The sequence below is a fragment of the Dyella monticola genome, assembly GCF_003363155.1.
Taxonomy (GTDB): Bacteria; Pseudomonadota; Gammaproteobacteria; order Xanthomonadales; family Rhodanobacteraceae; genus Dyella_B; species Dyella_B monticola.
In genome coordinates this window covers 1-107,795 of sequence record NZ_QRBE01000015.1, presented here as the reverse complement: position 1 = coordinate 107,795, position 107,795 = coordinate 1, and the positions used below count along the sequence as shown (strand labels likewise).

The 107,795-nt window shown below is 60.7% G+C and carries 74 protein-coding genes, 1 pseudogene and 1 riboswitch; of the genes and pseudogenes, 32 read left to right on the top strand and 43 right to left on the bottom strand.

What is annotated here, in order from left to right; all coding sequences use genetic code 11:
* A partial coding sequence (locus DWU98_RS22020) for a hypothetical protein (RefSeq protein ID WP_230474945.1) occupies positions 1-843 on the top strand: 843 nt, incomplete at its 5' end.
* Positions 844-962: 119 nt separating this feature from the next.
* On the opposite strand, the gene DWU98_RS19120 is transcribed toward DWU98_RS22020, so the two are convergent.
* The 3 genes from DWU98_RS19120 to DWU98_RS19110 all read right to left on the bottom strand — a co-directional run bounded on the left by DWU98_RS19120 (position 963) and on the right by DWU98_RS19110 (position 2,595).
* Positions 963-1,259 carry a hypothetical protein gene (locus DWU98_RS19120; protein WP_115497179.1) on the bottom strand — a complete coding sequence of 99 codons (297 nt, stop codon included), beginning with the start codon at positions 1,257-1,259 and terminating at the stop codon, positions 963-965.
* A gap of 52 nt (positions 1,260-1,311) precedes the next feature.
* Positions 1,312-1,620: a DUF3761 domain-containing protein gene (locus tag DWU98_RS22505; RefSeq protein WP_115497178.1), complete on the bottom strand. Its 309-nt coding sequence runs from the start codon at positions 1,618-1,620 to the stop codon at positions 1,312-1,314.
* Positions 1,621-1,698: 78 nt separating this feature from the next.
* Positions 1,699-2,595 (bottom strand): AraC family transcriptional regulator, encoded by an 897-nt coding sequence (locus tag DWU98_RS19110; RefSeq protein WP_115497177.1) that lies wholly within the window; start codon positions 2,593-2,595, stop codon positions 1,699-1,701.
* A gap of 100 nt (positions 2,596-2,695) precedes the next feature.
* Between DWU98_RS19110 and DWU98_RS19105 the strand changes: the two genes are divergently transcribed.
* Positions 2,696-3,445 carry an SDR family oxidoreductase gene (locus DWU98_RS19105; protein ID WP_115497176.1) on the top strand — a complete coding sequence of 250 codons (750 nt, stop codon included), beginning with the start codon at positions 2,696-2,698 and terminating at the stop codon, positions 3,443-3,445.
* Positions 3,446-3,526: 81 nt separating this feature from the next.
* Here DWU98_RS19105 and DWU98_RS19100 read toward each other — a convergent pair whose 3' ends face one another.
* Complete coding sequence (locus DWU98_RS19100) at positions 3,527-4,828, bottom strand: glucoamylase family protein (RefSeq protein WP_115497175.1); 1,302 nt, start codon at positions 4,826-4,828, stop codon at positions 3,527-3,529.
* A 379-nt stretch (positions 4,829-5,207) separates the two neighbouring features.
* Between DWU98_RS19100 and DWU98_RS19095 the strand changes: the two genes are divergently transcribed.
* The gene (locus tag DWU98_RS19095) at positions 5,208-5,876 is read left to right on the top strand and encodes an NAD-dependent epimerase/dehydratase family protein (protein WP_115497174.1); all 669 of its coding nucleotides are present in this window, start codon (positions 5,208-5,210) and stop codon (positions 5,874-5,876) included.
* Positions 5,877-6,330: 454 nt separating this feature from the next.
* Here DWU98_RS19095 and DWU98_RS19085 read toward each other — a convergent pair whose 3' ends face one another.
* Together DWU98_RS19085 and DWU98_RS19080 are read right to left on the bottom strand one after the other, a co-directional pair.
* A complete protein-coding gene (locus DWU98_RS19085) occupies positions 6,331-8,388 on the bottom strand; it encodes a PAS domain-containing sensor histidine kinase (RefSeq protein ID WP_115497172.1) in 2,058 nt (685 codons plus the stop codon).
* The gene (locus DWU98_RS19080; protein ID WP_230474948.1) at positions 8,381-9,874 is read right to left on the bottom strand and encodes a DUF7125 family protein; all 1,494 of its coding nucleotides are present in this window, start codon (positions 9,872-9,874) and stop codon (positions 8,381-8,383) included. The genes DWU98_RS19085 and DWU98_RS19080 overlap by 8 nt, the downstream gene beginning before the upstream one ends.
* 396 nt (positions 9,875-10,270) lie before the next feature.
* Between DWU98_RS19080 and DWU98_RS19075 the strand changes: the two genes are divergently transcribed.
* The 8 genes from DWU98_RS19075 (at position 10,271) to DWU98_RS19045 (ending at position 29,077) form a co-directional block, all read left to right on the top strand.
* Complete coding sequence (locus DWU98_RS19075; RefSeq protein ID WP_115497171.1) at positions 10,271-11,524, top strand: efflux RND transporter periplasmic adaptor subunit; 1,254 nt, start codon at positions 10,271-10,273, stop codon at positions 11,522-11,524.
* Between the two features lie 69 nt (positions 11,525-11,593).
* Complete coding sequence (locus tag DWU98_RS19070; RefSeq protein WP_115497170.1) at positions 11,594-12,358, top strand: ABC transporter ATP-binding protein; 765 nt, start codon at positions 11,594-11,596, stop codon at positions 12,356-12,358.
* A complete protein-coding gene (locus tag DWU98_RS19065; RefSeq protein WP_115497169.1) occupies positions 12,355-14,796 on the top strand; it encodes an ADOP family duplicated permease in 2,442 nt (813 codons plus the stop codon). The genes DWU98_RS19070 and DWU98_RS19065 overlap by 4 nt, the downstream gene beginning before the upstream one ends.
* 2 nt (positions 14,797-14,798) lie before the next feature.
* Positions 14,799-17,219: an ADOP family duplicated permease gene (locus DWU98_RS19060; protein WP_115497168.1), complete on the top strand. Its 2,421-nt coding sequence runs from the start codon at positions 14,799-14,801 to the stop codon at positions 17,217-17,219.
* A gap of 28 nt (positions 17,220-17,247) precedes the next feature.
* Positions 17,248-18,639 (top strand): sigma-54-dependent transcriptional regulator, encoded by a 1,392-nt coding sequence (locus DWU98_RS19055; protein WP_230474943.1) that lies wholly within the window; start codon positions 17,248-17,250, stop codon positions 18,637-18,639.
* The gene (locus tag DWU98_RS19050) at positions 18,629-19,981 is read left to right on the top strand and encodes a sensor histidine kinase (protein ID WP_230474942.1); all 1,353 of its coding nucleotides are present in this window, start codon (positions 18,629-18,631) and stop codon (positions 19,979-19,981) included. The genes DWU98_RS19055 and DWU98_RS19050 overlap by 11 nt, the downstream gene beginning before the upstream one ends.
* 9 nt (positions 19,982-19,990) lie before the next feature.
* Positions 19,991-20,125, top strand: coding sequence for a hypothetical protein (locus tag DWU98_RS22450; protein ID WP_268990249.1), 135 nt, complete (start codon positions 19,991-19,993; stop codon positions 20,123-20,125).
* 129 nt (positions 20,126-20,254) lie between these two features.
* Entirely contained in the window at positions 20,255-29,077 is an 8,823-nt protein-coding gene (locus DWU98_RS19045) for an autotransporter-associated beta strand repeat-containing protein (protein WP_115497165.1), read from the top strand.
* Positions 29,078-29,097: 20 nt separating this feature from the next.
* On the opposite strand, the gene DWU98_RS19040 is transcribed toward DWU98_RS19045, so the two are convergent.
* The 3 genes from DWU98_RS19040 to DWU98_RS19030 are packed head-to-tail and all read right to left on the bottom strand — an operon-like array spanning position 29,098 to position 30,357.
* Positions 29,098-29,424, bottom strand: a complete 327-nt coding sequence (locus DWU98_RS19040) for a DUF5056 domain-containing protein (protein WP_115497164.1) — start codon at positions 29,422-29,424, stop codon at positions 29,098-29,100.
* Positions 29,421-30,002, bottom strand: coding sequence for an RNA polymerase sigma factor (locus DWU98_RS19035; protein WP_115497163.1), 582 nt, complete (start codon positions 30,000-30,002; stop codon positions 29,421-29,423). Before DWU98_RS19035 ends, DWU98_RS19040 begins: the two co-directional genes overlap by 4 nt.
* A complete protein-coding gene (locus tag DWU98_RS19030; RefSeq protein WP_115497162.1) occupies positions 29,989-30,357 on the bottom strand; it encodes a DUF6249 domain-containing protein in 369 nt (122 codons plus the stop codon). The genes DWU98_RS19035 and DWU98_RS19030 overlap by 14 nt, the downstream gene beginning before the upstream one ends.
* A gap of 283 nt (positions 30,358-30,640) precedes the next feature.
* Between DWU98_RS19030 and DWU98_RS22015 the strand changes: the two genes are divergently transcribed.
* Positions 30,641-30,787: a Rieske (2Fe-2S) protein gene (locus DWU98_RS22015; RefSeq protein ID WP_158545121.1), complete on the top strand. Its 147-nt coding sequence runs from the start codon at positions 30,641-30,643 to the stop codon at positions 30,785-30,787.
* Between the two features lie 33 nt (positions 30,788-30,820).
* On the opposite strand, the gene DWU98_RS19025 is transcribed toward DWU98_RS22015, so the two are convergent.
* From DWU98_RS19025 to DWU98_RS19000, 5 genes are all read right to left on the bottom strand, one after another.
* Entirely contained in the window at positions 30,821-33,667 is a 2,847-nt protein-coding gene (locus tag DWU98_RS19025; RefSeq protein ID WP_158545120.1) for a ligand-binding sensor domain-containing diguanylate cyclase, read from the bottom strand.
* 327 nt (positions 33,668-33,994) lie between these two features.
* On the bottom strand, positions 33,995-35,977 hold the full coding sequence (locus DWU98_RS19020; protein WP_115497160.1) for a hypothetical protein: 1,983 nt from the start codon (positions 35,975-35,977) through the stop codon (positions 33,995-33,997).
* 807 nt (positions 35,978-36,784) lie between these two features.
* On the bottom strand, positions 36,785-38,347 hold the full coding sequence (locus DWU98_RS19010) for a tetratricopeptide repeat-containing sulfotransferase family protein (RefSeq protein WP_329955410.1): 1,563 nt from the start codon (positions 38,345-38,347) through the stop codon (positions 36,785-36,787).
* A gap of 119 nt (positions 38,348-38,466) precedes the next feature.
* Entirely contained in the window at positions 38,467-41,595 is a 3,129-nt protein-coding gene (locus DWU98_RS19005; RefSeq protein ID WP_147293376.1) for a TonB-dependent receptor, read from the bottom strand.
* A gap of 487 nt (positions 41,596-42,082) precedes the next feature.
* Positions 42,083-43,849 (bottom strand): glycoside hydrolase family 13 protein, encoded by a 1,767-nt coding sequence (locus DWU98_RS19000; RefSeq protein ID WP_115497157.1) that lies wholly within the window; start codon positions 43,847-43,849, stop codon positions 42,083-42,085.
* 145 nt (positions 43,850-43,994) lie between these two features.
* On the opposite strand from DWU98_RS19000, the gene DWU98_RS18995 reads away from it, so the two are divergent.
* Positions 43,995-44,285, top strand: coding sequence for a hypothetical protein (locus DWU98_RS18995; protein WP_147293375.1), 291 nt, complete (start codon positions 43,995-43,997; stop codon positions 44,283-44,285).
* Positions 44,286-44,338: 53 nt separating this feature from the next.
* On the opposite strand, the gene DWU98_RS18990 is transcribed toward DWU98_RS18995, so the two are convergent.
* Positions 44,339-44,764 carry a nuclear transport factor 2 family protein gene (locus tag DWU98_RS18990; RefSeq protein WP_115497155.1) on the bottom strand — a complete coding sequence of 142 codons (426 nt, stop codon included), beginning with the start codon at positions 44,762-44,764 and terminating at the stop codon, positions 44,339-44,341.
* A 79-nt stretch (positions 44,765-44,843) separates the two neighbouring features.
* Positions 44,844-45,533 (bottom strand): type 1 glutamine amidotransferase domain-containing protein, encoded by a 690-nt coding sequence (locus DWU98_RS18985; RefSeq protein ID WP_115497185.1) that lies wholly within the window; start codon positions 45,531-45,533, stop codon positions 44,844-44,846.
* 423 nt (positions 45,534-45,956) lie between these two features.
* Between DWU98_RS18985 and DWU98_RS21770 the strand changes: the two genes are divergently transcribed.
* From DWU98_RS21770 to DWU98_RS18950, 7 genes and pseudogenes are all read left to right on the top strand, one after another.
* A complete protein-coding gene (locus tag DWU98_RS21770) occupies positions 45,957-46,532 on the top strand; it encodes a hypothetical protein (RefSeq protein ID WP_147293374.1) in 576 nt (191 codons plus the stop codon).
* Between the two features lie 175 nt (positions 46,533-46,707).
* Positions 46,708-46,953 carry a hypothetical protein gene (locus tag DWU98_RS18975; RefSeq protein WP_115497153.1) on the top strand — a complete coding sequence of 82 codons (246 nt, stop codon included), beginning with the start codon at positions 46,708-46,710 and terminating at the stop codon, positions 46,951-46,953.
* Between the two features lie 197 nt (positions 46,954-47,150).
* Complete coding sequence (locus tag DWU98_RS18970) at positions 47,151-49,382, top strand: prolyl oligopeptidase family serine peptidase (protein WP_158545119.1); 2,232 nt, start codon at positions 47,151-47,153, stop codon at positions 49,380-49,382.
* A 14-nt stretch (positions 49,383-49,396) separates the two neighbouring features.
* Positions 49,397-49,915 (top strand): annotated as a pseudogene (locus tag DWU98_RS22485) (HIT family protein).
* A 13-nt stretch (positions 49,916-49,928) separates the two neighbouring features.
* A complete protein-coding gene (locus DWU98_RS18960; RefSeq protein WP_115497150.1) occupies positions 49,929-50,975 on the top strand; it encodes a sulfotransferase family protein in 1,047 nt (348 codons plus the stop codon).
* A gap of 134 nt (positions 50,976-51,109) precedes the next feature.
* Positions 51,110-51,961, top strand: a complete 852-nt coding sequence (locus tag DWU98_RS18955) for an alpha/beta hydrolase (protein ID WP_115497149.1) — start codon at positions 51,110-51,112, stop codon at positions 51,959-51,961.
* Positions 51,962-51,968: 7 nt separating this feature from the next.
* A complete protein-coding gene (locus DWU98_RS18950) occupies positions 51,969-52,817 on the top strand; it encodes a methyltransferase domain-containing protein (RefSeq protein WP_158545117.1) in 849 nt (282 codons plus the stop codon).
* A 62-nt stretch (positions 52,818-52,879) separates the two neighbouring features.
* On the opposite strand, the gene DWU98_RS18945 is transcribed toward DWU98_RS18950, so the two are convergent.
* The 7 genes from DWU98_RS18945 to DWU98_RS18915 form a co-directional block, all read right to left on the bottom strand.
* Positions 52,880-53,053 (bottom strand): DUF1328 domain-containing protein, encoded by a 174-nt coding sequence (locus DWU98_RS18945; RefSeq protein ID WP_115497147.1) that lies wholly within the window; start codon positions 53,051-53,053, stop codon positions 52,880-52,882.
* Between the two features lie 304 nt (positions 53,054-53,357).
* A complete protein-coding gene (locus DWU98_RS18940; RefSeq protein ID WP_115497146.1) occupies positions 53,358-54,140 on the bottom strand; it encodes an AcvB/VirJ family lysyl-phosphatidylglycerol hydrolase in 783 nt (260 codons plus the stop codon).
* Positions 54,137-56,695, bottom strand: a complete 2,559-nt coding sequence (gene mprF / locus DWU98_RS18935) for a bifunctional lysylphosphatidylglycerol flippase/synthetase MprF (RefSeq protein WP_230474941.1) — start codon at positions 56,693-56,695, stop codon at positions 54,137-54,139. The genes DWU98_RS18940 and mprF overlap by 4 nt, the downstream gene beginning before the upstream one ends.
* Positions 56,696-56,950: 255 nt before the next feature.
* Positions 56,951-57,556, bottom strand: a complete 606-nt coding sequence (locus DWU98_RS18930; RefSeq protein ID WP_115497144.1) for a hypothetical protein — start codon at positions 57,554-57,556, stop codon at positions 56,951-56,953.
* Between the two features lie 122 nt (positions 57,557-57,678).
* Positions 57,679-58,503, bottom strand: a complete 825-nt coding sequence (gene queF, locus DWU98_RS18925) for an NADPH-dependent 7-cyano-7-deazaguanine reductase QueF (protein ID WP_115497143.1) — start codon at positions 58,501-58,503, stop codon at positions 57,679-57,681.
* Between the two features lie 196 nt (positions 58,504-58,699).
* Positions 58,700-59,092 carry a RidA family protein gene (locus DWU98_RS18920; protein WP_147293373.1) on the bottom strand — a complete coding sequence of 131 codons (393 nt, stop codon included), beginning with the start codon at positions 59,090-59,092 and terminating at the stop codon, positions 58,700-58,702.
* A 5-nt stretch (positions 59,093-59,097) separates the two neighbouring features.
* Positions 59,098-60,090, bottom strand: a complete 993-nt coding sequence (locus DWU98_RS18915; RefSeq protein ID WP_115497141.1) for an aldo/keto reductase — start codon at positions 60,088-60,090, stop codon at positions 59,098-59,100.
* A 112-nt stretch (positions 60,091-60,202) separates the two neighbouring features.
* Here DWU98_RS18915 and DWU98_RS18910 point away from each other — a divergent pair, with 112 nt between their 5' ends.
* The 5 genes from DWU98_RS18910 (at position 60,203) to DWU98_RS18890 (ending at position 68,006) form a co-directional block, all read left to right on the top strand.
* Positions 60,203-61,102, top strand: coding sequence for a LysR family transcriptional regulator (locus tag DWU98_RS18910; RefSeq protein WP_115497140.1), 900 nt, complete (start codon positions 60,203-60,205; stop codon positions 61,100-61,102).
* Between the two features lie 359 nt (positions 61,103-61,461).
* Positions 61,462-62,736 carry a dicarboxylate/amino acid:cation symporter gene (locus DWU98_RS18905; RefSeq protein ID WP_115497139.1) on the top strand — a complete coding sequence of 425 codons (1,275 nt, stop codon included), beginning with the start codon at positions 61,462-61,464 and terminating at the stop codon, positions 62,734-62,736.
* Between the two features lie 57 nt (positions 62,737-62,793).
* Positions 62,794-63,966 carry an OprO/OprP family phosphate-selective porin gene (locus DWU98_RS18900; protein WP_115497138.1) on the top strand — a complete coding sequence of 391 codons (1,173 nt, stop codon included), beginning with the start codon at positions 62,794-62,796 and terminating at the stop codon, positions 63,964-63,966.
* Between the two features lie 24 nt (positions 63,967-63,990).
* Positions 63,991-65,301: an MFS transporter gene (locus tag DWU98_RS18895; RefSeq protein ID WP_115497137.1), complete on the top strand. Its 1,311-nt coding sequence runs from the start codon at positions 63,991-63,993 to the stop codon at positions 65,299-65,301.
* A gap of 17 nt (positions 65,302-65,318) precedes the next feature.
* Positions 65,319-68,006: a NahK/ErcS family hybrid sensor histidine kinase/response regulator gene (locus DWU98_RS18890; protein ID WP_115497136.1), complete on the top strand. Its 2,688-nt coding sequence runs from the start codon at positions 65,319-65,321 to the stop codon at positions 68,004-68,006.
* A gap of 40 nt (positions 68,007-68,046) precedes the next feature.
* On the opposite strand, the gene DWU98_RS18885 is transcribed toward DWU98_RS18890, so the two are convergent.
* From DWU98_RS18885 to DWU98_RS18870, 4 genes are all read right to left on the bottom strand, one after another.
* Positions 68,047-68,748, bottom strand: a complete 702-nt coding sequence (locus DWU98_RS18885) for a response regulator (RefSeq protein WP_115497135.1) — start codon at positions 68,746-68,748, stop codon at positions 68,047-68,049.
* A gap of 275 nt (positions 68,749-69,023) precedes the next feature.
* Positions 69,024-70,073 (bottom strand): hypothetical protein, encoded by a 1,050-nt coding sequence (locus tag DWU98_RS18880; RefSeq protein ID WP_147293372.1) that lies wholly within the window; start codon positions 70,071-70,073, stop codon positions 69,024-69,026.
* 254 nt (positions 70,074-70,327) lie between these two features.
* The gene (locus DWU98_RS18875) at positions 70,328-71,428 is read right to left on the bottom strand and encodes a hypothetical protein (protein WP_147293371.1); all 1,101 of its coding nucleotides are present in this window, start codon (positions 71,426-71,428) and stop codon (positions 70,328-70,330) included.
* 137 nt (positions 71,429-71,565) lie between these two features.
* Complete coding sequence (locus DWU98_RS18870) at positions 71,566-72,315, bottom strand: glutathione S-transferase family protein (RefSeq protein WP_115497132.1); 750 nt, start codon at positions 72,313-72,315, stop codon at positions 71,566-71,568.
* 260 nt (positions 72,316-72,575) lie between these two features.
* Here DWU98_RS18870 and DWU98_RS18865 point away from each other — a divergent pair, with 260 nt between their 5' ends.
* A complete protein-coding gene (locus tag DWU98_RS18865) occupies positions 72,576-74,924 on the top strand; it encodes a S9 family peptidase (protein ID WP_115497131.1) in 2,349 nt (782 codons plus the stop codon).
* 98 nt (positions 74,925-75,022) lie between these two features.
* Here DWU98_RS18865 and DWU98_RS18860 read toward each other — a convergent pair whose 3' ends face one another.
* The 4 genes from DWU98_RS18860 to DWU98_RS18845 all read right to left on the bottom strand — a co-directional run bounded on the left by DWU98_RS18860 (position 75,023) and on the right by DWU98_RS18845 (position 80,049).
* The gene (locus tag DWU98_RS18860; RefSeq protein WP_115497130.1) at positions 75,023-76,237 is read right to left on the bottom strand and encodes an ABC transporter permease; all 1,215 of its coding nucleotides are present in this window, start codon (positions 76,235-76,237) and stop codon (positions 75,023-75,025) included.
* A gap of 8 nt (positions 76,238-76,245) precedes the next feature.
* A complete protein-coding gene (locus tag DWU98_RS18855) occupies positions 76,246-77,547 on the bottom strand; it encodes an ABC transporter permease (protein ID WP_115497129.1) in 1,302 nt (433 codons plus the stop codon).
* 266 nt (positions 77,548-77,813) lie between these two features.
* On the bottom strand, positions 77,814-79,661 hold the full coding sequence (locus tag DWU98_RS18850) for a M56 family metallopeptidase (protein ID WP_115497128.1): 1,848 nt from the start codon (positions 79,659-79,661) through the stop codon (positions 77,814-77,816).
* Position 79,662: 1 nt separating this feature from the next.
* A complete protein-coding gene (locus tag DWU98_RS18845) occupies positions 79,663-80,049 on the bottom strand; it encodes a BlaI/MecI/CopY family transcriptional regulator (RefSeq protein WP_115497127.1) in 387 nt (128 codons plus the stop codon).
* A gap of 208 nt (positions 80,050-80,257) precedes the next feature.
* Here DWU98_RS18845 and DWU98_RS18840 point away from each other — a divergent pair, with 208 nt between their 5' ends.
* On the top strand, positions 80,258-80,920 hold the full coding sequence (locus tag DWU98_RS18840) for a DUF2076 domain-containing protein (RefSeq protein ID WP_115497126.1): 663 nt from the start codon (positions 80,258-80,260) through the stop codon (positions 80,918-80,920).
* 73 nt (positions 80,921-80,993) lie between these two features.
* Here DWU98_RS18840 and DWU98_RS18835 read toward each other — a convergent pair whose 3' ends face one another.
* The 5 genes from DWU98_RS18835 to DWU98_RS18815 all read right to left on the bottom strand — a co-directional run bounded on the left by DWU98_RS18835 (position 80,994) and on the right by DWU98_RS18815 (position 86,070).
* Positions 80,994-81,425 carry a GNAT family N-acetyltransferase gene (locus DWU98_RS18835; protein ID WP_230474940.1) on the bottom strand — a complete coding sequence of 144 codons (432 nt, stop codon included), beginning with the start codon at positions 81,423-81,425 and terminating at the stop codon, positions 80,994-80,996.
* Positions 81,426-81,439: 14 nt separating this feature from the next.
* Positions 81,440-82,447: a ribonucleotide-diphosphate reductase subunit beta gene (locus tag DWU98_RS18830; RefSeq protein WP_115497124.1), complete on the bottom strand. Its 1,008-nt coding sequence runs from the start codon at positions 82,445-82,447 to the stop codon at positions 81,440-81,442.
* A 19-nt stretch (positions 82,448-82,466) separates the two neighbouring features.
* A complete protein-coding gene (locus DWU98_RS18825) occupies positions 82,467-82,703 on the bottom strand; it encodes a hypothetical protein (RefSeq protein ID WP_425480248.1) in 237 nt (78 codons plus the stop codon).
* Positions 82,704-82,774: 71 nt separating this feature from the next.
* Entirely contained in the window at positions 82,775-85,177 is a 2,403-nt protein-coding gene (locus DWU98_RS18820; RefSeq protein ID WP_230474946.1) for a ribonucleoside-diphosphate reductase subunit alpha, read from the bottom strand.
* A gap of 281 nt (positions 85,178-85,458) precedes the next feature.
* A riboswitch (cobalamin riboswitch) is annotated at positions 85,459-85,666 on the bottom strand.
* A gap of 104 nt (positions 85,667-85,770) precedes the next feature.
* Entirely contained in the window at positions 85,771-86,070 is a 300-nt protein-coding gene (locus DWU98_RS18815) for a hypothetical protein (protein ID WP_115497121.1), read from the bottom strand.
* Positions 86,071-86,162: 92 nt separating this feature from the next.
* Here DWU98_RS18815 and DWU98_RS18810 point away from each other — a divergent pair, with 92 nt between their 5' ends.
* Positions 86,163-87,362, top strand: a complete 1,200-nt coding sequence (locus tag DWU98_RS18810; RefSeq protein WP_158545116.1) for a glycoside hydrolase family 27 protein — start codon at positions 86,163-86,165, stop codon at positions 87,360-87,362.
* 176 nt (positions 87,363-87,538) lie between these two features.
* On the opposite strand, the gene tcuC is transcribed toward DWU98_RS18810, so the two are convergent.
* Complete coding sequence (gene tcuC / locus DWU98_RS18805; protein ID WP_147293370.1) at positions 87,539-88,819, bottom strand: MFS transporter; 1,281 nt, start codon at positions 88,817-88,819, stop codon at positions 87,539-87,541.
* A gap of 102 nt (positions 88,820-88,921) precedes the next feature.
* Positions 88,922-89,308 carry a peptidase C13 gene (locus DWU98_RS18800; protein WP_230474939.1) on the bottom strand — a complete coding sequence of 129 codons (387 nt, stop codon included), beginning with the start codon at positions 89,306-89,308 and terminating at the stop codon, positions 88,922-88,924.
* A 538-nt stretch (positions 89,309-89,846) separates the two neighbouring features.
* Here DWU98_RS18800 and DWU98_RS18795 point away from each other — a divergent pair.
* Entirely contained in the window at positions 89,847-90,704 is an 858-nt protein-coding gene (locus DWU98_RS18795; protein WP_115497119.1) for a S1 family peptidase, read from the top strand.
* A 166-nt stretch (positions 90,705-90,870) separates the two neighbouring features.
* Here DWU98_RS18795 and zapE read toward each other — a convergent pair whose 3' ends face one another.
* The 3 genes from zapE to DWU98_RS18780 all read right to left on the bottom strand — a co-directional run bounded on the left by zapE (position 90,871) and on the right by DWU98_RS18780 (position 93,550).
* A complete protein-coding gene (gene zapE, locus DWU98_RS18790) occupies positions 90,871-91,977 on the bottom strand; it encodes a cell division protein ZapE (protein WP_115497118.1) in 1,107 nt (368 codons plus the stop codon).
* A 194-nt stretch (positions 91,978-92,171) separates the two neighbouring features.
* Positions 92,172-92,858 carry an alpha/beta hydrolase gene (locus DWU98_RS18785; protein WP_115497117.1) on the bottom strand — a complete coding sequence of 229 codons (687 nt, stop codon included), beginning with the start codon at positions 92,856-92,858 and terminating at the stop codon, positions 92,172-92,174.
* Positions 92,859-93,028: 170 nt separating this feature from the next.
* Complete coding sequence (locus DWU98_RS18780) at positions 93,029-93,550, bottom strand: c-type cytochrome (protein WP_115497182.1); 522 nt, start codon at positions 93,548-93,550, stop codon at positions 93,029-93,031.
* A gap of 442 nt (positions 93,551-93,992) precedes the next feature.
* Between DWU98_RS18780 and DWU98_RS18775 the strand changes: the two genes are divergently transcribed.
* From DWU98_RS18775 to DWU98_RS18760, 3 genes are all read left to right on the top strand, one after another.
* Positions 93,993-95,264, top strand: coding sequence for an efflux RND transporter periplasmic adaptor subunit (locus tag DWU98_RS18775; RefSeq protein ID WP_115497116.1), 1,272 nt, complete (start codon positions 93,993-93,995; stop codon positions 95,262-95,264).
* 238 nt (positions 95,265-95,502) lie between these two features.
* Positions 95,503-98,742, top strand: coding sequence for an efflux RND transporter permease subunit (locus DWU98_RS18765; protein ID WP_115497114.1), 3,240 nt, complete (start codon positions 95,503-95,505; stop codon positions 98,740-98,742).
* 166 nt (positions 98,743-98,908) lie between these two features.
* A complete protein-coding gene (locus DWU98_RS18760) occupies positions 98,909-102,052 on the top strand; it encodes an efflux RND transporter permease subunit (RefSeq protein ID WP_115497113.1) in 3,144 nt (1,047 codons plus the stop codon).
* 144 nt (positions 102,053-102,196) lie between these two features.
* Here the strand turns inward: DWU98_RS18760 and DWU98_RS18755 are convergent, their stop codons facing one another.
* Positions 102,197-105,364: a TonB-dependent receptor plug domain-containing protein gene (locus DWU98_RS18755; RefSeq protein ID WP_147293369.1), complete on the bottom strand. Its 3,168-nt coding sequence runs from the start codon at positions 105,362-105,364 to the stop codon at positions 102,197-102,199.
* A gap of 899 nt (positions 105,365-106,263) precedes the next feature.
* Positions 106,264-107,795: TraB/GumN family protein (locus DWU98_RS22010; RefSeq protein WP_158545115.1), on the bottom strand; the 1,532-nt coding region annotated here is incomplete at its 5' end.

The window sequence follows — 107,795 nt, the reverse complement described above, 5'->3', positions numbered from 1 at the left end:
CTTCCCGATAACGGCTTTGCCCAAAGCCGCTTAAACCACGCAGGCAATCCACTTATCCAACCGGGCTTCGCTGTTCAAACCACTGGGGCCAGCTCTTCACAATGGCGATCGACGAATTTCAAGGCGAACTTTGCGGACTTATTATGGCGGACGCCGAATTCGAATCCCTTGAACAACTATCGGCGTTTCCAGCTCCGCACTTTGCGCAACGCGAGGTCACCGATGATCCCCGGTTCACGGGTGCCGTCCTGGCGAATAGCGGTCTCCCTGACAACCTTTCGGAACGTATTGCAGCTTATGTCGGCTAACTTGAGACTTACCAAAATTATGATTCGTAAACTTGCAATCGCCTCTGTGCTCCTCGCGGGAGTGACTCTTTCCGCTTCGGTAGTGGCGCAGCAATCTCAGCGCGCCCCAGCTTCTGCCGCGGCACCAGCCCCTGCAGCAAATGCCGCCGCCAAGGCCGCTGCCAAAGCTAAAGCGAAAGCTGCCAGCAAGCAGGCCAAACAAGCCGCAAAGGCCAAGGAACATTCCACCAAGGAAGCGAAAAAGGCCGCCAAGCAGGCCGCGAGTGCCAACAAGCAAAAGGCGAAAGCCGACAAGGCAAAAACGTCCGCCACGCGCAAGAAATCACAAGTGCGGCCGCCAAAGGAGTCGCCAGCCGCCAAACAAGCCGCGAAGGTCAACCGGCAAAACGAAAGAGCGGCGAAGAAACAGGCGTCAGCCAACCGCAAAAAAAAGCATAAGCATTCAACAGTTGCCGGCGCAGCGGCCCCCACGGGCACCTCAGCCAGTGCGCCGGCGTCCAACGGCTCGGCGAGCGGCGAACCTAAGGGCCATTGAGGCGGCTGCATTTTGCGCACGAAACATGTGCAAATGTGATATCGCATCACGCTGTAAAAGAAAGGCCCGGTGGATTGGGCCCTTCGAAAACTGCCAATAACGCCTCTGTCAGATGCGGTTTATGGCGTCCAGCAACTAGGATCGAGAACCCTCACCGTGTGAGGCATCTGGGCGAACTGCTGAAGTACACCCGGGATTGATGTTTCCAGTTTTTCTTTACCAAGAGACTGATTTCCCTCCGGCCACTTGTTCCAACTTTCCTTCACTAAATCCAATGGAACGCGTATCTGGCCACCGTGACCCCTGTTGTTGTAGTCGCGGACTTTAACGTCCATGTCTCGAGGGCTTTCACTTACTGATTCTGCGATCCAGCCAGATTTATGAATTGCGCCAATCAGAGCATCGACAAACTTCATGATTCATCCTTTGTGGGCCATGGGTTACTTACAGACAAGAACATGGACGTGCTTAGTTAAGCCATCGCAATACCCCTCCATGGCGCGAGCAGGTACCGCGGTGGTGAAGGCTGAAGCTATAGCTGCCATCTCGGCATTGAGCTGAGGCACCGGATGGTGCGGTGCCGGAAACGGTATGCGCAGGACGGTGCACGAGGAGGCCATCTCGATTGACGTAGTTGCCCGGCTCTATGAGCTGCGTTGAGCCATTTGTGACGCGCTGCGTCGGCGGCGGGGGCGGGGTAGCTTGCGCCTCTTGTGCTGAAGCCGGGGTGCTAAGTCCAAACGCAAGCGCTAAAAACAGGCAAATCCGTATCGGCATATGTCCCCCAGTGCGTCCTTTATCAGGGACAACTATGCAAGTGCTCTGCCAGGGGTGATTTTTCCTGTTCTGGCTACATCATTCGTAACCACGCCCATATCGGGCTGGCGAGGTGCCGACCTGTCGGGTAAAGGCGACACTGAACGTGCTGGCTGAGCTGTAGCCGACACGTTCGGCAATCGCCGTGATTTCCAGGTCCCTGTCGCGCAACAAGCGTTTGGCGAGCGCCATGCGCCAAGCCAGCACGTATTCCATCGGCGACACGCCCACCGTTCGGTTGAAGCGAGCGAAAAACGCGGAGCGCGAAAGTGCGGCCTCACGGGCGAGCCCTGCAATGGTCCATGGATGCTCGGGGCGTGCATGGAATGCACGCAATGCGCAGGCCAACCGCTCATCGGCCAGGCCGCGAGCGAGGCCGGGTGTCGTCGTCGTGCCATGGCTGCAGCGAAGTGCCTCGATCAATAGAACTTCGAGCAGGCGCTCTAGAACCAGCTCGCGTGCAAAGCGTGCCGCGCGTGTTTCCTCGCCGACCAATTGCACCAACGTTGCCAGACGCTGCTCGCCGCGGACATGAATCACCTGCGGAAGCAATTGCACGAGCAGCGCTGCATCGGGTGAACCAAAACTGCAATGTCCTATGCGCATGCGAAGATCGGCGGCGCCGTCTCGTTTGCCGACACGGTAATGACCATCGCTTATCTCAACGGGCAGGCCCGCCTCGTCCCCATCGGGCGGCTGAAGGCTTTCATTCACCAACGTGTGCATCGCCGGCACCAGAACGAAATCGCCAGCCTGCAGCGTCATGGCAGGGTGTGCATCCACGCTCATCCGGCATTGGCCTTCCAGTACGGCGCAATAGAACGGCTCGCCGATGGCGGGGCGACGAATGCGCCAGTGACCCGCGCCCTCGACCAGTTTCGAGAAGCGCGCGATCGGTTGCAGCAGCAGCACCACTTCGGCCAGCGGGTCGATCATGGCAGGACGATTGCCAAAGAATGGAGGACTTTTAGTTGTAGCACGTCCTGATGCCGGCGCCTATTCTGGGTATCTCCCCTCGCTCCAGATGGAACCCAGGATGCCCACCGTACTTATTACCGGCTGTTCGTCCGGCTTTGGCCTTGAGACCGCGCGACTGTTCCTCGATCGCGGCTGGACCGTCGTGGCCACCATGCGCAAGCCTCAACCGGATGTGTTCCCGGCATCCGAACGTCTGCGCGTGATCGAACTGGACATCACCGATCCAGACAGCATCGCCCAAGCCATGTCCGACGTGGGGCCGATTGACGTGCTGGTGAACAATGCGGGCTTCGGCGCGCCCATACCTGTCGAATTGACGCCGCTGGCGACGGCGCGCGCTTTATTTGAGACCAACACCTTTGGCACGTTGGCGATGACCCAGGCGGTGTTGCCCCAATTACGGGAGCGCGGTGCAGGTGTGGTGATCAACGTAACCTCAACGGCCACACTCAAACCGTTGCCGCTGGTGGGTGTTTATCGGGCAAGCAAGGCGGCGGTGAATGCCATCACCGAGTCGTTGGCGGTGGAGGTGGAGCCTTTCGGAATACGCGTGCGGCTGGTCCTTCCGGGGCGCTCGCCTGAGACGCGCTTCAGTGCCAACGCGCGCGAGCACTTGCTTGGTATGGATCATCCCGCGTACGCGACGCTCTTCGAGCGTGTGCTTGCCAGATTCCAAGACACATCCGGCCCGATCACTCACGCGCCGGACGTAGCCGAAGCGATATGGCGCGCAGCCACCGATCCCACGACGCCGATGCGCATTGCTGCGGGAGCCGACGCGGAACAGTGGATGGCGGAAGCCGGCTAGTGTGTCGTCGGAAGGCAATGAGGGTAATGCGTCAGCCCCAAATGCATGGGGCCCGACCAACGTAACGTACGAAGTTCGACATCAGCGAGCGAGCCACCCACCGGTAAATCCAGCTTTGCGCAGCCCGTTCGCGATGGTCGGCACACTGCGCATCAGCTCCCACACCATGCCGGTGCGGTGGTTCTCGATCATCGCCACGATCGGTCCGCAATTGAGCCCGAAGTGCCACTTTGACTTCCAGCCGTACGGACAATTCGGCTCGCCGCCAAAGGTCGGGTTGAAGGTCGCACGGAAGCCGTACTTGTGCACGTCATGCAGCTGCAACGCGTGCACGTAGTGATGGATGGCCGGCTCCACGATATCTGGCGCAAAGGGCAATGATGCGGCGACGGCCCAGGGCGCCAAGGTGCCATCGTCGACGCCGTAAGGTGCGCCGCGCCCCACGTAGTCGAAAAATTGCCGTTCGATACCGTCGATAGTCAGCGTTTTCGGGCCAGGGCCATCGCTGGCCGTGATACCCCACGTATGCTCACCGTAGTCCTTGAAGCCCAGCGGATTGTCGATGGCATATTCGCGCTGGATGCGCGTGGCCCGACGGCTGTTTTCGAAGTAGTCGCTGTTTCGCTTACGCATGAAATCGTCGCGAATATCGCGCAGATCGAGCCACACATGCGAAAGTTGATGCGTGAAGAGCGGCGCGGAGTAGAGATATTCGATGTCGTAGCACTTCTTCCAGCTGAAGCTCGACGACCATGCCTGATACGTTTCCGGCGGCACCGCATGGGTCGGCGAGCCGAGCGCCAATACGTGCAGCAATAGCGATTCGTCGTAGCCTTCCCAGTGGAATGGCAGCACTCCGCTTTCCGTTTTCCAGCCGTGGCGGATATGGCCGGAGTCGTCCAACAGCCAGTTCCACTCCACGCGACGATAGAGCAGATCGGCCAATTCGCGCACTTCGCGCTCTTGGGCACCGTCACCTTGAAAATAGGCTGCGGCGATCAGGGCGCCCGCAATCAGAAAGGCGGTATCCACGCTCGACAGTTCACACAGCCATGCACGCTTACCGGTTTTTCCGTCGAGAAAATGATAGTAAAAGCCGCGATATCCCGTGGCGTCCTTATGTTCGGTTTGCTCGCTGGACGCGAAGAACCGCAGCGTGGCCAGCGTGCGCTTGAGCGCCTCGTTCCTGGTGAGAAAAGAACGTTCGACGGCTACCGGATAGCAGGTCAGCGCCAGACCTGTCGCGGCGATGCTTGCGGGCCAGTGGGGAGCGTCTTTGTCGAGCACCAGGCCGTTGTCGTGATTCGTCTCACATTCGAAGTACGCATAGGCGGTACGTTGAATATGAAGATGCAGCGAATTTTCGGATGACGCGCTTGGCATGACGGGCCTGTGAGCAGAAAAATGAATGTGACTGCAGGAATCCGCGCGAGGCGTCGGTTACTCCGAAAAATCAAGCATGAAAATCTGGAAGTGGCACCCACGGACAAATGCAAAAACAGGGCGCTTATACCATTTTCCTGAGCGCCGCCAAGTGACGGGGTCGAATACACCCTCGACCTCCCCAACAGTGCGCAAACCCCAAAGATGGTCGACTGGCGGAGTGGCTATGAGATGTTGATCTACGTACACAGTCGACACGGACGCCTGAACCGGTGATGCTTGTCAGGGCGAGGGAGTCCTTATACGGACATTCCACATACATTCCAGGATGCGCACGTTGTCCTGAAAGGCATGATCTCCAACGAACACGAGGCATCGCATGAATTTTCGCGTCTTGGTGGCTGGAGGTACCGGGCAAGTGGGGTCGGCGCTGGTGCGGGCATTGCGCGCCACTGACGCTTGCACGGAGATAGTCATGGTCAATCGCCGGGCCATTTCTCTACCGGCCGATGCGCGATTGCGCCAGGTGGTGATGGATACCGGCGATGCGCATTTTGCCGACGAAATCGCGAAACTTGCCCGGACATGCAGCGGACATGGCGAACCGTTATTCGCCGCATCATGTATCGGCATCGGCAAAGGGAGCCGGCAATGGGGCGAAGAGGACATCAAGAAGCTGGAGATTGGCGTAGTCGGCGCGTTTGCGCGTGGCTGCCTGGCAGCGGGAGTCGGAACATTCGGACTACTTTCGGCAGCCGGCAGCAGCGCTAAGAGCCGGATCCGTTACGCCCGCATCATGGGTGAAAAGGAGGATGCCGTGCGGAGCCTTGGATTCAAGCGCCTGGCTATTTTTCGTCCCGGCATCATTGCGGGCAATGCGCATACCCCTGGATTTCTTGCGTTGCTGGGACGTTTCGTGCCGGGCTCATGGGGGACGATTGATCAGGACGATATCGGTCGAGCGTTTGTCGGTGAGTTTCTCCATGGTCAGGATGGCACGACGATCTTGGAGAATGCCGCGATGAGGCTGCGATCACGTGCACATTAGCGTCATTTGTTCGCAACGCGTATATTTGCCCCCGATCCGGGGCTGAACTTTTTCCAGCGCTCGTTCGAGCACCACTGGATAAGCCAATTCTTCGCCACGAGCATCAGTCCTCCAATAATGGGCCGGCCAAGCGCCGTAGTCGCGCATGTCCGATACCGCGTCTTTGACGGTTGTCCGAATAGATATTCGGAAATCTGATTACAGCATCCGCCTTTCGTTGAAAGGGTCCAATGCAAAATCGGACGAGTTTGGCAGGCGCTAACGACAATCCATTGGAGGTCGCTGCGACACGTAAAGCCCGCACTGTAGCGCTGCTGCGACGACTTGGCTTTCTCGGCGTCTCCATTGGCCTTACGGCGGTGGCTGGTCTGTTGGGAACACATGTGTGGAAGATCAGCGTCGATTTCGACACGATTTTGAATGTGCGGAAGTTCTGCGTTTTTCTCCCTCGACATTAGTTCGCGAGCGCACGCTGCACGGCCCGGCCGAAATCATCCATCGCGAATGGCTTGGTGATGATCGCCATGTTCTTGCCCAAAAACTCTGATTGCACCGCCGCGTTTTCGGCGTAGCCGGTCATGAACAGCACCGGGATGGAAGGGTGGCGCTCGCGCACCAGTTCCGCGAGCTGACGTCCGTTCATGCCGGGTAGGCCCACGTCCGAAATAAGCAGATCGATATGTTCCGACGGCGATAAATGGGGCATGGCTGTCGTGGCATCCCTTGCTGCGATCACTGCGTAGCCCAACTCTTCGAGCAGAAAACTGACAAGAAATCGAACCTGATCGTCATCTTCCACAACGAGCACTTGCTGGCCTTCTCCTTTGGGAATGTCGGCGTCGACGGTGGCATCGGTGGCAATGCCATTGGCGGTGACGGCGGGGAGATAGAGCGCGATCGTCGTGCCCTTCTGCGGGGTCGACTGGATGTCGATGTAGCCTTTTGACTGCTGCATGAAGCCATAGATCATCGACAGTCCCAAACCGGTTCCCTGGCCAAGCGGCTTGGTGGTGAAAAAGGGCTCAAAAACGCGCTCTTTGACACTTGGATCCATCCCTACACCGGTATCGGCCACTTCAACCACCACGTAACCCAAGGGGTTGATCACCGTGTCCGCACTCGTCAACGGGATTGACGGCGCGGCGCGTGTGGCAATCCGCAGCTGGCCGCCGTCGGGCATGGCATCCCTTGCGTTGATGCATAAATTGAGAATGGCACTTTCAAGTTGGTTGATATCGACCATGGCATCGCTTAGCGACGTGGCCAGGTCGACTACAATGTGAATGCGCTCGCCCAGGGTTTGACTCAAGAGCATTTGCATTGACTGGATCAGCGCATTGATTTTCACAGGCTTGGGATCCAGCGATTGGCGCCTGGAAAAAGCGAGCAGACGTTGCGTGAGGGCGGCCGCGCGATTTGCAGAATCCAACGCGGCCCGGATGATCCGCTCCAGACGGTCGGTGGGCCCATCCTGAAGACGCGTGCCGACAATATCGAGCGCCCCGATGATGCTGGTGAGCATATTGTTGAAGTCATGCGCAATGCCGCCGGTAAGCTGGCCGACCGCTTCCATTTTTTGCGCCTGCCGCAGCGCCGTTTCGCTCTCGGATCTGGCCACCATTTCCGCGTGGAGGGCGGCGGTGCGCTCTGCGACCTTGCGCTCCAACGTCGCTGCGGCCTGCTGCGCGGACTCCAAAGATGCCTTGCGCTCGGTGATGTCGGTTGCGAACAAATGGATGCCATCCACGTGTCGATCGTTCGCAAAGCGGGGGATGAAACGGATTTCAACGTAGCGCCGACCCTCACTGCGATGCTGCCATGCCACTTCCAGTTGCATGGGTTTACCTGACATTGCAAGTTCCATGGTCTTCACGCAGGCCTGCGAATGTTCCTTGCCAAAGACTTCTTCCACCGTTTTTCCCAGCATGGATGTTGGCGACAGGCCGAACCATTTCTGATAAGACTGGTTGACGAAGCGATAGCGCAGATCTCGGTCGAGAAAAGCGATGAGTCCGGGTAAGGCGTCGGTGATCAATCGCAGTTCCGCCTCGCTTTCTGCAAGCGCCTTTCGGCTGGCTGCCAGTTCATTGATCCGGTCGCGGATTTCAAATTGCTTTTGTCGGGCGCGCATGGCAGTGGCGACGGCGCTGAGAAGTGACGTCGAGCCAATCGGGCGTTCGAGCTCGATGTGGTTGATGACCTCGCTGGGCAGTGGAACCGTATGAGTGACGCCACGGCTTTGCCTTGATTGCAATACGATGAACGGAATGTCCGACCAGGTCGGCTGCTGCCGCAGGGAGCGTTGCAGCGCATCCATTCCGTATTCGAGCGCCTCATGGGTCAGGACGACCACGCCTGTTTCTTCGTGGATGTGCTCGCTTAGCGTTGCTACATCGGGGTAGATGAACACCTGATAGCCATCCTGGGTCAACACTCGGGCCAGACTCTGTGCATCGCGCTGCCAGGGCGCGACGATCAAGACCTGGTAACCGCGGATGGCTTGCTTATGCATTTCGGCCTTCCAGCAAGGGCGTGGCGTTGCCGACAAACTCAGGCGTGCCGGTCAGCACGCCGCGGAAGTTGGTCAATGGTTCGCCCACACGCAATCCACGGCTGTCGATACGAACCTCGCGTATGGTCTCCTCATGCTTGCCGCCGCGATTTTTGATCACGGAAAGGGCTTTTCGAATGCGGCCCTCCGCCTCGAAGTAGCGAAAGAGCACGACCGTGTCGGCGATGTAGGATACGTTGAGCTGGCCAACATCCAACGTGTTGACCAACCCCAATAGCGGGTTGATCAAGAACGTGGTGACGCCCGATTGATTGAGATACGCCAGCAGCTCGTGCATTTGCAGCAGCAGATGCTTTTCCTCCGGCATGGCGGTGAGGTAGCCGTTGAGGCTGTCGATCACCACCAGCTTGCATGCTTTGTCTTGAACCGCCTTGAAAACACCCCAGGCAAACTCACCCGGAGACATCTCGGCCGGGTCTACTTGCGTGATTTCAAGCAAACCCGATTCGATGTGTTCGACAAGCTGCATGCCCATGCTTTGCGCGCGCCTGAGCAGTGTGCCGATACGCTCGTCGAATTCATAAAGGCAGCATTGCTCGCCGCGCCGGCATGCAGCATCCACGTATTGAAGCGCAAGCGTCGTTTTGCCGGTTCCCGCAGGACCGGTGAGAAGTGTGCTGGTGCCACGCAGAAGTCCTCCGCCCACGAGCGCATCGAGCTGATCGATCGCACTGGGCAGCAGTTCATCCGAAAGGCTGGTCTGATGCGTGGAGGCGACAAGCCGTGGATACACTTCAATGCACCCGGTTCGAATGTTGAGATCGTGGTAGCCGCCAATGAACGTGGCCCCCCGCAATTTCTGCACCTGCAGGCGGCGGCGGGCTGGGCCATATTCCAGGGTGAAGCGCTCAACGGAAATGACGCCGTGGCTAAGGCTGTGCAGATGCGTGTCGCGATCGGAGCGTTCGCTGCTGAGGTCATCGATCAGCACTACGGTCGCATTGCGAGGCACGAAGAACTGCTTCAATGCCAGCACCTGCCGTCGATAGCGCAACGGGTCCTGGGCCAGTAGCCGCAATTCGGAGAGGCTGTCGAAAACGACACGCGCAGGATCGACGCGTTCGATTTCTTGCCTGATCAGGCTGATGGTTTCTCCCAGCTCGACTTCCCACGAGTGAAGAACGGACTGGTTGCGCTCGCCGCCCAGCAAACTCTCGACAGAGGAGAGCTCGAACAGATCGATACCTTTGATATCCCAGTGATGAGAGGCTGCAACCTCGGCAAGCTCCTCGGCGGTCTCGGACATCGTGATGTAGAGGCAGCGCTCGCCTTTGCGTACACCATCCAAGAGAAATTGCAGCGCCAACGTGGTTTTTCCCGATCCAGGCTGACCTTCCAGAAGATAGAGATGGCCTGATGGAAGGCCTCCATCCAGAATGGTGTCCAGACCAGAGTTGCCGGTGCTGCAACGAACGGAAGGGCGCATGAGGTGAACCACTTGGCTGGCGGCAGTAGCATTAATGGTTGTTACCAAGGCGTTTGAGCGCGTAGATAATTTGTAAAATTTTTGTAAATCCGCGTTGAGGGATAGTTTTCCCGCGTAGTTGCATTCCAAAGCACGCCCGATCGGGGGTGAATGCAGCGAACAGGGCAGGCGGCGTACACCGGCGAAAGCACTCGCACACATCGCCATGGGCATCGCTTGGACTGCGCATCTAGAGATGGATTCGCGCCGGCGCGGTACCGCGTCCAATTGCGGACATCGCCATCCGAATGCGGACAGCAAGGTGTTGCACCGGTTGCGTGCTGCCGTCGGCGTGCGTTGATCCATAAAGGTTTTTCTTTTGGACGAAACTGGCACGCCGCTTGCCATGCATGGCACATGGATATTGCAAACCCGATCTATGGCATCCGCAGACGTCGTCGCTTGCGATTCACGCTAGGCGGCGGCGTACTGGCGGTGGTTGCGCTGGCCATCCTGGTCTGGCGGCTGGGCCCGGCGCTGCCCGTGGCCGATCGCAGCAACTTGTGGATCGACACGGTCCAGCAAGGTGACATGCTGCGCGACGTGCGCGCCACCGGCACCTTGGTGCCACGTGAGATCCGGTGGTTGGCCGCTTCCACGCCGGCGCAGGTCGAAAAAATTCGGGTATGGCCAGGCGCATCGGTGCAGCCGGATACGGTGCTGATGCAGCTTTCCGATCCGCAGACCGAGGATGCACTGCGTAACGCGCAAGCGCAGGTGGCAGCGGCGCAGGCCGAGGTGGCCGCCAAGCGGGCGGAGCTTCAATCGCAATTGCTGGATCAGCGTTCCGCGCTTGCGCAAGCGCAGGCCGATTACGCTTCGGCCAAGGTCAAGGCCGACGCCGACGCCATCGCGATCAAGGTGCAGGTGATCCCGCGCGTGCAGTACGAACAGGGCCAGATTGCGCTGAAGCAATTGAACGAGCACGTGCAGATCGAGCAACAGCGCGTGGCCGCTTTCGTCGCCAGCATGAACGCGCAGCTCGATGCAGTGCAGGCCGCGCTGGTGCAGCAGCAGAGCAATCTGCAATTGCGCCAGCGTCAGGCCGATGCATTGCAGGTGAAAGCCGACATCGCTGGCGTCTTGCAGGAAGTGGCAGTGCAGGAAGGCGCACACGTTGCGGCAGGCACCAATCTCGCGCGCGTCGCCAAACCTGACGTGTTGATCGCGCGCCTGCAGGTGCCGGAAGTGCAGGCCAAGGACGTGGCGCTGGGCATGCCGGTGAGCGTGGACACCCACAACGGCTTGGCCGACGGCAAGGTGGAGCGCATCGATCCGGCCGTGCGCAACGGCAGCGTGCAGGTCGACGTGGCGCTGACCGGCACGCTGCCGCCCGGCGCGCGACCCGACCTCTCCGTGGATGGCCGCATCCTGATCGCACACTTGCACGATGTCCTTTCGGTCGGCCGTCCCGCGCTGGCGCAAGCCGATGCCGATCTCAGCCTGTTCCGCCTCGACCCGCATGACGACATCGCCACGCGAGTGCCGGTGCGTGTCGGCGTGGTCTCGGTGGATCGCGTGCAAGTACTGCGTGGCCTCAATGCTGGCGATCGGGTGATCCTTTCCGATGCCAGCCAGTGGGATAAATATGATCGCATCAACGTGAAGTAAGCAACGACGTTAACCCCTTCCCTCGTCAGGAGAAGGGAAACCACACACGCCTCAAGAATGGATCCGCCCATGACCCATCCAGCCAACGTCATCACCCTCGACGGCCTGCGCAAAGTGTTTCAGGCCGATGAGGTAGAAACGCACGCGCTCAGCGACGTGCACCTCACCATCGCACGTGGCGAATATGTTTCCATCTCCGGCCCATCGGGCTGCGGCAAGACCACCTTGCTGTCGATCCTTGGCCTGCTCGACACGGCAAGCGGCGGCCGTTATGTGCTGAACGGCCACGATGTCGCCGGACTGAACGCCGCCCAGCGCGCGCGTATCCGCAATGCGGAGATCGGTTTCATCTTCCAGGCGTTCAACTTGATCGGTGACCTTACCGTGCACGAGAACGTGGAACTGCCGCTCACCTATCGCGGCGGCATCGACACGTCCGAGCGCCGTGCGCGCGTGCAGGAGGCGTTGGAGCGCGTGGGCATGGCGCATCGCATGCGCCACTATCCAGCACAGCTTTCCGGCGGCCAGCAGCAGCGCGTGGCGGTGGCGCGTGCATTGGTGGGAAGACCGGCGATCCTGCTCGCTGACGAGCCCACCGGCAATCTCGACTCGCGCAACGGCGAGGCGGTGATGACTCTACTCGACGAGCTGCACAAGAGCGGGTCCACCCTCTGCATGGTCACCCACGATGCGCGCTACGCCGAACTCGCGCAGCGCAAGGTACGCCTGTTCGACGGCCGCGTGGTGGACGAGGAAACCTTCGACCGCCTGCGTCGTGAAGACGACTCCCGTCTGGACGCACTGATCGGCCAGCATATCGAGGCCGGCGCATGAACGTGTGGTTCGCCGAGATCTGGCTGGCGTGGCGCGCCAGCCTGCGCCGGCCCGGATTTTTGCTACTGGCAAGTGGTGTGCTGGCCTTGGGTATTGGTGCCAGTGTGGCAGTGGCCACCTTGATCCAGAACACCTTGTGGCGACCGTTGCCGGTGCCGCACCCGGAGCGGTTGGCCATACTGGGCGCCTTGCAGGACAGCGGCCATCCCGGCGGCATCTCACCGCACGAATATCAGTACCTGGACAAGCTCGATGGCGTGACGTCGGTGGCCTTGTTTCGCCCCCGCTCGACGGTGAACGTTGCGGGCGCGGGCGTGCCGGAACAGGTGCCGGTGATCTACATGGACCGCGACATGCTACACACGCTGGCACTGCAGCCAGTGTTGGGCCGTAATTTCGATGCGCAGGAAGACCGCCCGAATGGAGCACCCGCAGTCATCCTTGGGCACGGTTTCTGGCAGCGCAAATATGCCGGCGACACGCATGTGATCGGCCGTAGCCTTCGCGTGGAAGGCGTGCCGCGCATCATCGTTGGCGTGCTGCCGGCGGGTTTCAATACGGTGCTTGGATCAGGTGACGTCATGTTGCCCATGGCGCTGCCACAGGCAAGTCGCGACTACAGCCATAACGGCACCGTAGCCGTCGCGCGACTGGCGCCCGGCACCGAGATGGCGGCGGTATCCGCGCAGGTCGATGCGCGCGAGCGCGCGATGTACCGTGACATGGCGATGGGTGGCAACTGGAAGAAGCCGCGCTTCGGAGCCGAGGGTTTTGCCTCGGCCGTACAACAAGATGCGCGGCCGATGCTGCTGCTGTTCTTGGCAAGCGCATTGCTGGTGCTTTTGATCGCACTGGTCAACCTCACCAATCTGATGTTGCTGCGCGCGCTGTCGCGCAACCACGACGCCGCGGTGCGTAGCGCGCTCGGTGCATCGTTGCCGCGCTTGATGCTGCCGGCATTGGGCGAAGGCTTGCTGGTGGGCTCCGTAGGCGCGTTGCTTGGCATGATGTTGGCAACCGCGGGCCTGCTCTTGCTGCAACGTTTTATTCCTGCCGAATGGTTATGGGGCGGACAATTGCGCATCAGTGTCGCGGCATGGGCGCTGGCGTTGGCCGTAGGCTTGCTGGGCGCCGTGCTGGCGGCAGGCTTGGCGTTGTGGCGCAGCCGCAGCGCGGCTACGGTGGAGGAATTGCGCGAAGGTGGCCGCAGCGGTATCGGTGTACGCAGCGGTCGGCTTGGGCGCGTGCTGGTCGTGGCGCAGGTCGCGTTGGCGGCGATCCTGCTCAGTGGCGCCGGGGTGTTCATGCATGCGCTCTACGATGCGTCCCAATTGCGATTGGGCTTCGCCGACGACAATGTGCTCACGTTCGAGTTGAAACCGGTGCAGGCCAACTATCCGGACGTGGCCGCGATAGGAAATCTGTCGCAACGGCTGGTGCAGCGGCTGCAGGTGATACCGGGCGTCACGGACGTCGCCGTGACCACCAATCTGCCCGAGAGCGATGACATGTATGGCCAGTTCCAGGACGGCATGCGCACGGTGGATGGTAAGGAGTTCGTGGCGCAATATCACGGCATAAGTCCAGGCTTTTTCGCGCTGTTTGATATTCGGCTGCGCGAAGGACGCGACTTCACGCATGACGATACGGCAGGCAGCGAACGGGTGGCTATCGTTAGCCAGGATCTGGCGGATGCGTATTACCGGGGGCATGCCATCGGCACGATCATAAACGTGGAAGGGAACGGGGACGCGGTATGGCCAGCGCGCATCGTCGGCGTGGTGGGCAACACCATGCAGCGCGGTGCGCTGCAACCGGCGCAGCCAGTGGTGTACGTGCCGCTGATACAGGTGTCTGCGCAGAACATGGCGATCTTCCGCAGTCTGGAACCACTGCGCTTCGCCTTGCGCGGCCATGGCAACCCGATGGACTGGCAGGCCGGTGTGCGCGAGGCGTTGGCGGAAGTTGCGCCAGAGCAACCCATCGCACACCTGCGTTCGATGCACAGCATCGTGCATGCGACCACGCAGAATGCGCGGCTTAGTTTGTGGTTGATCGGTCTGTTCGCTGCACTCGCATTGCTGCTGGCAGCGACGGGCTTGTATGCGGTAGTAGCGGTGGCGGTTACCGCGCGCGAGCGCGAATTTGGCGTGCGCATGGCGTTGGGTGCAGCACCGCAACGACTGTTGAGCCTGGTGCTGCGTGGAGGCTTGATGCAGATCCTGATGGGCCTGGCGATCGGCGCAGTCGTCGCGCTTGCTGCCTCGCACGCCATGGCGGTGTTGCTGATGACACTGCTTGGACGCAGCAATGCGTTTGACCCGGTGGCGATGCTAGGTGTTTGCGTGGTGCTCGCCCTCGCCGGCTTGCTGGCTTGCCTGTTGCCAGCCTTGCGCGCGGCACGTGTTGCGCCGATGCGTGCACTAAGGGGAGAGTGAGGATGATCGTGTGGGAGCTTCGCCAGGCATGGCGTCGGCTGATGCGTCGGCCCGGTTACGCATTGCTGTCGGTGGTGGTGTTGGGCATGGGGCTGGGCGTGACGTTGTTTTTGTTTTCACTGGTCAACACGCTCATCATCGAACCGCTGCCCATACCGCAGCCGGACCGGCTGATGGCACTCGGCGAGCCATCGTCCAACGGCTCTGGCATCGAAACCCTCGACAGCGCGCAGTATCTGGACGTGCGCGACGGCATGCGCAGTGTCGATCTGATGGGCGCTTACATGGGCATCGGCGTGAGTGTGGATGAGGGTGGTGGCGCGACGTACTACACCGGCAGCCGCATGAGCGCATCCATGATGTCGTTGCTTGGCATCAAGCCGTTGCTGGGGCGCAGTCTTGCACCCTCGGATGAAACAGCCGGTGCACCGAAGGTGGCGCTACTGGGCGAAGCCTTGTGGCGGCATGGCTTGCATGCCGATCCTCGCATCATCGGTCGTGCCCTGCGCGTGGATGGCGAGTGGGTCACGGTGGTCGGCGTGCTACCCGCGCAGGCGAGCCGCCTGCCGGTGACCGACAACCAGATCTGGCTGCCGATGCACTTGCAGCCAGGAGAGCACAGCGACATCTGGGCTGTGGCGCGCCTTGCACCGGGGAGCCAGCTCGCACAAGCGCGTGCGGAACTGGATGCGTGGAACCTGCGCTTGCAGGCGGCGCTGCCGACCGATATGCGCACGCGTGGTATCACCCTCAAACCGTGGAAATACGGTTTCGTGCCCGAGGACATGCGCCGCTGGGTGTGGCTGATGTTCGGTGCGGCTACGTTGGTGTTGCTGCTGGCGTGCGTCAACGTCGCCAATCTGCAACTGGTGCAGGCCTTGCAACGGTGCCATGAGCTGGCGCTGCGCAGCGCGTTGGGCGGCGGCCGCGCACGGCTGATGGTCGGCGCGCTGCTGGAAAGCCTGCTGCTCAGCGTGGCCGCGCTGGCGTTGGCGTTGCCCGTCGTGCATGGGGGCAATCGCTGGCTCGTGGCGACCTACTTCGCCAACGCGCCAGGCGCCGCTCCCTTCATGCATTTCGGCATCGATGCACGGGTACTGGCGGCGGCGTTTGCGGCCGCGCTGCTCAGCACGGCCCTGGCCGGAATGATCCCTGCGTGGCGCGCTTCGCGCCCTGACCTGCAGGATGTGTTGCGCGACGGCGGCAAGGGCTCGGGCAGCGGTTTCGCCCGTGTGGCCAAGTCCATGGTGATGGGAGAAATCGCACTCACGATGGTGCTCTTGGTGGGTGCGGGGATGTTCGTGCACGCCGTGCGCAATGTGTTATCGCAACCGGTGGTGGGGGCATCGCACGCAGCACAGGTGCTTGCCGCCAGGGTGCTGCTGCCACCCGCCGCGTATGCCGACGATGCGCAGCGCATCCGTTTCTTCGATGCGGTCGTCGACCATCTGCACCAGCAAGCGGGCGTGGTCGATGCCACGGCATCGGATACCGTGCCCGACGCGGTGCTGGGCAGCCACGAATCCATTGCGTTGCCGGGGCAGCCCGAACCCGCGCAGGGTTGGTCGCGTGCGCAGATGGGCATCGTCGATCCGCATTTCCTCGCCACGTATGGCGTGCGTCTGCGCGAGGGCCGCTTTTTCGACGCGCGCGATCGCGCGGATAGCACGCCGGTCGCGGTGGTCGACGCCAAGATGGCCCAGGCGATGTGGCCGCATTTGGATGCGCTGGGTCGCACGCTGGTGCTTTGGCCAGGCCGCATGCACACCCTTACGCTGACCGTCGTCGGCGTGATCGAGCCGCTGCAACTGGATGGCGCGCTGGAAAAGTCGCTGCCCGGCCTGCTGCTGCCGCTGGATCAGTCGGCGGGACAGGGGCCGTTGCATAGCGTGGAGTTGGCGGTGCATACGCACCTCGCCGCCGATCACTTCGAACAGCAACTGGCGGATGCCGTGCACGCTGTCGAGCCGCAGGCGGCGGTGTACCACATGCGCAGCCAGGCGTCCGCGATGGCGCAGAGTCGTGTGGGCCTCATCGTACTCAGCAGCGTTTTCGGCGTACTGGGCCTGGTCGCATTGTTGCTGGCGGCGGCAGGTCTGTACGGCGTGCTGGCTTTTGCGGTGGCGCAGCGTACGCGCGAGATCGGTATCCGTCGCGCGATCGGCGCCGGGCACGGCGCCATCGTGCGCACGGTGGCGCGGCAACTGGCGTGGCAGCTCGGGCTCGGGCTGGGCATCGGCCTGCTGCTGGCCATACCGTGGTCGGGTGTGCTGGCCGACCCTGTGCTGCGCACGCAAGCGCACGATCCGGCCGTGTTCGTGCCCGTATTGCTGCTGGTGATCGGCGTGTCTACGCTGGCCGCATTGCTGCCGCTGCTGCGCGCGCTGCGCGTGGACCCGGCCGTCGCCTTGCGCTACGAGTGACCTTTACACTGCACGGATGAATGATCGCGTGGCACGTGAGTCGAACCCCACCATCCTGATCGCCGACGATCAGGCCGATGTGCGCGAGGCGCTGCGCCTGCTGCTGAAGGCCGAAAGCATCGCCAGCGTGGGCGTGGCCGATCCGGCCGCGGCGATGGATGCCGTGCGCAAGCGCGAGTTCGCCTGCGCGCTGATCGACTGCAACTACTCGCGTGACACCACCTCGGGCGAGGAAGGGTTGGCGTTGCTGGAAACGTTGCGCCAACTTGCTCCCGAGCTGCCGGTGGTGGCGATGACCGCATGGGGCAATGTACCGCTCACGGTGGAGGCAATGCGCCGCGGTGCTGCCGATTTCGTCGAGAAGCCGTGGGACAACGCGCGTCTGGTCAGCGTGCTGCGTGCGCAGATCGCGCTGGCCGAAAGCGCGCGCAAGCAGCGGCGTCTGGAAGCGGAGAACGCGTTGCTGCGCGGTGAGGCCGGCGAGGAACTCATCGCCGAATCGCCAGCCATGCGCCGCGTGCTGGCCCTGGTGGAGCGCATCGCGGCGAGCGACGCCAATGTACTGGTGCTCGGCGAGAACGGCACCGGCAAGGGCGTGCTAGCGCAGCGATTGCACCAGCGTTCGCCGCGCGCGGCGCGTTCGCTCGTCAAGGTGAACATGGGCGGCATCGCCGAGAGCGTGTTCGAATCGGAGCTGTTCGGCCACGTGCGCGGCGCCTACACCGATGCCAAAAGCGAACGCATCGGCCGCTTCGAACTGGCCGACGGTGGCACGCTGTTTCTCGATGAAGTGGGCAACGTACCCGCTGCGCAGCAACCAAAACTGCTGCGTGTGCTGGAGGATGGCGAGTTCGAACGCCTCGGTTCCTCGCGCACGCAAAAAATCGATGTGCGCCTGGTCTCGGCGACCAATGCCGATCTCGCGCTTGAAGTGGCCGAAGGCCGTTTTCGACGTGATTTGCTGTATCGGCTCAATACGTTGGAAGTGCATCTGCCGCCGTTGCGCGAGAGGGCCGAGGACATTCTGCCGCTGGCGCGCAGCTTCCTCATGCGCAACGCCGCGCGCTATGGACGCGACGGATTGCGCTTGGCGCCGTCGGCCGAGCGTGCGCTGACGGGTTGGCGCTGGCCCGGCAATGTGCGCGAGCTGCAACATCTGATGGAACGCGCGGCGCTGCTGGCCGAGCACGATGAAGTAAGCGCGGCGGCATTGGCGTTTGGCCAATCCACCCCGCAACCGGCCGCTGATCTGGACGGTATGACGCTGGAGCAAGCCGAAGCGCATCTGGTGCAGCGCGCACTGGGGCGCTTCGACGGCAACCTGCAACGCGCCGCCGACGCGCTGGGGATTACCCGCCAGTCGCTGTATCGCCGGCTGGAAAAACACGAGCTGCGCGACGCGAGCGGCGATGCCGACTGAATCCCCCGCGCAACGCGCAGGTCGCATGCCGCGCTTCGAGCGGCGCGTGCTCTTGGGCAGCCTGCTGGCGGCGATGCCGGCGTTGCTTGTCGCGTTGGCGCTCGCCTTGACGCCATGGGGTGATTCGTTGCGCTGGGCGTGCGTCGGCGCGGCCATCATCGCCACGCTGCTGTTGGTGCGCTGGCAGTACCGGCGCGTAGTGTTTCCCCTGTACACGCTGTCGGGCTTGCTCGAAGCCTTGCGTCACGGTGATTACAGCCTGCGCGGCGTGCAGGGAGGCGTGCTGGGCGATGCGATCTATGACATCAACGCGCTGGCCGAGCGCTTGCAGCACGAACGACTGCAGTTCGAGGAATCGTCCTACCTGCTCGGCAAGACGTTGGCGGCCTTGGACAGCGCCGTGTTCGTGTTCGACGAGCAGCACCGGCTGCGGCTGCTCAATCCCGCCGCACAACGCCTGCTGGATGCCAAGCGCCACCGCCTGTTCGGTCGCAGCGCGGCAGAGCTCGGCCTTGCATCACTGTTGGAAGGGCCCAGTGCACGCCTGCTCACGCATGCGTTCCCCGGTCGCAGCGGTCGCTTCGATGTGCGTCGCACAGGGCTGCGCAGTGACGGTCGTGGCGGCCAATTGCTGGTCGTGAACGACGTAGGCCGCGTGCTGCGCGAAGAAGAACGCCTGGCATGGCAACGCCTGTTGCGTGTGCTTGGCCACGAGGTGAACAACTCGTTGGCACCGATCCAGTCGATGGCGGGCACGCTGGCGACGCTGGCCTCGCGTGAGCCGCTGCCGGACGACTGGCGCGAGGATTTCTGTGGCGGACTCGAGCTCATCGGTCATCGCGCCGAAGCGCTGACGCGTTTCCTCGCCCGTTACAGCACACTGGCACGTCTGCCGCCGCCACAGCCGCGCGCCGTGGATCTGTCCGTGTGGCTAGTCAGGCTGGCGAAGCTGGAGCACCGTCTGCCGGTGATCGTGGAAGCAGGCGAGCCGCTGACGGTCGACGCCGATCCCGACCAACTCGAACAAGCACTCATCAATCTGCTGCGCAACGCGGTGGACGCATCACTGCCCGACGGCGGTGTACGTCTGCGCTGGCGTCGCCAGGCCGAACGCATCCTCATCGAGGTGGAAGACGACGGTCCTGGTCCGCCACCGACCGACAACTTGTTTGTACCGTTTTTCACCACCAAACCGGGTGGCTCCGGCATCGGCCTCACGCTCGCTCGGCAGATTGCCGAAGCGCACGATGGCGGCATCACATTGATCGCGCGCAAGGATGCACCCGGTGCGTTGGCGCAGCTGTGGTTGCCAAGCCGTCCATCGGCAACCGATGAGGACTGAGCATCGTTCGTGTGCGCCACCGGCGAGGGTTGGGCGATCAACCGGCGTTATCGAGGCTACGGCAACGAACGAATCATCATTCACATCGAATCGTTGATCGACAACGTCGGGCCGGTGGTCGCCCGCATGCCTTCACGCTTGTAATGTTCTGAGGCCATCCTCCATGCGCCGGAACGAGGCCATTTGGCACCCTTGCCGGCGTTTTCGAGCGGGGGGAGAATCCTCCTGATCGCCCGCAATGGGCGACGTGCATGACTTCACAGGGGAAAGGGTATGCATCAGCGTCGCATCGCGCGTCTGCGCCGGAACCGTTTGGCCAAAGGCATCGTCCTGGCGCTGACGCCTGTGGTGCTGCTGGCTGCAGTCAGCCAAGCCGCTTTCGCTCAGTGCACAGTGGCCAGTCCGGTGATTACCTGTGCGGCTGGCACCAATACCAACTCCTACGCCAGCAGCATCGGCAACGTGGTCGTGAACGTGCAGGGCGCCTCGGGCGGCCTGAGCGCCGCCGTGCTCAGCGTGCCGCCGATCGTGGGTGGCGAGGCGCTGACCTTGAATGGCAATGGCATCACGCTGAACAACCAGGGTGTGATCGATCCGGTTGTCAACGGCGGCCTCGACTTGGCCGCCTCGGGTGCGGTTCTGGGCAATAGCGCAGGTAACGCCATTGCGGTCAACAACCAGGCCGGCGGTGTGATCAACGGAGTGGTGAATATCGCCTCGCTGAATGGCTTTGGCGGCCAGGCGCTGATCATTCAGAACGGCCAGAATGGTATCGCGACGGTGCAGAACAGCGGCAGCATCGGCATGTCGATTTTCGGTGTCGGCACGTTCACCGCGGCCGATGCGCCGGCCATCCTCAGCTACGGTGGCGGCGCGGTGAATTTCACCAACGCCGCTAACGCCACGATCACTGGCCGCATTGGTTTTCTTGCGCCCACTGGCACCGGCGCGCAAAACATTTTCCTGAATGCCGGCACGATCAACGGCAGTGTCTATCTCGGCAACACACCCAGTGGAAACGTGTTCACGGCGGTATCCGGCTCCAGCGTCAACGACGACGGTGTCGCGACAGCCGGTACGGTGACGGCTGGCACCGCCACGGTGAATTTCGCCGCGACCGGCAAAGTGGATGCCGGTTCGGGCAGCAACAACATGCTGGTGCTGCAGAATTCGGCGACCGGAACAGGTTCGGGCACGGGCGGCCCGGTAACCACCATCAGCGCCAGCAATTACCTGGATTTCCAGGATCTCACCGTCAACAGCGGTACCTGGAATCTGCAGGGCAATCTTGTCAGCGGGAGTACCGCGATCAACGACGGCCTGGTCAATTTCAACAGCGCCGGCGTATTCGGCACGCATTTGACGGTTAGCGGCGGCGGGATCGAAGCGGCCGTGTCGGGCTTGAACGTGGCCGACACGATTGCTCTCGGCGCGAATTTTTCGCTGGAAGGCACCAATGCGTTCACGCTGAGTGGCGTGATCTCCGACAACGGTCCACTCACTGGCGCACTGACCATCAGCGATACCGCGCCGATTACCTTGAGCGCGGTCAATACCTTCAGCGGTGGCGTAACCCTGATGTCCGGCGGCCTGGTTCTGGGCAGCGCCGCATCGATGGGTACCGGTGCCTTGAGCGTGAACGGCAGTGCATCGCTCGATACAACGAGTGCGTTGAGTCTTGTCAACGCCATCCAGATCAATGCGGGCACCTTGGCGCTGCTGGGCAGTAATCCGCTTAGCTTGGCAGGTGGCTTGTCCGGTGCAGGCAGCATCAGCTGGAACGGCGCGGGCACGCTGAACCTGGTCAGCATGGATAGTCTCAGCGGCAGCTTCTTGCTCAATAGCGGCACGCTGGCAGTAGGAGCGGGCGGCGTGTTGTCACCGACCGGCGCGATCAGCCTTGCCGCCGGTACCACGCTCGATCTTTCGTTGGGTGGCAATCAAAGCATCGGCTCGCTGGCCGGTGTGGGGGGAACTGTCAATCTGGGCGTCAACATGCTCACGCTCAACGGCTTGGGCAATACCATGTTCAACGGCTCCATCACGGGTTTGGGCGGCTTGGTGAAACTCGGGACCGGTATCCAGACACTGGGTGGCGTCAGCGTCTTCACCGGTGGCACGGACTTGATCGGCGGCGGGCTCTTGCTCGGCAATAACAGCGCGATGGGCACGGGCACCGTGACGGTGGGCGGCCAGGTAAGCATGGACGGCACGGCTGCGCTGACGCTGACCAACAATTTCGTTATCAACGGCGCAAGCAATGACCTGGATTTCCTCGGCGGCCAGCCGATCACCTTGAACGGCACCGTCGCCGGCACGGGCAGCGTGATCAAGGACGGCGCGTCGGCGCTGATCTTGAATGGCGCCAACAGCTTTGATGGCTTGAACCTCAGAGCCGGCGAAGTGGTGCTGGGCAGCAGCCTGGGACTTGGCACCGGTGCGCTGAGCGTAAGCGGCAATGCATCGCTAATAGGATCGCTGGCGTTGTCCGTGGCCAACAACATCAATCTCGCCGGCGGCAGCGTGCTTACCCTCCCGCTCGACAATGCGCTGACCTTGAACGGTGCCGTGAGCGGCATCGGCAGCCTGAACATGGATGGATCGAGCACGCTGACCTTGAATGGCGCCAGCACTTTCAGCGGCGACCTGATCGTCACTAGCGGCACGGTCGCCATGGGCGCGCTGGGTTCGTTGTCGACGAATGTCGACGTGGATTTGGCGGCGGGGGGCACCCTGGATCTTTCCGGCGGCGGCAACCAGACCGTCGGCGAATTGTTCGGCACTGGCGGCACCGTCAATCTCGGCGCCAATACGCTCACCTTCGGCGACGTCACCAATCAATCCTTCGCTGGCTTGATCGAAGGCTCCGGCGGGTTGGTGAAAGTCGGTGACGGCGTGGAAACGCTTAGCGGCAGCAATACCTTCACGGGCGGCGTAGTGCTGTCGCAGGGCGGCCTGCTGATCGGCAACAACAGTGCGCTGGGCACTGGCGTGCTGACGGTAAACGGTGCGCTCGGTACCAGCCTGGGCACGACGACGAGCGTGACGTTGGCCAACAACGTGGTGCTGGGTCCCGGCAGCGTTTTGCAACTGTTTGGCAGTCAGGCGCTCACGCTCAATGGGGTGATCAGCAACGGCGGCAGCCTGCTTCAGGACGGCAGCGGTGTGCTGACGTTGAATGGCGCCAACACCTTTACCGGTGGCGTGCAGCTCGATGCGGGCAGCGTGGTGCTCGGCAACGCACAGGCGCTTGGATCCGGCACTCTGAGCGTCAACGGCGATAGCTCACTGAGTGAAACCACAGCGCTGACGCTGAACAACGCGGTCGACCTGGGTACGGGTGTCGGGCTGAGCGTGGACGGTTCGCAGAATCTCACTCTCAACGGCACCATCACCGGCAGCGGCGCGTTGATCAAGAACGGCAGCACGACGCTCACGCTCAATGGCAATAACAATTTCAGCGGTGGCGTGGCCTTGAACGGCGGCGTGCTGCTGCTGGGCAATAGCAACGCCTTGGGCAGTGGCGTGTTGAATGTCGGCGGTGCGGCGGCGCTGGATGGGAGCACGGGTACGCTCGATCTGGCCAACAACATCAATCTCGCCGCCGCGCTGACGCTCGCGGGCAACCAGCAGATGACGCTGGACGGTGCGATTTCCGGTGCCGGAGGCTTGATCAAGAATGGCCCCGACACGCTTATCCTCAATGGTGCCAATACCTTCAGTGGCGGCCTCACCATCAATGTGGGCACGGTGCAGTTGGGTGCGAATGGCAGCATCAACAGCAGCAGTGCCTTGGTTCTGGATGGACTGGGCGCGGCCTTCGATCTGTCTGACGCCAACGGCACCCAGACCATCGGCGATCTATCGGGCTTTGCTGGCAGCTCGCTCTTGCTCGGTGCCAATTCGCTGGTCTTCGGCACCCTCGACAATGCGATCTTCGGCGGCACCATCAGCGGCACCGGCGGCTTGATCAAGCAGGGCACCGGCACCGAGACGCTGACGGGCGCCAATGTATTTACCGGCGGACTCACCATCGACGCCGGCACGGTCGCGGTGGGCAGTGGCGGCGGATTGGCAGGCAGCACGGCGGTCAACCTGGCCGTTGCCGGCGCGAGCTTCGATATCTCCAGCGGCGGCAATCAGGCGATCGGATCGTTGAGCGGCGTCGCCGGCACCAGCGTTGCGTTGGGAGGCAACAACTTGATGCTTGGCGGTATCGGCGACACCGACTTCGACGGTTCGATCAGCGGTACCGGCGGCTTGATCAAGAACGGTTCCGGTACGCAAACCTTGAACGGCACCAGCGCGTTCAGTGGCGGCATTGCGTTCAATGCGGGCGGCTTGATCGTCGGCAACAACAGCGCATTAGGCACCGGCGCGGTAAACGTAAATGGTGCGGTGACACTGGCGGCCAGTAGCAGCGGCGTCGATCTGGGTAACAACGTGGTGTTGGGTACGGGGGCGGGATTGACCGTGCAGGGCGGCAACGCGTTGACCCTGGGCGGCGTCATTTCCGGTGGCGGCAGCCTCACCGTGAACAGCAGTTCCACGCTTACGCTGACCGGTGCGAATACGTATACCGGCGGTACCACGATTTTGTCAGGCACGTTGGCGATCGGTGCGGGCGGCAGTTTGTCGGCCACCGGCGCGGTCACCATGGCTGGCAGCGGCACGCTGGATATTTCTGGTGGCGGCAACCAGACCATCGGTTCGCTGGCCGGTGCCTCCGGCAACGTCAGTCTTGGCGGCAATACGCTGACGCTCGGCGGCGTAGGCGATACCGCTTTCGGCGGCGTGGTCAGCGGCAGCGGTGGCTTAGTCAAGAATGGTGCCGGGGTGCAAACCCTGGACGGCGCCAGCACCTTCAGCGGCGGTGTGACGCTCAACGCCGGTGGCTTGATCGTCGGCAACAACAGTGCGCTGGGCACCGGCGCACTTACCGTAGGTGGCAATGCGTCGCTGGATTCTGACACTGCCGTCACGCTCAATAACAACATCAATCTCAACGCCGCACTGATCGTGGAAGGTAGCAACGCGCTTACGCTCAATGGCGTGCTGTCTGGCAGCGGCAGTTTGGATAAGGAAGGTTCGGCAACGCTGACCTTGAACGGCGTCAACACGTATACCGGCGGCACCTTTATCGATTCGGGCACGCTGGCGCTGGGCGCTGGTGCGAGCCTGGATGGTAGCGGTTTCGTCAATCTGGCCACTGGCGCCACGCTGGATCTGTCCGCCGGTAGTGGAACGCAGAACATCGGCACGCTTAGCGGCGGTGGCGTGGTCGATCTTGGCGCGAACGACACGACGGTAGGAGGCGCCACTAACGGTGTGTTCAGCGGTTCGATCACCGGTACCGGCGGCTTGATCAAGCAGGGCACCGGCACTGAAACGCTGACCGGTACCAATACCTTCACCGGCGGCACCACCATCGACGCAGGTACGCTGGCGATCGGTGCCGGCGGCAGTCTCGCGGGCACGGGTGCGGTGATTCTGGCCGCTGCCGGCACGGGTTTCGATATCTCCGCCGGCGGCAATCAATCCATCGGTTCCTTGAGCGGCGTGGCCGGCAGCACCGTCAGTCTCGGCGGCAACACGCTGATGCTTGGCGGTGTCGGCAATGCGACGTTCGCCGGTTCGATCACCGGTACCGGCGGCCTGATCAAGAATGGTCCCGGCGTGCAGACCTTGGACGGTGCCAGCAGCTTCAGCGGCGGCGTGGCGCTCAATGCGGGCGGCTTGATCCTCGGCAACAACAGTGCGCTGGGCGTCGGCGGGCTGGCGGTCAACGGTGCCAGCACCTTGGATGCGGCGACGGCGGTGACCGTGGCCAATGACATCGCACTCAACGGCAATGCCGGGCTGGATGTGCTGGGTTCCAATGCGATCACGCTCAACGGCGTGATCGCGGGAACGGGTTCGTTGACGAAGAACGGCGCGGGGACATTGACGTTGGACGGCGCCGACAGCTACACGGGCGGCACTACGATCAACGACGGCACCTTGTCGATGGCTCTGGGCGGAAGCCTTGCAGCCACCGGCGCCGTGAGTTTGAGCGGCGGCGGCACGCTGGATATCTCCAACGGCGGCAATCAAAGCATCGGTTCGCTCGATGGTGTCACCGGCAATGTCACGCTGGGCAACAACAACCTCACGCTCAACGGCGTGGGCGATACCAGCTTTGGCGGCGTCATCAGCGGCAATGGCGGCGTGATCAAGAACGGTTCGGGCGTGCAGACTTTGGGCGGTGCGAACACGTTCAGCGGTGGCGTCGCGCTCAATGCCGGCGGCCTGGTGGTCGGCAACGCTACGGCGCTCGGTTCTGGCGCATTGAATGTCGGCGGTGCAGTGTCGCTGGATGCGAGCGGTGCAGTCAGCGCCGCCAACAACGTCAACCTCGCAGCAGGCAGTTCGCTCGACGTGCTCGGCGGCAATGCGCTCACGCTGAGCGGCACGATCGCCGGTAGCGGCAGCCTGATCAAGGACGGCATCGCCACCCTGACGTTGACGGGCGCCAATACCTACACGGGCGGCACGACCATCAACAACGGTACGCTGGCCATCGGCGCGGGCGGCAGCCTTGCCGCAACGGGTGCGGTCGTGCTTGCCGACAACGGCACGTTGGATATTTCCAATGCAAACAGCAATCAGAGCATCGGCGTGCTGGCGGGTACGGGTGGCGCGATCACACTTGGCACCAATTCGCTGGGCTTTGGCGACGCAAGCGATCAGAGTTTCAGCGGCGCCATCAGCGGCTCGGGTGCGCTGTTCAAGTACGGCAACGGCATCGAAACGCTAAACGGCAACAGTAGCTACAGCGGTGGCACCGTGCTCAATGCCGGTGGTCTGATTGTCGGCAACAACAACGCGTTAGGTACCGGTACGCTCACGGTCGCGGCCGATGCAACGCTGGATAGCGCAGGCGCCATCACGCTTGCCAACGATGTGGATCTCGGTGCAGGCACGACGCTTACGCTTCCTGGCGCGGGCGCGCTGAGCTTCAGCGGAACGGTGAGTGGTGCGGGTAACCTGATCAAGAACGGAAGCGCCACGCTGAGCCTCGATGGCGATAACACATTCACCGGTGGCGTGCTCATGAACGGCGGCACGCTCGATCTGGGCAACGATCATGCACTGGGTAGCGGCGCGTTGACGGTGAATGCATCGGTGGCGCTGCAATCGAGCACGGCAGTAGCGGTGGCCAATGCCGTGGTGTTGAATGCGGGCTCGACCCTGGCCGTTTCAGGTAACGCAAACAGTATTGCATTGAGCGGTGTGATTTCCGGCGCAGGCAAGCTGACGGTGAGCGGCGCATCGGCCATGACGCTAAGCGGATCCAACACCTTCAGCGGCGGCCTCACCTTGCAGGGCGGCAACCTGCAACTGGGCAACGACAACGCGCTCGGCACCGGTGCATTGACCGTGGCCGCCGCGTCGACGCTCGGTGCCACGACGGCGCTGAATGTGACAGCCAACATCGCCCTCAACAGCGCGCTCACGGAAAGCGGCGATCAATCGCTCACGCTCAACGGGACGCTTTCCGGTGCCGGCGGCCTGACAAAAGCCGGTACGGGTACGTTGACGCTCGATAGCGTAAACACGTACACCGGTGCAACCACCGTTAGCGCGGGCACGCTCGAAGTGGGCGATAGCCATTCCGCCAATGCATCGATCTCCAGCGACGTCACCGTACAAAACGCAGGTACGCTGCGTGGTCATGGCACGATCGACGGCAATGTCGTAAGCGACGGTATCCTGTGGCCGGGCGGGTCGGTCGGTACGCTCACCATCGACGGCAATTACAGGCAAAACGCCGGCGGTACGATGCAATTCGACATCACACCGACGCAGGCGTCGTCGCTGATCGTCAGCGGCAACGCCGTGCTGGGCGGCACACTCGATCTGATTTTCGCGCCGGGTACCTATAGCGCCGACACCTTTACCTTGGTGAAGGCCGGCTCGTTGAGCGGCACCTTCGCAACGGTCAATTCCACCGTGCCCGGTTCGCTCAAATCGCAAATTACCTACAGTGCGACAGAAACGCAGCTCGTCCTGTCGACGGCGCAGTCGCAGACAACGCCTCCGTCGCCGCCATCGCCACCGGCCAGCGTGAAAATACCGCCGCTCGACGGCAGTTTGTACGGCAATATGATGCGCGCCGTGAACATCGCCGCGCAGCAGGATATGAGCAGCGTGCTCGACGTGGCGTTGATGCCGCGCGGCACCCAATGCGATGGCGACCATGCCGCAGCGATGCAGAACGTGGCCTCATCGTGCGGAACGGGCGCATGGGCGCAATACACCGGTTCCAGTCTTTCGCTGGATGGCGCCGACGGTTCGAACAGCACGACATTCGGGCTGTTGGGTGGCGCCGACTACGCATTTGGCGACGTCATTCACGCTGGTGCGGAAGCTGGCGTGGGGCAGGTGAACGGCAATGATCCGCTCGGCGGTAACGGCCGTGTCGAGAGCGTACATGGCGGCGTGTATACGTATGCCGATGCCGGCCCGACCGTGCTGACCGCGGCGATCGACGGCATGCACGACGAGTACCACTTCCGTCGCGCTACCGGCATCGGCACCGCCACCGCCACACCGAGTGGCAGCATGCTGTCGGCAGCGCTGCAGGCGGCGTGGCCACTGCAGCTGTCGCAATGGCGTCTTACGCCGAAAGTCGGTGCTTTGTATCAGCAGCAGACGTTGAACGGCTTCAGCGAAACCTTGTTCAGCAGCAACGCCAACGCGTCGAGCTTCCCGGTCGATGGCTCAAGTCATCGCTACGACGCATTGCTGCCTTACGCGGCGATGGCAATCGAACATAGCTTCGTCGCGCACGGCGTGGCCTATGTGCCGCAACTAAGCTTCGGTTATCGCTACGACACGCACGAAAGCGCCACACCGATCGTGCAGGTCGCCGCACAGGACGGCACCTTGTTCGCGTTGCCGGGCGCCATGCAAGGGCGGGGTCTGGGCACCGCCAGCGCGCGCATCATGGCCCAAGCGGGCGCATCATGGGGTCTGTATGCGGACTACCAAACGTTCTTCGGTAGCCACTTGCGCGACAACGCGTTGAGCGTGGGATTCACCATGCACTTCTGACGAACGCGGGATTTTCCCGTTTAGCGATCGTCGGCCTCCGCAATGCTCCACACGCACGCCAGCAGTGTCATGCCGGCCGTCACCATGATCAGGGTGATGGCGGCCGTCGAGAAATCGCCGTGCATCCAATTGCGCCAATCCAAATGGGGCAGCGGCTTGGACAAAAGGCTTAGCCAGCACGTCATGATCCCCGCCAGCAGGCCGGCCCACAACGGCCAGCTAATGCGAGATCGACGCGGCGGTAGTTGTTGCATCACGCGCTCGGAAAAGCCGTCGTCGGGTATCGGCCCGTCGAACTGCTTGCGTAGCAGGGCGTCGATGGTGTCGTCGTCGCTGGACTGATTCATACGATTTTTTCCTCGCGGGGGGCTTCGTGCCAATCGGCCAACCACGCTTTCAGTTTTGCCTTGCCACGTGTCGCGTGGCTTTTTACGGTGCCAAGCGGCATCGCCAATACATAGGCGGTCTCTTCATGGCTCAGGCCAAGTTGCACGCAGTGCAGCAGCACGGTTTGCTCGGCGGTGGATAAGCGTTGCATGGCGCGCTGCAGGTCCAGTCGCAGATCGGCTTCGTATGCCGGTGCGGGCAATTGTTCCACTTCCTCATCGAGCGCCTGATCGGTGGACGGCAGCTTTTTGCGATAGGCCTGGAGAAAGCAGGAATACGCAATGCGATAAAGCCAGGTGGAGAATCGCGCTTCGCCGCGGAACTGCTCGAGCTTTCGCCACGCCAGTAGAAAGGTTTCCTGCGCCAGATCATCGGCGGCCGATTCGTCGCCGTGCAACAGCCGACGCAACTGCGCGCGCACCGTGCCATGATGGCGGCGCAGCAATTGCTCGAACGCACGACGATCGTTGCCCAGCAGAACCCGGGTTACCAACGCCTGGTCGATGCGCGCCTCGGCGGCATCATCAGCCACGCGCATCCCCGCGCCGGTTCAGCCACCAACTGGCGAGATAACCCAGGCCGATCATCAACGGCAACAGGCCCAGCCCCCAGATGCTGCTGACGCTGCGGCCGTTATCGAGTTCCCCCGGTAAAGCGGCGAACATGGCCATGATGCCCAGCCCTGTGCTGATGAGCACCAGCGCGCGGTGTCGCTCATTGTCGACGGACTGCGCCTCGAGCAGCAGTTGCGGCGAGAGCTCAATACCTTTGTCGGCCAACTGCAGTAGCGTTTGATAGCGCGCCTTGGTCTGCTGATAACGGTAGCGCAGAAAAATCAGGACGATCAGCACGGGGGCCGTCATCACGAAGAGGGGGACAAGGAACAACTCCATAGTCTTGCTCCAGAAAATCAGTTGGGTGGATGGTGAACGAAGGGCGTGGCCTTTGTCCGACTCTCTGCGGTTTGTGCCTTCGGTGGCGGGTAGACCGGCGATCGATGCTCATCGGGCCTGCTCCCAGGCCTGTCCCTTTCCCCGCGCGCGAGGGTGGCTGCCCGCAGTACTTGCGGTGTCACAGGCTTGGATGCGCCGATGAGCACAAATGGATTCAACCTTGGTGCAGTGGCCCATAAAGCGGGGCCATGGCTTTCGCCCCCGGCTCCTCCACGGGAAGTGGATGACAAACATCACTTATGCCTCACGTCTTTGCGAGGCTGGGTTTGACGTCACGCTGACACGTGGCGCGCATAGCTGGTTCTGGCGGTTGTTCACGGGCTGCAATCTTTCGCCTGGCACGGTGATGGCACGTAAGCCGCCGCATTGATGCGCTTAAAGACGGCCAAACCGCCCGCGTGAATCAACCGATGCCGTCGCTTTTTTTCCGTTCGGAACTCAATTCATCATCGTCCGTAGCGATGACCACGCGATTGCGCCCGGTGGTCTTGGCCGTATAAAGCGCTGCATCGGCGCGTCGAATCAGCACGAGGCTGTTGCCTCCGTCGGCAGTGCACCAGGCCACGCCGATCGAGCAGGTCAAGCTGACATTGGCACCTTCGACGCGAAAAGGCGCGCGCTCGATGCATTGGCGCAAGGTGTCGAAGGGGCGCGTGTTGTTCGCGCGAACGCCGGGCGCGACCGCCAGCAATTCTTCGCCGCCATAGCGTCCCAGTGTGGTGCCCGGCGGGAGTTCGGTGCACAAGCGTGCGGCGGCTTCAATCAGCACCTGATCTCCCGCCAGATGGCCGAACTCATCGTTGATGCGCTTGAAGTGATCCAGATCAAGCAAGGCGACGGCCAGCGGTTCGCCACTTGCCTGCGCGTGGACGACGGCTTGATTGAGGGTGTCCAGCACATGCGAGCGATTGATAAGGCCGGTCAGTGCGTCGTGGGTCGCCTGATGCCAAAGCGCTGCTCTGGCTTCTTCCAATGCTTGTTTGTCGACTTCCAGCTCGCGGGTGCGCTGCGCTACCAGGCGGGCCAGCTCGGCGGCGCGCATGTGCAGATGACGCGTGCGCAGTTGCCAGATAGCCGCAAGGCTCAACACGAACAGCAGCAAGCCGGCGATGATCGCAGGCGCGCGTTGCCACCACGGCGGCACGATCTCGATCGGTAGTTCCACGATGTTCGACGATTGCCGGCTGTCCGGATCAAATGCGCTTGCCTGGAAGGTGTAATGGCCCGGCCGGAGCGGCGGATAATCGACTTGCGGGCGCTCGGAAGTAACCCAATTCTGTTCCAGGCCGGCGAGACGGTAGCGGTACTGCAAGGTGCTGCGAGTCGGTGCGTCGAGTGTTGCAAGGTGCAAGGTCAGCGCGCGACTCGGTGAGTAGGCGAAGCGATAGCCCGACGCGTTGCTCTGCCGTGCCCGGCCATGATCGACGCTCGTGATGACGACGGAAAAGGGCGGTATGACGGACAATTGGACGGGTTGGGGAATGTGCGAAATGCCGTTGGTGGTGCCGATCCAGATCGATCCATCGGTATCTTCGAAAAAGGCGTGCTCGGCGATGTCGTCCCAGACCAGTCCGTCGTCCTGCGTCAAGCGGCGCCAGTGCTGGCCGTTGAATACCTCCACGCCATCCGTGCCGCCGATCCAAAGCCAGCCGCGGCGGTCGTGGTTGATGAAGTAGATTCGGGTCGTGTCGATTAGCTGATCGCCGACGTGACTGACGTTCACCGTATCGGCATCGCTCGCACGGCCCTGCCAGAGGCCGTTGAAGTTTCCAGCCAGATACAGATCGCCGGCGGGTGTTACATCAAGCTGCGTAAAGCTGTCGTCGGCCGGTGCGCCGACCACGCGCACGTGGGACCAGTGTCCGTTGTCCAGCCGGAACAAGCCTGCGTTACTGGTGAACCACAAGCGGTTCTGTGCATCTTCAACCGCATCGGCAAAAACATCGTCGGGAACGACGGTGCCGCCCACGCGATGGAGTGTCTTGCCATCCAGAAGATAGATGCCGCGTTCGGTGCACAACCATATGCGGCCCAGATGGTCCATCTGTATGTGGCGGATATAGGCTGGCGAATGAGCGATCTCCTCGGTCGTTCCCGCTTGCGCGTGATAACGCAGCAGCTCGCCCGAGTAATAGGCCACCAGCATGTCGCCGCCCGGAAGCGCATACAGACCGATGGTCTCCTGCGCGAGCGGCGGTGCTTTGACCGGCCATGGGGTGAGCAAGGATGCACCTGGCTGCAGCATGCTCCCACCCAGTTCGTCACCCACCCAGAGCGCGCCGGTGCTGGCTCGCGCAATGGCCCAGCTCGGACTGCTGTCCAGACCCTGCGCGGTTTGCCAACTCTGGATCCGCTCATAGCCGCGCCACTGCAAAACACCGCGACCGTACGTGCCGATCCACAGCACATTGCTGCGATCGTAGAGCAGGGCATCGATGCCGACGTCCGGCAGCCCATTGTGCTTGTCGAAGGTTTGCCAGTTCTGTCCGTCCCAGCGCGCGAGGCCCGTGTCGCTGCGCGTCAGCACGCGGCCTTGAGCGTCCTGCACCATATCCAGGTAGGCCGTTACCACGTGCGATCCGCGCAGGTCGTGATCGACAAAATGCGCAGCGCCAGGCTTGAGCGCGCGAATATAGCGAGGGCTGCGTGCCCACACGGTTCCGTCGCGGCTGAGCAGGTAGGACGTCCAGGTGTCGTCGGGAATGCCGTCGGCATCGCGCCAGACGCGCAGATGATCGCCGCTTAACTGACACAAGGATTTTCCGCATCCGAACCAAAGCGCGTGCCCGTCCGCGAACACACTGTTGATGTCCGACAAGGCTGGCGTGGTGCTCAATGCACCGGCATCGAAGCGCTGCCTGGCACGCCAACCCGATGGCGAGGGTTCAAGGACCCATAGCCGATGTTGGCTGACCGCGTAGAGTCGGCCGTCCAAATCCGTGAGCGTGGCGCCCGGGTCGATCATCAGTGAATCGCCCGGCGCGGTGGCGACGCTGAAGTGCTCCCCATCGCCGACATAGAGCCCGGTGCGCGTGCCCACCCATAAGCGGCCGTTTGCGTCCAGGTGCAGATCGGAAATGAAACTGCCACTCAATCCGTTGGCGCCCCCGATCCGTTGGAACATGTGTCCGTCAAAGACAAATAGCCCGTTCTCCGTGCATACGTAAACAAAGCCACGGCGGTCCTGCAGCAGGCAATTGTCTTCAAGACTCCCCAGGCCCTGGGCTTGGGTAAAGGAGGCGAGGCTCATCGCCTGGCCATATGCGGGTGGGCCGGGCCAAAGCATGCCGGCGCCGACGATCGCGGCGACCACCGCCAGGCGAGCGCACCAAATCTGGAAATATCCCCGCATTGAGCAGCCCGACCCCTCGTTCAACGCTTTATGTCCTATGGGCGATAGTCTTTCTTCCCCAATTTACCAGCACAAGCCATGGCGCTCGTTAACTTTGTCGCGCGCAAAAAAAGGCCAGCGAGGGACTCTCGCTGGCTCACCAATGGGGTGAATTACCGGGATTTGTCGCTGCGAAACCCGCCGCGATGCACGAGGCGGCATTTCGTCCCAGGCGTGGATGCCAAATTACTGCACCAGGGTCATCGCCATGATTTGCACGCTGGCGTTGTTTGGCAGCTTGATGCTCTGAACGGTCTTGGCGTTGTTCAAATTGAATTTGTAGTTGTAGAGATAGAACGTGCGGCTATCACGCCCACCGGAGGAGGTATCCCGGTAAGGCAGTACGGCGGCCTGCAATTCACCGGCGTAGCTTTGTGGCGTGAACCAGTCGCTGATGCTCTGGGTAAAAGTCGACTGGGTGCCGTCGGTGTAGGTGACGGTGAAAGTTTGCGAGGTCTGGTTTCCATTGACGGAGGCCGCCAGCAACTGCAGGCCCGAGAACTCGCCCGATGACAGGGTGATCGTCTGCCCCGATGCGCTTACGTCATTGGCGGCATTGGCGCTGCCGAAGTGGTACAGCACATCGTTGTATTCCAGCGACGATCCCAGCAATTGCGCCGAATACGCATCGCCCACGCCATCCACGCCGCCGGTGGAGGAGAACGTGGTTCCGTCGGTGTAGATACCGGTTCTATTGAATGCCGAGGTGAGGCTTACAGGCACGGCGTTGATGGTCGGATTGCTCAACGCATACGACAGCACCGCAACATTGCGGTTGTTCGGTAGTACGACACTCTGGACGGTCTTGGTGCTGTCGATGGGGAACGCATAGCCGTACAGGTAGAACGTACGATTGTCCTTGCTGCCGGTGCTGGTATCGCGATAGGCCATCGTTACAGCGTCTGATTCGCCCGGATAGTTCTGCGGACTGAACCAATCGCTCAAACTTTGGTTGACGACCGTGCTGCTGCCATCGGTGTACTTGACCATGAAGGTCTGCGCCGCCTGGCTGCCATTGAGGCCGGTGCCCAGAATGCTCAGTTCGCTGTATTGGCCCTGGGTGAGGGTGATGGTGCTTCCGCTCAATGCATTGGCGGTGTTGGGCGCACCGAAGCTGAAGGTGTCGCCATTCCACGTCTGCGAGCTGCCGAGCAGGTTGGCCGAGTAGGCATAACCGTTGCCATCCAGCCCACCGGTGGTGAACGCGGTTCCATCGCTGTAGATGCCATACACGCCGGTGGTCGTGCTGCCGCCTGCGAGGCCGGTATTGATGGCGTTTGCGTAGGCGGCCGTTTCATCGCCACCGTTGTACGTCTTGCCGGCGATATCGTCGTACAACCACAGGAAACCACCGGTGATGCCGCACTGAGAATGCCAGCTGCTCATCTGGCTTTGCGCTTGCGGGGGCGTGTCATCGGCATCCCAGACGCCGGGGAAGACCGGCACCGTTCCAAAATTCCAGCCCGAGCAGGGGCTGTTGCCGGCGCCACCCGAATAGGTTTGCAGATGCACGCCATCGACCGTGCCAGGGCTTTGGCTGTTGATCTGCGACACCACGGACGTCCAGTAGGACGCATTGGTGTAGGGGTCTACTTCCACGTGATAGCCAAGACTGCCGAGCATCACCGCGAAGGCCACGGTGGAGGCCGAGTCGTAGCTGTTCTCGTCATCGAAATCGACCGCATCCACGGATGGCAACGCGGCTTTAAGCGCCTGGAAATCCTTGTAGAGAATGCTGGTTGGGCCGGTTCCCTGCGCGTTGACCAGCGCCTTGATGTCCTGCCAGTCGCCGACATTCGACGAGCCAACGCTAAAGGTGATGCGCTTGGGCGTACCTTGCTTCATGGTGACAAGGTCTGCCGCGAACGATGGCCACGTGTTGTTGCCGACATACGTTCCACCCGATGTCAGCGGGAATTCGCCGTTGAAATTCAGGTCGCCGGCCGAACTGACTTCGACGCTCCACACCACCACTTCGGTAAAGCCGGAGTTTTCGATCTCCGAGATATTGCTTGCCACATGCTTATACAGCGGGCCGCCGCCAAAGATGCCGGTATAACCCGTGGTCTGGGCATGCGCGCTGCCACACGCAAAGGCGAGGGCCGAAACACAAAGCAGTAATGCGGACTTGCGCTGCAACCGTGAATACCGAACGTTTGTACGTTTCATGGATACGCTCTCCAACAGTAAATGGGACGGTAACGCGCTGATTGCCCTACATGCCCGATAAAGACACTGCACGGCCATAGGCAGTCGGCGCTGCACACAGAACAGATTGCGAAAGGCGCTATGGCGTGAGAGGCGCGCCACAACACCTTTCGACCTAACGCTGCAAATGCAAATCGCCGATCAGCAAACATCGCGGCGATTGCCGCGGTGGCACGCCCTTGCGATACATGTGTGTCCCCCTCTGGGCATGTTTTGGCAGGCACAAGCCCGCCTTGAGCCATGGCCGTTGCCATGACCCTCCGGCACCGCTTTTCAGAGATACGCAAACTGACTCGACTGCTGGCGTGTACTGCAGGCGGTTACATCACCTCGCCACGCCGTCCCCGGAATCTTTATAAAAACGCGTTTCTTTTAAATCGATCCAAATAGCCGTGACAACGTTGGACGAAAATCACGGGCGAGCTAATCAATAGGACAGTAAAAAGCCCGTGTCAACAGAAATTTGCATCGATCCAAATTTAGAATTTCTAAATGTATCTTGTTGAAGAACATGAAAATTTTGTGTTCATGCTGCTGCGTAACAGCAAAGCCGGTTGGATCGATCAGGCTTTCATGGATTTAGGCGTGTTGCAGACGCAAAATCGGCGATTGAATCAGCCACATAATCCCCGCTGCCGGTTACCTGTACATGGGCCGTCATTCCCGCGAAAGCGGGAATCCATTTGCCCCATGTAAGAGTGGAGGCGATTCCTGCTTTCGCGGGAATGACTGCCGTGAAGTTATCGGGATTTATGCTGGCTACGACGATCAGACAGGCGAAAGACCAAGCGCCTGACGCAACGGATTCAACAACGCGCCATAGCGTGGCGCACGTGCCGTATCGGTGCGCAACGGCTGGCGCACTTGCATGGCGCTGGGTGTGCCGACGGCGCGCTGTGTTTCATTGAAACGCAGACATGCCTCTTCGAATGGCAGCTTGCAGAAGGCGAGCAATGCCCGAATGTGAGCGTCCGGGTCTTTCAGCAAATCTTCGTAGACGTGTTGATAAACGTGCGTCGATTCTTGCTGCGCCCAATAGGTCGACGCAGCGTCGAAGCTATGCCAGTACGCCGCCAGATCGGAAAACGAGCGCGTGTAGTCGTTGCCGGGAAAGTATTGCCGGTAACACGAGAAGCAGGTTTCCAACGCATCGCGACGGCTGATCACGATGTGCGCGCCGGGCAGCATCGCGCGGATCATGCCGATGTGCATCCAGTTATTGGGCAACTTGTCGGTGAACAGTGGGCGACGCTTGCGCCAGCGTGCGGTGCGTTCCAGATAGCGCTGTCCCAGCCGACGCCAATCATCCGTGCTCATGTCCGCCAGCCAGTGCGGATAGGGCTTCCTGCGCCTGGCCGACTCTTCGCCGATCAGCACCGGCAGGTCGACCAACTCGGCCGTGCCTTCGACGCTGGAGTGCGAAGCGAGAATCTGCTCGATCAGGGTCGAGCCCGAACGCGGCATGCCCACGACAAAAATCACTTCCGAACCCAGATCCTGCCCGGCATGCGCGGTGCAGGCAGCCGCCCTGATCGACGCCATCGTGGTGGTGAATGCGCTTGCATTCCATGCCCGATGCCTGCGTGCGATGTCGTTGGCGCCGGCCAGCGCCTGCAGCGATTCGGTATAACGGCCCTGATCGTCCATCGCCTTGGCCAAGGCGAAACCCAGCGCGACACGGTCGCCATCGGTAGCGTGCGGATGCGCGAGTGCGCGCCGGATAGCATCGCTATCGTCCGTGCCCAGCGGCAATGTCTTGATTTCCGCCAAGCCCCACCACGCCATGCCTGCCCAGGGTTGCGCGGCGAGCAGCGTTCGATATTCGGCGATGGCTTCGTCGCGGAAGTTATCCATGCGCAGCAGGTCGGCGAGCTGCGCACGCGCTGGCGTGTAATCAGGTGCCAGACGCACAGCGCGCCGAAGTGCATCGCGCGCTTCGTCAAAACGCGTGCTGCGCGTGAGAAACAGGCCGAGGTTGTACCAGGCCAGCACAAAGTCCGGTTGCAGCGCGCAGGCATGCCGCAAAACATCCACCGCCTGTTCGAGTTCTCCCGCTTCGGCAAGAAAGATCGCAAACGCATTGTGATACAGCGCCTCATGCGGGCGTTGTTCCAGCGCGCGGCGCATGTGGCGCAATGCAGACGCATGCTCTCCGCGCAGGCTCAGCAGATTCGCCTGCAGTCGCAGGACTTCGGGGTGATCCGGATGACTGGCCAGAACCGGTCCCAATTGCGCGGCCGCCTGATCGGGACGATTCATCTCCAGTGCCTGCGATGCTGCCATTACGCGGTTCGCGGCGGCGGGATCCAGGCCTTGCAATAGCGGATTCAAATGCATCTCCGTCAAACAGCACATTCGTTTGCACGCAGTCTACCAACGGAAACAAAGATGCCCCCATGTCCTGGGGAACATGGAGGCATCGATGTCAACGCGGATGCAACGTCAGAGGATCAGTCGTACTGCCAGCGGAAGACCAACTGCCCGGTGCGCCCGGCCTGGAACGTGCCTGGCTGCATGAAGTTGGCATTGAATTGCCCGTTGCCGTTGGTCATCTGATTGATATACGACGTCACGGTCTGGCTGTTGAACAGGTTGAGCACCTTCAGGTCCAGCGAGAAGGCGTTCTTGCCAAGCGCCCAGTCGTAGCCAATGTCCAGATCCACTTGCTTGGTCGACGGAAGGCGAGCGTAGCTGCCGCGGGTGTAGAGGATGGTGGACGAGACCGGATTGCCATTGAGCGCATTCTGCAGCGTGTTGCAGTAATAGGCGTTGGCGTTGCCGGTCTGGTTGCTGCCCACCGCGCCCGTGCCGTTTGCCGGATACACCGAAAGGCAATTGACCGGACCGCCGGCGTAATACGTGAGAGCGCCACCGACGCGCAGGCCTCTCAGGAAGTTGTCCTGATGGGCGAACTTGTAATAGCCAAACACCTTGAAGGTGGAGGGAATATCGTCGGCCAGATTGCCGCCGGCGCCCTGCAGGAAGCCGGCAGCCGACAGGCCGCCGTCATAGGCAGTTGCACCGGTATTGGCGACGCCCTGTGTACCCTGATAGGAGGCATAGCTGGTCGTGCCATCGGTGTTGCCGAACTCATGACGCCATGTGTAGGACGCGCTCAGGTAGTAAGGCTCGCTATCGGAGTAGGCATGGTCCATCGTCAAGTCGAGCTGGTAGATCCTGCGCCGCAGCGATGGATAGCCGATGTAGCTGTTGGGGAAGGTGAACTCGGTGAGCGGGCTGTTCGCGCCGTTCAACTGCACCGGAATGGTGATGTCCTTGCCAGGCGTGATCAGGTATTGGCCGAGCAATACGGCGTTCGGATAACCTTTGCTCGTGAGATAGGACTGCAGCTGCTGTGTGTTGCTGTCGATATTCGGCAGACCGGTAAGCTCGCTGGTGAACAGCGTCGCGCCGGCCACCCAGTTGTCGCCGATTTTCTGCTGCGCGTAAACCGAGAACTGCTTCAGTTTTGCGTTTTGCGCGGAGGTCGAAATGAATTGACCCGCGGTCAGATAATGCAGGCCGGCGCCGGCAGCGCCCTGGACAGCACCCACTTGCGTCAGGCCGGTCGGCACGGAGCCGCCGCCCACACCCGAATAGATATACGTGGTCTTGGTGCTGATGTAGCCCTGGCCCGGGGTGCCACCGTAAGCATTGAAATAAAGCGGAATGCCTTCGGAGTACTCACCCGCCGTGGCACCGATCTTCAGGCTCGAATCGCCGTGAACGTCCCATGCCACGCCGAGCCGCGGTGTCGCGTTGCCCTTGCTGTACATCTTCACGTTGATGTTGTCGGTCATCGCGTAATTGTCGTAACGCCCGCCGATGTACGCGGTCCAGTTGTCGGCAAAATGCCAGCTGTCGGCCAGGTAGAAGCCGTAGGTGGGCGAGCTGTTGTAATAAACGCGCGGCGCGTAAGACTCGGTGACGTATGTCGTTCCCGGCGCAAAGGCTTTGCCGGTGAGCGGGTTGATGGTCTGGCCGTTGATGCTGCAGGCCTCGTTCGGCCCCAGTGCCGTGCTGCAGTACGAATAGGTCCACGTGTTCGGGTTAGGAATGTTGGACTGCGCCATGGTTGGGCTGTATTGCTCGCCACCAAAGGTGATTTCGTGGTTGTCGGTGACGTCCCAGGTGAAGTCGATACGCGAGCCCATCATGCGGTAGCGCAGGAAATAATTGCTGCTGGCGCCGTTGGACAGTGTCTTCGTGTCGTTCGGGTTATCCGGATTGACTGACTGCACATAAGGCACGTTGATGCCGTACTGCGGGTACTGGTAGAAGTCCTGCTGCGACGTGCCGACCATCGCCGATACCGAAAAGTTATCGGTGATCTGGCCATGATAGTTGGCGACCAGCATGCGCGAACGCCATGCATTGCCGCTCCAGTTTTGCAACGAAGAGGCGGCGCTGGAGGGATCGTACGGCGTCGCCAGTGGATACTGGGACGACGTGAAATTGTTGAGCTGGCGATCAAAGAAAACGTTGAGCGTGTGGCCGGTGGCGATATCCCAGGTGAAGTTGCCGAGCAGCTGCTTGTTCCGGTTTTCGCTGAGGGTCTCGTACTGGCCGTTATAGGTCGTCGTTGGCGTGCTGCCCTGCACGCCCTGGCCGTAGTTGTTCGGCTCGACTTCGCCGAGCAGATAGAAGAACACCTTATCCTTGACGATCGGGCCTGATACCCAATAGTCCTGCAATAGGCTGGGCGACCAATGATCCAGCTGGTTGGCGCTGACCAGGCTCCCGTTTACGTTGTAGGTGTTCTTGCCGTTTTCATTGAGTCCGCCGGTGGGCGGCGTGAACTGCAAATCCACGCCGGCCTTGAAGTCGTTGGAGCCCTGCTTGATCGTGCCGGCAACCACGCCGCCCATGGCGCTGCCATATTTGGCATCCATGCCACCGTCGACGGTGGAGATGTTGGCAAAGGCTTCGTTCGGGATCTTGTCCGGTGCAGCACCTTGCTGCATGTCGGTCATGTTGAATTCGTTGATGAAGTACCGGTTCTCGGTGCCCGATGCGCCATTGAACTGCGGCGCGGCGCCGTGCGAACTGGTGATGCTCGTGACGTTGGACTGCATGGACGCGACGTTGAGAAGGTCTGCGTTGAGCAGTGGCAGTCGATTGACGTCGGTCGCGTTCCAGGTCTGGACTTGCTCGCTCGTCGTGACGTCGATCGCATTGACCGGCGGTTGCGAGGCGGTGACGGTGACCGAATTCAGATTCTTCACGTTCTCGCCGGCCGAAGCGGCGAATATGGCGGCACTGTTGGAGCCGGCGACCACCACCACGCTGCGCTGATCGACGACGTTGCCGTCACGCATCAGTTTGACGACGTATTGGCCGGGCATCAGTCCGGTCACCGAGAAATGGCCATTGGCATCGGCGCGCACGGTGCTGTCGTAACCCGTCGCCGGATTGATCACTTCGGCAACGACGCCCTTGCCGGTGGGCAAATTACCGTAAACGCCGCCTGTGATGCCCTGCGCAAACACTGCACTGCTCGTCATGGCGGCAGCGGCCCATAGGCCAATGCGTATGCTGGCTCGCAAACTGCTGCCCAAACGGAACTGATACTTGCTCATTTGCTTCCCCTACCTTTCGGCTTGTTTGCTGTAGTGCCCACATTCGTGATGTTTTTGAAGGCACAAACTCACCCTGAGCCATGGCTGTCGCCATGACCCTCCCTCACTGCATCTGCAAAAAAAGCGCAACCAATCCAACCGCTAGCGTGTGCTGCAAACGGGTCGACCGCCTCGCCACGCCGTCCCCACGTCCTTCGGACACTGACTTTTCAATCGATCCAAGTTCGCGTGACAACGTTACACCTTTGTCACGAACGCACTAATCAATAAGACAGGTACTGGGCGATGTCAACAAGAAATTTGTATCGATTCAAATTTAGATTTTTAAACATATCTCATTGATGCATAAGCGCTTCATCAAGACCAATATTGCACGACAACACGACACTTAGATCGATTCAAGTTTTTCCGGGACTTAGCTCATGCTGCGTCCGCAAATATTCGTCCGACGAATAGGACGATCTTCACGCGCGGTGCGCGGCCCGGGTTATCGAGCCATATGCAAGGTGACACCCACCGGCTTGAACACCCAAACGCCATACGGCGGGAGCGTTGCGCCCTGCAAGGTGGTCCTGTGCAGCAACTGCGAAGCGGTCGCCGCGAGGGTGATCACCCGGCCTGAGGCCATGCTGGTGTCGAGCGGTTGAGGGGCGTTGCTGAAGTTCATGACAACGATCACCGGTTGCGGGCCGGCGCGTCGGAACGTGAGCACATTCGCGTTGGATGTGTCCAAAAACTGCATCGCGCCATCGCGCAGGGCCGGCTCGCTTTTACGCAGCGCAATCAGTTGGCGATACCAATTGAGCAACGAATCGGGCTGCTGCAACTCACTTTGCACATTGACCGTTCGGTAATCGCCATTCACTGGCAACCAGGTGGTTTGCGCAGTGGAAAAGCCGGCCTGGAAACCGGGCGTCCATTGCATCGGCGTGCGTTCCCCGTCGCGGCCCTTGTTTTTCGGCCAGCCGGTGATGCCTTGCGGATCGCGCACATCCTGCTTTCGCTTGGGTGTACTCGTGACCATGCCGATGGGAGCGCCATAGTAGGTGAGGGCGCTTGCACGCGTAGTCAGCAAAAGCGCGGCGATCACCTTGGCGCGCGCGACATTGTGCGTGCCGTCGCCGAAGCGGTCGATCGAGCGTGCGTTATCGTGATTGTCGAACACGATCAATGGCTCGCCCGTCACTTGCTGTGACGCTTGTAACGATTTGCGGAACCAGTCCGCGCTGAAATTAGCCTGGTCGCCAAAGCCGGGCACGGTGTCCATCGGCAGTTGCAGCTCATCGTGCCGGGCGCCGCCGTACCACTTTTCCAGCTCCGCCACATCGGGCGTGTAGGTTTCGCCGATCAGAACGCGATCGCCGGGATAGCTTTGCACCATCGCGCGCATGCGGCGCAGCACGTCGTGGACTTCCGGCAGATTATCGCTGTATTGCGAACGCAGGTTGGGATCGCCCTGGTCATTGGTGCCAGGCAATTGCGGATCGTTGTGCAGCTTGGGATCTTCAAACAGCGTGGAAATTGCATCCAGGCGAAAGCCATCCACGCCGCGGTCGAGCCAGAAGCGCATCGCCGCGAACATCGCCTTTTCCACGGCGGGATTGCGCCAGTTGAGATCAGGTTGCTGAGCGTAAAAGCGGTGATAGTAGAACTGATGCCGCGCCGGCACCCACTGCCACGCCGAACCACCAAAGACCGATTCCCAATTATTCGGCGGCACTCTGCCGTCGTGCACATAGCGCTGCTGGAACGGCGTGACGCCGGGCGCATGGGTATCGACGCCATCGTTCCACACGTACCAGTCGGATTTGGGATTGTCACGCGACGAAGACGAGGCGATAAACCACGGATGCCTGTCAGACGTATGGTTGAGCACCATGTCCAGCAGCACCTTGAGATGCCGCTGGTGCGCGGCACTGATCAGCCGGTCCATGTCGGACAGGCTGCCGTATTGCGGATCGACCGCCTCATAGTTGGAAATGTCGTAACCGAAATCCACCTGCGGCGACGGATACATCGGCGTGATCCAGATCGCATCTACGCCAAATTGCTGGAGATAATCCAAGTGCTGCGTAATGCCGTTCAAATCGCCAACACCGTCACCATTGGAGTCGGCAAAGCTGCGCGGATAAATCTCGTAAAACAGCGCAGCTTTCCACCACGGTTCGCCAGCAGGATGGGCAGAAGGAGGCTGTGCCAGCGCGCATGTGCTCAACAGGGCGGTAGCGAGGACGATTCGGCGGACCAGCTTCATCGGCGACTTCCTTTGGGTGATGGGCGCAGGTGGCGCAGACTATCGAACGCATCGTGCGAACTCGGCGTCACGGGATTATGCCGCACAGATCATCCAGATGTTTGTGGGAGCTATGATGCGCACTCGTGAGCGTAGGAAGCTGAGCATGGCTACTGATAGAGATAAGCGCAGCTCGTTCAACCCGAAAGGACTGGCAGAGTTCTTGTTGCTCTGTGGCGTACTCGGAATACTTATCTCCCTTCACGCCCGCGCCATCGATTACGCTTTCACGCTACTGTGGCTGGCATTTCTCGTCATCGGTTCGGTCGTCATTCTTTGGCGGATGTGGAAGCATCCGGACGAGTTCAAGCGGCGTGGAATGGGGCAGTCGGCGGTTCTTCCTCGGCGTTGGAGGAAGTGGCTGCATGACGAGGACGATAAGGACTCCTCGCGCTGACGCTATTGGGCATCGGGATGGTGCCGTTTCCAAACGACGCCAGTGCCCTTCGATCAACCGAGAGGTTGCGTGCTCGCTTTCTGTGCGTGTTGCCGATCAGGTGCTCGCTCGACCCACTGGGCGCGCCAGGCAGGCGCGGCGAACGGGTCGGCGAAGTACTGGGTTTCGTGCAGCACCTTTCCGTCCTGAAATTCCATGATGCTGACGGTGTAAGCGATCGTGTTCCCGTAGGTAATCACGTACTCGCTAACCCAAAGATTGCCTTCTCCGGCGATCTGCCGTATCGCAAAGCCCGAGGGTTTACCCGGGTGATGGCTGCGCAGCGCTTGCAGGTTGCGCCGGCCGCGAATGATCTCGCCGGACTGCGGATACTCGCACACGGCATCATCGTGATAGATCTCGTGCTCGACAACTTGATCACCTGCCGCGGATGCGCTCCAGTGTCGCTCAAGACTCATCCGAATATTCTGTGCGTCCATCAGCGGCCTCCGTTTTGAGCGCGCACGCGACTTCTCGGTTCATAACTGTTTCAATGGCGATTCATGACGTTGCCGATGTTCAGGCGGCTTTCGCTGCATTCATCAGACTCAGCAGTGCCTTGGCGGTGGCTTCTGAAGAGGCCGGGTTCTGTCCCGTGATCATGCGGCCGTCGGTGATGGTAAAGCTCTGCCAGTCGGGGACCTTTTCAAACAGACCGCCCAATCGCTTGAGTTCGTCCTCCACCAGAAATGGCACGACGTGCGTAAGCCCCACCGCTTCCTCTTCGGAATTGGTGAATCCGCTGACCCGCTTTCCTTTCACGATGGGTTCGCCCTTGTACGTCACGTGATGAAGCACACCAGGGGCGTGACACACAGCGGCGACAGGCTTGCCGCTGTTGTAGAAATCTTCGATCAATTTGATCGAGACCGGGTCTTCGGCCAGGTCCCACATGGGGCCATGGCCACCGGGATAAAACACGGTGTCGAGATCCCTGGCCGATACGGTGTCGAGGCGGTGAGTATGGGCAAGCACCTGCTGCGCTTTGGGGTCCCCTTTAAAACGAAGCTGTGCAGGTGTCTGGTTGTCGGGATCGTCGCTCTTGGGGTCGATGGGTGGTTGCCCACCTTTGGGCGACGCAACCGTCACCTGTGCACCGGCATCGGTGAAGACATAGTAGGGCGCTGCAAACTCTTCCAGCCAAAAACCTGTCTTCCTGCCGGTGCTGCCGAGAATGTCGTGGGAGGTCAAAACCATGAGGATTTTCACGTGGGTTCTCCTGACGTTGATGCGCAATTGCATGGACCGTATGTACACACGCTTGAAGCCCGGTTTGCTTGCCATCTCTGAAAAGATGGATCGAAAGCGAGCAGCAGCACCTTATGCGACAGCGAACGTTAGACGGCTGAAAAGAACCCGTTACGGTTGGCGGGCGTACGCCCAGAGGTGCGCAACCGACCGCTGGTACCTGCATGGGTATGGGTCAAGCGAGTATGCAACCGGCGGTGCTAGCGGGCGTGCACAGCGATGCATCGTCACCAACCAGGTTGTAAAGCGTGACCCGTCTCTTCGCGGCGACACTGCCGCACCTTGCAATACGCTCGGGTCGGCGCGAGCGGAGCCGTTCCGCGCAGTGAAAAGAAAGACCGGGTAAGATACGGCGAGCCAATTGTCCGCAACGGGCTACCTGCCATGGGTATTTCAAGCGCCAGCAGTACTCAGTCGCACTACGTCGGCGGTCTCGTCGCGCTCCGGTATGCGCATCACCAGGCTGGGCTCAATCAGCCAAGAACAGCGGAATCTCCGGCTTCCACCAGCACCTCGACCGAAAACGCGAGCCAGTTGGCCTCGGCGATTGCAGCGGCACTCGCGCAAGTCGGATTAACCCCCACGCCCGGTTCCGCATCCACGACCGCCATGGTTGCGACCGCGCCCAATGGTGCCCATGGCGCGGACGCAAACGCGCAAGCGCCAAAAGCACAGCAACAGGTGCAACAGTATCGGAACGTCGCCTCGGCATTCTCGAATCTGGCGCAGGCATTGGAGGCCAATTCGTACAGCACGGCTTCCGCTGCCGGCGGCTCCAGCAATTTGACTGCGGTATTTAAAAACCTCTGGACGTCACTGGGTGCTTCATCCGAAGCACCTGCGGATGCTTCAAGCACTGCTTTGCCGAGCTTGCAATCCTTTACGCAAACGCTGGCGCAAAATATCGGTGAAAGCGGCATTTCCGGCTTGCGTGGGCTGTTTGTCGATGCCGTGGTTTGAGGGCGTGGGCTTGCCGGCAAGCGCAAAGCGACCCTAGGTTCAAACGGACGAGTTGTCCGCATCCTGTCCGTTGCCATGTCCGCGGACACACGCAGCGGTTTCAAGCGCTTGAAAAATAATGGTGGAATATATCTTGCAACACCTTGTTCACGAGTAGGTGACAAAGGATCGTTGCATGGTAGCGGCGGCTCGAAAACTGCTCAGGCGTACTCACTTGCGGGGCGGAGAGACTTCGTACGATCGCCTCCCGTGGGAGCTGCAGCGCTTTGTCTTCGATTTTTTGCGCACGCATCGATGCGAGATTACACCCGATAATTGCCAGGTCGTGGCCGAAGCCATGGAATATCGCTTGATACAGAGCGGGCTGATGTGTCCGGCTGAGCTTTGGGTAATTCTGGAAAAAGACGTTTTCTTCGATTGATGAAGCGGAAAGCCATCACCCGGTGGCGCCTGGTTTTGAGTCAAAAGGCACATTCTCCTTCGACATGGACGTGGAAAAATGATTCGAACGATGCCTGTCCCGATTCTCTAAGCAGCCAGATTGAAAATATCTCGCTGCCAGATGCTGTGTGGAAATGCCGTTGAGGAAACTATTTCATGCACTATAAGGATATCGTCATGCCGTACACTTTTCGTTCCTCCCGTGCGTATGTATCGCTCTGTGTTGTCGCTGCCGCGTGTACCTTGATGGTGGGCGCGTTGCCCGCCATCGCCGCGCAGACCGACGAGCCTGCGCCTGCACGCACAGTGGATCAGGTCGACCATCTCTTTGGCGTTACCCTGCATGACCCTTACCGCTGGATGGAGGGTGCGCACAATGCTGAATTTCAGCAGTGGCTCGCTGCACAGGGTGATTACACGCGTGCAAAGCTGGATGCATTGCCCACGCTGAAGTTCTGGCAACAGGATCTCCAGAAGATCAATGGCACCACGGTCGTGCACCGCTCCCAGCGCTACGTTGACGGAAGCTTGTTCTTCATCCGCGAGGAAGCGCAGGGCAACGGCACATTGATGGTGCGCGAGGCCAACGGCGCCGAGCGCGTGCTGCTCGATCCGGCGACCTTGGCAGGCGATGGCGGCCACGCCTCGATCACTTTGTTCGTACCCTCGCCGGATGGCAGCAAGGTCGCGGTGGATATCGATCACGGCGGTAATGAAGTCACCCGTATGGAAGTGCTCGATGTGAAGAGCGGCAAACCGACCGGGGATGCCGTCGAACCGGTGTGGGGCGAATTCGGAGCCGAGTGGCTGCCGGATGGAAGCGGCTTTGCCTACACCCAGATGGCGCCCCCCGCGCAGCGCACTAACGGCGATCCACTGCAAGACATGCGTCTTCGCTTTCACCGGTTGGGAACGCCATCCGCGAGCGATCCGATATTGCTGCGTGCCGGTAAGGGCGAGGGTGTCAATCCAAGCTTTACGATGTCGTCCAACCGTTTCCCGGATGTCCAGTTCCGCACAGATTCGCGCTGGGCGATCGCCGAAGAGCAGGGCGCGCAGATCGAACAACGCTATTGCGTGACCATGCAAACCGAGGCGATAAAGCCTGGCGCGACGTGGCATTGCATCGCCGATTTCGATGACGAAATAGTCGACGCCGATATCCACGGTAATACGCTCTATCTGGTCTCTACCCGCACACGTTCCAACGGCGAATTGCTTGCACTGGATCTGTCGCGGCCGGATGCATCGCTCAAGGACGCGCACCCCATCCTGTCACTGCAGGATGACGAGATGATCGTCGACTCCAACCTCGACGATACGCAAATGATCGCGCCGGCACGCGACGCCTTATACGTAAAAGTGGTGAGAAACGGCATCGATAGTATCCGCCGCATCGACTATCGCACCGACAAGGTCGAAAATGTGCCGATGCCGTTCCCCGGTTCCGCCGCGTTATTTCATGCTGACGACAATCAGGACGGATTCGTGCTTGGTTTGCGCAGCTGGACCACGCCTCCAAAATTCTGGCGCTACGACCCGTCGACACGAAGCCTGCGCAGCCTCGGCCAGGACGAGGCCAGCCCGGCCGATTACAGCATGATCGAAGCGACCGAGACCGAGCTGGTCAGCAAGGATGGCACGCATGTGCCGCTGACGATTGTGCATCGCAAGGATGTCGCACTGGATGGCTCGCACCGTGCCATCGTTTTTGGTTATGGCAGCTATGGCATGTCCATCGTGCCATCGTTCCGACCGGTGCGGCTGGAATGGGTCAAGAACGGCAACATCTTCGCCTATGCGCACGTTCGTGGTGGCGGCGAAAAGGGCGAGGCGTGGCATAAGGCCGGCAAGGGTCCGAATAAGCACAAGGGCGTGGAGGATTTTGTCGCTGCGGTAGCGCGACTGAGCGAGCTCGGTTACAGCCGCCCCGAGCGCACCGCGCTGATTTCCGGCAGTGCGGGCGGTCTATTGCTTGGTGGGGCGGTAGTGGGTTATCCCAGTCGTTTCGGTGCCGCCGTCTTCATGGTCAGCCTGCTCAATCCAGTGCGGCTGCTGCAGGAGCCTAACGGCGCCAATCAAATGGGCGAAATGGGTGACCCGAGCAAGGCGGCGGATTTTCCCTGGATGCTGGCGATGGACCCATACCAGCAGATCCATCCGCATACCGCTTATCCCGCGATGATGCTCGACGTCGGTCTGAACGACAGCCGCGTGGCGCCATGGGAGACCGGAAAATTCGCGGCGCGCCTGCGCGCTGCCAATACCAGTGGACGGCCTGTCTGGATCCGCACCGATGCGCATGGCGGACACGGCATCCAGGCCTCGCTCGGCGCGGAGGCTGCGGAGTATGCGGACGTATTCGCCTTCCTCGATGCGCAGCTGCCAGTTACCGCGACACACCCGTAAACCGCAACCGATAGATGCCTGAAGATATCGGTGTGATCCCATGCTTGGTGTCCATGATGTGGACATCAAGCGCTCAGGGCGCACGTCGGCAACGGGAGAGACACATGGACCAAGCATGCGTATTTTGCCGCATTGTAAGCGGCCACAAACCGGCGAGCAGGGTGTGTGAAGATGAATTTGCCTTGGCGTATATCGATCTGCGGCAATTCCATCCGGGGCATACGCTGGTTGTTCCAAAAAAGCATTTGAATGATGTGCGCGAGCTGACGCCCGATATGGGACTTGCGCTGATCATGATGATTTCACGGGTCACTTAGGCAGTCGGCTCCGCATTTCTCAATCAAGGAGTGAGCGTGCGGCACTCCATCGGCCAAGCCGCGTTCCAGGAGGTTCCTCATCTTCATTTTCACGTCCATCCAAGGCATGCGAACGACGGGATGCTTCGGATTTATCCGCACGATCCCATTGCGCCGGAAAGACCGACCTTGGATAGTTATGCCGATACGCTAAGGTCGTGCCTCACCCTACGTTGAGCGATTGCACACCATGACAAGCTCGACCCAGGCACCACTCTTTATCGTCAGCACGGGCCGCTCCGGCTCCACGATGCTATCTGAGCTGCTCGCCCTGCATCCGGACATCCTGAGCCTTTCGGAGCTGTTTAATGCGCTTCATCCGCTGGGGTTTCGGTTGGACCCGGTTGATGGTCCGACGTTTTGGTCCATGCTGTGCGAACCGCGCGCACGCCATACGGCGTGGCTTCGATTGATGGAGCGAGGCCTGGTGATTGAGGAGTTTCGTTACCCATTGGCGCGGGCGCTGCGCTTTCGCGAGACAGGCATTCCGCCGCTGTTGGCGATGACGTTGCCGCTGCTCACCGAGGACCCCGACGGGCTCCACGAGGAACTGGGTGCTTATGTGCAATCGTTGCCACACGATCGACTTCATCAACACTATTTGCACGTTTTCCAGTGGCTGAGTACGCGCCTGGGCCGTCGGTTCTGGTGTGAGCGTTCGGGTGCGTCCTTGGGCCTCGTGCATCCGTTGTCGCACTTCTTTCCCGATGCCAAGTTCATTCACGTATTTCGCGACGGGCGGGAATTCGCGCTTTCGGCGAGCCGCTTCGCACCGATGCGGATGGGGATTATCGGCAACATGTTCAAAAGACGCTTCGGTTCGGCGCCTTATCTGGCGCCGACGTATCAGGCGCCCGATGATCTGCCACGCGAGTGGCGCGGGCTGGTGCCCGATAGCTTCGACGTCGACGTATTCCATCGCTTTGAACTGCCGCTCGATCAAATCGGCCTGGCGTGGTCGGAGATGATTACCGTGGGTCTGAAGCTGCTGGAGAAAGTTCCTGCCGAGCGCGTACTCCACGTGCGCTACGAATCGATGCTCGATGCGCCTCGCGCCGAACTCGAGCGCATCATCCGCTTCATGGACGCCGGTTTGGACAATCCTGCATGGCTTGCACTAGCGGCCGGTCGCGTGCGCCAAAACCCGCCCAAGTGGATGGCCTTGCCCTCCGACCAGCGGGCTCGCCTTGAATCGGCGTGCGCGCCTGGCATGGAGCAGCTCCGTCGCTTCGCATGAACCATTCCGGTCATGCTGGCATTGATCGCAAGACGTCGACGATCAGCATCACCTGTACTTCTCATCGGCTTGAGCAAAGGCGTAATGTACGCCGTCCAAGATGCGCGGCAATGGAATAACGGTCGGAGACGGCGATGGCGGGAGATGGGGTGGTGGAGGCGGAAGCGCACTGGCTCACCATGGCCGATGGTCAGCGCTTGTTTTTGCGTGACTGGCCGCATGCTGCTGCGCGCCATGCCGTATTGATCGTGCATGGCCTGGGTGAACACAGCGGGCGCTATGAAGCGCTTGCACAGTGGTTTCGTGCGCAAGGTTATGCCGTGCGTGCGTACGATCAGCGTGGCCATGGCCACAGCCCGGGCCCGCGGGCCGCGTTGTCGCACGAGGATGATCTACTGCGTGACCTCACTGCCATCTACGATCACTACACCAACAGCGTTGGCAGACGGCCTTTGCTGTTGGGTCACAGCATGGGCGGCGTAGTAACGGTGCGTGCAGTGCTTGATGGTCGCGTGGCACCGCCGGGGCTGGTGTTGTCGTCGCCGGCCTTGCGTTCATATGCCAGTGCGCCATTGCGCCGGCTTGCAGCGGTGCTCAAGCGTGTGGTGCCGAATCTGCCGCTGCGCAACGGATTGCCGCTGGAAGGGCTCTCGCATGACGCGAAGGTGCTTCAGGCCTACCGTAATGATCCGCTATGCATAGGCATGGTGACGCCGCGCATGGCCGATTTCATTTTCCGCGCCGGTGCATCGAGCATTGCTGATGCATGGCGTTTGCGGGTACCGACCCTATTGCTGGTCGCCGGCAGCGATCGCCTGGTGGATCCCTCCGGAAGCAAGGAATTCTCCAACGGTGCGTGGGCCACCAAGCAGCTGACGAGCCGATTTTTCGACACGCTTTTCCATGAGCTGTTCAATGAGGCTGAACCGGGTCGCCACCAGGTGCTGGCGCAATTGGCCGAATGGTTGCGGCGCACGCTGCATTGAGTCACGCATGGATTGGGATCTTCACGCACTAGAGGCCCAGATCGGCGCGCTATCGCATGATCGTTCGCTACGCGAACCGCGTGAGCTTGGACGCCGCATCGATGCATTGGAGCGGCTTGAGTGCTGGATGCTGCGCGCCGATCTCATGGCCGACGCGTCGCTTGCGCAGCGCGCCGAAGTGCTGACAGCCGAATTGGAGGCAATCAATCGCCACGTGTACCAGACGCTACGCAACGATATTCGACAGGGCGACGGTGCACGGGTGCTGCACGAATGGCACGCTACGTTGCGTCGAATCGGCGATGATGAGGGTTACGACGCGTTGGATGAGCTGATTGGCGGGGTGCTCCAACTTGGCGAACCGCAGGATGAGGCGGAGCTGGAGGACGAGATGGTCTTCTATCAACCCACGCCGGCACGGCATATCCTGGATTTCATTCAGCGTGTACCGCTGAACAATCGTGATGTCGTCATCGATCTGGGTTCCGGTCTCGGTCACGTCACCATGCTGACGGCGATCTGCACGCAGGCGCGTTGCGTGGGTGTCGAGCTGCAAAGGAGTTATGTGGAAACGGCCACGCGATCCGTGCATGCGCTTGGTTTGCGCAATGCCCAATTCATTGCCGAGGATGTGCGCCAGGCGCGTCTGTCGGACGGAACGGTGTTTTATCTGTATACGCCGGTCACCGGCGCGATGCTGCGCACCGTATTGGATAGGCTCAAGTGTGAAGCGCAAAGCCGTGCGATTCGCGTTTGCACTTTGGGGCCGTGTACGACGGTGGTTGCAAGGGAGTCGTGGCTTCGCGCGGATGGTGAAGCCGATCACAAGCGAGTCGCTTTGTTTCAAAGCCGCTAGCACAAAAAAAGCTGCGGCATCCGCGGACGCCGCAGCTTCTCTTTTAGCGATGACAGTTGCTGTTACGGTCGTGGGCCTCTGCGTATGCCGCCGAAGATCAGCGACAAGATAAAGAGGATGACGAACACGATGAACAGGATTTTCGCAATGCTTGCCGCACCTGCGGCGATACCGCCGAAACCGAACACGGCGGCAATGATGGCGATGATGAAAAATACGGCGGCCCAATAAAGCATGGCAATCTCCGTGCAGATCGATGACAGGCCGGGCGCGGTAGTGCGTTCGGCGTTATCGATTCGACCAATGCGGTCGTGAATACGGCGTACGCGATGTGTACGCGGAGCACGCGAGATTCATGCTGGTGAAGGTGGTGCGTAGGGCGTGTCGGCAGGCTGTGCAGGGATCGCCATGCGGCCGTGAACGGGTGCGCTTTGTCCTGACTTTCAGGTCGGAGAACATGCCCAGGGTTCCACGTTTAGGGATGCCTGGTTTTCCCTAGAGAGGGGAGGCTGTTGCGAAACGCCCCATCAATGAGACGTCTTACGGTGTCGCCGCATCCTTCGGCAGATCACCAATCATGCGCACCGCAAGCCCATCATAGTTGTAGTCGAAGTGATGATCGCCCGGCATCTCGTACACCTTCACCCATTTGGGCAGATGCGGATCGTCGCACACGGTGTCATCGCTATCGTCGTGGCCGTAATAGCACACGAGCGGCGGCTGACCCTCGAGTGCGACGATCGGCGGCAGCGCCGGATAGTGCGGCACGGGATTGATTCGTTGCTTGAGTTCCTGCAGGTGCGTCTTCAACCAGTTCTCGCGCACCATGATGTAATCCTCCATTTCGATCTCGAAGTTCACATCCATGCTGGGCGAAAGCAGCACTATCTGAGTGATGCGCGCACGGTTGGCGGGGCTGAGCTTGTTCACGATCGTCGGCAGCACGTCGGCGCCGAAGGAAAAGCCGATCAGCCATACCTTTTGCTTGTGCCACTGGCTGGTGTATTGGGTAATCAGCGCATCCAGGTCTTTCGCCGATTCGTCTGCCGAGCGCATGCGCCAGTAGTAATCCAGGCAGCTGATGCCAAGTACAGGCACGCCGCGCGCGACGAGCCGTTGACCCAGTTGCTTATCCAGATCGCGCCAGCCGCCATCGCCGGAATAGAACACCGCCAGCACGTCGTCATGGCCGGCCGGTGCCTGTGTGGTAGGCATCAACTTGACCGTCGCGTGTTCCAGGCTTGGATGCGGGAACGGCTTAAAGATGACCAGGACGGCGATGACTGCCAGCACGACAACCACCGCAGCAATACGCAACTTCATCGACGCACGACTCCGCTAAGGCCGCCTGAAATCAGGCTGGCGACATTGGTGAGCACCACCGGCAACGCAATGCCGCCCGGGGCTGCCAGGTACCGCGGTTCCCATTCCGGATCGAACTTGTCCTTGTAGCGGTGCAGGCCCTGGAAATTATAGAAGCGTTCGCCGCGTCCGAAGATCAACGCGCCGAAACGGTTCCACAGCGGCGCCTGGCGGCGGCTTTGCAGACCCGACAGCGGCGCCATGCCGAGATTGAACCAGCGATAGCCTTGCGCCTTGGACCACTGCATCAATTCCACGAACAGGTAATCCATCAACCCAGGCGGTGCATCGGGCAGGAAGCGCATGAGGTCCACCGACGCCTCTTCCATGCTGTCGGTAAGGAACAAGTTGGCGAAGGCCACGGCTTTGTCGTGTTGCCAGACCACGGCCATGGGGGTGCGGCACAGATAGCGCTCGTCGAACGCACCCAGCGAGAAGCCCTTTTCGCGCGCGCGTTTCTCATTGAGCCATGCATTGGAAATGTGCTTCAGCTGGGTCAACAACGCCGGCACGCCTTCGATCGGCACGATTTCCAGGCGCAATCCTTCGCGCACCAGCTTGTTCACCGTGTTGCGCAGCACTTTTTTAGACTTACCGTCGAGGTTGAACTGTTCGAGCTTTACGCGTGCTTCCTCGCCGATCTTCAGCAGGCTCATGCCCACTTCCAGATAGAGATCAAGATCCGCCGGGTTCACCTGATAGAACACCGGCCAGCCGCCAGCGCGTTCGCAGCGTTCGCGGAAGGTCCACACAAGCTCCTGCCGCGCGCGGTCGTCTCCTCCGATGGGATCGCCCATCGCCACCCAGCTGCGACCTTCGATGCCGTACATGATGAAGGCTTTGTCTTGCGGATCGAACAGCAGGCTCTTGTCGCCCATCAACGCAAGATGCGCTTGTGCGGAGGGGTAGTGCTTGATCAACGGCAGTGCGCGTGACAGACCGGCTTCGTCCGGCAGCGTGGGGCGTGTACGGGCAGAACGGATCAGCGTGGTGAGCGCGAACAGGAACGCCACCCCGGCGGCGCCGACCAGCGCACGCAGCGCGCGCGGCGCATTGCCGTGATAAAAACTGAATTGCCACCACAGATCACTGCTGTATTCCACGTGCTGATAGCTGAAAAGCACGAGCCACACCGTGCAGCCCAGCACCGTGGCACAGGCCAGCAGCCAGCCGAACGAAAAGGTCATATCGAACAGCGAAGCGCGGCGATAGAACAACCGATGCGCAGGCGACAACGCCACCGCGAGCAGGATCAGCAAGCCGGCTTCTTCGTAATCGATGCCTTTGAGCAGCGAGGCCACGGCACCAGCCACCAGGAGCACCAGTGTCAGCCAATAGGCCGCATCCAATCGGCGCTGCAGGCCGCGTGCGAGTATTAGCAGCGACATGCCAATCACGCTGTTCAAGAAATGCGAAATCTCCATCACCGGCAGCGGCAGCAGATCGCTGAGCAACTCCAGGCGACCGGGCAGCACGGCGGTCGCGCCGGAGAACAGCAGCACCGCGCCTGACACCAGCGTGAGACCCGCAAAGAAAGGCGGCAGAATGCCGTTGAACCATGGCGAAAGCAGTGCCGTCTGGCGCAGCCCGTGCGCTTCGCGGACCACCACGGCGACGGTCGCCGCGCACAACGGCAGCAGATAATAGACACCGCGATAGGCTGCCAGTGCACCGAGAATCGGCGCGGACAACGCTTGATTGCCGGTGGCGCCGAAGCCCGCCAGCATCACCGCTTCAAACACGCCCAGGCCGCCGGGCACATGGCTGATCAGGCCCGCGATCTGCGCAAGCGCGAAGATCGCCAGGAATGAACCGAAATGCAGCGCCAGCGAATCGGGCATCAGTGCATACAGCACGGCCGCGGCCAGGCCCCAGTCCAGCGCACCGACAAACACCTGGCGGATACCCACCGAAAACGGCGGAATTCGCACCGCCCAGCGCCACAGCTTCATCGGCCGGCGCAGCAGAGCACCGCCCAGCAGCCACAACAGTGGAATCAAGCACAGCGCCACGCCCAACAGCAGTCGCGCGTGAGCGAACGGTATGCCCGGCGGAATCGGCACCAGCAACAGTGTGGCGCCGGTGATGGCGAACAACCCAAGCCAGAAACTGATCGTGCAAAACACCACCACCTTGGCGACATCCATCGTCGACAAGCCGGCCTGGATATAGAACCGGTAGCGAATCGAGCCCGATACCAGCATTGCCATGCCCAGCGTGTTGCTGAAGGCATAGCTGATGAACGAGATCAGCGCCACGCGCGGCTTCGGCAGCGAGCGGCCGATCGCCTTCAACGCGAACAAGTCATACAGCGGCATCACCGCATAGCCGAGCGCGGTAAGCACGATCGCCTGGCCGATGCGTCCGCGGCGCAGGCGATGCATGTATTCGCCGACCTGGTGATAGCTCACCTCGCCGGCCAGGCGATACAACGCCCACAACGCCAGGGCTAGCATCAGCACCGACAATGCCGGACCGCCGAATCGACGCAGCCATACCGGGCCGGCCCGGTTCAAGGCGTCTTCTTGGCTAAGGACTTCGGCCCCGCCTTGTTGCTCCACGCTACGAATGCCTCTCTGGTCCCCAGACCGCGATGGTGCCATAGGTGCAATGACACCGATTAGCGTCGATCCTGCCGCCCTGGCGAAAGCCGGGGCCTAGCGTCTTTGTGGTGGAAACCCCCCGGGTCCGGTTTTCGCCGGCGCGGCTCAGGTCCAAAACAAAGGGCGCTCCGATAGGGAGCGCCCCGGTATGCATCACGCCGATGCGGCTCAGCTCTTCTTTACTTCGAAGGTCTTGCTGGCAGCCGGCTTGCCGTCCACCGAGATATCCACCTTGTACTTGCCCTCCGGCCACAGGTCCGGATTCTGCACGCGGAAGGTAGTAGTGCTGGGGCTGTCGGCGATGATCGATTGGCTGGTGCTGACGATCATCTGGTCCTTGTCCACGTACGTCCATTTGGCGTTAAGCGTTGCACCCGGCGTGCTGCCGGTGGTTTCCACGCTTACGTAGATGGTCTTCTGGCTCGGCGAGAAGGTGGTGAGTTCCTTCCTGACCTTGTGGTCGGTGGTGACGGTGTCGCCCAGCGTAATCGTGCTGACCTGGAAACCGTCGGCGGCAGGCGCGGCTGCCGATGCCACGGTGCTGGCTGCGGCCGGTGCGGGAGCCACCGCCGCCGGCGCGGTGCTCGTGTGCGCCGGCGCTGCGGCCGTGGCGCTCGACGTCGGATGCGCGGCGGTGCTGGCCGGTGCCGGGGCCGTGCTGGATGCGGCCGGCTGATTCGCGGGCTGCTGCTCGTTCTTGCCGCAGGCGCTGAGCGCCAGCAGGCCTACCAAGGTAACGCCGTAGAGGGCGGCGGAACGTGCGGAGAGTTTCATGTGCGGGGATTCCGAAAGAATGAAAAACGTTACCGGGGACCGGCGTTCAAGCAGTTGTTAAGGCTAGCGCCCACGATCTGAAGTGCCGATGACCGGCCCCAGGCATCCGCGGGAGTTTAACGTTATTGACGCGCGCCGCGAGCATTGTCCGGCAGCGCCTTGTCTGTACTGCGGAAAGGGTTGATATCCAGCCCCCCGCGGCGCGTGTAGCGGGCATAGACGCTCAGTCGTTCCGGCGCGCAGTACGTCATCACGTCGGTGAAGATGCGCTCCACGCACTGTTCATGGAATTCGTTATGGGTGCGGAAGGACACCAGGTAGCGCAGCAAGCCTTCGCGGTCGATCGGCGCGCCGCGGTAGGCAATCTGCACGCTGCCCCAGTCGGGCTGTCCGGTCACGGGGCAATTGGAGCGCAGCAGGTCTGAGAGCAGGGTTTCTTCCACAATGCCGGCGCTGTCGTCGACGTGCAGGTAATCGGCCTTGGGTGGACCATAGTGGTCGATCGTCACCGGCAGCGCGTCGATCGATTCACCGGCCAGATCGGCAAATACGTGCTGCGCGGTACGTGGCGAGCGAATCGTCACCGTCACCACCGCGCCGGCGACGCGGGTGAGATCCTGCTGCAGCAGCGCGCTCAGCGCCGCCGCGTTGGCGACGGGTTCCTGCGCAAAACCGTTGAGATAAAGCTTGAAGGACTTCGATTCGATGATGTTGGGCGAGTTCGCCGGCACGTGGAATTCGGCCACGCCCACCATCGGCTTGCCGTGCATGTCCAGCCAGGAAAGCTCGTAGGCGTTCCAGATATCCACGCCCTGGAACGGCAGCGGTTCGCGTACGCCGATCTCATCGCGTTTGGACTGGCGGGGAATGGGAAACAGCAGGGAGGGGTCGTACCGGTCGGCGTAGACGGTGTGCTTGCCGAGGGGGGAATGTTCGGGGGTGGTCATCTGCGCATTGTAATGCGTACGGCTTCCCTGCTTTCCGGACGCAGGGAAGCGCGATTTTGCGAGGACGGCTCCCTCCCCTACGCCGTGGGGGAGGGTTAGGGTGGAGTAAGGCAAGCTCGCACAACCCCACCCCAGCCCTCCCCTGCAAGCAGTGGAGGGCGCGCTGCGGGTGTTTATGCAGATACCCGCATCGTCACTACGCGCAAACCGCTACCGCCTCCACTTCCAACAAGACCGACGGATGAAACAGCTTCGCCACCTGCACCGCTGAACTGGCGGTGGCGTGTTCGGCAGCAATGTATCGATCGCGTACTTCCCGGAAGGCTGGCAGGTCGCGCGTGATATCTGTAAAAAAGACCGTTACTTTCACGATCCTGTCGAACCCGCTGCCGCCTTCCTCCAGCACCGCAGCGAGGTTGGCAAACACCTGCTCGGCCTGCGCGCGAAAATTGCCCACGCCCACCAGCTCGCCTGTCGGGCCCAGCGGTACCTGGCCAGACACGAACAGCAGATCGCCGACGCGGGTAGCGGCCTTGATGCCGGGAATGGCGAAAGTCGTCGAAGGCTGAATACGTTGGATGGTCTCCATGGCGATCACCGTCCGATATGCACCATGCCTGCCGGTGCATAGCGCGCGCCGGCCACGGCTTCGGAGGGAAAGATGCGATCGATCGATGCCAGTTCCTCCTCGTCCAATCGCACATCCAGCGCACCGATGTTTTCATCCAGGCGCGAGCGGCTGCGCGTGCCGGGTATCGGCACGATGTCGTTTCCCTGTGCAAGCAGCCAGGCCAGCGCGAGCTGCGCCGGCGTACAGCCTTTTTCCGTGGCCAGCGTTTCCACCTGCTTCACCAGCTGCAGGTTGCGCGCGAAGTTTTCGCCCTGAAAACGCGGGTTATTGCGGCGGAAATCGTCGTGCTCGAAGTCATCGGGGGTTTTGATCGCTCCGGTGAGGAAACCACGGCCCAATGGCGAATACGCTACCAGTGCGATGCCAAGCTTGCGGCACATGGCCAAGGTGCCGTTTTCTTCCGGATCGCGCGTCCACAGCGAAAATTCGTTTTGCAGCGCCGTGATCGTATGCACTTTGCTGGCGCGCTCGATGGTTTGTGCCGCCGCTTCCGACAAGCCCAAATAACGCACCTTGCCCGCTTTCACCAGTTCCGCCATCGCGCCGACGGTTTCTTCGATCGGCACGTTCGGATCGACGCGATGCTGGTAGTAAAGATCGATATGATCCACGCCAAGCCGCTTCAGACTGGCCTCGCAACAGGCACGTACATAGTCCGGACGGCCATTGATACCGCGCTTGGCCGGATCGGCCGGATCGCGCACGATGCCGAACTTGGTCGCCAAAAACACCTGATCGCGACGGCCCTGGATCGCCTTGCCGACCAGCCCTTCATTGGTAAAGGGGCCGTAGATATCGGCGGTGTCGAGAAAGTTGAGCCCACGATCGAGCGCATGATGAATCGTGGCGATGGATTGGGCGTCATCACGCGCGCCGTAGAACTCGCTCATGCCCATACAGCCCAGGCCGATGGCGGAAACCGTGGGACCGTTCTTGCCGAGTATGCGTGTGTGCACGATGGAAACTCCTGACGGGGGTGGGTGAAGCCGGCAGCGAATCTTCGGCTTACGCAGTCGCGCGATAAATGCTCAATAATGAGCTTCACTATTCCATTTGGATCAACAATCCATGGACCGCCTCGACGCCATGCGCCTGTTTACACGAATCGTGGAGCTGGGCAGCTTCACCGCCGCCGCGGACGATCTGAACCTGCCGCGCGCCACCGTCACGCACACCATCAAGCACCTGGAGGCGCGACTAGGCACGCAGCTCCTGCAACGAACCACGCGCCGCGTGCGCGCCAGCCGCGAAGGCGAGGCGTATTACAGCCACTGCATGCGCCTGCTCGCCGACGTGGATGCGGTCGAAGCGGATTTCCTGCAGGCGGCCGTGCAGCCACGCGGCCGCCTGCGCGTCGACCTGCCCACCCAGTTTGCGCGCATGTGGGTGATACCCGCGTTGCCCGCATTCTTCGCGCGCTATCCGTTGCTCGAACTGGACATCGGCACCGGCGACCACTTCGTCGACTTGCTGCGCGAAGCTGTCGATTGCGTCGTGCGCGTCGGCGCGCTGCCCGATTCGAGCCTCGTCGGCCGGCGTGTCGGCACGCTGGAACAAGTCACCGCGGCCAGCGCGAGCTATCTGCGTAAACACGGCACGCCGCGCGTGCTGGCGGACCTACAAAACGGCCACTACGCCGTCAACTGGGCTTCGCCCACCACCCACCGCACCGAATCGCTGGACTTCATGCAGGGCCGCAAGCGCCGCCAAGTGATGCTGCCTGGACGCGTCACCGTCAGCAGCGTCGAAGCCTACCGCGCGTGTTGTGAAGCAGGCCTGGGCATCGCACAACTTCCGCGCTATCGCGTGGCGGACGGATTGGCCGAAGGGCAGCTCAAAGAAATCCTGCCGACCATGCCACCGCCGTCACTGCCGGTGACGGTGCTGTATCCACCGCATCGTCAAATGCCCGCCCGCCTGCGCGTGTTTGTGGATTGGCTGGTGGAGGTGATGGGGAAGCAGCTTTAGGAAACATCCGCATGGATGTCATTGCGTGCAAGTGCGAGTCCGTTTTGGCAGGCAGCAGGATCGATGCCACTCAAGATGGCGTCAACCAGAATGCGGCGTGCGGATAGGATGATCACACGGTACGCATTCTCTTACCGATGTATACGGGACATGCTACGCCGCTGCCCATCCTGGCCTTGCATCGCCGCTTCCTCGTTACCGATGAAGGCCATGCTTGTCGCTGCTTTGAGGCGTTTTTCAGCAGTGTGCTGAGCATTCGCTGTGCGCAAAAATGTAGGGTTTTTCCTAATCATTAAGCGCTATTGAGGGCCTATCTGCATGAGTGCAGTCTTCTGCGGACTCATTGCGCAGAGACAGCCATGCGTTCGTTCTATCGCCATTTCTATTTTTGGGTGCTGGTGGCCATCGTCGCAGGCGGAGGGATCGGCCACTACCTTCCGGAAACAGGGATTGCGCTCAAGCCCCTGGGCGATGGTTTCATTGCGCTGGTGAAAATGCTGATCGGTCCGATCATCTTTTTCACGGTGGTAACGGGGATCGCCAACGTATCGGATGTCAAGAAGGTGGGCCGGATCGGCGCCAGGGCGATCATCTATTTCGAGATCGTATCCAGCTTCGCCCTGGTGATCGGCTTGCTGACGGTCAATCTGCTCAAGCCGGGCGCCGGCTTCAACGTCACGCCCGAATCGCTCGATGCGTCCATCGTCTCCTCGTATGCGAAGGCTGCGCATGCGCAAGGCTTCACGCCGTTTCTGCTGCATCTGATTCCAACGACCTTCACCGATGCGTTCGGCGGCAACGGCGATTTGCTCCAGGTTTTGTTGCTGGCCATGCTGTTTGGCTTCGCCATGATTCACGTCGGGGAGCGCGCCAAACCGGTGATGACGCTACTGGAAGGGCTATCCAGCGTGTTCTTCCGCATCATGGGCATGATCATGCGCGTAGCGCCGCTGGGTGCGCTCGGCGCGATGGCCTTCACCATCGGCAAATACGGTCTGGCGAGCCTCGGGCCACTGCTGAAGCTGATGGGAGGCTTTTATCTGGCCTGCATCCTGTTCGTGCTGGTAGTGCTCGGCACCATCGCACGGGCAACGGGTTTCAGCATCCTGAAGTTTCTGCGCTATATCCGCGACGAGCTGCTGCTGGTGCTGGGTACATCCTCATCGGAGTCCGCACTCGTGCCGCTAATGCAGAAACTTGAGCGCGTGGGTTGTGCGCGGGCAGTGGTTGGCCTGGTGGTGCCGAGCGGGTACTCGTTCAATCTGGACGGCACCAACATCTATCTGACCATGGCGGCGCTGTTCGTCGCCCAGGCATTGAACGTCGAGCTGACCTGGACGCAGCAGTTCACCCTGCTCGCCGTTGCCATGCTGACCTCCAAGGGCGCCTCCGGGGTGACCGGAGCCGGTTTCATCACGCTGGCGGCGACCTTGGCCGTCGTGCCATCGGTGCCGGTAGCGGGACTCGCATTGATCCTGGGCATCGACCGCTTCATGAGCGAAGCGCGTGCGCTCACCAACATCATCGGCAACGGCGTGGCCACCATCGTGGTTGCACATTGGGAGAAGGAACTCGACCACGCCCGCATGCGCGCCATCCTGGATGGCCATCAATCCTTCAGCCGCGCGGACTGAATGGGTTTGCTTGCCCGATACCGCACAACAAGGGTTCCTTCTCCAAGGAGACCATCAATGAAATCCGTTCGCAGAACGATCCAATACCTCGTCGGCATGGGCGTAACCGCCAGTGCCAATGCCTACGACATCAATCATTGGCCAACCCAATATGTCGCACCCGACGGCACTGAGCTGAGCGTTACCGGCAACTACCAGTACGACGCCATGTTCGCGCACCGAACCTCGCTCATCGACGACGCGCATACGCATCGGCGAAAGGAGCTGGGGGTCGCAGCGCGCAGCAAGGGTAAGTGGGATGCGATCGTCTACTTCGATTTCCAGTCCAAGACCTGGTTGGATGTGTTCTGGCGCATGGACAGTCAATGGCTGTTCGGCGCCGATTACGGCAAGTTCCGCATCGGCTACTCCAAACTACAGGTAGGCTTTGAAGGGGGCACTGCTTCACGCGCTTACAGTTTTGCGGAGACGTCATTGCCGATGCAGGCCTTCTTCCAGAATCGCCGCACTGGTGTCGACTGGACGCTGGATCGACCGCATTATCTGTTCAATGTCGGCTATTACTTCGCCGGCGATCTGCAAGGAAAGAACGACGGCACCACGGCTGTGGCCCGCGCTGCCTGGACGCCGCACAAAAGCGCGGGCGATGTCCTGCATCTGGGTATCTCCGCCTCGGTGGAACATCCCCACGGTAGCAGGGATGGCCTCAATAACTACAACGCGCCGACGGCTCGCTGGCGAGCACGGCCGGAAGCCCCATTTACGAATGTGCGCCTGGTCGATAGCGGCAATCTGAATCACCTAAGCCACCATCGGCGACTGGGCCTGGAGGGTTTGTGGATCGGTGGTCCATGGTCGGTCCAGGGCGAATATCTGCAGGTCACCACATCACGTAGCACGGGTCTCCCCAGTTATACGGCGGACGGCTACTACGTCTTTGGCAGTTACCTGCTGACCGGAGAATCGCGGCAATACGCCGCCGGCAACGTCGGCAATCCTCTGCCTGCCCATCCCTGGGGCGCATGGGAAGTATTGCTGCGCTATAGCGCGCTGAATCTCGACCAGGGTCAGGTGCGCGGCGGGCATGAACGTGATCTCACGCTGGGCGTCAACTGGTATCTCACCCGCCATTTCAAGCTTCAAGCCAACTACGTCAACGCACACGCCATTCGGCAGGGGCAGCGATATCAACCCACCATCACGGAGTTGCGCGCTCAGGTTTATTTCTGAGCCGCGTTTGTGTCGGAGAACATCATGAGCAGCATCTCATCGGCCATCGGCGCCACGAAAGCGCCCCCCATGTCCGCAAGCAGGCGTCTTCGTTCGATCTTTGGCGGCTCGATCGGCAATTTGGTCGAATGGTATGACTGGTACATCTTCTCGGCCTTCTCGCTGTATTTTGCCCAGGCGTTCTTTCCGGACGGAGACCAGACCACGCAGTTGCTCAACACCGCGGCGGTCTTCGCCGTAGGCTTCGTGATGCGTCCGCTCGGGGGATGGCTGCTGGGCACGTTCGCCGACCGCAGGGGCCGCAAGGCCGCCCTGCTGCTGTCAGTGTTCATGATGAGCCTGGGGTCACTGATCATCGGCCTGACGCCTGGCTACCAAACGATTGGTGTCGCCGCTCCGGTCTTGCTGGTCGTGGCCAGACTGCTGCAAGGACTCTCGATCGGCGGCGAATACGGCACCTCGGCCACGTACCTGAGCGAAATGGCGCCGACCGCGACACGCGGCTTCTGGTCGAGCATCCAATACGTCACGCTCGTCGCCGGCCAGTTGATCGCATTGGCGTTGCTGATGGTGCTGCAACAGCTCGTGCTCACGCCCGCGCAATTGCATGCATGGGGCTGGCGGATCCCGTTCCTGGTCGGTGCGTTGCTGGCCATCGTCGCCGTGCTGATCCGGCGCAGCATGGAGGAAACAGCATCCTTCAAGAAGGCCGCGCATGTTAAAAGCCCCTTGCGCGCCCTGCTGCGGCATCCTCGCGAGGTGTTTACCGTCATCGGCTTGACGATGGGAGGAACGCTCGCGTTCTACACCTACACCACCTACATGCAGAAATATCTGGTGAATTCTGCGGGCATGAGCAAAATGGACGCGACCTCCATTTCCACGGCCGCGCTGTTTGTCTATGCGTTGCTGCAGCCGGTGTTCGGTGCCTTGTCCGATCGCATTGGCCGCCGTCCGTTGCTGATCGGCTTTGGCTTGCTCGGCACGCTGCTTACGTATCCCATTCTTTCCACGCTCGCCGCCGTTCACGACTGGTGGCAGGCATTCGGGCTCGTCATGCTGGCGCTAGTGGTGGTGAGCGGCTACACGTCAATCAACGCCGTGGTGAAGGCCGAATTGTTCCCGGCGGAGATCCGCGCCATCGGAGTGGGTCTTCCTTACGCGCTGACGTTGTCGGTATTTGGCGGCACGGCCGAATTCCTCGCGTTATGGTTCAAGAAGATCGGGCATGAAGATTATTTCTACTGGTACGTAACGGCCTGCATTGCCTGCTCGCTGCTGGTGTACGTAGGCATGCTCGATACGCGTAGGCACTCGCGCATCGTCGAGGATTAAGGCGTGGCTGGGCCCGTATGCTGATCCCGCTGGTGACCATGCGGCGCCTCGCCAAACTCTTAGTCTGCATCGTGCTGTCGGCTTGCATCGCGTCGTCGTCATGGCTTGCCTACCGCCTTGTGTTGCGTCGGGCGCTGCTCGACCAATCGCGCGCAAACATCCAGCAATTGCAATTGCATTCACTGGCCTTGCAGCGGCTGATCGATCGATACCGTGTACTGCCTCGCATGCTGGCGCTCGATCCGCAATTGCGTGCTGCACTGGGCAGCAGGCCGGACGACGTCACACGCCGTGCGCTGAATCTGAAGTTGGAAACCGCTGGTACCGCAAGTCACACGTCCACGCTCACCTTGCTGGATCGCAGCGGACTAGCTATTGCAGCCAACAATTGGCGCGGCCCCGGCAGCAATGTTGGCCACCGCTACGACTTCCGGCCTTACTTCCAGCAGGCCCGTGCGACGGGGGCGGGCACCTTCTACGCGGTGGGTGTTTCCACGCATGAGGCAGGCTATTTCATCGCCGAGGCCGTAAAGGACGCGCGAGGCGACACGCTGGGTGTCATTTCAGCCAAGGTGCCGCTCGCCGAACTGACCCGTGAGTGGTTGCGCAGCCGAAATACGATCCTGCTTAGCGACAAGACGGGCGTGGTTTTTTTGAGCAGCGATTCTCGCTGGGCTTATCGCGTACTGAATCCTCTACGTGCAGCCGACCTTGCACGGTTGGCCGCTACCCGGCAATACGAGGGCCAGCGACTCGAACCCGTGCGTTATCGCACCTGGGAAACATTGGAAGACGGCAGCTCGCTGGTGCGCACGGACTCACCGGCAATGACCGACACTCCGTTGTGGACCTCACTGCAAGTACCTGTGGAAGATTGGACGTTGCACCTGCTAAGCAGCACGCAGCGCAGCCTCGCGGCCGCACGAGTGGCCGCGGCCTTGGCTGCGCTTATGTGGGTTCCGCTGGTTTTGCTCGGCCTGTTCCTGCGTCAGCGCCACCGTCTGATCCAAAACCGCCTGCATAGTCGTGCCGAACTGGAGCGGCTGGTAACGCATTACGCAAGCGAGCTGCGCTCAGCACAGGACGGTCTCCTGCTGGCCGCGCAGGACGCATCAAATCAGAACGCCAGCCTGGAGCACCTGCCGCAAGGCGTGAGCGTGGTCGATGGCGATCTACGCATCGTGGCCTGGAATAGCCGCTACGTGGACCTGTTCAAATTCCCGGCGGGTCTGATCCAGGTGGGCTGCCCGATTGAAGACGTTCTGCGCTACAACGCATCACGCGGCTTGCTCGGCTCCGACGCCGTCGACACGGCGATACACCGGCGCCTGGACTATATGCGCAATGGATCGGCCTATACCTTCGAGCGCGAGCGTCCTGACGGCAGCGTGCTTGAGATTCGCGGCAATCCGCTGCCGGACGGCGGATTCGTCACCAGCTATACCGACATCACCGCCTACAAGGCGGCTGCACGCGACTTACGCAATCTGGCCACTACGTTGGAACAACGCGTCGAGGAGCGTACGCGCGATCTTGAGGCGGCCAAAGCCGAAGCCGAACACGCCAATCGCAACAAAACCCATTTTACGGCCGCGGCCGTGCACGATCTGCTGCAGCCGCTCAATGCCGCCAGACTGTACGCGGGTGCATTGCGCGAAATGCTATCCCAATCCGAAGCACGCGAACTGGTCGACCGGGTGGAGAACGCGCTGGACACCCAGGACCAGTTGTTGGCCAGCTTGCTCGATGTCGCGCGTCTGGAAGCTGGCGCATTGCGGCCCCGGGTCGCCAATGTGCAGCTTGAGCCCTTGCTTACCGGACTGGCCCGCCAGTTCAGCATCCTTGCACAGGCGCGCGGCCTGCATCTGCACTATGTCCCCACGCGGGCAGTGGTGCAAAGCGATTCGCTTCTGCTGCGTCGTCTGCTGCAAAATTTTCTATCCAACGCAATTCACTACACGCCGCATGGTCGGGTACTGCTGGGCTGTCGCCGTTGCGCAGATACGCTGCGCATCGAAGTATGGGATACCGGCGTAGGCATCCCACCCACCAAACAGCAGACGATCTTTGAAGAATTCCGCAGACTCAACACAGGCCTTGAGCAGAGCGGGCGCAGTGTCGGTCTGGGCCTTTCTATCGTCGATCGCATCGCACGATTGCTTGGTCACTCCGTGGGCTTGCGCTCCTGGCCCGGTCAGGGCAGCGTATTTTCCGTCACCGTGCCATGGCTCAGCGATGCTCCCGATGCAGATGTGCCGTCTCCCTGCATCACGACAAACGAGGAGGATCCCGTTCTGCATGGTCGGCGCGTGTGGTGCATTGACGATAGCGACCAGGCGCTGCAGGCCATTGATGCGTTGCTACGCCGCTGGGGTTGTCAGCCCACGCTCATCAATGACCCGCATCAGTGCCTGTACATGGCGCGACGGAACCCGGCGCCGGAGCTGCTGTTGCTCGACTACCACCTGGGCGCCGAAACAGGCATGGATTTGCTGGGCCGCCTGACTCAGTATTGGACACAACGTCCCGCGACCATCGTGTTGACCGCACAAAAAGATGCAAGCATCCGTGCACACGTACGAGCCGAAGGCTTGCACTTGCTCGCAAAGCCGGTGGCTCCCGCCTCATTGCGCGCACTGATGTCGCAGCTTTTGCTGGCGGCCATGCTTGAGCGCGAAGGATCGCGCGATGAGAGCAATCAGTGAGTACGCCCCTGATTGCCCAAGCGCTGCTTGCCTCGAACGTTCAGGCTTGGCCGGAATCCGTTGCAAGCGACTGGCCGATGAGCGCCGCTTGCGTGCGTGAACGGCAACGGAGCTTGCGCAGCACCGCCGCTACGTGAATCTTGACGGTGTTATCGGCAATTCCCAATCGCTCAGCGATCTGCTTATTGGGCAGCCCTTCGGTCAACAACATCAGCACGCCCAGTTGCTGAGGCGTAAGCAGCGCAAGCCTGGCCGCCAATGCCAGATCGTGCGCATCGCCGTGGACCTTGTCGGCCACGAACCAACTTCCCCCGTCCAGCACGCGCAGTATGGCGTCCCTGAAAATATCCATCGGCGATGACTTGGATAGGAAGCCGATGGCGCCGAACTGCCTGGCGTGCCAGACGGTGGGGGGGCGATCATCTGCAGAAATCACCAGTACCGGGATGTGCGGATGCTCTTTACGCAGCAATACCAGGGAAGAAAACCCCAAGGTATCGGGCATCGTGAGGTCCAGCAGCACAAGATCGATCGCCGGCTCCATGGCCAACGCGCGCAAGACGGCGCGCTGACTGGCGGCTTCAACGATTTTCACGTTTGCCAGCGTCGCGCGTAAGTTGTGCGATAACGCCGCGCGAAACATGGGATGGTCGTCGGCGACCAGCAGCGTGTAGGCGGCAGCGTCTGCAGCACACCGCGCTGCTTCATGGGATGTCGAAAACGTGGGGGCCTTGTTATCCATAACCCAAGGAATTTCCTCGTCGGCACGTTCCTTTCACGGATGCCGGCGGGTGGCCCGTGCTGTTGCTTTCAAGGAAAAACCGCGAGGATGGGCGTGCCGGGCAATCGCCGTTGCCCTACCAAAGGATAGGGATATCGGTAGCCATGGTTACTTGGGCTCACGCACCTTGTCAACGCAGTACATGCCTGCATGGATCACTTGCGACCAGGCACTAGCATGCACAATCGTGAAAGAAAATCAGGCTATGTATTGAATGCAAGTCATCGCATAGACATTTATCCAGTAGGCCAGAGCGTGTTGATGAGGATCTGTGCATTGGAAGCGATCGTGCCGACGTTCTGCGCGCGCATGCTCATGTCCATCAGGGCGTTTGCGGCCTGGGAATATCCGCTTTCTTTAAGCGATTGGGCCACGGCGCGCCCGAAACCAGACATCGATTCGCCAAGCCCATAGATCACGCCGGCCCCGTAGCTGGCGATATTACGAGCGTTGCGCTGTTCAAGCGCTTCGCTGAGCCCCTGCGCGTTACGCTGCAGGTTCTGTATGCCGCGCAGAGCGCTACCGGAATTGAGCAGAAGCGCACCGAGCTTTGTGACGAAAGCATGCGGATTGCCGGTAAGCGCACTCCAGGCATTCGTAGTGATGCCTGCGTTGCTGAGGATCGAGCTCACGGCGAAAGCAAGGTCGCGCTGCTTCTGGTAAGGCGTTTTCTGTGGATCGCTCAAGGTGGTGAGGGCCGTGTCGACGTCTCTCAAGGATCGGCCGAGCCCCGCCAATGGGCTTCCGCCAAGCTGAAAATACCGTGCGGCCTGTCGCAGCTGCTTGCCTATTTGATCCTGGCGACGGCTCATGGCGAGGTCCGCACAAGCCGCCATCGTGCTGCTCGCGGCGGCCATCAGATTGCCGCCCGCACTCATGAAGTAATGCAATCCGAGCAGCGAACGACCGTTACGCGAATTTTTGACGGCGGCGGTGAGATGTACCGATGCCGTCTTCAGCGCCACGTTCGCCGATTGAAATTTGGATTTCGCACTGTTTCTCAAGCCGCTTGCCTGGCTTTGGAAGGCGCGCACATCATGGCGGCTGCCCAAGCCCGTCACTGAGCCAGTCGCGACACCGGATTGCCTGGGCAGGCGGCTATTGCCCGACGCGGAAGGTATGGATTCGTCCGCCACATGTGCAGGCCAAGGCACCGTCCCATGAGTCACGGCGCTGGGCCTTGGCGCAGGATGCACCTGCACGGCGTGGCTGGGATAACGGCTGGCCCGCTCGGGGGGCTGGGTCATGAACGGGCTCGACAGTTCATTCGACTTGACGATATCCATGTGCACGCGCTCCTTGATGTAAGTGCAGCTGGCAATCAACGGCTGAGGTTGGATGGTTCTGTCACCTGAAGTGGTCCGTGGTGTTGCAAATAAAACGCCATCAGAGTGAAGGCGTCATCGTCCAGGCTCAGCGAAAACAGTGTGTCGGTCGCTTACCACCCATGTGGGGTTGTGCAACCGGTATTGCGCCGGCCAAAAAACCTTGCGCCGTCACGCACCTGTTTTTTCGTGCTCTTTTGCCCATCCTTGTTTTCTCAGGTTTTCGCCCCTCCAACGCCCAAAATACGCTCCCAGTACATGATGGCTGTGGCGGCGGCTACGGCCATGGCAGTGGTGGTCGCATAGATGTTGCGCCGGCGCCCGTGCTCGCCCAGGCGATGAAGCTTGTCATCCACGGCCTTTTTGATTTCTTCGTTCAAGGTTTTCTGGCGGGCGCTATGTTCATTGCGCAGAGTGGCCATGCTTATGGGGCGGTTGTTCGACAGTTGCGCAAGCTCAGCTTCGAAATCGGCTTTTTTTTGTTCGATCTCTTTTATGTTCTTTACATCTTTCCCGTTTTTTCCAAATCGCATCCTTTTCCATTGAAACTGGCTTTTACTTAGATAATCCATGCCTTGCGTGCTTAGGCTAAACACGCCGTTTTCTCTGGCGTGGCGCATGACCTGGACCGCGTCCCGCTGTATTTTTTGAACGCGTTTGTAACCGTCATAAACCTCCATCACATGATCCTTGCGCTCCCCGCTGTGGATCATGTTCGCGAGCGCCTGGGTGTGCCGATCCACCAGCGCCTGATAAGTGTCATCCTGTGTTTTCCAGGTAAGGTATTTTTGAACCGCCGCCCGGTCCTCCCCATCAGGCATATCTTCGATACGTGCAGAGAGCTGGTCGGCATCGAGCCCTTGCAATGCCAGCGGCAAAGGAGGCCTGTCTTTGAGGAAGGGCGGAATCTTGAAATCGAGCCCTTCACGTATAAGCAGTTGTCGCGACTCGTCGAGGGTTAAGGTGTGAGTGCTCGTTGCGGGCGCTCCAGGCGATTCACCTACAGAGGATTCGCCCGAAGTATGCGTCTGCGTCGCCGCATTATTTTGGTCTGCGGTACCCGCCGTGCTTGGATGAGCTTCAGGACGGATCCTGGGCGGCGGCATGGGCGCCTTTGAATCGGGTGCGGGAAGACGCGCGAGTATTCCGGTGGGCCTTCCCGTTGCCGGAGACGTCGGAAAGCCAGCTGTTTCCGGTGGCACCACCGACGATGGAGAAATCGCCGTGGAGCCCCCCTCTTCACCGCTTTCCCCCCTTTTGGTGAAGTGGGCCGTAGGCTCTGGATGAGTTTCGGTATGAATGTTGATGTTGAACATGGAAAGTACTCCTGTCGAAAAGAAGGAACGCGTACTCGATGAACAGCATCGGCCGTGCCGCACAGGCAGCGGTGTTAGATAGCTATGCCGATTTCTATGGATGGCTAATCATCGCCATCGACAAGAGGGGAGGGCCGTTATCCTCGGGGCAATCCGTGGCGCGGCTCGCTCGTTCCCATGGTCTTGGATGTCAACGGCGCGCCCGCCGCAGCCAATGCATCACGCTGCTGTGCCGGTGGCAAGCGCAGCATGCTGTCTTCCAGCTGTGCGAGTTTCTGGAACGCAGGCAGCGCTTGCATATGCGCGACGAACGCAGCGGTACGCGGCCAACGTTCGGCGTCGACGGCATAACGCACGAAAGAGGCCGTGCGGAAGTAGCAAGCGACGCTGATGTCGGCGATGGAGATGTCGCCGAAAATAAAGCCGTCCCCCGGCAGTTGCGTTTCCAGATAGTCCAGTGCAGCGGGGATATCTACCTCACGCGCCCGCTGCACGACGGCTTCGTCGGCAGTTTCCTGAAAAATATGACGGCGCACCGCGAGTTGATAGAACAGTCGCCATACCAGGCTGTCCGCCAGATACGTATCGGCATATTCCTCCAACCAGCGTGCCCTCGCGCGTTGGGCGATATCGGCCGGATAGAGCGCGGGCGTGGGGTGTTTGTCTTCCAGGTACTGGCAGATCACGGAGGAATCGTTGAGCACCAGCGCGCCGTCGATCAGTACAGGTATGCGGCGCAGGGGGCTCAGCCGGCTGAATTCGTCGTTGCCGATGAAGGGCGGCATCGGATCGACCTCATAGTCCAGCCCTTTGAGTTCCAGGCAGATCAGTACCTTGCGCACGTATGGGGAAAGGTAATTGCCGATGACGGTGTAGCGCTGCGACATGGTCTGGCTCCAATCGGGCGGCAGTGCGATCAGGATTTGTGCAGATGCACACGATAAGGCGTTCGTTACCGCCTGGACAGTCCTAAGGACCTTTGGCAGGGGTGGTGCACGACGGCGGGCATTACGATGAAAGGTCGTGACAAGATGGGGACGGTTCCAGGGATACTCCGACTCACACCGCGCAGGCGTCACCGGCGCCACCTGCGTGGTATGAATCAGAGCATCCCTACCGCGGCTATTCGTTTTCATTGGGAGTAAACATGCGTTCGATAAATCGCACGTCGCGCCTCTATGGCGCATTGGTGTGTGGGTTACTGGCATGGGCTTCGGCCCCAGGCAGCGCCATGGCGCAAGGCCATACGCTCACTGCGCAGGATTATGCGCAGGCCGAGCGCTATATGCCGTACAACACGATGCCACTGGTGGATCACATGGTGCGCACCGTGCATTGGCTGGACGGCACGCACTTCTGGTACGTCGACCACGATGCCAGCGGCGACCATTACCTGCGTATGGATGCCAGCAACGGCAAGGCTGCGCCCTTGCTCGATCAGACGAAACTCGCCGCGGCGCTGGTCAAGGCCGGCAAGAAAGACATCAAGGCCAGCAAGCTGGGTATCACCGATTACCGTGTCGCGCCGGATGGACGCGATGACGTTGAAATCGGCGGCAAGGAGTATCTGTGCAACCTTAAAGCTGCCGGCGAGTGCGTGGACAAGAGCACGCTGGTGAAAACCGGCAGCGAGCCCGGTGTGCTATCGCCGGATCGCAAGCAGGAAGCCTTCATCCGTAACTGGAACCTGTGGGTGCGCGATGTCGCCACCGGCAAGGAAACCCAATTGACCACCGATGGCGTGGAGAATTTCGGCTACGCCACCGACAACGCCGGCTGGAAGCACACCGATAACGCCATCCTGGAATGGTCGCCCGATTCCAAGCAGATCGCGACGTTCCAGCAGGATCAGCGTAAAGACGGCGACATGTATACGGTCACCACCAGGGTGGGTCATCCCCAATTGCAGGCGTGGAAATATCCGCTGCCGGGTGATGAACACATCACGATGATCGAGCGCGTGATCATCGACGTACCGACGCACACCGTGGTGCGCCTGAAGATGCCGGCGGATCAGCACCGTTCCACGCTGTGCGACGACGTCAGCTGCGGCGAGCATGGCGGCTGGGATGACGTGAAGTGGGCGCCGGACGGCAAGACCGTAGCCTTCGTATCCACTTCGCGCGATCACAAGCACGAAACCTTCCGCATCGCCGATGCGAAAACCGGCGAAGTGCGCACGGTCTTCCATGAAGACGTACCCACCTATTACGAAAGCGGCAATGGGGCGGTGGACTGGCGTTATCTGCCTGATACGCATGAAGCCATCTGGTTCAGCGAGCGCAACAATTGGGGCAATCTGTACCTCTATAACCTTGCCAACGGTCAGCTCGAACACCCCATCACCACTGGCGACGGCAACGTCACCGAAGTGCTGAAGGTGGATGCCAAGACGCGTACGGTGTGGTTCCGTGGTGTGGGACGCACACCGGGCGTGCAGCCGTACTACCAGCAATTCTGGAAGGTAAGCCTGGATGGCGGCGCCCCTGTATTGCTGACGCCTGAGGCGGCCGATCACGAGATCACGATGTCCGACGATGGCAAGTATTTCGTCGACAGCTATTCCACCACGACCCATCCGCCCGTCACCGTGCTGCGCGATGCGAACGACGGGCATATCGTCACCACCATCGCCACGACCGACATCACGCGCCTGCGCGCTACCGGCTGGCAGCCGCCGGAGCAGATTGTCGTGAAGGCACGCGATGGCAAGACGGATCTCTATGGGGTGATGTTCAAGCCGACGCATTTCGATCCGAACAAGAAATATCCCATCGTCGACTACATCTATCCCGGCCCGCAGACCGGTTCGGTGTTTACCTTTGGGTTCACGCCGTCCGATTACGACGATCAGTCGCTGGCGGAACTCGGCTTTATCGTGGTGGCCATCGACGGCATGGGCACGCCGTGGCGTTCCAAGTCGTTCCACGATGTGTGGTACGGCAAGATGGGCGACAACACGTTGCCTGACCAGGTCACAGCCATCAAGCAGCTTGGTCAGCGTTATGCGTGGATCGATCTGGATCGCGTGGGTATCTGGGGACACTCCGGCGGCGGCAATGCCACGGCCGATGCGTTGTTCGCCTATCCGGACTTCTTCAAGGTCGGCTGGGCTGAAAGCGGCAACCACGACAACCGCGAATACGAAGACGATTGGGGCGAGAAGTGGCAGGGCCTGCTGGTCACCCGCAAGGATGGCACCACCAATTACGACAACCAGGCCAACGAGCTCATCGCCAAGAATCTCCAAGGCAAGTTGATGCTCGTGCACGGGTCGATCGACGACAACGTGCCGCCGTATAGCACGCTCCTGGTGGTCGATGCACTGATCAAGGCGAACAAGAACTTCGATATGTTGTTCCTGCCCAACCAGCACCACGGATACGGGCCGGATACGCCATACATCACGCGCCGTCGCTGGGATTACTTCGTGCAATACCTCGCCGGTGATACGCCGCCGAAGGAATACGCGCTCAAGCCATGGCCGTGGCGCTGAGGTAAATGCGGTTGGGCAGCGGCTATCGCGTTGCCCACCTCGCGAAAGACGGCTCCCTCCCCTACGTGTAGCAGGGGAGGGAGCCGCCTCTGGCGGAATTATTGACTGCGCACTGCCACAACGGGTGGTACAGCGGCAGCGCGCAAGGCGGGGCCGATCACTGCAATCTGCCCCAGCAGGCATAGCGCCAGCGCGCCGATCGCCAGATACATCACAGGCAACCGTGTTTGCTCGTAATACTGCATCAACAGCGCATTCAACCCATACGCAAGCAAACAGCCAAGCAGTACACCGGTAGCCACGATTACCAGGTTTTCGAGCTGGAAGTAGCGCAGGATATCGCCCCGTGTCGCGCCGACCGCGCGCCGGATGCCGATGGAACGCCTGCGTTGTTGCACCCAGAAACTCGCCAGACCCGCAATGCCCAGCGCCGTGACGATCAGCAGGCCCATTGCCGCCGCGATCAGCAGTGCGATCATGGTCCGGTCACGATGAAAGAAATCGGCACGCAGTTGCGTGAAGGTTTGCACGTGTCTAAGGATGCGGTTGGCGTGAATGCGCACGAGCACATCCGCCGCGTGCTTCAATACTCGCTCGCGTTCCGCTGGCGTCGTGTGCAGCACGTACGTCACATCGTTCGCATCCGGCAGCATCGGTAGCACCGTGGCGTAGTCGTTCTCACTCGCCTCATGCAAGCGCGGGCGTTGCAGGTGATCGATCACCCCGACCACGCGCACCGGCTTTTCATCCGGATAGATCGCCTTGCCGAGCGGGTTCTGGCCCGGGAAAAGCTTATCCGCCAAGGCGCGCGTAATGATGGTGACGGGCACTTGGTCAATGCCGTTCCAATCGTGCGCGGTGCCTTCGGGTACGTATTCGTCCGGTAGAAAGTCGCGTCCTTCGATCACATGTAGACCCAAAGTGCCCACTTCGCCCGGTGTACCGTTGAAGGCGGTGGCGGTGGCAGGGGTGGCGCCGTCCCGCTCCAACGCAATGCCGTTGCTCCAGTCGTGGTGATCGAAAGGCAACGCGTCGACGGCGACGGCAGAGGTCACGCCGGGGATCGCACGTAAGGCCGCCAGATCAGTGTCGTGGCGAACCAGCGGCTGCGCGTCCTGATCGAGGTCGGTGCTTTCGAGCATGACGAGATCGCTTTCCGCCACGCCACTGGGCTGACGCAATTGCTCAACGTGATCGACGATCATAAAGGCGACGTTGCACACGATGGCGCAGGTCAAGCTGACTTGCAGCGCCAACAGCACGGCGGTGAGTTTGTGGCGGGTAAGACTGGCGATGATGGGTCGCAGGAGCATGATGCGCCTCACTGGTTTTTTAGCTGGAGGGCAGGTGCGACGTTGCAGGCGCGCCACGCCGGCACGAGGCCGGCGCACAGGCCGGCGATCATCGCCAGAACGAAAGTGCCCAACAACATCGCGCTATTCATTTGCGCCAGATGCGCGTAGCCATCCGGCCGCTGGCGCACGCTCCACAAGCCAAGCTCGGCCATCGCCAGGCCGAGCAAGCCGCCGGCCAGTCCGATCGTCCCGGCTTCCACGCCCAGCTGTAGAAATACATCGCGCCGCCGCGCGCCCAGTGCGCGCCGAACACTGATCTCGCCACTGCGCCGCAGAAATTTGGCAAGCAGCAAACCGACGATATTGAGCAGGCAAACGCCGAGAAAGCCCAGCGCGAGCCAGAGCTGCAAGCGAAGATCGCCAGGAACGACCTGCTGATTGCTCAGCCAATCCATCAGCCCATACACCTGCGCATCGACCGGACGCGGAAAGCGGCCATGCGCCTGCTGGTCACGCCAATAGTCGGCGAGAACATTGCGATAGGTGCGCACCTTCGCGGCACTGTCCAGTTCCACCCAGAATTGCAACCATGTGCAGTGATCGCTCAAGCGCGCATCGCCGCCGTTGTCCCAGCACGACATGCGGCCACTGAAATCGAAATTCAGTTCCACCGCCGTTTCCAGCGGTATGAAGAATTGATCCGTGCTGCCGAAGGCGGCATTGTCGATCTGCGCATAGAACGTGGGTTGTGGTTGCCAGTTGTCAAGCACGCCGATGACGCGGAAGTCCGTGTTCTTCAGTCGTACGATGCGCCCGATGCTCGGCGCGTTTCCGAACAGCTTGCGGTTCAGTTCAGTGTTCAGCACCACCACGCGTGCATGATTCGTGTCGTCCTGTGCGCTCCAGCCGCTGCCCGCACGAAACGGCGTGCCGAACATCGGAAAGAAATCGGCGGTAACGTAATGGCCCGACTCGAAGAACGGCCGTAATGAATCGTGTGCAGGACGAACGGGAAGGGTGCCGCTGCTCATCGCCGCCTGGCGATCGGCATGCGCTGCATGCAATAGATACATGGCGTCCGTCCAAGTCATCGAGCCGTCCACCACCGTGTCTTTGGACGTGGTATGGCTGATCGGGTGCGGATCGATCACGGGTACGTACAGGTGCGCGCTGCGCCCGGGCAGTGGGTCGCCGGACATCACATGCAGCACGGTGATCATCGTCATGCTGGCGCCGATGCCCAGTCCGATGGCGATGATCATCAGCGCGGTGATGGTCTTGCTGCGCTTGAAGCTGTAGAGGGCGAGCAGGCAGTAGTGGCCGAGCATGATGGATGTCCCTTCTCTCTCAACTCGCGGAGTCGTCATTCCGGCGAAGGCCGGAATCCATGTTTCGCAGGTGCGCTGGATTCCATCCTTCGCCGGCATGACGCTGAGGAAAAAACGAAGCTTTACGTTGCATGTAGAGTGATCCCGGAAATATCGCTGATATCCCCCGCTTGTGCCCAACGACAGACGACAGCGCTCCCATCCACCCAGGTACATGGGTGGTGCATGTTTGAAAAAACGTGCCTGCTTAAGCCGCCAGCGATGCGTTACGGGTTGGCGGGTTTCGCCAATCCCTTGGCGATGGCGTCATTCAACAATTTGTCCATCTGTCGATCGAACTCTTGTGAGCGTAACTGTTGCTGCGCGGATATTTCCGCATCGCGTTGCGAACGTTCGGCTGCACGTTTGGACAAGGTGGCCGCGGCCTGATTGATCGACGCGGTTTCGCGCTGGATTTCGGCTTCTTCTCGCTGAATGCCGCGGAGCTGGCCATTGAGGCTTGCTTCGTTTTCGGCGTTCTCCAGCGATGTCGTTGCGGCACGCAATGCCTGACGCTGTGCATCGATGTCGGCGCGACGGCCTTCGACCTCCGACTGCCGGGACGCCAGCTCGGCTTGACGCTCGGCGATGGCCGCCTGCTGGCCGGCCATCGCCGCTTGCTTGCCTGCCACCTCCGCTTGCATCCGCGCCACCTGCACGGCTTGTGCGGAAATATCCTTGGCGCGTTGAATCACATTGGTGTCGCGAACGACATAGGATTTCCCGTTCTGGCGCACCCATAGCACCGGCTGGTTGGATTTGTCCAAACGCTCTGCCTGTGCCAGGTCGGCGTCGCTGCCATGGATCACCACCGTATCGCCATCCAATAGGGCAAAACCGCGATCGGCATGAGCCTCGGTGTCGATATCCACCTGATGCGCGTGGAAACCGATATCGGGCGCCGCAGGTGGTGCGGGCGGCATCGGTGCGGCAGGCGCCGGAGGCGGCAGCGGTGGCACGGACGCGGTGAGCGGCATGGCCGCTGAAGGTGGCAGCGGTGCCGCTGGCGGAGCCGGTGGCGTGTTCACCGAGGTAGCGTCGCGCTGCGTCGCGCTCGGCTGTTGTGCGGTGACGCGATAAGGGAGTACACCCACGATGGCAATGACCGCGATGAGCAACCAACTACGCATGCGCGGCGTCGTATCGTCTTGCTGCAACATGATCAATCGCCTTTTCAGATTCAGAAACGTGGACGATGCACCAGCGAGGCTGGCGTGCACGGGATTGACCACGCCAAGACGCACCAGCAGATGGCCGTAGCTTTGCGCAGCGGTACCATGCCGCTGCACCACGTCTGCATCGCAGGCGGCTTCGCGGTACACCGCGTATTCGCGCATGGCCCATTGCACCAGCGGATGGAAGAAGAACAGGCGCTGCGCGATGGCGGGTATCCAGCCTAGCCATAGATCCCCGCGCCGGATATGCGCCAGTTCGTGCGCCATCGCCAGCGACAGCTCATCGGTAGAGAGCGTTTGTTCGCCGGGTAGCAGCACTACCGGGCGCCACAGCCCGGTGACCTGCGGCGACACGATGGCGTGCGAAATGCGCAGCTGCGGCAAGCGGCGCATGCGCAGCGCTCGGGCCTGTCGCGAGCACACGGCAAGCAGGGTGGTGTTCGTTAGCGGCTGCGCGTGGCGCAGCAAGGCAACGCCCTCCAGCCATTGTCGTGCTGCAAGCAGGCCCTGCAGCAACAGCCCGCTCAGCCATGCCATGGCAATGGCGAGCGACCATGACCAGGTAATTTGCGATGCGGGTGCGATGCGTGCGTGATCGGGCGTGATGGCGATCGCCGCGGCACCCGCATGCACATGCGTGTGGACGATCACCTGATCGGCGGCCGCCACGGCAACGAGCCTGGCCGGCGCCAGCCAATGCAACTGCACAGGCGTGTTCATGGTGATGCCCAGGATGAGCTGCGCAGCGACCAGCCACCACAACATGCAACGGATGGCGGGTGAGAGTCGCGGCATCACGCGCATCAGCAGTCCTAGCAAAGCGATCAATGCCACCGCCTGCGCCGACGTCCAGGCCAGACGCGCGAGCAGGGTATCGGCAAGCGTCGTCAGCACGTGCATGTCAGGACTCCTTGCGCCGTGACTGCAATTGCGAAACCAGGGCCTGCAGTTCGGCCAGTTCGCTGTCGCTCACTTCGCCTTTCTCAGACATCCACGCTACGAACGGCGAGAGTGAGCCCGATAATGTCTTTTCCACGAATTGCCCGACGGCGTTGCTCAACGCTTCACTTGGGCCGGTCGCGGTGCTGTATCGATACACGCCACTGACGTGACGTCGCTTCAGATAAGACTTCGCACGCAGGCGTTCCATCATCGTGAGCACAGTGGAGCGCGCCAGCCCGCGTGCTTCGCCGAAATCAGCGGCCACTTCGCCCACGGAGGCGTTCTGGTTTTGGTCCAGGTAATGCAGGAGCGCCAGCTCCTGATCCCCGATGGATGGCTTGGACATGGCGGGAGGACTGCTTGACTACAAGTGTAGTCAAAGGTACCCATGACTACGCCTGTAGTCAATAGGCTTCCCACGCGGGAAAATGAACTGAACGCCACCCGCCATGGCGGCGGGCATAGCACGAAGGTCACCCCTTGAGGTCACACATCCCGCGCATACTTCTTTGCTGCCGGCATCGTGCCGTCACCCCCGCAAACCCGGAGACCCCATGACTCCCCAGGAACAACTCCTTCTCGATGATTTCCTCCAGCGCCTGGCCGCCGTCAACGGCGTTAACAAAGATGCGCAGGCCGATGCATTGATCCACCAGCGGCTGGCCAACCAGGCTGATGCCGTCTACCTGCTGGTGCAGCGTTGTCTGTTGCAGCAGCACGCGCTGGACGCGGCCAAGGCGCAGATCGCGCAGTTGCAAGCGCAACTGACTGGCCAGCAGGGAGGGGGCAGTTTCCTTGGTGGTCAACCGTCCGCATGGGGCGCCAATCCGCCGCCGTTCCCGGCACAGCAACAGGCGCCTGCAGCCGCACCGACATGGCGTGAACGCCTGTTCGGCAGCAGCGCGCCCGCTGCCCCGCAGAGTGGCGGTTCAAGCTTCTTCGCTAGCGCAGCGACCACCGCAGCCGGTGTCGCCGGCGGCATGTTCTTGTTCGATGGCATCGAAAGCCTGCTCGGCGGACATCGCGGCGGCGGGTTTTTCGGTGGTGGCTTCGGCGGTCAGCCGGAGGTGATCGAGAACGTCACGGAAAACAATTACTACGACGACGGCAATAATAATTTGCCGAGCGGCGGCGATCAGGATTTCGCGTCCAACAACGATTTTGATGACGCCAATTTCGATGGCGGCGGATTTGACGACGACAACAGTTGGACCTGAGCGATTATGCGGGCCACTCCCTCCCCTGCGGGCAGGGGAGGGAATCAATCGTGATGACGTGAAATGTCGCCGCTTAAGAAACCAGTTCCTTCATGAAAAACAGCCGGCTGGTCCCGGATGGGTCGCTCGGAATCTCTCCAAATTCGCGCCAGCCATGCTTCTTGTAGAACGACGGCGCTTGGAAGGTATTGGTATACAGCACGCCGTGGTGACAACCACGGCGCACGCCTTCCTCTTCCGCCATCCGCAACAGCTTGCTGCCGAGACCTGTGCCACGCAGCGTTTCAGCAAGAAAGAACATGTCCACGAAAAGCACGCCGCGTGACGTGCGGCCGGTCAGGCCGCCGAGCACCGTGCCGGTTTTGGGGTCTTTTACCAGCAACGCCAGCGCGCGCTGGTCGTCGATGCCGGTGGCGCTGAAATTGAAACGCGAAAGCTGTTCGCGCACGGCCGCCAGATCGGCGGCGTCGGGCGCGTCGGTAACGATGATAAGGGGTTCGCTCATGGATGCTGATTGCATCAGAACGCCATGTCGAATGCCACCTCGCCTTCCACGCCCACCTGGTACGCCGACACGCGACGCTCGAAGAAATTGGTGACTTCCTGCACGTCTTGCAGGTCCATGAAGTCGAATGGATTTTTCGCGCCGTATTTCTTCGGCAGATCGAGCTGAACCAGGCGTTGGTCCGCGCAATATTCCAGATACTGGCGCATATCCTTCACCGACAAACCGGCAACGCCGCCGGAAAGCACATCTTCGGCAAATTGCGTTTCGCAGGCGATGGCTTCTTCCAGCATGGCTTCAATCTGTGTGCGCATCGCCTCGTCGAACAGATCCGGCTCCTGTGCGCGCACGGTACGTACCACTGCAAAGGCGAACGCCATATGACCTGATTCATCGCGGAATACCCAGTTGGTGCCCGAAGCTAGGCCGTGCAGTAGACCGCGTGAACGCAGGAAATACACGTAGGCGAAGGCGGCGAAGAAGAACAAGCCTTCGATACACGCGGCGAAGCAGATCACATTGAGAAGGAACTGCCGGCGCTGCGCGCGCGCTTCCAGCTTTTGCAGATTCTGGATGGAGTCGATCCACTTGAAACAGAACGCGCCCTTCTGCCGAATCGACGGAATGTTCTCGATGGCCGCGAATGCCTTGTTGCGCTCATTCGGGTCAGGAATGTAGGTGTCCAGCAGCGTGAGGTAAAACTGCACATGCAGCGCCTCCTCGTACAGCTGGCGTGACAGATACATGCGCGCTTCCGGCGCGTTGATGTGCTGGTACAGGTTCAGCACGAGGTTGTTCGCCACGATGGCGTCACCGGTGGCGAAGAAAGCGACAAGGCGATGAATCAGATGGCGGTCCGCATCCGTCATCTTCGACTTCAAATCCGTGACGTCGAGCGAAAAATCCACTTCCTCCACCGTCCAGGTGTTCTTGATCGCGTTGCGATACATCTCGTAAAACTCCGGATAACGCATGGGGCGCAGCGTGAGTTCAAAACCGGGGTCGAGAATGTGATCGGACATGGAGGTTCCTTAAGCGGCGTCAGTCGAGCTTGCGCGCATAGTTCCCGCGCACGAAACGACCGATATACGTGGAGAGGCCGATGCCGGCCGTGGCAAGTCGCTGCATGTTGTGTAGGTGCATGCGTCCAGGCTTGGCATCGGTGTATTCATAAGTGCCATCGTTGACAAAGCGAACAAGAATGTAGCTCTCGCCGATCGCATAGGCGAGCACACCCGAGCGCCCGCTGCGATTGCGGTAGGGCTTCATTTCAGGCATGGCTCGGATGGATCGTCATGAAGGGTGTGTCGGGAGTTGTTGGGACCCGGCACTCGCCGGGGCGACGAGCATTACTGGCACGCCTCGCAGTACTCGGGATTTTCCAAGGAACAGAACACCGCTGCTGTCGCCGCATCCTGCGCGCTGGGCTCGGGCACCGCGACCGTCGAGGCCGTTACCGTGGTCTTCGCAATCTTGGTCGCCGGACGCGAGCGCAGGTAGTACGTCGTCTTGACGCCCGCCTTCCATGCGTACATGTACATCGAACTCAACTGTCCGATGTTCGGATTTTCCATGAACAGGTTCAGCGACTGGCTCTGGTCGATGTATGCGCCGCGGGCAGCGGCCAGGTCGATCAGTGCTTTTTGCGGCAGTTCCCACACCGTGCGATAGATCGAGCGCAAGCGTTCGGGGATGGCGGTAATACCTTGGATCGAACCGTCCGCCAGCTTGATGGCGTCGCGGATTTCAGGTGTCCACAAGCCCAGCGCCTTCAGCTCGTCGACCAGATGGCGGTTGACGACCAGGAAATCGCCGGAAAGCGTTTCGCGCTTGAAGAGGTTGCTTACTTGCGGCTCGATGCATTCATAGCAGCCGGCAATGGAAGCAATCGTCGCGGTGGGGGCAATCGCAATCAGCAGCGAGTTGCGCAGGCCATTGGCTTTGATCGCTTCGCGCAGTGCATTCCAGCGTGCGGCGTCATGCGGTTTGGCGTTCGGCCAATAGTCACATTGCAGTTCACCGTTGGCCGCGCGGCTTTCCTCAAAGCCCGGATGAGCGCCGTACTGCTCGGCCAATGCGTTCGATTGCGCCAACGCGTTGTAATAGATCTCTTCGGCGATGCGTGTCGAAAGCTCCGCCGCTTCAGCCGAATCGAAGGGCAGGCGCAGTTTGAAGAACACATCCTGCAAACCCATCACCCCAAGGCCGACCGGTCGCCATTTGCGATTGGCCGTTGCCGCGGTATCGATCGGATAGAAGTTCAGATCGATCACGCGATCGAGTTGACGCACGGCCGTGCGCGCGGTCGCAGCGAGTTTGGCGAAGTCGAACGCACCATCCACGACATGACGGGCGAGGTTGATCGAACCGAGGTTGCACACGGCCGTTTCGCCGGCGCTGGTGACTTCCAGAATCTCGGTGCACAAGTTCGAGAGATGAATGACATTCTCGGGCTTGGCCGTCTGGTTGCTGGTGGCGTTGCTGCGATCCTTGAAAGTCATCCACCCGTTACCGGTCTGCGCCAGTGTGCGCAGCATGCGCGCGTAGAGTTCGCGCGCCTTGACCGTTTTTACGGCGAGACCTTCGGCTTCGGCCTTGTGATAGGCGCGCTCGAAGGTTTCGCCCCAGCTGTCGACCAGATGCGGCACTACCTTGGGATCGAACAGCGACCAGTTGCCGTCGTGCTCTACGCGGCGCATGAATTCGTCGGGAATCCAGTTGGCGAGGTTGAGGTTGTGCGTGCGGCGTGCTTCGTCGCCGGTGTTGTCGCGTAGTTCGAGAAATTCCTCGATGTCTGCGTGCCACGGTTCGAGATACACGCATGCCGCGCCTTTGCGCTTGCCGCCCTGGTTGACCGCGGCGACGGACGCATCCAGCGTCTTCAGCCACGGCACCAGGCCGTTGGAATGGCCATTCGTGCCTTTGATCAGCGAACCGCGCGAGCGCACGCGCGAATACGCAAGGCCAATGCCGCCCGCGAATTTGCTGAGTTTGGCAACATCGCCGTATTTCTCGTAGATCGACTCCAGCGAATCCTGTGGAGAGTCCAGCAGGAAGCAGGAGCTCAACTGTTCGTGCGCCGTACCGGCATTGAACAGCGTCGGCGAACTGGCGATGTACTCCAGCGACGAGAGCAGGCGATACAGTTCCAGCGTTTCGGCGATATCGTTGCCACCCAGCGCACAGGCGATGCGCATGAAGAAATACTGCGGCGTCTCGATCGCCTTGCGAAGCTGCGGATGACGCAGCAGATAACGGTCATACACGGTGCGCAGGCCGAAGTATTCGAACCGGCGAGAGGCGGTCAGGTCGATCGCATCGTTGAGCTTGCGTGCATTGGCCATCACGAAATCGCGCAGGCGCGCGTTGAGGATGCCTAGCTCGGCACCGCGCGCGATGGATTGCGAAAAGCTCTGGATTTCCTGTCCGCTCACTTCCTTGTCGATGAAGGCGCTGAGCAGGCGTGCGGCGAGCTGACCGTATTCGGGTTCTTCGGCCGTCAGCGCTGCGGAGGTGCGGATAGAAAGCTGATCCAGTTCCTGCGTGGTAGCACCGTCGTACAAGCCGCCGATGGTTTTCAACGCCACGCGCAGCGGATCGACCGCATGCAGGCCTTCTGCGCTGCGGGTTACGGCGCGCACGATTTTGTTGACGTCGACCCCTTCGTGGCGGCCGTTGCGCTTGGTTACGCGCATCTGGCCCGGGTTGTGCGGCGGGGTCAGGATGAAAGGTGTTTCGGCGGTCGCGGACATCGTTACAGGGTCAGTTGAGGCCGGCGTAGGGTCGTCGGCGGAAAAAACGCTAGCGTCGGCGCGGTCGGCAGTGCGCTCGCGCGATTCGGTGTCGACAGGCTGCATGTCGGATGCTCCAGGCTGTGGAATCTGGCCGGGCCGGATGGATCCGGTTCGTGCGGGCAGGTTCCTTGTACTCAACCGCCTGCTCCCGCGCGCAGGGCTGATGTGGCAGCTACGTGGTGGATCGCATCGCACGGATACGACACGCCCCTCTCCGGCCGTCACGAGCGGCAAGGCATTCCGGCCTTACCGTGTCGGCAGGTCTTCGGACTTGCGGATGTGAGCCTTGCGGCCCGCCTACTCACCCCGCTTCCCGGCCTGCGAAGGCCAGTGCGATTCGGGCTTTCGTCTCCGCTTACCGCTGCGGGGCAGTTCCGGACTTGCACCGGATTCCCTCACCGCCTTCGAAATCGTCTGAAAGCGGCAACCGACGGACACAACATATCGGGGTCATCCGCGCCGGTCAACCCAATAAATTGTGGATAAGCCGGTGGATAACTGGGCAACCCCAGGCGCCGTGCGGGCTGCGCGGATTCGGGATTTTTTGCTGGCTAGCGCGCGATGGCGACGATGATTCCCACCCACATCAGCACCAGTCCTGAGGCGAAGGTCAGCCGGGCGGGGGCGATGCGCTCCACGGCACCTTCCGGCACCGGCGTGGTGGCGACCCAGATCGTCGTTCCCAACGCCAGAAAGCTTAAGAAGGCCAGGCACACCACCACAATGTCGCGCGCCACCCAAGGCGTGGGTTCGTGCACGCCCCAGTAACCCAGGAAGGCCATGCCCATCGCCGACATCGTGGCGGAGGCCGAACACAAGCCGACGACCGAACCGGCAGGGGCGCGCTTCATGCAAACGACTCCGCGAAAGGGTGACCGGATCGTAGCGCAACCGATGAAGCGGCTCAGTTATTCTCCAAGAGTTGTTTCCGGGGAGTGTGATGATGAGCAAGCGCAGCAAAGCAGCAGTGTGGTGGTTGTGCGTGATCGGCGCACTGGTATGGCCATGGCTCGCCACGGCGGCCTCGATCGACAATGCATCCCTGGCGCGAACCCCGCCGATGGGCTGGAACAGCTGGAATCATTTTGGCGCCGCTGTCACCGATGCGGATATTCGCCACGCGGCCGACGCGATGGTGTCCAGTGGCATGGCGGCGGCCGGGTATCGATATATCATCATCGACGATGGCTGGCAGGGTGAGCGCGATGCGCACGGCGTGCTGCATCCGAACGCCAAGTTTCCCGATATGAAAGCGCTGGTCGACTACGTGCACAGTAAGGGGCTGAAGTTCGGCATCTACTCTTCGCCCGGTCCGAAAACCTGCGCGGGCTACACCGGCAGCTACGGTCATGAGGCACAGGACGCGACGTTGTACGCAAGCTGGGGCGTGGATTACCTCAAATACGATCTGTGCAGCTTCACCGACTCCTTGAAAGGCAAGCCGGAAGCCGAACAGGTGGCGATGATGAAAGCCGCCTACCTGAAGATGCATGAGGCCTTGAAGGCCACTGGCCGACCGATCGTGTACGCGTTATGCAGCTACGGCTGGGGCCGCGTGTGGGCGTGGGGCAAGGATGTGGGCGCCAACCTGTGGCGCACTACCGACGACATTGAAGCCAATTACGTCAGCATGATGTTCAACGCCAGCGCGCAGCAAGGCTTGCAGCGTTTTGCCGGTCCTGGTCACTGGAACGATGCGGACATGCTGGAAATCGGCAACAAAGGCATGGACACGCAGGCGATGGAACGCACGCACATGAGCTTGTGGGCGCTGCTCGCCGCGCCATTGATCGCCGGCAACGATCTTTTCACGATGGATGCGGTGACGCGCGAGGTGCTTATCAACAAGGAAGTGATCACCATCAATCAGGATCCGCGGGGTATCGCGGGCAATCGTGTGTTTCAGGAAGGCCCGATCCAGATCTGGTCGCGGCCACTGGCGGACGGTTCGATCGCCGTCGGCTTGATCAACACGCTCAACCATTCCTTGAATGCTTCGCTGGATTTCAACGCGCTGGGTCTCAAGGGTGCGGTGGCGGCGCGTGATGTGTGGGAGCACAAGGATCTCGGGCGTATTGACGCGAAGCAAGTGTTCGACGTGCCCGCGTACGGGGTGGTTTTGTTGAAGCTGCGTGCGCACTGATAAGGGCATGCAGCCACGCAATCTTTGAGCCATTTCAAAAATATCTCATCTTGCCTCGACGTCATTCCGGCGAAGGCCGGAATCCATCGCGATACGAAGCATGAATTCCAGCCTTCGCCGGAATGACGTCGAGGGATGTACGGTGCTTTACGTCATTTGAGCCGCAATGCGGATGATTAAATGCGATGCATGGTGCGCGTATGCGGCTGGCGAAACGCCAGCAACGTCGCTATCAACCCACACAGCGCCGCGAACGACAACCACAAGCCCGGCGCGGCCTTGTTGTCCGTCACATGAATCAGCCACTGCGATATCGCCAGGCTGGATCCTCCCACCGTGGTGGCAAGGCTATAGGCAAGCGAAAAGCCGGTCGTGCGCACATCGGCCGGCATGATCTCGGTAAGCGCCACCACCATCGCACCGTTGTAGCTGGCGTAGAGGAAAGAAAGCCACAACTCCACCGCGAGCAGCTTGCCAAAATCGGGCGCGGCGGCGAGCCAGGCGAGTACGGGATAGGCGGTGAGCAGCGCGAGCACCGTGCAGGCGAGCAACAAGGGGCGGCGCCCAATGCGATCGGACAGCGCGCCCATCAGTGGCAGCCATAGGAAGTTGGACAGACCCACGCACAGGGTCACCACGAATACGTCGACCTGCGATAGCTTCAACACCTGCGAGCCAAACGTCGGTGTGTAGGCGGTGATGAGATAGAACGACACGGTAGTCATCATCACCATCGCCGTGCCCACCAGCACGATACGCGCATTCGCAAGCATGGAGCGGTAAATCTCCCTGATATTTGGACGGTGGCGCGCCAGAAACGCTTCGGTTTCCTGCAGCGAGCGGCGAATCACAAGCAGAAACGGCGCGATCAAACAGCCGATCACAAACGGAATGCGCCAACCCCACGATGCAACCGCGTGCGGCGCCATCCAAGCATGCAGCAGCAAGCCGAGCAACGCGGCGAACATCACGGCAGCCTGCTGGCTCGCCGATTGCCATGAACAGTAAAAACCACGATGTCCCGGCGTGGCGATTTCGGAGAGATACACCGACACGCCGCCAAGCTCCACGCCCGCCGAGAAGCCTTGCAACAATCGCCCAGCCAAAACCAGCAGCGGGGCAAAAACGCCGATCGTGGCGTAATCGGGAACGGCGGCTACCAGCAAGGTGCCGACCGCCATCAGGCTCAACGTCAGCAGCAGGCCACGCCGGCGCCCCAGGTGATCGATATACGCACCTAGTATGATCGCGCCCACCGGGCGCATGACGAATCCCGCTGCGAACGTCACGAGCGTGAGCAGCAATGACGCGTAGTCACTATGACTTGGGAAGTACGCATGGGCGATATACGGCGCGTAATAGCCGTAGACCATGAAGTCGTACATCTCCAGGAAATTGCCGCTGACCACGCGCAGGATGGCCTTGAAGCTATCGCGATGGGAACGGGATATCGGCATATTGCGCTGCACTCGCTTCCTCTTTGCGCCATCCTTGCTGGCCGTCATTCCCGCGAAGACGCCTCCGCTTTAGCGGGAACTGCGCCGAGGCAAGAATGGTGCTTACATGCTCACATCGATTTCGATCGGATAGTTCACCGAATCGGGCAGCTTGGGCGGTGCAGGAAACGTCCATGTGGCGAAGTGGCTTTCAAGGCATTTCGCCACTGGAGTCGGCGCGCGCACTTCGACGTTCAGCGGATGCCCATCGGGCGAGATATCCGCCACCAGGGTGAAGGGTGATTTGTCGGGGTGTTTGCTGAGTGCGATGCAGCCTTTGAGTGCATCTGTCATCGGGTTGCCGGTCTTGGCCCAGAACTGTTTCTGGTAGGCCGGACCGGTAGCACTCGCTTCTATCATTTTGGCGCGCTGCGCGCGGTCAGTGAAGGTATCGGGCGGTGCGGGCGTTTGCATACCCGCAAGCAGTGCAAAGGTGAGCGCGGTCAGCACGGATAGCTCCCGAATGGATGCGAGAGAGGCACGGTAACAGCTTGCGGCCGGAAGGGTGAAGTGGGTGCGCTACTCAGGCCGATGCGACAACGCCAGATACGCTTCGCTTTGCATCTCGATTAGGGTGCTTCGGTGCGGCAAAGCTTCGCGCGAAGCCGCTCGTCATCGTAAAAATCGATGTCGTAGCGGGAGGAGCCAACTTCACGTACTGGGCGCTGAATTCGTCGGTCACCAAGCTCGGTGACCGTCATTCTCGCAAGCGGAGTTCACCGGCTCTTGTGGGGCGAAAACAAAATGAATTTCCGCTTTTACATTGCAGGCAGCGGTGGCTCGCAAGGCATTGCTCTTGCGTCGGGAATAGGGCCACGCTTGTTGGCATAGGCTTCCCCCGTGTCGTCATTCGCCTCACTTTCGTGAGTGATGACGCTACCTGAAAACAGGTGGTTGGCGATTTACCCGAAATGGCGGAAGCGTAGGCTCCAGACCAAGCCGATCGCAATGCGATCGGTGGGTGCCAAGTACAAATCTGGAGAACTTCATGCAAAAGCGTTCAAGATTGAAGAAGGCAGCAGCGATGGCCGGAATGCTGGGGTTTACCACTGGATTGACTGCGTTTGCCGTGCACGCCCGAGCGAGCGAAAGCAAGCCTGACATCCAACCCCTCATTGTTGGCGGCCGCGAAGTGCCTAAAGGCAAGTATCCGTTCATGGCCGAGATACAGTTTGGTCAGCAGCATTGGTGCGGAGGAGCGCTTCTCGATCGTTTAACGGTTATCACTGCAGCCCATTGCGTGACAGGCATCTCCGATAAAAATGCCGGTCAATACTCCATAACTATTGGGCAGACCCAGCTTTCGGATCAAATCGGCGTTGAGCGACGTGGCATCGAAAGCGTATTGATCAGCACGGCCAAGGCGTCCGACTTGGCCCTGGTGATCCTTGATAGCCCCGTTACGGACGTCGTTCCTGTTGCACTGCCCACAAAGGGGAGTGATGCGTTCTACCAGCCGGGTCAGATGGCTACCGTCATGGGCTGGGGAAATACCGATCCGGACCTGGCTTATTATCCAGATCGGCTCCGTGAGGTGGACGTGCCGATCCTCAGTGCGGAGGAGTGTGCTATTGCCTACCCAGCGGACGATCTACAAACCTATTTCTGTGCTGGCGTGCGGGGTAAGGATTCGTGCCAGGGAGATAGCGGCGGACCCATCATCCGCAGCATCGGTGGCCGCGTGTATGAGATCGGTGTCGTTTCCTATGGCAAGGGTTGCGCACAGCAAGGGTCGCCGGGCGTCTATGTCAACCTCAGTTCCGATGAGGTATCGCCAACGGATATAAACAACTTCAAGCTGGTCTGGGAGCAGCCTGCTACGAGAAAGCTGAAGCCGGCATTCTAGGACCAGGTTGTGCCGTGGGATGACTTGCTCACGCCGGTCATCTTACGGCGCATCCGTAACGAGAAAGCGGCTGTCGCCTGCGAGCATGAGCTTTCCGATGAATGCACAAACCGTTGATCGGTTGGCAGGAAGCGTTCGTAGAACATCTCACTGACACCCTGCAGGATCATTGCAAGTGCGGCAGAGCGAGGTATTCCTCGCTTTGCATTTCGATCAGGCGCGATTCGGTACGGCCGAATTCGGCACGCAGGCGTTCGCCGTCGTAAAGATTGGTGATGGGTGTGGCGGCGGAGAGGATCAGCTTCACGTGCCGGTCGTAGAATTCATCGACCAGTTGTACAAACCGTTTGGCCGGATCTTCGCTATAGATGGTGAACTGGGGTACGTTGGAGATGATGATGGCTGGTGCCAACTTCGCCAGCGCAATGTAATCGGCCACCGCGCGCGGCCCATCGCACAGTGCCGCGAAGTCGAACCACAAGATGTCGCTCGCGCGCTTGCGTACGGGAATGGGGCGATCGTTGATGACGATCTCGCCGCTTTCGATGACATCCCCATGCACCTGGCTGGAAAAAATGCGCGACAGCTCGCGTTCGGCTTCCAGTCCTGGCGGGGTGTGGTACACCGGTGCATGCGTGAGCGCGCGCAATCGCCAGTCGTGTGCGGAAACCATTTCCACTACGTGGCAATGGTGCTTGATCGACGCAATGGCAGGCAGAAAGCGTGCGCGCTGCAAGCCGTCCTTGTACAGGTTGTCAGGCGCGGTGTTGGAGGTGGTGACCAGCGTAACGCCGCGGGCGAAGAGTGCTTCGAGCAGGTTGGAGAGGATCATCGCATCGCCGATGTCGTTGACCAGAAATTCGTCCAGGCACAACACGCGACAGCGTGCGGCGATGCCGGCGGCCACTTCGACGAGCGGGTCTTGTCGCTCACCCAGGTCACGCAGACGCTCGTGCACTTCGCCCATGAAGCGATGAAAGTGCCGCCGCAACGCAACGCCGTGTGGGAGGCTGGCGGCGAACAAATCCATCAAGAAGGTTTTACCGCGCCCGACGCTGCCCCACAGATACATGCCAGGCACCGCTTCCCGCGCCTCACCACCGAGCAGCGATTTCAGACGGCCAAACAGACCGTTGCCGTTTTCGCCGTTAACGCAGAGTGCGGCCTGCATGCGGTCGAATTCCGGCAACAGCGCAAGCTGCGCGGGATCGGACGTCCAGCGATGGGCTGCGACGCCTTCCTGGTAACGCGCGCTGGGGGAGAGTTCTGCCATGTCTTGATGGGACCTTCATGCTAATTGCCTCTCCACTCCGGAGGAGAGGGCCAGGGTGTGGGGATAATCTTGCGAAGAGGCTTGGGGCTCAAAACCGCCAAGCAGACACTCACATTGTGATTCGAAACATCGTGGCGAGAGCGACCCGTCGCCCTGCCTCCTCTCCCCGGAGGGCAGAGGAGGCAGGCGGCATATCAATCGCGCGCGGGCGGCAGATAATCCTGGATCCAATGTTTCACGGCGCCACGCAAATCCATCAGGCGCCGATGGAAGAAATGCCCTGTTTCGGGCATGCGAACCAGCTCGGGTGGATGTTCGAGGCTGTCGATCCAATCGAACACGGCTTGCGGTTCCACCACTTCATCTTCCTCGCCCATCACCACCAGCCACGGGCAAGTGGGCAACGCCAGCGTCTCGTGCGACCAGCGCCCCACGGGTGGGGCGATACTGATCAAGGCTTCGGCGTTCATCTTCACCGCGTTGCGCAAGGTCACATAACTGCCGAACGAAAATCCGGCGAGCCACAGCACATCGTCTGGACGCACCTTGCGCACCCATGCCACGGCGGCGGCGAGGTCATCGCTCTCGCCACGGCCATTGTCGTAGTCGCCCGCCGATTCACCGGCGCTGCGGAAGTTGAAGCGCAGGGTATCGAGCCCGCATTCGCGCAGGCTGCGTTCGAGCATGGTCACCACTTTGTTGCGCATGGTGCCGCCATCCTTGGAGTTCGGATGGCAGATCACCGCCACCGCGCGGCGTGCGCCGGGGCGTTCGGCCACGTCGCTGATGGCTTCGAGCGGGCCAACGGGCCCTTGCAGGGTGAATTCGGTGAGCGCGTCCGGGAAATCGGACGGGTCGGGGGAGGGGGCAGCGGAGGTCATGGGGCTAATGATAGCTGCTCGCCAAACGGCGACTTCATTGAGCGAGCTGAATCCTCTCCCGCCTCGGATGTCGTTGCCCCCGCGAACGCCGGGGCGACGCGCCGTGGTGCGGGGTTGAAAAGCGAAAACGCCGCCCGGAGGCGGCGTTCTTGTTTAGGAGAAAGCGAAAATTATTTCGCCTGACCGACGATCCATTTTACCGCCGCTTCCACCTGCGCATCGGTCAGCGCCGGGTTGCCACCCTTGGGCGGCATGAAGTTGCCGTCCGGGCCGTGGTAACCGTCGGTGGCGTGCTTGATCAGCGTCTGCAGCCCTTCGGCAATGCGCGGCCCCCACATGGTCTTGTTGCCGAGCACCGGCGCACCGGCCACGCCGGCGGTGTGGCAGCTATGGCAGAGACTGTCGTAGATGGTCTTGCCATCCGTGGTGCCACCGTAGGCGACCTGCGCGGCGGCGGCCTTGGCGGCGGCTTCCTGCGCGGCCAGCATGGCGGCCCTTCCGGTATTGCCCGCGTAGACCGCGCCGTTGGGGGCGAGACTGGCGGAAAGCTGTTGCGCGGCGTTCGGATTGGTTTCCTGTGGCTCGTGCTCGTAGATCGTCCACGCGGTGAAGATCAGGACCAGGGTCAGCACGCCAAGGCCGGCGATAAGTAGTGAGAACTGACGCAGGAAACTCTGGTCGGATTTGCTCATGGAACCGCTCACGCAAGTACTCCAGTCATCATGTGATTCGTCTGGAAAGCCGCCACGTTCCCCCGTGACGTACCTTGGCGCCCCTGGCGACCATGCCTCGGCGGACCTCATCGGGCCGTCGTGGACAACAAGCTTCGGAGTATAGACGAAGCCCGCGGCAAGTTAAGCCATTGTCCGACCGGTTTACCCCTCATGCACCGCGGCGATTTGTCCGTGGCCTTCGGTTAAATGAGTGGGGTTTGTACCGCAAGCGTGCGGTCATTCCGAGGTGCTACGCTTTGGCGCTTTGGACCGTGCCATCGGTCATAAGGCACCTGTGTCAACTGGCATTGTCCAAGCTCGTTGAGCAACACCTATGCTTGTTCGCAAGATGTAGGGCAAAAAGTACATCGTTCGCGCCGGTGGGGTCGGGAGGCTTCACCGTTCATTCCAGGAGTTTCACATGTCGCGTTTTTGGAAGATCACGTTGATCGTGATCGCCGTGCTCGTGGTGGGTGGGGTCGCATTCCGCTTGTTGCACAAGCCGGCGGAAGGGCCCGGTAATGGATCGCACCACTCACGGCAGGCCGCAGGCCAAGGTGGCGGTTCGGGCGGTAATGCCGCGGGCGGCAACGGCCAGGACACGCCTGTGCCGGTAACGGTGGAGCCCACCGTCAAGCAGAACGTGCCGGTGTATCTCACCGCGCTGGGCACCGTCACCGCGTTGAACAATGTCACGATCAACCCCGAAGTCGGCGGCCAGCTGTGGACGATCAACTTCAAGGAAGGGCAGGCCGTGCACAAGGGCGATGTGATCGCACAGATCGATCCGCGCACCTACCAGGCGGCCTATGACCAGGCGGTGGCCAAGCAGAAGCAGGACGAAGCCTCGCTCGCCACCGCGATCAGCACGCTGGACCGCAACCAGAAACTGGTTGCCAGCGGTTACGTGGCCGCGCTCAACATGGACACCTATCGCAACAGCGTCGACCAGCTGAAGGCCACCGTGGTGGCGGACGCGGCGGCCGCGCGCTCGGCGAAGGTGCAACTGGATTTCACCAAGATCATTTCGCCAATCGATGGTGTGGCCGGCATTCGCCAGGTCGACCCGGGCAATGTGGTCACTACCACTACGGCGATCGTCACGCTCACGCAGATCCAGCCGATCTATGTGATCTTCACTCTGCCCGAGCAGAATCTCGAAGCGGTGCGCGACTCGTTCCAGAACGGCGCGAACAAGCTGGAGGTGATTGCGCTGGATCGCGCCGATGCGCATCCGCTCGACACCACGGGCGGTTTGCAGGTGGTCGACAACCAGATCGATACCAGCACCGGCACTTTCAAGCTGCGTGCCATTTTCAATAATCCCAAGAGCGCCCTGTGGCCGGGCCAGTTTGTCAATGTGCGCCTGCGCGTACGCACCGTGCAGGGTGGCCTGGTGATTCCGGCGCAGGCGGTGCAGCGTGGTCCGGATGGCGATTTCGTCTACAAGCTGCAGCCCGATCAGACGGTGGCGATGCAGCCGGTGAAAGTGGCCGGCGAAGTGGGTGATAGCAACGTCATGGTCGGCAGCGGCCTGGACGAAGGCGACCAGGTCGTAACGGAAGGCCAGTTCCGCCTCAAGCCCGGCAGCAAGGTGCAGGCGCTCAAGCCCGGCGAAGTGCCGCAACCGGTCGCGGCGGCTGGCGACAAGAAGAAGTGGAAGAAGGGCGGTCATCGCGCAAATGCCGACTGATATGCGCAAGAGGGTCTTCTCGCTGCAGCACTTCCCTCTCCCCGCCGGGGAGAGGGCTAGGGTGAGGGGCCCATCTCGCGGGATGTTTGTTCAGCAAAAAACAAAGCGGCCGGCAGACAGCAACATGGCTTACGGCAAGCGCGACCCCTCACCCCAACCCTCTCCCCGGAGGGGAGAGGGTGCCAACGCGAACCTCTCCTGAAAGGACAGGGCGCCGATACTTAGTGACGGTATTCCCATGGGATTCTCAAGCCTCTTCATTCGCCGGCCCATCGCAACATCGCTCCTGATGGTGGCGGTGTTGCTGCTCGGCGTGCTCGGTTATCGCGAACTGCCGGTGTCCGCACTGCCGGAAATCGAAGCACCGAGCCTGGTGGTCACCACCACCTATCCGGGTGCAAGCGCCTCGACCATGGCCTCGCTGGTCACCACGCCGCTGGAGCGGCAGCTTGGCCAGATCTCCGGCCTGGACATGATGACCTCCGATTCCTCGGCGGGCCTGTCCACCATCGTGCTGCAGTTCAATATGGACCGCGATATCGATATCGCGGCGCAGGACGTACAGGCGGCGATCAACCAGGCGCGCGGCACCTTGCCCAGCACCCTGCCGTATCCGCCGGTGTACAACCGCGTGAACCCGGCCGATGCGCCGATCATGACGCTGGTGCTCACCTCCGACAGTCGCCAGTTGCGCTACGTGAACGATCTGGCCGATTCGATCCTCGCGCAGAAGCTCTCGCAGGTGCAGGGTGTGGGCCTCGTATCGATCGCCGGCAACGTGCGCCCGGCCGTGCGCATCCAGGTAAATCCGGCGCAGCTGGCCAACCTCGGCCTCACCATGGAAGACGTGCGCAACGCGCTGACTGAGGCCAACGTCAACGCGCCCAAGGGCACGCTCAACGGCGCCACGCAGTCGTACACCATTTCCACCAACGATCAGCTCGAGACGGCGGCCCAATACAAAGACACCATCATTTCCTACAACAGCACCACCAACGCGCCGGTGCGTCTGTCCGACGTGGCGAAGGTGCTCGACGGCGTCGAGAACGATCAGCTCGCCGCGTGGGCCAACGGAAAACCGGCCGTGCTGCTGGATATCCGTCGCCAGCCGGGCGCGAACATCGTGGAGACGGTGCAGCACATCCGCGACATCTTGCCGCAGCTGCGCAGCGTGCTGCCAGCGGACGTGCATCTGGATGTCTTCGCCGACCGCACCATCACCATCCGCGCCTCGGTGGAGGACGTGCAGTTCACGTTGCTGCTCACCATCGCCTTGGTGGTGGGAGTGATCTTCGTGTTCCTGCGTCGCCTGTGGGCCACGATCATTCCGTCGGTGGCGGTGCCGCTGTCCTTGCTGGGCACCTTCGGCGTGATGTCGTTCACCGGCATGTCGCTGGACAATCTCTCGCTGATGGCGCTCACCGTGGCCACCGGTTTCGTGGTGGACGATGCGATCGTGATGATCGAAAACATCGTGCGCTACATCGAGCAAGGCAAGGACGGCAAGGAGGCGGCGGAAATCGGCGCGAAGGAAATCGGCTTCACGGTGCTGTCGCTGACGGTGTCGCTGATCGCGGTGTTCCTGCCGCTGCTGCTGATGCCCGGCGTCACCGGCCGCCTGTTCCACGAATTCGCATGGGTGCTCGCCACTGCGGTGGTGATCTCGATGCTGGTGTCGCTGACACTGACACCGATGATGTGCGCCTACCTGCTCAAGCCCGATGCATTGCCCGAAGGTGACGACGCGCACGAGCGCCACGCCGCAGCCGGCAAGCGTACGGTATGGGCGCGCACGGTTGGCTTGTACGAAAGCACGCTGGATTGGGTGCTGGACCATCAGCGCGTGATGATCGCGGTGGCGTTCATCGCCGTGGCGGTGACGGTCTTCCTCTACATGGTGATTCCGAAGGGCCTGCTGCCCGAACAGGACACCGGCTTGATCACCGGCGTGGTGCAGGCCGATCAGAACGTGGCCTTCCCGCAGATGGAACAGCGCACCAAGGCGGTGGCCGATGCGCTGCAGAAAGATCCGAATGTCGCCGGTGTGGCGGCTTTCATTGGCGCCGGCTCGATCAACCCCACGCTCAACGAGGGCCAGCTCAGCATCGTGCTGAAAGACCGCAGCAAGCGCGGCAGCCTGGATGAAGTGGTGCAGAGCCTGCAGAACGATGCCGCCGACATTCCGGGCGTTGCGTTGTACTTGAAGCCGGTGCAGGACGTGACGCTGGATACGCGCGTGGCCGCCACCGAGTACCAGTACTCGCTCTCGGAAGTGAACTCGCAGGAGCTGTCGCAGTATGCACAGCAGATGACGCAGGCGTTGCGCCAGCGCCCGGAACTGGCGGATGTGGACAACAACCTCGCCGACCAGGGTACGGCGCTCAAGCTGACGATCGATCGCGACAAGGCCAGCACCCTGGGTGTGCCGGTGCAGACCATCGACGATACGCTGTACGACTCGTTCGGCCAGCGCCAGATCTCCACCATCTTCACGCAGTTGAATCAGTACCGCGTGGTACTGGAAGTGGCGCCGCAATTCCGCAGCAGCACCTCGCTGCTCAACCAGCTCACGGTCAAGAGCAACGGCAGCGGCGCGCTCACCGGCAGCAATGCCACCACCTTCGGCCAGGCATCATCGAGCAACTCGTCCACCACCACCGGCATTGCCACGGCCAACACCGGCATCATCATCGGCGGCGGTGGCACCATTCCGCTGGCCTCGCTGGTGAACGCCCAGGTGACCACCGCGCCGCTGGTGATCAGCCATCAGCAGCAATTGCCGGCGGTGACGGTCTCGTTCAATCTGGCGCCGGGCTACTCGCTTTCCGAAGCGGTGGATGCGATCCATCAGGTCGAGAAGCAGCTCAACTTCCCGCCGCAAGTGCGCGGGCAGTTCATCGGCAAGGCGGCGGAGTTCTCTTCCTCGCTCAGCAACGAAGCCTTACTGCTGCTCGCCTCGATCATCGTGATCTACATCGTGCTGGGCGTGCTGTACGAGAGCTACATCCATCCGATCACGATCATTTCCACCTTGCCGCCGGCTGGCGTGGGTGCGTTGCTCGCGTTGATCCTGTGCAACATGAGCCTGTCGGTGGATGGCATCGTGGGCATCGTCCTCTTGATCGGCATCGTGAAGAAGAACGCGATCATGATGATCGACTTCGCGATCGAAGCGCAGCGCACCGGCATGAAACCGCGCGAAGCGATCCGTCGTGCATGCCTGCTGCGTTTCCGCCCCATCATGATGACCACCGCCGCTGCCATGCTCGGCGCACTGCCGTTGGCGCTGGGCACCGGCATCGGCGCGGAGCTGCGCCGTCCGCTGGGTGTATCGATCGTGGGCGGCCTGCTGCTTTCGCAGCTGGTGACGCTGTACACCACGCCGGTGATCTATCTGTACATGGAACGTTTTTCCGATTGGCTGCAGGAGCGTAGAGATCGGCGGGCGTTGCGCCATGCTGTGCGTGACGCGGGGTGAGGGCGTCGGACGCGCAGGCATCCGATCTGCGTAAATGTCAGCACCCGCTCCCTCCCCTGCTTGCAGGGGAGGGGGTAAAACCCGGCATGTTGAGATTCGACGCGCCAAGCTCGAAGGAAACGAGCACACGCCTCAACCTTTTCGCCCATCGCACGTTGTTTCGAGCATGAACATTTCCGGCCCCTTCATCCGTCGCCCGATCGGCACCTCGCTGCTGGCGATGGGTGTGTTCGCGATCGGCGTCATCTGCTACTCCCTGCTCGGCGTCGCCGCGTTGCCGGACATGCAGTTTCCTGCCATCTTCGTCAGCGCATCCGAAGCCGGCGCCAGCGCCGACACCATGGCCGCCACCGTGGCGGCGCCGCTGGAACGCCACCTGGGCCAGGTGCCCGGCATCGATACGATGCGTTCGTCCAGCTCGCTAGGCAGCACGCAGATCTTCTTGATGTTCGACACCGGCCGGAATATCGACGATGCCGCCCGCGATGTCGAAGCCGCCATCAACGCTGCGCAGGCGGACCTGCCTTCTGGCCTCAACGGCCAGCCCAGTTACGAAAAGGCCAACCCGAACGACGATCCGATCATCGCCTTCGCGCTGACCTCCCAAACGCAGTCGGCGCGGGATCTCTACGACGTGGCCGATTCGCTGCTCGCGCAGCGCTTGCGCCAGCTTCCCGGTGTGTCCGAAGTGGATATTACCGGCGCCGCAACCCCGGCTGTGCGCATTGATGTCAACCTGCGCGCCTTGAACGCCATGGGCATATCGCCCGATCAGCTACGCAACGCGCTGACCGCCGCCAACGTGTTCGAGCCGCAAGGTTTTCTTTCCGATGGCAAAACCACGATGGCCGTGGAAGCGAACGACGCGCTGCATAACGCCGCGGACTTCGCGAACCTGGTGATCGCCACCAACGGCAAGGGCGTGCCGGTGCACCTGAAAGACATCGCGCACGTGTACGACGGTCAGCAGGACGCCTATCAGGCCGCATGGTTCCAGGGCAAACCGGCGATCCTGATGTATGTGTATCGCCAGTCGAACGCCAACATCATCGACGTGACCGACCGGGTGAAGGCGGAAGTGCCGCTCCTGCGGGACTACCTGCAGCCGGGCACCAACCTGGTCACCTACTTCGATGGCACACCCACCATTCGCGCATCGTTGCATGAGGTGCAGGCCACCTTGCTGATCAGTCTTGCGATGGTCGTGCTGGTGATGGCGCTGTTCCTGCGCCGGCTTGCGCCGACGCTGATCGCCGCAGTGGCTGTGCCACTCTCGCTGGCCGGTGCGGCGGTGATCATGTACGCGCTGGGCTTCACGCTCAACAACCTCACCTTGCTGGCGCTGGTGATCGCCATCGGCTTTGTGGTGGACGATGCGATCGTGGTAATCGAAAACGTGATCCGCCACATCGACCAAGGTATGAGCCGATTCGAGGCGGCTCTGGCGGGGGCGCGCGAGATCGGTTTCACGATTGTCTCGATCACCGCTTCGCTGGTGGCGGTGTTCATCCCGCTGTTGTTCATGAGCGGCATCACCGGCATGTTCTTCAAGGAATTCACCTTGACGCTGGTGGGCGCGATCATCGTATCGGCCATCGTGTCGCTCACCGTTACGCCATCGATGTGCGGCCATTTCCTGAGTGGTCACAACGATACGAAAGAGTCGTCCAGAGTAGGGCGTGCGCTGGAGCGCATGCACGAAGGCATGGTGAAGATATACCAGGAGTCGCTGGACTTCTCGCTGCGCCATGCGCTGATGTTTTCGCTTACGCCGTTGGTGCTGATCGGCATTACCGTGCTGATTCTGATGTCAGGGCAGATCAAGACCAGCCTTTTCCCGATGCAGGACACCGGCCTCATCCGCGGCCGTGCCACGTCGGGCGCCACCGTTTCGTTCCAGGATTCGGCGGCACGCCAGCAGCGCCTGATCGACATGCTGCTGCGCGATCACGACGTCGCCGTGGTCGGCTCGCGATTGGGCAGTACGCGCCAGGGCGCGGCGGGCAGCTTCGACATCCAGCTCAAGACGCATGCACAAGGTCGCACGGACGACACATTCACCGCACTTACGCGCTTGAGCAAGAAAGCGGCGAGGTATCCGGACCTCAATGTGCGCCTGCGTGCCATCCAGGATCTGCCCAGCTTCGGCGGCGGCGGTACCAGTCAGGGTGCGCAATATCAAATTTCGCTGCAGGGCGATGACTCGCAAAAACTGCAGACATGGTTGCCCAAGCTGGTCGATGAACTCAGGAAGAATCCGAAGCTGCGCGATGTGGGCAGCGATCTTGATGATGCAGGCTTGCAGCAGAACATCGTGATCGATCGCGACAAGGCTGCACGTCTGCAGGTCAACATCGGCTCGATCGATTCGGCCATCTACGATGCGTTTGGCCAGCGGCAGATCAGCAATATCTACGCTGACCTCAACCAGTACAAAGTAGTGGTGAACGCGGTACCGGAGCAGACGGCTACGCCGCGCTCCATCGACGACATCCTGGTGGCCGCAAGCAATGGCACGATGGTGCGCCTGTCGGCGTTCGCGCGTCAGGTACCGGGCCTTGCGCCAACACAGGTGTCGCACACCAATCAGTACACGACCATGAGCTTGAGCTTCAATCTCGCGCCGGGCGTGAGCATGGGCGAGGCACTGCAAATCGTGCAGGGCACCGCCAACAACATGCGCATGCCCGGCGACATCAAGCTTGATATCGGCGGCGATTTCCGCCGTTTTCAGCAATCGCAGAGTGGCGGGTTGTGGCTGATCTTCGGCGCGATCCTTACCGTGTACATCGTGCTGGGCATTTTGTACGAGAGTTTGATCCACCCGGTCACCATTCTCTCGACCTTGCCGGCGGCCGGTGTCGGTGCGCTGCTGGCGTTGTGGTTTACGAATACGGATATGTCGGTCATCGCGCAGATCGCGTTGGTGCTGTTGATCGGTATCGTGAAAAAGAACGCCATCATGATGATCGACTTTGCCCTGGTCGCGCAGCGCGAGCACGGCAAGACGCCGCTTGAAGCTGCACGCGAAGCGAGCCTGGTGCGTTTTCGCCCGATCATGATGACCACGATGGTGGCGATCCTTGCCGCGCTGCCGATTGCCATCGGGCTTGGCGAAGGTTCCGATCTGCGTCGCCCATTGGGTATCGCGCTGATCGGCGGTTTGCTGATTTCGCAGAGCCTTACGCTGCTGAGCACGCCCGCGCTGTATGTGATCTTCTCCTGTCTGGGCGAACGTTGGGCAGCATGGCGTGCACGTCGAAGGGAGCGAAAAGGCGTGCGGCAGCGCGTGCTCGCGCGCGAGTCATAAATTCGCTCTTGCCGCATCAGTCCCCTCCCCTGCGTGTAGTAGGGGAGGGTTGACGCAACCTCGCGGCAAATCTCAGCAGTACACCAAGCTCACGCAGCCCCATCCCGCCCCCCCCTTGCAAGCAGGGGGAGGGCGCGCAAGCGTTCAGAACAATTTCTGCTCGTACTTCAAATACACCACGCGACCGATGTCGTACTGCGGGTTATACGCATACTGCGTAAAACCATCCGTACCGGTCGGACCCAGCGGACCGATGACGCTTTCCGCACCGGTATAGCTGAGCGGAGCGCGACGGTTGAAGAGGTTGGTGGCGCCGACGGAAATCTCGCCATGCCACGGCGCTTTCCAACTGAACTGCAGATCGTTGAAAGCCAACGCGCCCTGGCGGTATGCGCCAAGTTGACCCTGCACAAAGCTATTGGGTTCGTTGCACGGGAAGTACTCCTGCAGGTTCGTGGCATCTGGTCGACAGGGTTCCTTGAGCGAGGAAAAGTAGCGAACGGTCCACGTCGCGCCGAAGCTGCCCCACGACCAGTTGATGTTGCTGACATCGCGGAAACGCCACATCGGACCAAGCACCGGGTCGTACGTACCCACGTTCCAGCTCACCACCGGCCCGCCGGCGACGGTCTGCTCATGCAGTGAGTTGATGTAGGTGCCGTTGGTATCGATCTTGAACTTGCCGACCGGCGTGTCGGGGAACAGATAGCTCAAGGAGAGATCGGCCCCGCGTTCGTCGACGAAGCCTTCGTTCACCAAGGCTTGCAGCAGATTCACGATCTGGCCGTTGCTCGCCGAGCGTGAGAACTGCGAGCACTGTTGCGTTTCACCCAGCAGGTAACAGTTGTCCAGAATGCTGTCGGCAGAAGGCAGCGTAATGATGTTATCGACGCGGATTCGGTACGCGTCCGCCGTGATGTTGAAGCCGGTTAGCCAATTGGGGCTGTAGACGATACCGGCGGTGTAGTTTTTGGACGTTTCCGGCCTCAGTGCCGCATTGGCGCCGGTGTAATAGGGGGTCGTGCTGCCGCTGTTCGGACCGGTAACCGGTACGCCGGTTGTCGTTAGCTGCGTAAAACCAGGGCCAACCGCCGGTAGGTTGGCGAAGCCGCCGAGACAGCGCGATGCCACTACAGGATTGGCGGTCAGGCCGAAGTTGACGTCGCAGGGGTCGGTGTAGCTCGTAAAGCTCTGCATCGTGCCGCCGTACAAATTGGAGATGGACGGTGCGCGGAAACCGGTGCCATAGCTGGCGCGGATCAACAGATCATCGACCGGCTTGTAGGAGAGCTTGTAAGAGTTGTTATTAGTGGTGCCGAAGTTGGTGTAACGCGAGAAGCGGTGCGAAATATCGAAATTCAGCAGATTCGCGCCCGGCAGATCCTTGAGCAGGGGCACGTTGAGTTCGGCGTACGCTTCGTTGATGCCGTAGGAGCCTTCACCAGGATTTTGCTGCAGATTGGTGTTGAGGCCTTGTTGCGTGTAGAGGTCGGGTGTCACGCCACCGGAGACATCGCGGTGGTCGGCGCCCACGGCGAAGGTCACGTCACCCTCGCCCATCGCTTGCGGCAAAGTAAACATGTCGCCGCTCAAATTGGCTTCGATATTGCGCGTTTCGCTCCATGAATGCGTGAAGTAAGTGTAGTTGAGATAATTGATCTCGGCAGGCGTCAGTCCACCCGAACCGGAGAACGGATTGAGCGGGACACAACCGGCGATCACGTTAGTCGGCGTGCCGCATTCAACCTGCCCGTTGGATGCCAGGAACGATGGACCGATGGCGTTATACAAATGCACCAGATTCAAATTGCCCGGACCACCCGAATCCTGGATGTAGCGATAGTCGCTGTAACCCACATTCCAATTGAACTCGTTCTGGCCCGCTGAAAATTCACCCTCCAGGCCCGTGCGGAAGCCATATTGCTTGATGTTGTTAACGTTCACGCGGTTGGGTTCATACAGCGGCAGAGAGAACGACACGGTATTGCCGGGCAGCGGGTTGTAATAGCTCGCCGGGGAGAGCGTCGGGAACCATGCGGCGCCGAGACTACCCGGCGGCAAGCCGAGCGCATTGGCCAGATTCGCGCCATTGGCGGGCGTCAGCGAACTCAACGGATAGCCGCCAATATAGTCGGTCGCGTTATTGGTGTTATAGGTGCCGGTGAATACGGCCTTGATATTGTCGGTGATGTCGTAATCACCTTTGAGCGTGTACGACTTCAGGCGATTGTCCGGAATGAATGTTTCGTACTGCGCCTGATTGGCGTAGTCATTGCTGAAGTAGGGGCTGGGATAGATCACGCCAAACGTGTTGGGATGATAGTTGGCGATGTTCAGTCCGTTCTGGCCCGCGTTGACCGTTATCGGATAAGGATAGGCGGTGCTGGCAGGGCCCGTGACGCCCAGGATCGTGCCGTAATCAGACGGCTGCACCGATTGCGGATACTGCGGGAAGCTGCCGTAACCGTATTTGCTGAGCCAGGTTTCGTCAGCCATGATCTGATTCTGGTTCTGGATCGATATGTTGAACGTGAACGACCCTCGCTTGAATTTATGGCCGCCGGTCAAGCTGAATTGGTTTTCTTTGCCGAAATTACCCGGTGCGTACGTGCTGTTGTAGGTGTCCAGATACAACCCATCCACGTTCTTGGTGTGGATATTGATGACACCTGAAATCGCGTCCGAACCGTAAATGGATGACGCGCCATCTTGCAGGATTTCCACGCTATCGATCAGCGAGCTTGGGATCGTGCTGAGGTCAGTCTGACCGAAGATATCGGTCGTGTAACGTTCGCCGTCCACCAGAATCAACGTACGTGGCGCGCCCAGGCCACGCAGGCTGGCGTACTGTCCGACGATGTCGCCCAGCGAACTTTGGTTGCTCGTGCCGGGAGAGCCAACCGATGAAACGTTCTGAAGAATCTGCCCGACACTGACGAAGCCTTGTTGCTGCAGGGCTTCATGGGTGATCTCGGTAACGGGTTGTGCTGTTTCCACGTCCACGCTGCGAATCATCGAACCGGTGACGGTAACGGTCTGCAAGGTCTGTGGCTTGGATTGCCCGTTGTTCTGAGGCGGAGGAGGAGGTGGCGGTGTCGCCGTCGATTGCTGCTGTGCCTGCGCGCTGGTTTGCGGCTGCGCACCGGTTTGGGATGGGGTGCCGGATGGGTCTTGTGCGGTGGTCTGCGTCGGTTGGCTTGTTGCCGTCGGTGTTGTCGTTGTTTGGCCGAAGGCTACGGTGGCCAGAGCAGTGCTTCCCAGTGCCAAGGCGATACGAATCGCCAATGCTATGTGTTGATGTTGCAAGTTCACGTTTAGCCCCTCTTTCGTTGTAAGTGAGTCGAAATTCGGAGGCTTCCCTCGCCCTATGTGTGAATGCCACTCCGCGCGAGCGAAGTGCGCGTCATGCTTGGCTTGTCAAAAACCTGAAGGAAGCGATGCAGTTATGCGCGCTAATCGATCCCGCAGCAAGGTGACGCGTGGCGTGCGATATTGAAGGAGCATGCATTCGTAACTTCATTCGCCGATCTATTGCGATTGATGCAAAGAGTAAACGCAAGCTCTCGCTGATGAGTCATCTTGATGAACGCTCCCCACCTCCGTACAAAGCGGCGCTAAGACTTCATATACAAAATCAAACGCAAAATTGAGGTGTTTTTTGCAAAGCATGCTCAATGCTGAGCGCCGCGGCGGATGCGCGCATGCGATTAGTCGCTTGTGATATCAAACATGGGCAGCGCTACGAGGGATGCGCGCGCATGGTTTGTACTGGCCTGTATACAGCTCTTTCACAACAAGAGGCGCCGCGCGCCCGGGAACAAACGCAACGATTGCGTGCATAGTGGCGCGTCGTTACCTGCTTTAATTCGCATCGTTTTTCGATATGCGTCAGGCTGCCGCAAGGTGTCCGCAAGGGCTCGGCAAGATTTCGCGATACGCGGTGCGTCGCGCATCTGGACACTTTGCAACCCTTGCGTGACAGGCACATTGAAGCGACGCGAGACAGCGAAAGCATGTCCCGCGTCGCTCTCTGGCACGCTCCTAAAAAAATATTCATCACCATGCAGCTCTCCACGGTTCAAAGACTTTGGCAGTGGTTGCATCGTCTTTGCGCGGAGCGTGCAAAGCGAACCGCGAAGCCGAGTGCCGGCGTTGAAGAGGTTATCGACGCGCATGCGCTGGCTGGCGTGCAGGCGGCTCCTGGATAGGCTCTAGCGGGGTGGATTCGAGCCCGTAGTGATGGAAAATCTTTTTCCAGGCAGAGCAGATACCCCAGGTGTCCATCCCGTTTTTACATATGCCGTCGGAATGTTCAAAAGGTCGGACGCTCCGGGAAAGCCCGCGCTGGCAAAATTCTTCATGGACGCATGGCCATTTCCGGTGAGGATTACATATTTCATGTCGGGATCCTGCTTTAAATCCCGGTCTACTGTGTATTTGAGGTGATAAGAAAATGACTTCATTCGCTCGCCTGGATCGCCTCCAAAAACAACGCTTTTTAAGGACTGTGCATTAAAGTGCTTTCCAAAGGTATCGTCCCCTCTCGACAGGGAGGATTCCACATCGATGACGTTCATGCCTCTACTCCGGGCTTCGTGTGCCAGCGTGGTAGGGATGCCATTTTTATCATGGATATCGTCGTACCCGAGGTTCCTCTCCACATAGAGTGTTCTATAACCCATGTCCTTGAGGTAATCCAAGTTGTCCACGATATATTGTTGCGCTGCGGGGTCGGTGTGGTCTTCCCCGATCGAGATGCCGTTGGATTTGCTCGATGCAATCTTAATAAAATCACCAGGCCTGGCATTTTTAGGAATAGCTAAATCAGGGGTCTTTGAGTCATCCGGTTTAAATGATGCAAGGTATTTTTTTGCGTCTTGAATATATTCATTCGCGATGGTTGATCTCGCATCATTTAACCTCTTTGCCTCCTCGGGCGTTTTAGCAAATGGAACGCGTACGCTCAGTTCGTCGAATTTGGTGTCCATCGTATAGATATGTTTCCACTCATCACCGAGACTGTCCAAATTGGAGAGGAATTTTTGTTGGTGAGCACTAAGGGGACGAGTGGTTGCCGATCCGCTGACGCCGGCCTTTGACGTCCCTGACTGATTTCCCCCATTTACGCTAGGTGAGCTTTCTCCATCGCTGGTGCGACCACCCGCTTTTAACCCCATTCTTTCGATAATCTTCCAGTCGCCACTGGCATCACGCTGAAACGCTGGATCGAAAAATACCGACCTCGCCCTGGATGCTGGCTGCAGACGCACCGTTTGGGTGCCCTTGTCGACATAGACTTCGTAATACTGCCCGTCTTTCTTGGCATATAACTTCGCGTCCTTGGCGTAGAGCCCTGCAAAATGCGATCCGCGCGGTAGCGGGAGGAAGCCGGATGCATCAGTCGAAAACGGCTTGGGGGCCTCGAAGCGCAACTGGTTCGCTGGCGTGGCCACGATCGGTCGCGGTGAGCGGTACGCTCCCGATTGCGCGCGCGCAGCCTGGATATAACCAGGGATGGAGGTTGCGCTAGTGAGTGCGTCGGCCATTGCATGGGTTGCGCCTTCTTTATCGCCGAGGTTGTAGGACTGATAGGCGCTGAACAGATGAGACGTCACCTCGCTCACTTCAAATGGAACGGTCACCGCGCTAGGCACGATCATCTTGGCGAGCTGGTAGGCCAGGTGCGCGTACGTCAACCCATTCTCCAGCGTGACCTCGAAATCGGTCGTCGCATTGGCGTCGG

Bases quoted from the DNA above. Each gene is read 5' to 3' on its own strand.
- DWU98_RS19120 (WP_115497179.1), bottom strand. From the start codon at position 1,259: ATGAAGTTTGTCGATGCTCTGATTGGCGCAATTCATAAATCTGGCTGG.
- DWU98_RS22505 (WP_115497178.1), bottom strand. From the start codon at position 1,620: ATGCCGATACGGATTTGCCTGTTTTTAGCGCTTGCGTTTGGACTTAGC.
- DWU98_RS19110 (WP_115497177.1), bottom strand. From the start codon at position 2,595: ATGATCGACCCGCTGGCCGAAGTGGTGCTGCTGCTGCAACCGATCGCG.
- DWU98_RS19105 (WP_115497176.1), top strand. From the start codon at position 2,696: ATGCCCACCGTACTTATTACCGGCTGTTCGTCCGGCTTTGGCCTTGAG.
- DWU98_RS19100 (WP_115497175.1), bottom strand. From the start codon at position 4,828: ATGCCAAGCGCGTCATCCGAAAATTCGCTGCATCTTCATATTCAACGT.
- DWU98_RS19095 (WP_115497174.1), top strand. From the start codon at position 5,208: ATGAATTTTCGCGTCTTGGTGGCTGGAGGTACCGGGCAAGTGGGGTCG.
- DWU98_RS19085 (WP_115497172.1), bottom strand. From the start codon at position 8,388: ATGCATAAGCAAGCCATCCGCGGTTACCAGGTCTTGATCGTCGCGCCC.
- DWU98_RS19080 (WP_230474948.1), bottom strand. From the start codon at position 9,874: ATGCGCCCTTCCGTTCGTTGCAGCACCGGCAACTCTGGTCTGGACACC.
- DWU98_RS19075 (WP_115497171.1), top strand. From the start codon at position 10,271: ATGGATATTGCAAACCCGATCTATGGCATCCGCAGACGTCGTCGCTTG.
- DWU98_RS19070 (WP_115497170.1), top strand. From the start codon at position 11,594: ATGACCCATCCAGCCAACGTCATCACCCTCGACGGCCTGCGCAAAGTG.
- DWU98_RS19065 (WP_115497169.1), top strand. From the start codon at position 12,355: ATGAACGTGTGGTTCGCCGAGATCTGGCTGGCGTGGCGCGCCAGCCTG.
- DWU98_RS19060 (WP_115497168.1), top strand. From the start codon at position 14,799: ATGATCGTGTGGGAGCTTCGCCAGGCATGGCGTCGGCTGATGCGTCGG.
- DWU98_RS19050 (WP_230474942.1), top strand. From the start codon at position 18,629: ATGCCGACTGAATCCCCCGCGCAACGCGCAGGTCGCATGCCGCGCTTC.
- DWU98_RS19045 (WP_115497165.1), top strand. From the start codon at position 20,255: ATGCATCAGCGTCGCATCGCGCGTCTGCGCCGGAACCGTTTGGCCAAA.
- DWU98_RS19040 (WP_115497164.1), bottom strand. From the start codon at position 29,424: ATGAATCAGTCCAGCGACGACGACACCATCGACGCCCTGCTACGCAAG.
- DWU98_RS19035 (WP_115497163.1), bottom strand. From the start codon at position 30,002: ATGCGCGTGGCTGATGATGCCGCCGAGGCGCGCATCGACCAGGCGTTG.
- DWU98_RS19030 (WP_115497162.1), bottom strand. From the start codon at position 30,357: ATGGAGTTGTTCCTTGTCCCCCTCTTCGTGATGACGGCCCCCGTGCTG.
- DWU98_RS22015 (WP_158545121.1), top strand. From the start codon at position 30,641: ATGACAAACATCACTTATGCCTCACGTCTTTGCGAGGCTGGGTTTGAC.
- DWU98_RS19025 (WP_158545120.1), bottom strand. From the start codon at position 33,667: ATGAGCCTCGCCTCCTTTACCCAAGCCCAGGGCCTGGGGAGTCTTGAA.
- DWU98_RS19020 (WP_115497160.1), bottom strand. From the start codon at position 35,977: ATGAAACGTACAAACGTTCGGTATTCACGGTTGCAGCGCAAGTCCGCA.
- DWU98_RS19005 (WP_147293376.1), bottom strand. From the start codon at position 41,595: ATGAGCAAGTATCAGTTCCGTTTGGGCAGCAGTTTGCGAGCCAGCATA.
- DWU98_RS19000 (WP_115497157.1), bottom strand. From the start codon at position 43,849: ATGAAGCTGGTCCGCCGAATCGTCCTCGCTACCGCCCTGTTGAGCACA.
- DWU98_RS18995 (WP_147293375.1), top strand. From the start codon at position 43,995: ATGGCTACTGATAGAGATAAGCGCAGCTCGTTCAACCCGAAAGGACTG.
- DWU98_RS18990 (WP_115497155.1), bottom strand. From the start codon at position 44,764: ATGGACGCACAGAATATTCGGATGAGTCTTGAGCGACACTGGAGCGCA.
- DWU98_RS21770 (WP_147293374.1), top strand. From the start codon at position 45,957: ATGGGTATTTCAAGCGCCAGCAGTACTCAGTCGCACTACGTCGGCGGT.
- DWU98_RS18975 (WP_115497153.1), top strand. From the start codon at position 46,708: ATGGTAGCGGCGGCTCGAAAACTGCTCAGGCGTACTCACTTGCGGGGC.
- DWU98_RS18970 (WP_158545119.1), top strand. From the start codon at position 47,151: ATGCCGTACACTTTTCGTTCCTCCCGTGCGTATGTATCGCTCTGTGTT.
- DWU98_RS18960 (WP_115497150.1), top strand. From the start codon at position 49,929: ATGACAAGCTCGACCCAGGCACCACTCTTTATCGTCAGCACGGGCCGC.
- DWU98_RS18955 (WP_115497149.1), top strand. From the start codon at position 51,110: ATGGCGGGAGATGGGGTGGTGGAGGCGGAAGCGCACTGGCTCACCATG.
- DWU98_RS18950 (WP_158545117.1), top strand. From the start codon at position 51,969: ATGGATTGGGATCTTCACGCACTAGAGGCCCAGATCGGCGCGCTATCG.
- DWU98_RS18945 (WP_115497147.1), bottom strand. From the start codon at position 53,053: ATGCTTTATTGGGCCGCCGTATTTTTCATCATCGCCATCATTGCCGCC.
- DWU98_RS18940 (WP_115497146.1), bottom strand. From the start codon at position 54,140: ATGAAGTTGCGTATTGCTGCGGTGGTTGTCGTGCTGGCAGTCATCGCC.
- DWU98_RS18930 (WP_115497144.1), bottom strand. From the start codon at position 57,556: ATGAAACTCTCCGCACGTTCCGCCGCCCTCTACGGCGTTACCTTGGTA.
- queF (WP_115497143.1), bottom strand. From the start codon at position 58,503: ATGACCACCCCCGAACATTCCCCCCTCGGCAAGCACACCGTCTACGCC.
- DWU98_RS18920 (WP_147293373.1), bottom strand. From the start codon at position 59,092: ATGGAGACCATCCAACGTATTCAGCCTTCGACGACTTTCGCCATTCCC.
- DWU98_RS18910 (WP_115497140.1), top strand. From the start codon at position 60,203: ATGGACCGCCTCGACGCCATGCGCCTGTTTACACGAATCGTGGAGCTG.
- DWU98_RS18905 (WP_115497139.1), top strand. From the start codon at position 61,462: ATGCGTTCGTTCTATCGCCATTTCTATTTTTGGGTGCTGGTGGCCATC.
- DWU98_RS18900 (WP_115497138.1), top strand. From the start codon at position 62,794: ATGAAATCCGTTCGCAGAACGATCCAATACCTCGTCGGCATGGGCGTA.
- DWU98_RS18895 (WP_115497137.1), top strand. From the start codon at position 63,991: ATGAGCAGCATCTCATCGGCCATCGGCGCCACGAAAGCGCCCCCCATG.
- DWU98_RS18890 (WP_115497136.1), top strand. From the start codon at position 65,319: ATGCTGATCCCGCTGGTGACCATGCGGCGCCTCGCCAAACTCTTAGTC.
- DWU98_RS18885 (WP_115497135.1), bottom strand. From the start codon at position 68,748: ATGGATAACAAGGCCCCCACGTTTTCGACATCCCATGAAGCAGCGCGG.
- DWU98_RS18880 (WP_147293372.1), bottom strand. From the start codon at position 70,073: ATGGATATCGTCAAGTCGAATGAACTGTCGAGCCCGTTCATGACCCAG.
- DWU98_RS18875 (WP_147293371.1), bottom strand. From the start codon at position 71,428: ATGTTCAACATCAACATTCATACCGAAACTCATCCAGAGCCTACGGCC.
- DWU98_RS18870 (WP_115497132.1), bottom strand. From the start codon at position 72,315: ATGTCGCAGCGCTACACCGTCATCGGCAATTACCTTTCCCCATACGTG.
- DWU98_RS18865 (WP_115497131.1), top strand. From the start codon at position 72,576: ATGCGTTCGATAAATCGCACGTCGCGCCTCTATGGCGCATTGGTGTGT.
- DWU98_RS18860 (WP_115497130.1), bottom strand. From the start codon at position 76,237: ATGCTCCTGCGACCCATCATCGCCAGTCTTACCCGCCACAAACTCACC.
- DWU98_RS18855 (WP_115497129.1), bottom strand. From the start codon at position 77,547: ATGCTCGGCCACTACTGCCTGCTCGCCCTCTACAGCTTCAAGCGCAGC.
- DWU98_RS18850 (WP_115497128.1), bottom strand. From the start codon at position 79,661: ATGCACGTGCTGACGACGCTTGCCGATACCCTGCTCGCGCGTCTGGCC.
- DWU98_RS18845 (WP_115497127.1), bottom strand. From the start codon at position 80,049: ATGTCCAAGCCATCCATCGGGGATCAGGAGCTGGCGCTCCTGCATTAC.
- DWU98_RS18840 (WP_115497126.1), top strand. From the start codon at position 80,258: ATGACTCCCCAGGAACAACTCCTTCTCGATGATTTCCTCCAGCGCCTG.
- DWU98_RS18835 (WP_230474940.1), bottom strand. From the start codon at position 81,425: ATGAGCGAACCCCTTATCATCGTTACCGACGCGCCCGACGCCGCCGAT.
- DWU98_RS18830 (WP_115497124.1), bottom strand. From the start codon at position 82,447: ATGTCCGATCACATTCTCGACCCCGGTTTTGAACTCACGCTGCGCCCC.
- DWU98_RS18825 (WP_425480248.1), bottom strand. From the start codon at position 82,703: ATGCCTGAAATGAAGCCCTACCGCAATCGCAGCGGGCGCTCGGGTGTG.
- DWU98_RS18820 (WP_230474946.1), bottom strand. From the start codon at position 85,177: ATGTCCGCGACCGCCGAAACACCTTTCATCCTGACCCCGCCGCACAAC.
- DWU98_RS18815 (WP_115497121.1), bottom strand. From the start codon at position 86,070: ATGAAGCGCGCCCCTGCCGGTTCGGTCGTCGGCTTGTGTTCGGCCTCC.
- DWU98_RS18810 (WP_158545116.1), top strand. From the start codon at position 86,163: ATGAGCAAGCGCAGCAAAGCAGCAGTGTGGTGGTTGTGCGTGATCGGC.
- tcuC (WP_147293370.1), bottom strand. From the start codon at position 88,819: ATGCCGATATCCCGTTCCCATCGCGATAGCTTCAAGGCCATCCTGCGC.
- DWU98_RS18795 (WP_115497119.1), top strand. From the start codon at position 89,847: ATGCAAAAGCGTTCAAGATTGAAGAAGGCAGCAGCGATGGCCGGAATG.
- zapE (WP_115497118.1), bottom strand. From the start codon at position 91,977: ATGGCAGAACTCTCCCCCAGCGCGCGTTACCAGGAAGGCGTCGCAGCC.
- DWU98_RS18785 (WP_115497117.1), bottom strand. From the start codon at position 92,858: ATGACCTCCGCTGCCCCCTCCCCCGACCCGTCCGATTTCCCGGACGCG.
- DWU98_RS18780 (WP_115497182.1), bottom strand. From the start codon at position 93,550: ATGAGCAAATCCGACCAGAGTTTCCTGCGTCAGTTCTCACTACTTATC.
- DWU98_RS18775 (WP_115497116.1), top strand. From the start codon at position 93,993: ATGTCGCGTTTTTGGAAGATCACGTTGATCGTGATCGCCGTGCTCGTG.
- DWU98_RS18765 (WP_115497114.1), top strand. From the start codon at position 95,503: ATGGGATTCTCAAGCCTCTTCATTCGCCGGCCCATCGCAACATCGCTC.
- DWU98_RS18760 (WP_115497113.1), top strand. From the start codon at position 98,909: ATGAACATTTCCGGCCCCTTCATCCGTCGCCCGATCGGCACCTCGCTG.